Below are 115,343 nucleotides of genomic sequence, written 5' to 3'. Positions count from 1 at the left end.
GAGCCTACAGAATGAATATCCTAATATAGATTTTGAATTATCATTTCAATCTCGTTTTGGTCCTAAAAAATGGTTAGAACCTTATACAACTGTCAAACTAGAGGAATTTGCAAAGCAAAATAAAAAAGTTGTAGTTATAGCCCCAGGATTTAGTGCCGATTGCCTAGAAACATTAGAAGAGCTAGCAATTACCGAAAAAGAAAACTTTATCGAAAAAGGTGGTAAAGAGTTTAATCTGATTCCATGTTTAAATGACTCTGATGAGCATGTCGATATGTTATACAAAATCATAGATGGTGAAATATGTCTAAAAAAATAGCTATACATTGGTTTCGTCAAGACTTACGCCTTACGGATAACCCTGCTCTACATCAGGCTAGTCAAGCAGATGAAACAATTACAATATTTATACTAGACGAGAATCAAGAGATTGGTGGTGCTAGCAAACTTTGGCTTCATCACTCTTTGAACAGCCTAAATAAATCTCTAGATAATAAACTCAATTTTTTTAATGGTAATCCACTAGAAATCATAAAAAAACTTATCAAAGAAAATAACATCACAGATTTTTATTGGAATAGATGTTATGACAAGTACAGTATAGATAGAGATACTCAGATTAAACAATTTCTGCAAGAGCAAAATATAAATGTAAGTAGTTTTAATGGTAGTTTACTTATCGAACCATGGCGATGTAAAAAAGATGATGGCACACATTATAAGGTCTACACTCCGTTCTACAAGGAGCTTATCAAAATTAGAAAATATCGCTCAAATATTGCCAAACCATGTTTTAATTCGCTAAAAAAGCTAGAGACTGCAGCTGACTTAAACTCTTTAAAACTATTAGAGCCAAAACTTTCTTGGCAAAATATAATAGATCAATGGCAAATTGGCGAAGTTGCCTCACATCAAATCCTTGAGGAGTTTCTAGATAGTAAAGTAAAAGAATATAAAACAGCTAGAGACTTTATGAGTACAGACTCAACTTCTAAATTATCACCATACTTACACTTTGGTGAGATATCACCTAACCAAATTTTTAATGCCGTGCAGAGTCTAGACTATATTGGTAACAATGAAGAGCACTTTATCAAAGAGTTAGTTTGGCGTGATTTCTCTTATTATCAGATATATTACTATCCTGAATTACATAACAAGAACATCAACCAAAAGTTTGATAGTTTTGAATGGGATAATGATCCTATTCTTCTCAAAAAATGGCAAACAGGGCACACTGGTATCCCGATAGTAGATGCCGGCATGAGAGAGCTTTGGCAGACTGGCTATATGCATAATCGCGTACGTATGATAGTTGCTAGCTTTCTTATCAAAAACTGTCTTATCCACTGGAAATATGGAGAAAAATGGTTTTTTGATACTTTATTTGATGCTGATTTTGCTAGTAACAATGCTAACTGGCAATGGGTTGCTGGTTGTGGTCTAGATGCTGCTCCTTACTTTAGAATTTTTAATCCGGTACTACAAGCTGAAAAATTTGAAGCTTATGAATATATTCGTAAGTATGTACCAGAACTCAAACTTTTACCCAATAAACTACTTGCGAAGCCATGGGAGGCAAGCGAGCTAGTATTACAAGAAGCAGGAGTTAAATTGGGTGATAATTATCCAAAACCTGTAGTAGACCTCAAGAAATCTCGAGACAAGGCATTAGAATTGCATAAGAAACTAAGCTAAACTTCAAGCTTAATGAATTGCTTATATTGCTGTCCTTTCTTGAGCTTAATATCTGACTTATCATAGTTTTTGCCAATTACTGGTATAAACTGTGGCTCAAAACATATTGCATGAAATTTCTGTGAATTTAAACCATTTGATAACTTCAAACCATCAGGAAAATTAGTAGTATATATCTGCGTAGCTGGATAAGAACTTGTTACTACAAGCTTTCGTCCACTGATCTCATCTGTCAATTTAATAGCCCCATCAACAATATAACAATGATCTATCCCACCACCACTAAAATATTCAAAATTAGTTTCTAATTTATCTGCAATAACTGATTCTTGACTAAAATCCATTTCATGAGGAACTTTTATAATTTGCTTAGGTATACTGTTTTTATCGGTTATGACTACTCTCTCTGCAGATACTTGTAATTTGTGATTTTCAATAGTCGCTTTAAAATCTCCAGATAAATTATAGTAATTGTGATTTGTGAGATTTAGTAATGTATCTTCATTAGCTATGGCTTCAAAATGGATTACTAATGAATTATCTTGTAACTCATAAGTTATATCAATCTCTAGATCTGCTGGAAAACCATCATCTGATGACTTTTGAATACGACTAAATTTAACTTTATTTTGATTAACTCTATAGTCAAATCTTTGATGAGAGATATTATTAAAACCTCCATGAAGAGTATTAATAGATTTCTCATTTTTACTAACACTATACTTCTTATTATTCAGGATGAATTCACCATCTTTGATCCTCCCAGCTACCCTACCAATACTAGCACCATAATATGATGGATTATTAAAATAATTTTCTATATCTGCATACTGTAAGACTATATTTTCAAACTTACCATTGTTATCTCTAGTTCGAAGAGCATATACAATAGCTCCAATATCTAATAGTTCTAATTGGATATTATCATTTTCTAATGAAATTACATTTAGGAAACTTTGTGTAGTTTTAATTCTTTTAGTAGATACTTTTAGCATAGTCTAATATCAATTTTGCAACTTGTGACTTTGATATATTATTATACTCTTTTAAATTATTTTCAGATAAGATTGTTATACTTGAATTATCATTACCAAATACTTCGGTTGAATTAGCGACTATCATATTTAGATTTTTTTTGACAAGCTTAGATCGAGCATATTCAACTATATTTTCAGACTCAGCCGCAAAGCCTATAGCAAAAATATTTGGATATGATTTTTTACAATTTGCTAAAACATCAGGATTTTTAATAAATTCTAAAGTTAAAGTTTCATCAGTTTTTTTAATTTTATTAGTAAATTTATTTTTGATCTTATAATCAGCTACTGCAGCACAACCAATAAAAATATCACTATCTTTAACTTTCTCGAGCATTGCTTGATTCATTGCATCAGCACTTTTGGTATCAATGATTTCTAAGTTAGGATGCTTAATATCAAAACTTATTGTAGTTTTTGCTTTTAAAACTACAACATTTGCTCCTCTTACAAGTAACTCTGTCACTAGAGCAAGCCCCATCTTACCAGAGCTGTAATTTGATAGATATCTAACACCATCGATATCTTCTACAGTTGCTCCTACTGTTATCACTACTTTTTTAGCTTTGAAATCTTGAGCAACACTCAACAACTCAAATAAAACCTCAGGCTCATGTAATCTGCCACTACCTATATCTCCACAAGCTTGAACACCCTGATCTGGAGCAACCAAATTAAACCCTATACTTTTAAGCTTTGTGATATTAATCTGAGTTAGTTGATTTTGCCACATATTTACATTCATAGCAGGAGCTATATATACTTTAGAATTATCCTCATTAGCTAATATTGTTTGACTTAATAAATCATCAGCTAAACCATGAGCTAATTTTGCAATAGTATTTGCTGAAGCCGGGACTATAAATATCTTATCAGCCCAACGTGACAAATTGATATGTGCCATACTTTGACTATATTCACTCATATTCAAAGATTCATCAGTGTAGACATTACAGCCTAAGGCTACTAAAAGTTCAGGCTTTATAAACTGCTGTGCTCCTTTAGTGACTATAGCTCTACACTCAACACCACTTTTAATAAAAAGTCTTATCAAATTTATAGTCTTAAAAGCTGATACACTACCAGTAATCCCAAATAAAATCTTATTACTCATAAATATTAATCTCTATTTATTTAATATCTTCTCTCTTTTATAAAACATTATTATTAGTAAAACCATAATAGCTACTAATACAGCTAAGATATTTACATTCATTCTAAATGTGCTTTCATTAGTAATCCAATAAGCAAAAATAATCCCAAAGAAAATACTACTAGTCCTGCCTAAGGCAAATATCATATTAGTAGCTAATGAACGAACTTCTGTTGGAAACTCAGTTGCTGCATATTGTGCCCACATAATGTTATAACCACCACCAATAAGCCCAATAAGTATTCCATAGAAAAATATAAAATCACTAGATACATATTTATACGCAAAGATACTCACCAGAAATATAACTATATTTATTACAAAAAATAAACTCGGTGATTTAAAATATTGGTTATATATTCCGCTAAGAATACTACTAATAATATTTCCTGCAAAAAATCCAAATAGAAACAGCTTAACTAAACTTGCAAAATCGACATCATTCGCGATGAATTTCACCAATGCAAACATTACAGTTATCACAAAAAAATAAGGCAGCGTAATTAAAAAGTTAAGAATCAGTGGTTTATTATAATTTCTGATAAGAAAACTAATACTTCCCGCATTTTTAAATTTATCAGATTTATACAACTCTATAAAATGTGGTGACTCTTCTAATACTCTTCGAAATGCGTATATACTCAAACCAGCAAATCCACCGAAAATAAACATTACTTTATAAGAGAAAACTCCAAAAAGTGTAGCAACAACTCCACCCATTACACCTAAAATATACAAAAGACTCATTCCCCAAGCGGCTAATCGAGGCGGAAAGAATTCTACTATCAAGACACTAGATACAGCAAACTCACTCGCTAGAGCCAAGTATGCTAAAAATCTTAGTAATATAAAAATGTAAATATTATTCACAAATATACACATCAAAGTAGTCAAAGAATAAAGCAAAATACTATATTTTATAACAGTAATACGCCCAAACTTATCAGCCAAGATGCCAAAGAGGATTGCACCAACTAAGATACCAACCATTTGAATATTATTTATCAAGTAATAAGTTTGTTGAATTTTAGTAGAATCAAAAATTCCAAATTGTTGCTTTAATAAATCAACATAAGAAACACTAAACACCGTTAAATCATAAAAGTCTATAAAATAACCTAAACAAAGGATTATTAAAATCCATTTTGCATTTTTCATTACTCAAAATAAATTGATAATATTAGAGATGTATTATAGATAGATAAAAGTTTAATGACTATAGCTAAAAAGCATTAATCAACAATAATATTCTTCTCATTTGCTGTAGATCTACAAAATGCTACATAACGCTTATCAGTCACAAACCAATAGAAGACAATACCAACGACTGCATCAGCAAAATAGTTTGTGATAGGTGTAGTCAAACAAACAAAAATTATAAATGGTAATATAAGCATCAGAAGGTTCTTAATTCCAATTCTTCTAAACTCAAGACTTGCATATATAGTTATAAGAACTACGAGTATAGCACTCATATTAATTTGTGTTTGAATCTCTACAGTATTAAGTAGTAATGTCAAAACTACAAATACTACTAAACCAAATAATCTAGTACGTGGTGCTAAAGCTCCCATACTCACAGGTGCTGCCATATATCCAATAATATGAAAGCCTGTCACAACCAACATTAAACCTGTCCAGTTGTCTGAGAAAAACAGAAATATAACTGACAATATAAAGTTTGCAAGAAGAGATCTACGCGAAATATTTACAACTGGAGTAATCTTAGCAAAGTATCTAGGCATCTGCCCTTCTGAGGACATTGCATATAGCATTCTCGAAGATGCACCTAAATATGTATACCCCGTAGCGGATGGACTAACAACACTATCAACTATAAGCAAAAATGAAATATATCCAAGTCCTAATAATGTCGCTAGCTGTAATAATGGTGAATCAAAATCTAAACCAGCCCAACCACCTTTTTCTAAAAGATATTGATGAGGTACCGCTTGCATGAATGCATATTGTAAGCCTAGATATAAAGTCAAAACTATTAGTAGCGCTAGAATAATAGCTAATGGGATATTTCTACCAGGATTCTTAACTTCACTAGCATAAGCAACTACAGTTTGAAAGCCATTGAAAGTATATATTAAACCACCTGCAACAATAGCTGTTAATGCTGAGCTAAATCCAAACTGGGAATTATTAGGGATATCATCTGAGAACATACTTACATGATCAGAACTATGCATAAGTGCATAAGCTATAAATATAATGACAATTATAAATGGAACCGCCATTTTAAAAACTGTTATAGCATTATTAACTCTAGCTAGTAGTTTGACACCATAAAAATTAATTACTAGATATATAAATAGTACAACTAGTGCAAAAATCATCCCTGACATAGTTAAAACACCATCGTGCATCAACCACTCCATAGCTTTAACACCTGATAAATACTGTGTAGTTGCTAAAGCCTCTGATGAAATAACCACTACAATACCAAACCAGTTTGCAAAAGCAAATGGCATTGCAAAAATACTATTATGAGATATCGCGCTCGATCTAGTAGTAGCTCCTCTTACTGGATACAGAGATACAACTTTACCAAGACATAGCGCAATCATCACGACAATTAATGCTGCTAAGATCCATGCTAAGAACGCCCAGTTACCAGCATTTTTAGCTGTAAGCTGAGCACTAAATAGCCAACCTGAGCCGACCATACAAGTAGTACCGATTAAAACGGCACTAAACAACGACATCTTTTTTACAGATACATTATCACTCATATTCATTCCTTATAATTAATTTAAAACTAGACAAAAAAATATTTTTCATATTTTTAAGCTATGATTATTTGATAGTTTTCGATCATTAACTGACAAAAAAATTTAACAACGTAACTTTTAAATTATCATCAAGAATATGAGTTTACAATATTTTTTATTCCTCTAGACTCATTAAAGAGGCATTACCACCAGATGCTGTAGTGTCAACACTAACTGTTTTTTCTACAACAAACCTGCGCAAATATAGAGGTGATGCTGTTTCTATTGCCAAGCTAGTACACTTACCATCTTTAGCAACACTCTCAGCAACAAACGGGATAATTGCTCCTCTACGTAACGCTAAAGCCTGATGAATCTGTTTAACAGAAGAAATACTTCCAGAAAAAGCTACTAAAGCTACCTTACTATTAAAGAGTAATGCTGAAATAATCTCCTCATCATCAGATAAGATTAGATGGATAACTTTAGGGTTAACTCCTGCTTTAAGCATTAACTTAACAATATTATAAGCTGTAAGGTTGCCTGTATATGCCGGCTTTGTAACTACAGTATTACCAGCTAATAGTGCTGCTGTAGATTGACCAACAAATCTTATTAACATGTCACAGCTTGAACACATACTAATTACTACACCGCGACCTTTCAAGCTTAGTTCATCAATTTCACCTGTTGGTCCAGGCAGTAGTTCAGGATGAGCAAATTCTTTTTTAGCCTGTAAACAGTAGTATGCTACCTGCTGTATAGTTTTATCAATCTGAATATGAGCATCTTCTACAGATATATTTGACTCTGTGACCAAGCATGATGCTACTAGATGACGTTCTTTTTCTAATAAATCTAAGAATTTCTCAATAATTACAGCTCTGTCTTCAGCATTTATATGATTCCAAATATCTGCTTCTGCATTGGCGATTTCTATAGCTTTATCTACAGTACTTACTGAAGCAATATGTTTTTTACCAATATTCTTGCCATCAGCCGATTTTAAATCGATATATTTATCCTTTTTGGCTTTCTCACCAGCCACAATACTACTAATACTGTACTTATCTTTTATTAGTTTATTTGTGGCTTTTTCATCGTTAGAAATTTTTTCAGGGTTATAAATCTCTTCTACTGCTCCAACACCTGATAGCTTCTCATTTGCCAAACGATGCATATAATAAGGACCACCTGCTTTTGGACCAGTACCAGACTTACCTTGTCCGCCGAAAGGCTGAACACCTACAACAGCACCAACAATATTCCTATTGACATAGACATTACCAGCTTTAATATTATTTTTGACATAGTTCATAACTTCATTAATCCTACTATGAACACCAGCAGTCAGACCATATCCAGTAGAATTAATATCTTTTACAAGTTTATTAAGCTCATTAGCTTTAAACCTAAGGATATGAAGAATCGGACCAAACTGCTCCCTACCAAGGTCAGATAGTTTCTCTATTTCAAATGCTGTTGGCAATACAAAAGTACCCTCTTGAGTATCTTCATTTGGCTGTGATTGATATATTAGTTTAAATTGTTTTTTCTTCTCTTCTATATACGCATTTAGATTATCAGCTGCTTCTTTGTCTATTACAGGTCCAACATCTGTATCGATATATTTTGAATCACCTATTTTAAGTTCTTTCATAGCACCAACAATCATTTTGATATAATTATCTGCTATATCTTCCTGTAAGCATAATATACGTAATGCTGAACATCGTTGGCCGGCACTATCAAAAGCAGAACGTATAACATCAGCAGTAACCTGCTCAGGAAGTGAAGATGAATCAACAATTAAAGCATTTTGTCCACCTGTTTCTGCTATAAACGGTACTATCTCACTAGATTTTGATGCTAACGTTTGGTTTATAATTCCAGCGACCTCAGTTGAACCTGTAAATATTACACCTTTACACACAGGACTTTGAACCAAAGCACTACCAACAGTTGCTCCATCTCCAGGAGTAAACTGCAACACCCCTTTAGGAAGACCTGCCTTGAATAGTAATTTAACAGCTTTATAGGCAATGATTGGAGTCTGCTCAGCTGGCTTAGCAACTACTGTATTACCAGCAGCTAATACAGCGGTTATCTGACCTAAAAAAATTGCTAATGGGAAATTCCAAGGACTAATACATACCATAGCTCCTCTACCTGTAAACTCAATCTGTTTCAAATGATCAGATAACGCTGGTAAATCAATAGGTCCATTAAATTCTTTACGAGCTTGAGCTGCATAATAGCGACAAAAATCTACAGCTTCTCTAACTTCATCAATTGCATTTGATAAAGTTTTACCCGCTTCAATCATAGCTATAGCGATAAATTCATTAGTATTTTTCTCTAATAGATCTGCGAATTTCTCTAAGATTCCTGCTCTTTGGGATGCAGGAGTACTGTTCCAATCTTCAAAGGCACTCTGAGCATTTTTCAATGCTCTTTTAGCCATTTTGGCATCAGCATTAATAACAGACCCTATTGTATTTCCAGTATTAGGGTTTATAACCTCTTCAGCAGTTGTTTTGTCAATATCAACATTAGAGACTATTGGTTTTGCTTTGTATGTATTTTTATGAGTATATTTCTCAATATTTTTATACATACTAGCAAGTTCAGCAAAGTCATTTGTATTGTAACCTTGTGAATTTAACCTAGGAGCTACTATATCTTTAGGATAAGGTATATTAGGATGCTGACCACAGCCATAATCTATAGCTTTTTTAACTGGATCCTCTATTAGCTCTTCAATAGGTAAATTTTCATCAACGATTCTATTTACAAATGAACTATTAGCACCATTTTCTAATAATCTTCTAACTAAATATGCAAGTAAATGCTTATGGCCTCCAACAGGCGCGTATATTCTACAAGGAATCTCCTCATATCTCTCTTTACCTACGATATTATCATATAGAGGATCTCCCATACCGTGTAGACATTGAAATTCAAAATCTTTATTACCATTAGCTAACTCCATAACTACAGCTACAGTTTGCGCATTGTGCGTAGCAAATTGAGGGTAAATATATTGATGGTTTTCAAAAAGTTGTTCTACACATGCTTGATAAGAAACATCTGTATGATATTTACGTGTAAATACCGGATAGCCATCTAAACCTTGCTCTTGAGCATGTTTTATTTCAGCATCCCAATATGCACCTTTTACAAGACGAATCATAAATCTTCTATTTGTTTTCTTAGCAAGATTAGCTAAGTAGTCTAGTACGTAAGGAGCTCTTTTTTGATAAGCCTGAACAACTATACCAATTCCATCAAATCCATCTAGAGATGGCTCATGAGCTAATCTCTCTACTAGCTCCAAAGATATTTGTAACCTCTCAGTTTCTTCTGCATCAATATTCATGCCAACATTATATTGTTTAGCTAATTGAGTAAGCTTTAAAAGTTTTGGATATAACTCCTGATGAACTCTTCGGTGTTTAGCAACCTCATAGCGTGGATGCAAAGCAGATAGTTTTATGGATATACCTGGATTCTTTTTAATTTCTTTATTTGTAGCATATTTAGCTAATTCATTAATAGCATGTATATATTGTTCATAGTAGTAGTCAGCATCAGCCATTGTCATCGCTGCTTCACCTAACATATCATAGGAGTAGCTATAACCTCTAGCAACTTTCACCTCTGATACTTTTAATGCTTCTTCAATAGTTTCACCAAGTACGTATTGCTTACCAACTATTTTCATCGCTTGCTTCATAGCCTGACGAATTACGGGTTCACTCGATTTTTTTAATAAATTTTGAAATACTTTTCGATATGCTCCATGAGGATTTTTTAGTATTTTACCCGTTAACATCAAGCTCCAAGTAGCAGCATTGACAAACAGATGCTTTTCTCTACCAACATGATTCTTCCAAGCAGCACTTGTGAGCTTATCTTTTATTAACAAATCAATAGTATATTTATCAGGAACTCTTAATAATGCCTCAGCTAAACACATTAGAACTATGCCCTCTTCAGACGATAAATCGTACTCAATCATAAAAGCATCGATACCAGATTTTTTTAATCTATTTTTTCTAACTTTTTCTACTAGGCTATATGCTCTTTCTCTTACTTGAGCTTTCTGGACACTTGTCATGTGAGCTTTTTCAACAAGCTTAGTTACAGCTTCTTTTTCTTCTACTAACCAATATTTAGAGATATTCATTATTTCACTTGAAATAGGATACTCACTTGAATGATTTAATAAGTTATTCATATAGTTTCCTCTTATATTTACTTTAGTATATTTTTATTAAACTTCTTTTTCTCTTGAATAATTTTATCAACAAGCTCTTTATATTTATCAGGTGGAGTTACCCCTTTAAATAACCAATCAAACATATCATTATCTTCACTAGCCAAAAACTCAACAAAAAGTTTCTTACCAGTAAGATCTTCTTGCATATAACAATTATTTAAATATGGCGCTAAGATTATATCAAGTTCAAGCATCCCTCTACGTGCAGAGTATTTTATTTTTTCAACTGAATTGAATATAAGATCATTTTTTATTTTCATGATAGACGAGCTTATTAAATATAAGGATTACACTAGTTTATACTATACACTTAACACAACCAATATCGTTAAAGGAATTATTTCAAAAAATACTCTTTTATTTAGCTAAACATTCCGGTATTATTTGCTCTATAATTTTAGGTTTATTCATAGCATTTATTACCTATCTAAAATAAGTTTATTCAAACAAAAAAATACTAAAAGGATTTAAATTTAATGGCTATCAGTCAAAATGTTACAAAAATACTTCAAGATATTGACGAACTGGATTTATTTAGCAATATTTCAGATGAGTGGTCAACACTACTTAATGAACCTGATGAAGAAATCAAAATCAAAAAACTATATTCTGCATTAGTAAAGGAAAGTATCCGTCGTGAGACTGCAGAAAGATTAGCTAAGGATGCTAGGTCATATTGCGATCTTGTTCAAGAACAATCTAAACAACGCATATCTGACTTGAAAGAAAGTCTAGAAAGTCAAATTACTTTTTTGACTCAACAAATTAAAGATTTGAAAGATGAGTCTTCAAAAAATCTAGACTACTATAGAAAAGAACTAAAAAAAGCTACTAAAAATCTAATAGAAAATAAAAATTAAATCTATATTAGTATTCACCATACCTAAAGTTGCCAGTATATGAAAACACTTCTTTATTTCTACAGCCTGAAAAAACTGCTCTAGAGAATCTATCTTGATTATCTCTTTCAATTTCCAGATTATCACAAACTGTTATAGCATGACCTTTATCATCCATAAGTGTATAGCGTGCATAAGAAATTCCAGATAGTGTAAATAATAATATCCCTGCTATTAAAATTTTACCTTTCATATTACATAATATTTTAAGATTGACTTATAAGAATATACTACCAAAGCTATTACTTATTTTCTATTAGAGTTTATCAAGAATAATTCTAAGTCTCTTCTAGACTGTTTTTGCAAAGCTAAATTCCCAATGTCTTTTATAAGAATAAATTTTAACTCTTTATTGCTATTTTTCTTATCTAAAAGCATAGCATTTAAAAATTCTTTTTGACAAATATCTTTAGGAAAGTCAGTTGAGATTCTAAAGCTAGTTATGAACCCTTTAAAGTCTTTTGCTTGTTGTTCTGATATTATCCTCAGATAGCATGAAAAGTCTATAGCTTGTGCCATCCCAACACCCACAGCTTCGCCATGCTTTAGCCCCAAATACTTTTGACACTTCTCAATAGCATGACCAAAAGTATGTCCAAAATTAAGTATAGCTCTAGCTCCTGTAGTTTCTTTTTCATCTTCAGCTACGACTTCCGATTTAATATGGCAGCTTCTTTTTACCATCTCAATCAAAGTAGAACTATCTTTAGCTAAGATTTTTTCTCTATTTAAGTCAAGCCAAATATAAAAATCTCTAGATATAAAAGCATACTTAACAACTTCAGCCATACCAGATATATATTCTCTTTGGGGTAAAGTTTGATAAAACTGTACAGATGTATATACAAGCTTTGGTTGATAAAAAGCTCCTATCATATTTTTGCCTAGAGAATGATTTATCGCTGTCTTACCACCAACAGAAGAGTCCACTTGTGACAATAGTGTAGTCGGAATTTGAATGAAATCTACTCCTCGCTGATATATTGCAGCTGCAAATCCCGTGATATCACCAACAACACCTCCTCCTAATGCCACTAAAACGGTAGAGTTGCGTGTATACTGATTCTGCAACAAACATGACAAAATCTTATCCAAGCTCTGTTGTGACTTATATTGTTCCCCATCTTCAAGTATACATGTTTTGATGTTTAACTCATTAGGTACTGAGTCTAAAAACATACTGAGATACAAATCAGCTACAGTAGTGTTTGTAACGACCAAAATCTGTTTGTTTTCTATCCACGGGAAAATATGAGAAAAATCTAGTGAGGAGTCTACTAAAATATCATAAGCTGCACTAGATGTGGGACTAACTAATAATTTACTAATCACAGAATTGTTTCTTCAACTAGGAATGTAGATATTTTATTAACTATATTTTTAACCGTTGCACCATTTGTCTCAACTACAACATCAGCAATACTTCTATACAAAGGCTCTCTCTCAGCCATTAACTGTTCTAAAACAGGTCTTTTATCATCGACTCTCAGAAGAGGTCTCTTTGTATCTTTAGCAGTTCTCTCAAGTTGTTGCTCAATAGTCGCCTCAAGATAGACAACTTTGCCACGTGATGATAGTAATGATCTAGTATCAGAATCAAGGATGGCACCACCACCGGTAGCCAATACTATATTTTGTTTTTCCGCTAAAATTTCAGCGATAACATCTCTCTCGCGCTGCCTAAAACCTTCTTCACCCTCCAGGTCAAAGATCCAATTAATATCAACGCCACATTTTTTTTCTATTGTATCATCAGAATCTATAAACTCTAATTTTAACTGTTTTGCTAATTGCTTACCAATAGTAGATTTTCCAGCACCAACTGGACCAATTAAGAAAATATTTTTTGTTCTTATCATTTTTGACTCAAAATTATAAGTTGATTACACACTGTGATAGTTTGTTACTAATCACCCCTTGTACATAAAAAATTATAGGCTATAAGATACCTAAATATTAATACTATTGCAACTATTATCTACTATCATTTTTGGACTCGTGACTCAATAATCTTAGGTGTGATGAAAATTAAAAGTTCAGCATCTTTATCATCTATCTTAGTATAGCTAAATAAATAACCTAGATATGGGATATCACCTAAAAATGGTATCTTATTGCGAGTCTCTGTTTGAGTTTTGGTATAGATACCGCCAATTACAACTGTATCACTATCTTTAACCATAACCTTTGTAGTTACTTCTCGTTTTTTAATAAGCGGTGGCAAATCTTCACCAGTCGAAGTTTTACCTGAAGATGCTCCAACACTGTTTTTCGTTACAAGCACTTCCATTACAATATTGCCGTCTGGTGCAATCTGAGGTGTAACTTGTAGCTCTAACACAGCCTCTTGGAATGCTACTGATGCAGCACCTGATGCAGTAGCCTGCTGATACGGTACATCTGTACCATCTTTAATAAATGCAGTTTCATTATTTGCAACAACCAAATGTGGAGATGATACCTCATTAGCCAAAGATTCATTCTCCAAAGCCCTAATTTCCATTTCTAGTTGAAGACCTCCTGCTAAGGTATACATTAGTTTTGCAGTACTAGCTACAACATTTTGTTCATCAGAATTCGTATTAGAGCCAAAAGTATTAAGCCCCAGGTTAACATATGGCTCATGCTTAACACTATAGTTAAAACCAAGCTCTAATCCACTTGTTCTAGTAACCTCGACAATTCTTGCCTCGATTAGCACCTGATCATTAGGTATATCAATTTCATTCACAACTTCTTTAATACGCGGAATTTTTTCTTCTGTATCTGTTACTATAAGAGTATTTGTACGAGCATCTGAAGTTATGCTACCCCGTGGTGACATAATTCCACCATTCTGTTTTGCCATAGACGTTATAACAGTTTGAGCTGCTTGTGCTGTGGTATAGTTTAGCGGAATAAACTCTGTTACCAATGTGGCATTATTTTCTAGTGACCTTTTTGTTTGTAGCTCTAATTGCTCCTGAGCAGCGATTTCAGCTGCAGTCGCAACATACAAAATACTACTCATTTTCTTAGTAGCAAGACCTTTGCTAACAAGAACAATATTCATAACCTCGTTCCACGGAACATTCTTAAGGTCTATAGACATGTTTCCACGCACACTACTACTTACAACTAAGTTTAACCCAGCAAACTCTGATAAAACCTGTAAAACAGTCTGCACAGGAGTATCTTTGAAGGATATAGATATAGGCTCATTAACATTAAAGCCTTCAACCCGACTGTTACGTCTATCTATCTTAAATTTAAAAGTATTACCCTCTTTAAAATCGCTTAAAGCTATTCTATCTAATGAGTGTATTATAAAAATAACATTACCATTATCTTTAAGAATCTTAATAGAGTCTACTATCGTGTTAAATACTTTAGTATCAATATTACTGACCCATTTATCAGAAATGGTTGTATCGTCAAAAGTTATCGTAAGAGTATATCCATCTTGTGATAATTTAGTTTTATATCCAGCAAAATTACTAATATTTTCTTCAAAAGCCACATCAAAAACAGCACTACCATTCAAGCTTCGATGAAATTCTAAATCTTTTATATGTTTATTATAGTTAGTAGTTTTATTTTCATCTCTTCCAACTATTTTTGTTTCTGGTTGCTTAGTTTCTTGAAGCTGGTTTACAGCTGTTTGGTTAGCCTCTTTTGGGTCAGCAAATGATACTTCACAACCCAAGAACCCTCCAATCACGGTCAAAATAGCTAATAATTTATTTTTTCTAAAAAACATTAATTCATCCTAATGTATAACAACTGGAGTTTTTTGCCAAACTCTTTTTTCATTATTCTTTTTCCATTCGTCAACTACAATACCCTCTTTGGTAATATCTTTGACTTTTCCATAGTTTTGTCCAATTAATTCACCTTGCTTAACATATATTGGCTTAGTTTCCATTGAACTCTCTATTACACCCCATTTTTGCTTATTTTGAAGAACAACTCCTTTAAATTTAAAAGAGTTTAAGGGATATTGTTGTAAACCTGTAGGTTTAGTATTCATAACATCTTTAAGCTCTTCTGGAACAACTATAGGCTTCAACTTAACAACCTGTTGTTTTTGTTCAATACCTTTAATTGGAACTTTCTTCTCAAAAGGGAGTGCATGATCAACATTAAAAACATTACGTATCTTTGATAATCTTTCAAAGGTTAATGTATCCCCTTTATATTCAGGGATGTCAAGCTTTTCGGTACTCTTCATAGTTTTAGTCCTATTTTGAATAAGCTCATTAACTTGGTTTATTCTAGTTTCATAATTAGCATAGCAACTGCCATAGCTACTCAGTAATAATACAAAACTTAGAAATTTTAATCTTTGATGTCTAATCATTTAATTTACGCTCCTACTCCTTGACGTGAATAGGTCTGTAAATTTAGTTCGGTAACTATTTTAGTATCAGACTCTTTTTTAATGTTTATATTTGTAATAACCGCTATATCTTTCATATCAATTAGAGCAACAAAAAGCTTAATTAACTGGGGAAAATCACCAACTAATTTAGCTTTAAAATCAAGAGCGTATAAATCTAAATATTTATTTTTTTCGACTCCTGCAGGTGAAAGATCAATAATTGTAATACCAGAACTGCGAATAGCTTCATTTAATGCAGATAAAAAAATAGGTACAGAATGACGCTCGGGAATACTAAATCTTTCTTCAATATTATGTTTTTCTAACACCTTAACTTGCTCTTTAAGTGCGTTTAAGTCTTTCTCTTTCTTAATTAATCTAGGTATTTGAGACTCCATAGATTTTATATGGCTTTCTCTTTGACTTGCCTTTGATATAATTGGGCTTACCAATATACCATAAAATATAAAAACAAATAGAACAAAAGTTACTATCAGCACAGGTAGCTTAATTTTCAGAGGAGTATCAATAACAATTACCGAGTACTTGTTAGATAAAAGAAATTTTCTAATTTTATCTACCATTTCACACTCTCCCCTTTAAACGCATTACCTTCACCAAACTTAAACTCTAGAGAGAAGCTTCTTTGACCATTTTTTTCTGATCCTAGGTTTTTAAGTTCCACTTTTTTAACTCTAAACTCTATTTCTAAGTTTTTCATAAAAATTGAAAGTAATTTCAAATCTCTAACATCACCCGTAATAACAATGATATCAGTATTTGATACATAATTAATATTGGTAATATATAACTGGTCGGTAATCGCTCTAGAAATCTTCTCTATACCGAGTAATATATAATACTGGCTAGCTTTAATATTTGCCAAGTCAGATGATACATCTAAAAGTTTATCTCTTTGATTTTTTACGTCTGAGTATTCTGCTACATTTTTATTAAGCTTACTAATTTGAGTCTGGATATATCTCTCTACCTTTATGTCTTCATCACTAGACCACGAAAATATTATCGAAAGAATAAACATTGATATAAAAGCTACCAATACCATAAATGCTAGATCAATACCTATGTAAGTAAGCTGTTTTTGGCGCCAACGGCCACGCACAAAATTAAGATCTTTCATTACTACAAAGCCTCCTTCATAGCAATCGCCACTGACATAACATATCTATATGGCTGCTCTATGCTCCCAAAACTCTGGGAATCAATATTTACAAATGGATTAAGTATTTTACAATTTTTTTGAGATAAATCTTTTATTGACTCAAAGATACTTTCAAAATTTTGCTTAATTCCATATATGTATACATTATTATCTTGAACTTCATCAAAACTGTCAAAATTACTTTCACTAAGATCCAAAGACATAAAATCCATAAACCTTAATAGTAGCTGGATAACTTCATCAACATAAGCTATATCACTAATATTTTCATCAAAAATTTTAACAGATTCATAACTTTTTAATTCGCCTTGAGGAGAAAAGCTATAAATAGATAATTTATCTGAATATAAGCCTAAAAATATACTATCATTTGCATGCTTAGATATTTCACTAAGATAAAGATTTGAAACAAAATCACTAATCGCAAGCTTATCTAAAGCACATACAGATAAAGCTCTCTTTGCTTTATTAGCAGTATTATATAACTTTTTCATCTTTTCATTATCAGATATGTAATAGACTATTAACGTACCATTACTTTCCAATTGATCGTAATAGTCATATGCAATATCAGCATAACTCTCTGGGAAACGCTTCTTCAAAAAGTATTCAGATATATAAAAAAGTACACCTTCTTTTTTGATTATCTCTAGTGCTCTTTTATCACAAGAAATTTCTTCTTTTGTAACATCAATTTCATTATAACTAGCAAAACCTAGTTTAGTAAAACGGCCAAGTTTATTCCTTTTTATTATTTCCGCAATAACGCTACCAACGTATTCCGTTGTTAACTCACCTTCAAAATATGCTTCAGACGTAAAAATATCACTATCACAGCTAACTAGCGCATAGCTATCGCCTTTTCTGTCAAGCTTCACACTAGCAAGTGAACACCTATCATATTCAACACCCAAAACTGTTCTTTGAGCTTTTTTGCGTCTTTTCTCAAGTAATAACGATATCATAAAATTTCTTATAAAAAACTGTAGCCAAAAATTAGATACTCTATTTCTAGATATATAAGTTTGTTTATTTTATAATTAAATCCACATTAAGTAAACTATAGTTTTAAAACGTTAAGGCTAAATTAACTATGCGTATAATACTTTTAGGTGCCCCTGGAGCTGGCAAAGGGACTCAAGCAAAAATAATCGAAGACAAATATAGTATCGCTCATATATCTACAGGAGATATGATTAGAGAGACAATTAAGTCAGGAAGTAATATTGGTCAAGAACTAAAAAAAGTGCTCGATGCCGGACAGTTAGTTTCAGATGAATTTATCATCCAGATTGTTAAAGACAGAATTTCTAAAGACGACTGTAAAAATGGTTTTTTACTAGATGGAGTACCTAGAACAATAACTCAAGCAGAAGAACTAGACAGATTGGGTGTAAATATAGACTATATAGTTGAAGTTGATGTTGCTGATAGTCTATTAATAGAAAGAATAACAGGTAGAAGAGTTCATCCTGCATCTGGTAGAACATATCACACTAAATTTAATCCCCCTAAAGTTGAAGGCAAAGATGACGTTACAGGAGAAGATCTGATAACCCGTACTGATGATAATGAAGATACAGTTAAAGAAAGACTCTCTGTGTACCATGCTCAAACGTCTAAGCTAATTGATTTTTATAGAAACTTCTCATCTGCAAATACAAAAACGCCAAAATACATAAAAATAGATGGCGATCAAGCTGTTGATAAAGTATCACAGGATATTTTTAACCAACTTAAATAGCTATTTAATCTAAACACTCTAGCAACAATTCTGTAAATGATATGTATTCCAATTCTCCATGATATGAAAGTCCTATCTGACAGCTACGATTAAAACTAACTCCAACCTCACAGTCTTTAATTTGTGGCTTAAGAGATTCTAAACTTGTAGCATTTAACTCAGGAGTTGTAAAACCCTTATCTCCTGCAAACCCGCAACAGTATATTTGCTCAGGAACAACTACTGATGTACCACATTTTTTTAGTGCATTTACATAACTATTATCAATATTTTGTTTACGAGTAGAACAATCAATATGCAAAGCTATTTTATTATACTTTTTTGTTAATTTGATGTTATCTAATTTATCTATAATTAGACTGTTAATATTTATAATATCCAAATTTTGATCTTTAGCAAAATTAGCACAGGAACTATTATCAGTAACCACATAGTCATACTGAGTATAATCTATACTCTGCTCCAATAAATCTTGAGATGCATGTTGCTGAGTATGATTCGCCTGTGAGTGATACATTTGCCCACAACATTGATTATTCAAATTCTGTGGATAATTAACTTCAAAACCCAGCTTTTCTAATATTAGTTGACTTGGATACTTTGTATATTTTTTACTACTGGCGAAAATTCTATTTGGACAAGCTGGTAACAATAATACTTTTGGCTTTGTATTTTCTCTATTAGAGTCTATAAAGCTTGAGGATTGTACTTTTGGCATAGTTTCCAAATATACTGGTATAGATTTGAAGTTATTATGTAGTAGCTTAGTCATACCTTGAAGATTCTTCTTTCCTATAAAATTAGCAGCTAAGTTCCCCAATTTAACTTTTTGTTTCGCTTTAGTTATTTCTTTGTCATGATTAACTAGCTTGTTTTGCAGCTTTTTCTGACTAAGAATAAAATCACCAGTATCAATATCAACTGGACAACGAGTTTTGCATAAACTTGTTGTAGCACATGTTTGTATACCATAGTAATCATAATCTTTAAGCCATTGTTGTTTTTGATTACCATCTAGAGTCTGAATCTTACGAGCAACAGAGTTTCTTTGTCTTGGAGTCAAACTTAAGTTTCTTGATGGACAAACAGGCTCACAAAAGCCGCATTCCATACATTGATCTATTTTCTCATCAACACTATTTAATTCTTTGAGATTCTTAATATGCAGACTCTTATCTTTAGTAAGTTTAACATCAGGGTTAAGAGTGTTTTTAGGATCAAAAAGCTTTTTAATGCGCCACATAATATTCAAACATTTATCACCCCATTCCACTATCGCAAATGGTGAGATATTTCGTCCACTTCCATGCTCTGCCTTAAGCGAACCATTATACTTCTCTGCAACTAAAGAAGTAATTTCTTGCATAAATTCATCATATTCAATTAACTGTTTCTCATCATTAAAATCAGGAGTAAGAACGAAATGAATATTCCCAGCCAAAACGTGACCAAATATTGCAGCATTGGAATAATTGTATTTGATAAATAGCTGTTTAACATCTGTTATCAAGCCTGGTAAATCAGCAATATTTACTGCTACATCCTCAATAAGCACAGTACTGCCGTTTGGCCTTTGCCCAGCAATTGTAGGCAAGACACCTTTCCGAGCTTTCCAAATGGTTTGAATCTCTCGCTCATCTTGCCTAAAGCCGACTTGATGAAGAATATTTGCCTGCTCAATACTTTGATTTATTATATCAAGTTTATTATCCAAGCTATCTTGACTATCCTCAGATACTTCAACCATAATCGCAGCAATATCAGAACTTTCAAGGTTTATCAAAAAGGGCTGTAATTCCACTACATCTGCTACTGATTTCAATGATAGGTAGTCAAGTAATTCAACAGATGAAGGGGTATATGGCTCAAGCTCTGTAGTCAGTCGCACTAGCTCATCAAGGCTTCCATATATTAAATTCAAGGCCTTAAATTTATGGTCAGCAACAGTATTTAATGTCACATTACTAACAAAACCAAGAGTACCTTCAGAACCAATGATTAATCTTTCTATAATTTTTATTGGATCATCAAAATCTAAAAAAGCATTTAGACTATATCCACTAGTATTCTTGATTGAAAATTTCTTTTTAAGAAAAGCAACCAAATCTTCATCACTCTTTATCTGACTATGAATAGCTAATATTGAATTTATGAAATTCTCATTATTCTCTTTAAAACTCGTAATACTAGCAGAATCAGATGTATCTAGCACCTGACCATCGGCAAACACAACTCGCATTGAATCTAAAGTGGCATAAGAATTTTTTGCTGTACCACAACACATCCCACTAGCATTATTTGCAATGATACCACCGACCTTAGCACTATTAATTGAGCCAGGATCAGGCCCAATTTTACGATTGTATATCTTGAGATATTTGTTAGCATTCTCCCCTATTATGCTTGGTTCAAGCTTAATCTTATTACCATTATCAAAAACCTGATAATTAAGCCAAGCATCAGAAGATAAAACCACAAGTACTTCATCAGTAACCGCTTGACCAGAAAGACTAGTTCCAGCCGCCCTAAATGTTAGCTTAACATTATATTGATTTGCTAATTTAATTATCTCTACGACTTCTACTTCTGTTTTAACAAATATTACTAGTTTCGGCACCATCCTATATAGGCTAGCATCTGTAGAATATGCATAACGCAATAATTCATTTTCAATAATTTGTTTATCTTTTAAAAATTTGCTTAGCTGTGATCTAAATTCATTTAACATTGGAAAAAATCTCTAGATATATACTTGATAGAAGTATACCTAAGATTATACTGAAGATTAATTATTTTTCAGTGAATAGCATATATTTAGCCAAGTCACGAATATCATTTTTACTTTTAAAATTTGATTTATGCAACCATATTTTAATTTTTTTATTCGAACCTTGCTGGACGGCATAAAGATAAATCCAGCTATTAATGACAATATACTTTCTAACAGTCCAAAAATCAGATTCTTTAGCATTTATAACAAATGTTAAAGAATTATTATCTAAGCTATTGGGTAAAATAATAGTTTCAACTACTTGCTTATTTGATACAGCCTCGAACAATATTGATACTAAAATCAAAAATATACCAAAAAAAAGAATAACATTTTGGTTATAATAAACACCAATAACAAAACTTGTCAGAAAGACCATGCAACAGTAGATAAATTTCCTATATTTTCGAGACTTTTTGACTTCTAATCGCTGCATGATCGTAATGTTTTAGATCAAATCATAGCCAAGTGACTTCAATGCTCGATCATCATCAGACCAACCACTTTTTACTTTGACGTGTGTTTTAAGGTTAACTTTCATACCAACCAATCTTTCGATGTCTATACGGGAATCAGTACCAATTTTTTTAAGCTTAACTCCTTTTGCACCAATAACTATACCTTTTTGGCTATCTCTTTCGACAAGTATACTAGCATAGATATCAGCGATATCTTTTTCTTGATCAACCTTATAACTATCTATTTCTACAGCTATTTGATAAGGCACCTCACTACCAATAGTTCGCATAATTTTTTCACGAATTATTTCAGCAACCATAAATTTAATACTTCTATCAGTGATTTGATCATCCTCATAGAAAAAATACTCTGATTCAGGCAAAAGTTTCTCGACTCTTGATTCAAGTTCATTTACATTATGACCTTGCTTAGCAGAAACATATATCACATCATAGAAGCTTAATTTTTCTTTAACGGACTCAATAAACATTGACGCCTCTAATGATTTCTTTTTATCAACCTTATTAACAACTAAAAATATTGGGACTTGCGAATGCTTTAATTTCTCTACAATATTATCCTCTAACTCGGTCCACTTGCCCAACTCAACAACAAATAAAATTACATCAACATCTTTTACCATAGTTGTCGCTGCTTTATTCATAAACTTATTGATTGCTTTAGGTTCTTTTATATGAATGCCAGGAGTATCAACATAAATAAACTGTGTATCTCCAAGCGTTTTGATACCCGTTATTTGATGTCTTGTTGTCTGAGGTTTACGCGAAGTAATACTAACTTTATATTTTAGTATATTGTTGAGTAAAGTAGATTTACCCACATTAGGTCTACCAATAATTGAAATATAGCCACACTTTTTCATAAAAATTTCACAATAAAAATAATATATTGATTTTAACAGGTATAGAAATATATTTAAGCAATATTTACTCATAACTATGTTTAAAGTACGATGTCTCTTGTGATTATAGCAACCCCTTGTTAAAATTTTGGAGCTTGGTACATAAAGCAATAAATATAAAACTTAAGTAAATATGAAACAAATAGGTCGTAAGTTAATTTTAAAAAGAATGATGTTATTGGTATTTGCCATTAGTACTGTTTTTAGCATCTTTCCTGCTAGTAATGTAACACCTATATCTAATCACATAACTATCAGTAATCCTTGCAGTAGTGCTAGTAGCGCATCCACTTCAACAACTATAAGTTGTAACAGTATTAGTCTTGCAGCATTTTTAGCAAGATTCAAGCAAATTTCAAATATCTATCGGCCTATTGGTATTCTATTTATCAAGATGATTTCAGGACTAAGTTTTTTATTGATAGAGCGTATTTATCGTCCACCAAAATTTGTTTTTTGTTAATGATTTAATAATATCTCTAGCCATTTAACACTCAGTAAAAATGGTTATTAGTTTTATACCAAAAATAGCAAAAAAGGTATTTATATGTTACAGAAAACAAAGTTATTTTATGTTTTAATATTAGTTGGAATAGGTTTTTTATTGTCTAGCTTTGCTAATGCTTCAGCTACGCAACAAAACCTAGTAACTAATGCAATCGATAGCATTGCTCCAGGCTCAATGAGTCTAGCTGATAAAAGTATGTTAAAACAATACAGTGTTGATAGGAATTTTCAATTACAAGTCAAAATTCTTAATGAAAATACTTTAATAGCAACATGGAATATTAAGCCAGGCAATTATCTGTATTTAAAGAATTTTAGTTTTTATAGTCTAACCCCACAACAAGTCAATATTCAAAAGGTTATTTTTCCTAAAACATACCATATTAAAGATGATCCTTTTTATGGGCGAGTAAAGATTTATAAAGATAGTGTAGCTATTAAGCTAAAAATTAGTAGAAGCAATAAAACTATTAATAAATTACCACTAGTTATTGCTTATCAAGGCTGTTCTGAAAGTGGTATTTGTTTTGCTCCTATTCAGCAAAAATTTAACCTTGATTTATCATCAACTAACAAAATTTACGAGGGTGAAGAATATTTTGGCCAGTTACCTAAAGAGCTTCAGAAAAAATTAGATGTTACACATTCAAATATTGGAGATAGCGATTATACAAGTTTTTTAAATCATACAAATATTGTTTGGGCATTTTTGATATTTTTTGGCTTAGGTTTGTTATTGACGTTTACACCTTGTGTTTTACCGCTATTACCAATCATCTCAAGTATTGTTACTGGACAAAAGCAATTAACGACAGCAAAAGCATTTAGCATTTCATTATCTTATGTTTTAGGGATGGCGATTAGTTATGCAGTAGTTGGGGTATTAGCAGGAATTTTTGGAGGTGGTATCCAAAATATACTTCAAACACCATGGGCAATTGGGGCTATGGCATTATTGTTTGTGGTTATGGCTGTGGCAATGTTTGGAGTTTTTGAATTAAAAATACCATCATTCATACTTAGTTCTGTAAATAATCTAAGTAGTAAACAAAAAAGCGGCACCTATATTGGCGTATTTATAATGGGTATATTGTCAACGTTGATTGTTTCAACTTGTGTAACAGCTCCTTTGGTAGCAGTACTAGCTTATATTAGCTATTCAGGTAACGCCTTTTATGGAGGACTTATCTTATTTGCGATGGGGCTTGGTATGGGTGTGCCAATCTTAATTGTGGGAACAACTAGTGGCTCAATCTTACCAAAAGCTGGTAATTGGATGCATACGGTCAAGCATATATCCGGATTTATGCTACTTGGATTAGCAATTTATATGTTATCAAAAATTATCCCTGCACGATTTACTCTATTGCTAACCGGGATTTTGATTTTAAGCTTAGCAGTTTACTCAGGTGCATTTAGTTTTTATATCAAAACTGCATCAGCAAAAGTAAGGCAACTTTTTGCTTATATATTTTTGATTTACGGAAGCACATTATTAATTGGATTTCTAATGGGTAATACAAGTATTATTGAACCTTTAGGAGCTACAGCAGCTCAAATAAACCAATCACAACTAGAGTTTGAGCAAGTTACTAATTCAAAACAATTGCATAGAGCTTTAGAAAAAATTAAAAAACAAGGTAAGCCTGTTATTGTTGACTATTATGCAAACTGGTGTTTGGACTGTCAGTATATGAAGCATACAACTTTTGCAGATCCAAAAGTGATTAATAAACTTAAAAATTACAAATTAATTCAAGCTAACGTTACCGATGTTGGACAGGATAGTAGCAAGTTATTGAAAGAATTTAATCTTTTTGGACCACCTAGCGTGATTATTTTTGACCAAAAGGGACATAAAGAGAAAAGTATTGTTGGTAAAGTCGATGCTAAAGAGCTACTAAACTCAATCTAAATTATGCGCTGAGCTTGTAAGCAATAAGTTTAATCACAATTAAAAGTGGCTTAATTAAAGTTACTTCAGTGATACAAATATTTATTTCATAATCTTAGGAATAAATATTTTTTAAAGAGAATTATTAAGAAATAGATCAAATAAATAGTAATCAAGACGTATGACGTTTTACAAAGCTTGAAAGTCTATTCATTGCTTCTTCAAGTTCTGGCATTTCATTTGCACAGCTTATTCTAGCAAATCCAGACAAACCAAATGCTGTGCCTGGCATCATAGCAACATACTCTTCTTCAAGCAACGCATTGCATAACTCTATATCACTACTAAATTTTGTGTGTTTGATTAAATCACGAATATCTGGGAAAAGATAGAAAGTACCATCGGCATTCTTGACATCAATATATGGCATATCTTTCAGAGACTTTGTAACAAATTGCTCTTTTTGCTTATATGAGTCAACAAAATATTGCAAATCCTTAGCAGGCATTTCCATAGCAGTAATAGCTGCATACTGGGATATAGAACAAGCACAAGTAGCTGATTGTGATTGAAATTTTTTCATTGCATCATTAAGCAACTTCGGAGCAATAGTAAAACCAACTCTCCAACCTGTCATAGCAAAGTTTTTTGAAACTCCACTAGCAATTACATATCTATCAGCCAGATCAGGAGCTACTTCTGTTACTAGAGTTATTCTATTGTTAAAATAAAGCTGATCGTATATATCATCACCTATTATCCAAATATTAGGATATTTTCTAAGCAAATTAGCTAAATCCTCAATACACTTTCTTGAGTAAATTAACCCTGTTGGATTGTTAGGTGAATTAATAATAATAGCCTTTGTTTTTTCTGTAATACGCTTTTCTAAATCTGTAACATCTATTTCAAAGTCATTTTCAAACTTAGTTTCAATTGCTACTGGCTTAGCTCCAGTAAGGGCAATCATATCTGGATATGACACCCAATAAGGAGCAAAGAAAATAACTTCATCTCCTTCTTCTAAAATACAGTTAAATATATTGTGTAGACTATGCTTAGCGCCCGATGTTATACAAATTTGATCTGCAGCAAAATCAACATCATATTCTCTTTTGTATCTTGCTGAAACCGCTTCTCGCAGTTCCTTAATACCGTCAACATTAGTGTATTTTGTGATATTATTGTTAATAGCATCTATACCAGCTTGCTTTATAACTTCTGGTGTGCTGAAGCCAGGCTCTCCAATAGCAAGCGAAATAACATCATGCCCTTGGTCTTTAATTTGTTTTGCTAATGCTGCCATCGCATTAGTTGGTGAAGTTGAAACATTCTGAATCTTTGTGTTTAGTGATGCCATTTTAGTTCCTTATAACTTTTCTACTTTAAACTCATTATGTTTAATCTCAATACAAGAATAATTGTCTATATATGTGTACAAGTCAGAATCAACCAAGGGCTCTGATAGTACTAAATAACCATTTTTTAACTTATGCTTTTTTGATAGTTTTAGAGTTTCTATAATATCTTTATAACTTATATAGTATAGCGATGGTTCATTACCAATGGTAGACATTTTTAGCGAATATGATGTATGTCCATTCGAGTAGGCAATACTTGCTTTAACTTTTTCTTTCAAACCATTTCTAGATTGGATTTTTGTTATTTGCTCAATAGATTTGGCTATAGCTGTCGTTGGATTCTTATCTATATCATTTGATAAAGCTAATAAAAATATAGCTTCTGAATCTGTAGATCCTAACCTTGCTTTGAAATACTGAGGTTTGATATTTTGCTCAATCTCTTGACGAATCTCATCAAAATCACCGATAGAACCATTATGCATAAATAGATGCTTATCAAATACAAATGGATGAGAATTAACTCTAGATGTTGGCGCAATAGTACTAGCTCTTATGTGTGCCATAAAATTTCTACTTTTTATGTGCTTAGCTATAGATATCAAGTTTTGATTATTCCAAGCTGGTAATGAGTCCTTAAAAACTCCTGGTTCTTTGTGCAAACTTGTATACCAACCAATACCAAAACCATCTCCATTAACAGAAACAGCGCCTTGAGATGAATGTATACTTTGATGTATGAGTGAGTTCTCTGGATCTACCAATAAATCACTCATTTTAATTTTATCGCCATGATACATTAGCCATCTACACATAAGATTATTCTCCTTTTGTTTTCCAATGACTAGTCCCTCTCAAATAAACTGGGAAGGTCTCTTGAGTTAAACTTTGATTTAGTTTTTGCTGCTGATACATATCAAATACATAGTCTACAATCTTATCTACGTCAATTTTAAAATCATTATTAACTATTTGTATCTCAGCTATAGATTCTCCTATTAATTCATAACCTGAGTACAACTTTTCTGAATATTCCTCAAGTTTATAAACATTCTCAGAAATTATTTGATTTGTTTGCAAATCGTAAAGTCCTAAATAGAAATCTCCCATCTTGGCATCAAGAATCACGGCTACCTTGCCTGATGTTGTTGGTGTACTTTTAGCTAATGCAAACATACTCGAAAACCCTACAACAGGAATATCCAGGCCTACAGCAAAGCCCTGACTTACTGCTGCTGCAAGCCTCACTCCAACAAAGCTACCAGGACCAACACCATAAGCTATAAAATCTAATGATTTCATATCTATACAAGAGTTATCAAAAACACTTTTAACCATCTCTAGTAAGTATTTATTGTGTTGCCTAGGAATCTCCCTAGTATCACCATATACTCTCTCATTGGCAGATAATACCACGGAACAATATTTACTCGATGTGTCAATTATCAAAAAATTCATTATCCAAACAACTCCTGTTTAATAAAAATATTCCTGAAGAATTATAAACCTTACTATAATAAATTAAAAATCATCATTCATTAAAAAAAGATAACTTTGCATAAATCACATACAATATGTAAAATCATGTTCTATATTAACCGATCCTAGCCTATTTATATATAATGTTACATTGGTTCCCTGGGCATATGCATAAAGCTACTAAAGAGTTTCGCAAAAAAATGCCATCTACTGATATTGCTATTGAGATTGTGGACGCACGTATTCCCGACTCTAGTAGCAACCATGTTTTAGAAGATATTGTCGGAGATAAGCCGATAATAAGAATTTTATCAAAAAGTGATTTAGCCAACCCTCAAGTAACTAAACAATGGTTGGATTTCTATAGTGGTAGCGCCATCGCAGTTAATACATTACAAGACAAAAATATAGCAAAAAGAATAGTTGAGTTAGCTCAAAAAAAATGTCCTAAAAGAGGCACGGTTTTAAAGCCCACTAGAGCTATAGTATTTGGACTACCGAATGTTGGAAAATCAACAATGATAAATAAGCTTGCTGGCCGTAAAGTTGCTAAAACAGGAAATGAACCAGCCGTAACTAAGCTACAACAACGCATCGATATCAATAAAAATTTCATGATTTTTGATACTCCAGGAATCATGTTCCCTAGCCCCAAGAGTGAAGCTAGTGGTTATAGAATCGCAAGTATTGGCTCTATTCGTGATACGGCGATGGACTACGAAGGTACAGCTCACTATCTTATAAACTTTCTCAAAGAGAGAAATACAAAAAACTTCTTATCGCGATACAATTTCATATCTGAGCAAGATTTTTTAGAAAAACACCCTCAAGAAATAATTAAAGATATATCTGCTGTAAAAACCAACTACAATATAAAACAGGCTTCTAAAAATATAGTCCATGATTTCAGAGCAGGACATTTTGGTAAAATTTCCTTAGAAGACCCACTAACGATACAGCAAGAAAAAGAACAACTTCTTCTAAATCTAAAAAACCAAGACAACAATATCTAATTGTCTTAAAATAAATATAAAGTTATTATATAGAATAGTTAGATACATTTATTTGAAACTATAGTTAATGTCTGAATCAAAAAACACTTCAAAAAAGCCAAAAAGAATTGGTCACATAAAGGCAAATAAGAAGAATATACTTGGCGCTATACTAATTGTAACTATTCTCAGTGGAGGTGTCTATGGTGTAAGTAGTTATCTAGATTATAGACATAGCAAGTTTCTCAAAGAATATAATACTGCTATCACAGATATTAAAAGTCACAATAAAAGTGGTTATAAGAATGCGTTCAACATTATTAAAGAGCTTGTAGATGATGATGAAGCATCAGCTCAAGATTTTTTCTATTTAGCATACTCTTACCAGTATGGACTTGGTACAGAAAAAAATTATTTTGATGCATATAAATATTATAAAAAGTCAGCAGCCCTAAACTATCCACAAGCATTCTACCAGATAGGTACTCTCTACAGAGATGGACTAGGAGTCAATAAAGATAATAAAAAAGCCATAAAATATTTTAAAAAGTCCTACGATTTAGGTTACAAAAAGTCAATATCATCTATCGCAAACATGATTAATTCAGATAACAACCTAATTGCAACTATTGATTCAGAAATTTTATATGACATTTATCTAGCTTATCAAAATGGTAAATTAACCAATGAGAATGAAAAAAACATAGATAAATACATTACAACTGCTGCAGCTAATGGTTATGAACCAGCTATTATTGTTCAAGCCCGAGACTTTACAAAAAAAGGTGATAACTATAGAGCTCTAATGTTATGGCAGACACTACTGTACAGCTCTGACCCAAAAGTGGCAGAACTAGCAAAAAAAGAAATCGTAAAAGTCGAAGAACTAGTTAAGCAAGAAAGGTTAGAAACACTAGAAAAAGAAAGACTAAAGCGTATTGAACTACAACAAAACTTGCGAAAAAAACGAATTGAGAAAGCAAGAAGAGCAGAACAAGTAAAACAAAAAATCGAACTTGCTCTATCAACACCAAAACAAGAGATACCAAATCTAAATGGTTTAATCTATTTAAACCTATCAAGAGTTAATAAAGGCCAGTTACAGCAATTTTACTCAGATATACTAAAGTCCTCTATTGATATGAAGATGTTAGATATTAATGATAATTTAGATTATAGCTATATTGATGACTTCTTAATACTATCAAAATACATTGATATTAGATCGTCTTTAAGATTTGACTTTGGAGAAAAAGCTAACAGTAACAAGTATGAGGGAATTGTTTATTTTTTCTATAATAATGAAAATAAATTTATTAAGCAGTATGCTATTAAGGCTTTAAAAAATATACAAGTAAAAGACTCATCACTATCACCAAAATTAAAAGATTTTGAAAAAATAAAGGTTATAAATAATCAAGCTCAAAGTACAAAAGAAAATAGAAAGCAGAATAGCAAGCTTAAAAAAGCTCCTGAAGAAAAAATTCAATTAACTCATGAAGAGAAAGTCCAAAGAATGCAAATCTTTGCTCAAAAAGGTGACTTTAGACAGTTATATAAGCTAGAACAGGCAGCAAAAGGTGGTGATGCTTATGCTATGTACTATGCTGGAGAATATTACTACAACGCAAAAGAATACAAAACAGCCCTTGACTACTTTAATAAATCCGCAGATAAAGGATATGGTCCAGCCTACTATAAATTAGCATCCTTGTACTATAATGAAGAGCAAAACGGCGTGCCTTATGATAAACAAAAAGCCATGTACTACTACAAAAAGGCAGCTCAGCTAGGTGTAAGAAACGCTCAACATATTTTAATGCTTATTGAATAAAAACCTCTTCTGCTTACTGGTATTCACCCTTTTTCCAGTGTTTACGACAAACTGAAACATATTTTGTATCAATATCTTTTAGAGAATCATCATCAACAACTATTGGATTTCCTTCTTTTACAGCTTTACCATTTTGCACCATCATATTAAAACTAGCTTTTTTACCACAGAAACATATAGTTTTAACCTCCTCTAAAGTATCAGCAATTGCAAGTAATAAAGCCGAAGTTTCAAAGGGTTGGCCCAAATAGTTTGTACGAAGCCCATAACATATAACAGGTATATCCATTAAATCAACAACATCAGAAAGTTGCCAAACTTGCTCTTGAGTAAAAAAATGTATTTCATCTATCAATACACAGTCTATTTTGTGTTTTTTATTATATTCTTTAATAAACTCAAATATATTATCATGATCTGTCAAAGAATAAGCATCTTGATCTATACCTATGCGTGACTTGACCTTATTTAATCCTGCTCGCTTATCTATCGCAGAAGTTAAAACCAAAGGTTTTCTACCTCTATCCTCATAATTATAAGCTACTTTTAAAAGATCTAATGTTTTACCAGCATCCATTGCTGAATATCTAAAATATAATTTTGCCACTTTTTTTAATCCTTAATTACTGCCAACTTCCATACATAGGATTAGGAAAAATATAATACTTTTTGCCAAATACGGAATACTTATCATTATCAACTTTTCTCATATTCTCTTGTGTCATCTTAGGAAAATCTTGAATATTATCACCAAAATAAGCTATCACACTATGTGCTGGTAATTTTCTAGTAAAGATAATATTATCCGAATATTTACCTGTTGTTACAGCTTCAAACCTGGCATTTTTATCATGAGGTTTTTTAACACTATCATTAGAGAACAAAATTTGATCATAATATATACCTTCTTTTGTTAGATTCTCTTCTGTAGCTTTAATTATTTTATCATCTGAACCGTAACGATTTGTTACAAAACTAACATATCCACCTAACTCATGTACTTTATTTGTAAGCATCGCTGCACCTGGTAAACCTTTTGCCCTTTGCTCAACTATACCTTCTCTAAACTTTTGTTCACTATAACTATAATCTTTATAATTATCATACTCCTGCCAAGAGTTATCTAATACAGTCTCATCAACATCTAAGATAATACCCCAAGTACCTTTTTTAAGATGTTGTTTTTCAACTTGATACTCTATTCTATGCCCTGCTAGATTATAGATTTCAAGATATAGTGCTCTTCTTTCATCAGAATCATGATACCACTTAACTCCATCAATATTTGGACTGTCACATGTGGTCGCATACCCACTAGCACAACAAAATTGTAAGGCAACAAAAACAAATAATATAGCTTTCTTCATTCTATCCTCTTTACTTTTTTCTTATAATATTCACACCATGACGAATTGGTAAAACCAATGTCTCCAAATCATCTCTTTGACTTACATATTTATTAAAACTATCCAGTGCTTTTGCTCGTTTATCTTGGGGGTTTACTACCTCACCACGCCAAAGTATATCATCTACGATGATAACTCCTTTATCAGATAGCTTATCAATCAAGATATCAAAATACTGTTGCGTTTGTCTTTTATCAGCATCAATAAATGCTATATCTATCTGATCTGGTAGGGTTGGTAATATATCAATGGCATTACCCTGACAGTACTCTATGTTAGGATATTGAGCTATAAAATCTTTTGCAACTACTTCGCCTGACTGATTAGTTCTATCAATTGTATAGACTTTTGTATTAACAGATACTTCTGCCATTGCGATAGCCGACATTCCAGTAAATGTGCCAACATCCACACAAATTCTTGCTTGAGTCGTAAATACAAAAAATTGTAGTAATTTAGTCACCATCTTTTCTGATAGCATCTGAGCACCATGAATAGACTCTTTAGTAATATCATTTAAACGATTAAGATTAGTTGATAAATCACTCGTATGCTCAATACAGTATTGCCAAATACTATCTTCAGTAAACTGATTTTGTTTCATGACAAATAAGAATATAAAATAATTGACTCCGAGTATTTTGCATTAATGATAATCATTAGTCTAGACACTTGCCGTGCTTTTAATTAAATTTTATGATAGAATTTGCGAGCATTTTATTATAAACAACTCTCTTATACTTAGAGAAAAATTACTAAACAGAATAAATATATAAAGGTTTCAAATCAATGAAAGAACAAAAAAAAGTTTTTATAAAAACTTTGGGTTGCCAAATGAATGAATATGACTCGCAAAAAATGCATGAAGTATTAGATGAGCATTTTCATACTGTCAAAACTGATGACTATAAAAACGCAGATATAATTCTAATCAATACATGTTCAATTAGAGAAAAAGCCCAAGAAAAAGTATTTCATGAGTTAGGAAGATGGAAAAATCTTAAAAAGAAAAATGAAGACCTAGTCATTGGTGTTGGTGGATGTGTTGCATCTCAAGAAGGTGAAAATATAATTAAAAGAGCTCCTTTTGTAGATTTAGTATTTGGTCCTCAAACAATTCACAGACTGCCTGAAATGATCAAGCAAAAAAGAGAAACTCAAAAATCTCAGGTTGATATATCTTTCCCAGAAGTTGAGAAATTTGACTTTTTACCTGAGCCAAAAGCTGAAGGTGCTAAAGCATACGTATCAATTATGGAAGGATGTGATAAATATTGCTCATACTGTGTAGTACCATATACTCGTGGACCTGAAGTTAACAGACCATTTGAAGATGTACTTGGAGAATGCGCAGCTCTAGCAGAGCAAGGTGTAAGAGAAATTACTCTATTAGGACAGAATGTAAATCACTACTTAGGTCCAATGGAAAATGGCGAAACTGCAGATTTAGCATTACTAATTCACTTCATAGCTGAAATAGATGGTATTGAAAGAATTAGATTTACAACTTCTCACCCAGTAGAGTTTTCACAAAATCTGATTGATGCTTATGGCAGTGTACCTGAACTAGCTAACCATTTACATCTACCTGTGCAACATGGTTCAGACAGAGTTCTAATTAATATGAAAAGAAATCATACAATTTTAGAATTCAAACAAAAAATTAGAAAATTAAGAGCAATCAGACCAGATATTACTATTTCATCTGACTTCATCGTTGGCTTCCCAGGTGAAACTGAAGAAGATTTCCAAAAACTTATGGATTTAGTAAAAGATGTGAATTTTGATCAGTCATTTAGCTTCATATATAGTAAACGTCCTGGTACCCCTGCTGCTGACTTACCTGATGATACACCAATGGAAGTAAAAAAAGATAGATTAAAAAGACTACAAGATTTATTAAATAGTAATGCCCAAATTATTTCTAGACAAATGGTTGGAACAGAGCAAAGAATCTTAGTTGAAGGTACATCTAAAAAAGATGATAATGTTCTAGCTGGTAGGACAGAAAATAATAGAATTGTTAATTTCATGGGCGATAAGTCTTTGATTGGTCAGTTTGCTATGGTTAAAATAACGGAAAACTTACCAAATTCTCTTAGAGGAGAGCTTATTTAACTTATGAATAAAACTCAATTTGTTCTAGAGCCTTATAATTACGATGCTATGATGCTACTTTGTGGCAATCTTGATGAAAATATTCGTGCGATTGAAAATTACTTCACTGTTGAAATTAAGCATCGTTCTGATGAATTTGAGATAACAAGTGAATCAAGTGCTAACAATACTCAAGCAAAAAGATTTATCAAGTCATGTTATGCTGAAATTTTAGCTGGAAATACTGAGCTTGATTTAGAACAAATCACAACAATTCTAAACGCTACTGCAAAAGAAAAAATAGCTTCAAGCAATAAATCTCAAAAGAAAGTTGAAGAAGCTGAAGTTCAATTAAGAAGTAAAAAGCTCAAAGCACGTACACAAAACCAAGCAATTTATCTAGATAATATCAAAAATAATTTTGTTACATTCGGGGTTGGTCCTGCAGGTACTGGTAAAACTTATATGGCTATTGCCTGTGCTGTGTCTGCCTATGAAAGAGGTGAAGTTAGAAGAATAGTACTTGTTCGACCTGCTGTTGAAGCGGGTGAAAAGCTAGGCTTTCTACCTGGTGATTTAACGCAAAAAATTGACCCTTATTTACGTCCAATGTACGATGCCTTGTTTGATTTTATGGGTGTCGAGAAAGTAACTAAACTAATAGAAAAACAAGCCATTGAGATAGCACCTTTAGCATATATGCGTGGTAGAACTATTAATGATTCTTTTATAGTCCTAGATGAAAGTCAAAATACTACTAAAGAACAAATGAAAATGTTTTTGACAAGAATTGGTTTTAATACTACTGCTGTCATAACAGGAGATATAACTCAGGTTGACTTACCTAAGAATGTAACTTCTGGCCTAAAACACGCCCTATCAATTCTTGATAATATTGATGGAGTAGCTATTACATATCTTAAATCAGTAGATATTGTACGCCATCAAATAGTTCAAAAAATTGTAAATGCTTATGACAAGCATGAAGAGAATACTAAAAATGGATAGTCTAAATTTAAATGTCATGAATGATGACGAACACCCCATACCTAATCAAGATTTACTAGAAAAATGTTTTGCTCTCGTAGCTGATAAGCATAATATTTCGCAAGCTGAAGTGAACGTAAACATTGTATCAAATCATGAGATACAGCAAATTAACAAACAATTTCGTAATAAAGACAAGCCGACAAATATTATCTCTTTTGAATTTGAAAAACCTGAAGGATTACCTGAAGATATAGCTAATGACTTTTGGGGAGATATTGTTATAGCTCCGGAAGTACTTCAGAAAGAGGCTCTAGACCAAAATAAAAAGCTAGATCATCACTGGCAGCATATTTTTATCCATGGATTATTACACTTACTAGGTTATGATCATATTACTGATCATGAAGCCGAAGAAATGGAAGACTTAGAAATTGAGCTATTAGCTAAGCTAGATATAGCAAATCCGTATATTGAACAAGAGAACTCAAATGTCAGAAAATAATCATTTCATAAAAAAACTTACATCGAGTATTTTTAATATTAAAAATGAAGATGCCCTTATTGATGCTATTAATAGAGCAGCAGATAATGAGGTTATTGATAAAACATCACAAAATATGCTAATTGGTGCTATGAAAATATCATCTTTAGATGTGGGTGATATTATGATTTCACATACTAAAATAGTTGCTATAGATATGTCAATGTCTATAAATGAAATTTTAGAAAAGACTATAAACTCCAGTCACACACGTTTACCAGTATACTGTAAAGACAAATCTGAAGTTCTAGGAATTTTGCATTCTAAAGATCTATTAAAACTAATTTTTGAAAAAGAAATTGAATCATCTGATGATGAGGAGTTAAAAGCAGAAGATATCAAAACTATACTTCGCCCTGCTATTTTTATACCAGAAACAAAAAAACTTAATGCGATGCTAAAAGACTTTAAAAATAGTCAAAATCATATTGCTATTGTTGTTGATGAGTATGGTGCAATTTCTGGACTAATAACAATCGAAGATGTCTTAGAAGAAATTGTTGGAGATATAGAAGATGAGTTTGATATTTCTAGTCAAAATATTATCAAAATAGCTGATGATAAGTTTATAATTGATGCTACAACATCAATTGAAGATTTCAACGAATATTTTGCAACCTCGATAGATGATGATGGTGATTATGACACTATTGCTGGGATGATAATTCAGACTTTAGAAAGATTACCTGAAAAAGGCGATAGTATTGTTGTTGATGGCTTGAAATTTATAGTACAAGAAGCAGATAATAGAAAAATCATTAAAATTTTAGTCGAAAAGTTTAAAAAGTAATGAAAAAAATTATTCTAAAAATCACTCCACCAGTATTAAGTGGTGCCTTACTAACGTTAGCTTTTGCTCCATTTCGCATCGATGTATTAGCTGTTGTAGCTTTAGTAGCTTTTTTTTATTTACTGTATAGATCAGTTAGAATTCGTGATGCTTTTTTCACATCTGCATTATTTGGAATAGGATTCTTTGGTACTAGTATATCTTGGGTATATATAAGTATTCATCTATTTACCGAATCAGTAGCTGCTGGACTATCTGCTGCTATTGCATTAGTAATTTTACTTAGCTTCCTACATATAATACCTTTTGGTGTTTTTAGTCATATTCTCACACGTAAAGCTAGTAAATTTGCTAAGCTATTAATTTATCCTGCATTGTGGACACTATTTGAGATTGTCAAAGCAAACCTTCTATGGGGAGGGTTTCCTTGGGTTTCTCTCGGTTACTCACAGACAGAATCACCTCTAATTTGGTATGCAAATATTGGAGGTGTTTATTTAGTAAGCTATATAGTTGCTTTGATTGCTTGTCTAATAGCCTTTTTCATCTGTAACAGCACTTCTACTAAGAAGACAATTAGTGTTGTAGCTATTATAGTAGCGTTATATTTAGGTGGTTATCTTATTAAACACAATCAACCTGAAATCCAAACGAATCAACCTCAAAAAGTAGTTTTGATCCAGGGCGATTTTGTCCAAGGGTTTAAATGGGATCGTGATAACTTTGCAAAAATGCAAAAGTACTATCAACAAGCTGCATCTAAATACAAAGATTCTTTAATAATACTATCCGAAAATGCTATCCCTAATTATCGACAATTCATGAGTGAATATTTTAGAAATCTTACAAAGTTAGCAAATAAAAATAATAATGCTATGCTCATAGGATCTTTAAGTGCTGATCAATCAACTGCTGGAACTAAAATTTATAATAGCTCAATCATTATTGGCAAAGGTGAAGGCGTTTATAATAAACACCACTTAGTTCCATTTGGTGAATATTTTCCAATTAAGTTTTTTGGATATGTGGATAGTGTTGGTCTTAGTAGTTTTAATGCTGGTGATAAAATACAACCTATTATGACAGCCTTTGGCTCTCCTATTGCTAATTTTATTTGCTATGAAGTTGCATATCCTGAACAGGTTCGAGATCAACTACAAGGTGCTAAGCTTATTTCTATAATAAGCGATGATTCGTGGTTTGGTGACTCGATAGCACGTGAGCAACAGCTACAGATATCTCAAGTAAGAGCTATAGAGAATAACAAATATGTTCTTACAACTACAAGCAATGGTATTACAGCTGTTATTAATTCAGATGGAATAATTGTCAAAGAACTACCTAAAGATACTCGCACCTCTCTTGAGCAAACGGTTTACCTCAATGATTATCATTCTATTTGGATGAAAGTTGGTATGTCATTAATATGGTTACTAATAATATTCAGTGTAATAGTTGGCATAATTATCAAAGAGAAATCACAAAAAAAATAATTATACTTTTCTCCTGTAAAGGATATGTTATAAACATTTAGATATTCCTTGTCCGACTTTAAAAAAAGATAAATACTTGCTATATAAAAATTTTTGTTTAATACAACTCTTCTATAAACTCTAACTTACTGGTTATGACAATATGTTAAACTCAAATGAAACGCCTACTATTTACATCTTTATCCTTAGTTCCAACATTTTTACTAGCAAACACTACTCTAGATGACTCTTTTAAGAATTTGGAAGATAAACATCATGGTAAACTCGGTATATACACCGTCAATACAGATGATAAAACTAATATCAGCTACAATGAAAATTATCACTTCCCAATTTGTAGTGTTTTTAAATTTTTATTAGTTGGTGCAGTTCTGGAATATGATATGCAACACAAAGGTTTTTTGGATAAACAAATTCTAATAACACAAGACGATATTGGTACTCTAGGTTATGCTCCAGTAACAGGCAAAAATATTGGTAAAACCTTGACAATATCACAGCTCAATCATGCGGCTATTCTAAGTGATAATCCTGCTGCTAATATCCTTGTTAGAGAGATTGGGGGCTTGGAAAAGCTTAATAAATTGGTAACAAAGCTTGGAGATAAAGATACTATTATCAAGAATGATGAGCCTGAAATTAACCGCACAAAACCAGATAACAATATCAACAAAACAACACCTAAAGCTATAACTCAAGATATCTATAATCTAGCATTTGGTAATATTTTAGATAAAAAACATCGTGAAATTTTTATAGGATATTTACAAAAAAATAATACTGGTGCAAATAGAATAGCTTACAGTATGCCTAAAAATTGGATAATTGGTGATAAGACAGGAACTTGTGGAGAGTATGCAGCTACCAATGATGTAGCGATAATTTGGCCACAGGATAAACAACCTTTTGCTCTAAGTGTTTTATATACAAATCCTAGTGATGTAAAAGCTCCAAGTAATGAAAAAATTATTCAGCAAGCATCTAAGCTCGTTGCAGATAGTCTATTAAATAATAATAGCTATAAATAAGATGTACGCCACATAGAAGAGACATTATTTACAACGGAATCCCTATCTTGAATATTAGTCAAGAAGTATAATCCAGTTCGTTGTTCAATATCCTTAATTGATACTCTATAATTTGCAATCTTTGTCTTCTCAACTCTTGCATTAGGCATTACAAAAGCTATGGCTTGATTTTTAGAAGGTACATATATTATCTTAAAGAAGTAATCCGGCACCGCTATCTTATTATCACCTATTGTTTTATGTATTTTCTGCTTCTTATATATAGGACCTGTATATACATAGATTGAATCATACATATTTGCCCAAATTCGCTCATCTGTTTCCAATCTCTCCCAACCTTGCCTGTTTAATCCGGCTTTTTGAGGAGACATATTTGATAATAAAAACGATTCATCAGCAGATTTTTTACTAAAGTCCATTGAAGCATAAGATGCCAAATGTCCTCTATCATAACCAGAACGATAATAATCATCTAATGTAGCTCGATAAACAAAAGGTATATCTCCATCCTCTTTAAATTTATCATCTCTTTTTAGTTTATTAGCGACTTTTGACCTTGTAAGCTTAAATGCTACCCAGCTTGCCTCTTTAGTCTGATAATTATATCCAACCACATAACCATCACGGCATAAATAGAGATTTGATTGTCCTAACCCTTCTGTCACATCATAACTAGGATTACCATAAGCCAAAAAACCATGACAATAATCAGTCACTGCAGGCAGTGTTCTAACGGGCGGATACTGCTTTAGGTTCTCGAATTGATTTATTTGCTGTTGCTGACCTTTTGCACTATCACTTTCAGAAAAGAATTTTGCAATTATATTTTGATTATCTTTAGCAGTATATTGCTTTAGTGGCTCGCTAGTAAAATAGTTATATATTTTATAACGTAAATCTATAAATTTTTCTTTAATATCAAACTTATCAAATAGAAGTCCTGAAAAACCTCCACTAATAGTTAATACCAAAAATAATACTATCTTTACATAGCTAATTGACTTCTTATTGTCTTTGTTAGAGTTTTTCTTTTTTGCTGCCATGTTTACCTATTTTTTATCACAAAAATATCACTAGAAATTTTCATCTATATTAATTGAAAAATATTAGAAATAAAAAATTATTCAGCTATTTAATATGTCTTGTCTTGAATAATAAGAAATCTTTGACTTCTTGATCTTCGATTAATGGTAATACTTCTTTTCTAATTCTACTATAGTAATTGTTTATAGTTTTTTTCTCGGTATAAGTTAGCATCCATGTTTCAATCAACTTATATTCATAAGGTACTAATGTCAAATCCTCAAAACAATAAAAAGGTCCATGCCCTGTAGGAGAATCTTGATTACGTTGTTTTACATAACACAAATTTTCAATTCTAATGCCAAACTGACCTGGAAAATATGCTCCTGGTTCATTGCTTAGAATCATGCCAGGCATTAGCTCAACTTTAGAAGCTGAGTTTATACGTTGAGGACCTTCATGCACACCTAAGAAACTACCAACTCCATGACCTGTACCATGAGCATAATCTGAACAGAAATGCCATAAATGCTCACGTGCTAATATATCTAAGTGAGATCCTGTAGTTCCTTTTGGAAAGACTGCCCTGCCTAAACCAAGATGACCTTTTAAAACTAATGTATAGTATCTTCTATGTTCATTAGATGGTCTACCAAAGTGAAGTACACGAGTAATATCAGTTGTTCCTTCTTTGTACTGACCTCCAGAGTCACATAGTAGAGGTGCTTGATCATCAATTTTGTTTAGATTTGCATCTCTCTTAGCTGAATAATGAATAATCGCACCATTAGCAGCATGACCAACAATATATGAGAAACTATCTTCAACATAACCCTTTTGCTTAGCACGAAACTCTTTGAGCTTTGCCATCGCATCAAGTTCATCTATCCCTTGATAGTTGTTCTCCATCCAATGCCACCACGAAATAAATGCTGCAGCATCCTTTTTATGAGCATCTTTTGATCCATTTATTTCTACAGAATTTTTAAGAGCTTTACTTAAAATTATTGGGCTAGTATCTTCGATAAGTTTACTATGCTCATTTTCTTTGATTGCTAATTTAACAGCATAGCTTGCAATATTACTATCAATAACAAATTTTGCAGCAAACTTTTTCAGATCTGTAAAAAACTCTTTATAATCCAGAACAATAATATTGTTTTGCTCAAAATCACTTAGAACATCTTCCGTGACTTTATCTTTATCAATATACAAGAAAGTACTTTCAACTGTAACCACCATATAACAAATTGCTAATGGCGTATTTTTGATATCTCTACCTCTTATGTTTAAAGTCCACATAATTGAGTCTAAGCTTGTTTCTATCAAACACTCAGCTTTGATAGATTTCAAATATGTTCTAAGATTTCTCAACTTTGAATCAACAGATTGACCAGAATATTGAATCTCATGAGCAAATATTTTCTCTTTAGGCAATGCTACTTCTTGATTAAGCTCTTTTTGAGCCTGAGCTACCAGATTAGTATTATCAAAAACAATTTTACCATCAACTTTTTTTGCTATTGATAATAAATTTTCCGCTCTAGTAATACCTATTTTTTTTGGATCTATCGCAAGTGTTTTACCAGCTAAATTTTCTTCAAGCCACTCTTCTATTTTTGAAGAAAAAGTTGTTTGCTTCAATAGTTCAAATTCATTTTTATCAAGTTGAAAATCTGCTTGAGTGAAGTACCTACCATCTGTAGAAAGATAAGACCTATCTAAGCCTACAAGCACATCTCCTGCTGAGCCATCAAACCCACTAATCCAACTACGGTACTGCCAGCATTCTGGAACATATTCATTATTATGATCATCTATAGATGGAACTAGATAAAAATCATAGCCCTTCTCTTTCATCAACCTTTTTAAAACTTGTAATTTTTCAGACATTTTATCCCCATTAGATATATTTAAATTCATTCAAACCATACAAATGTAGCTTGTCTACCTGTAGTACCTTCTTTACGATAAGAATAAAATCTTTTGTTACTGTAAGTACATAAGCCAGAGTCGACTATATCAAAACAGTGATTATCATTTAATATTTGTCGAGCTACCATTTTCATATCAAAAAGATATTTATCTTCACTTTTTGAGCGAAATGCTTGTCCATAAGCTTCATGCTGCTCTACAAATTTATCATGAACATCACAGCCTACTTCATAGAAGTTTCCAGAGATACAAGGACCAAACCAAGCTACTAGATCTAAGCCAACAAACTCTTTGAGAGTCTGCTCTAATATTCCTTGCAACAAACCTCTCCAACCAGCGTGAATAGCAGCTACTTTTGTCATCTTTTTATCAAAAAGTATTATAGGCAGGCAATCTGCTGTCAAAACTACACAAGCCTGCTTAGGCTTATCTGTAACTATAGCATCACAAAAATCACCACTATATTCTTCAAAATATGTGACAATATTTGTGTGATTTTGCCTTAACCATTTAATATCAGCGTTGATGTACGATCTAAATGAATTACGATTTTTTTCTACAGCTAAATGCTTATCACCAACATTATTTGCTAGATTAAATTTAGCATATTTATCTTTACTAAAGCCTTGAGTATTATTTGTATAACCTAGTTTAAGTCTAGCAAAAGGCGTATTTACAAAAACTACTGACATCCTCTTAAACTTACCTATTTTTTAGCGTAACGATTTTTAACATAATTCTCGACAATCTCTATAAACTCTTTTGAGATATTATCACCTCTGAGAGTATGAGCTTTTTTGCCATCTATAAATACTGGTGCTACAGGAGACTCTCCACTGCCTGGTAAACTAATACCAATATCAGCATTTTTTGACTCACCTGGACCATTTACTACACACCCCATTACCGCTACTTTCATAGCTTCAACACCATGATATTGGTCTTTCCATGTATGCATTTTTTCATCTAAATGATCTTTAACTGTACTAGTTAGCTCTCTAAAAAATGAGCTAGTAGTTCTTCCACAGCCTGGACAAGATGTCACACTTGGAGTGAATGTTCGCATACCAAGATTTTGTAAAATCTCTCGACAAACTCTAACCTCTTCTGTACGTGGAGCATTTGGTGCTGGAGTCAATGATACACGTATAGTGTTCCCTATACCTTGTTGTAATAATATCCCCAAGCTAACAGCACTAGCAACAATACCTTTTGTACCCATACCTGCTTCAGTCAGCCCTAAGTGTAGAGCATAGTCACACTCTTTAGCAAGCTTTTGATACACCGCGACTAAGTCTTGAACTTCACTAACTTTACATGAAATAATGATTTTATCTTTTGCTAGACCAAGCTCTTGTGCATACTTTGCACTCTCTAATGCCGAAGTAATAAGCGCTTTATGCATTATTTGCTGTAATGTTAATGGACTTTCTTGAGCATTATTCTCATCAATTAATCTAGCTAATAATGCCTGATCTAAACTTCCCCAGTTAACTCCAATACGAACAGGCTTATCATTTGCAATGGCAATCTTGATAATCTCTGCAAACTGAGTATCTTTCTTTTTACCAAAACCCACATTACCTGGATTTATACGATATTTTGCTAATGCCTTTGCACACTCTGGATATTTGCTAAGTAGAGTATGACCATTATAGTGAAAATCACCAACCAAAGGTACATAGCAATCATGCTTTGCCAACTCTTTAACAATCTCTGGCACAGCGGCAGCAGCTGGCTCATCATTAACGGTAATTCTAACTATCTCACTACCTGCTTTATGAAGAGCTAAAATTTGCTTAACTGTCTTTTCAATATCTGCAGTATATGTATCTGTCATTGATTGGACAACAACCGGATTATTTCCGCCAATTAAGACATCTCCAACTCTTACAACATTTGTTTTACTCATATAAGAACCCAAAAAATTATATTTATATTTTTAAATAATTTCACGAAAAGTATACAATGTAAGATTATATCATCATAAAGATTAATTTTCATAAGCTATGAACTTTAAAGAATTAGAAAATTACTTAGATAACTACTTTGATATTGCTCAATTTAAGGACTATTGCCCAAATGGTCTACAGATTCAAGGAGATAGAGATATCAAAAAGATTGTCACTGGTGTCACAGCATGTCAGGCACTTATAGACCAAGCTGTAAAAGAGAATGCTGATGCCATTATTGTACATCATGGTTATTTTTGGAAAGGTGAAAGTTACCCTATCGTTGGTATGAAGTATGAGCGTATCTCAAAACTTATAAAAAATGGTATACACCTATTTAGTTATCACTTACCTCTAGATGGACATTCTAAAATAGGTAATAATATCTTATTAGCAAAAAAACTAAATCTTACAAATATGGAGTTTTTTGAAACAGGTTCCAAGCCTGATATTTCAGTGATAGGTAACTGTGATTTAGATTTAGATACTTTTAGCGATTTAATAGAAAATAAACTTGACAGAAAACCAACTGTAATTTCTACAAAACAGCAAAATAAAAAAGTAGCTATTTGTACTGGTGGAGCACAAGACTATATTGAATATGCATATCAAGCCGGAGCTGACACTTTTATATCCGGAGAGATCTCTGAAAGAACAACACATACTGCTCGAGAACTAGGTATAAACTATATCGCAGCAGGACATCATGCTACAGAAAAAGAAGGTGTTAAGGCTATTGCTGAATTACTTAAACAAGAGTTTACTTTAGATACAAAATTTATAGATATAGATAATCCAGCCTAGTTACACTCATTATTTCCGAGGTAATTCTTGAGAGACTCCTTCAGGATATCCCCTGTAAGAGATAATCTTTTTATTATTACTTGGGTTAATAATTCTATCTATGTATCCCAAAAATTTAGTGTTATCAGTTCCTAGCCTATACACTAAACTATTCCAATTTATTTTTTTATCTTTGACAGTAATATTTGGATCTGCCCATGATGCCTCAGCCAAACCAGTCATTTTCGGAAATGCCATATACCATAAATGATTAGCATTATTAATATTCTCTGACCATAGAGCTCCTTCTAGACCCTTTATATTTTTAGCGTCTTTTGTTGATAAACTTGTAATCGTTGTTTTTGAATCTAAAGCACTATTTAAAGCAGCATGAGTATCTGCATATTCATTAGCCCAGTAAAAACCAGGCTCCCAAAAATCTGGATTATATGATAAATCAAAATATGTATCATCAGCATATGCTAATACTGTAGAGTAACCAGCCTTTGCTAGTTGCTGTGCTTCATTGTATCCAGAGCTATTAAATGCACTCCAAACCCAAATATATCCGGTTTTCTCAGAAGGTATTGAGTTTTTATCAATACCTCCCGCTAAATTTCCATTAGGATCATTTTGGACAGTTTGTTGCCATCCAGATATTCTAAGATTTGTATTTTGTTGCAACTCTTTGAAAAAATTATGCGATTTTTCTAATGCATTTAAATCTTTTTGATTTTCACATGTCGAGTCATTAGTCCAAGCATCAGCAGAAACTTCATCACCACCTACACTAATTTGTGGCTCAAAATATACTGTATTTTGGTTATCAAAAAGTTTATATATCTCAGTTACAATCTGATCAATCTTAGCTGTAAACTTTTCTCCTTGAGTATTTGATTGGTTATATAAACACACTGGTAAAACATCATCATAATACCCTTGTACACTTATAAAGTCACTTTTATCAGATTTATTAATAAATATATCTGGTGCTGAGTCAATCAATGCTTTAGCATGACCTGGCAAATCTATTTCAGGAATAACTGTTATTTGTCTAGCATTTGCATAACTAATAATCTCTTGAATATCTTTTTTTGAATAATATCCCTCATAAATCGTTGCAGCTGTTGGGTAATTAGGCGATATAATATCGCTATCTTTTATTTTCTGATTAAAGTAATTTGATTTATCTAAATTTGCTTGTTGATACATTTGTGCCGAAATAGTTGAGCTATCATTATATCCTCTTGTACTGGCTCTTTTAACATCTACACTATCTAGAGCTAGCCTAAAACCTTCATCATCAGAAAAATGAATATGTAAAGTATTTAACTTTTGGCTTGCCATAGCATCAATTAGTGTTTTTATTGTCTGAACACTAAAGTAATGTCTAGCGACATCTAGTAATATACCTCTATACTGAAATCTTGGTTGATCTTTGATTGTTACTTGAGGAAGTATCAACATATTACTAGTATTTTTACTACCAACATTATCTTTTTGATAAAGGTTTCTAAGTGTTTGGATAGCATAAAATAAACCAGCATTTGTCTGATATCTAATATAGATCTTATTATCAATTATTTTTAAAATATAGCCTTCTTTATTTTTAATAGATAAGTCTTTTTTAAGAATAATACTCGCATGACTTTTATCAGTAACTACTTTTAAGTCATTAGTTGTAATCTTATCTGTTTTAAAATATTGATTTAACAATTTGATATTCTGCTTACTATTAGAATCATCCACATATACTCCATTGTCTAAATTTATATTTTGCTTTGAGCCAATATCACTAATACTTAGGGGAGTTGGTATCAGATGATATTGATTAGCAAACTCTGAAGAATCACTGGTAATTGAGTTATCAATATATGATTGTAAATTTTGTTGTATTCCCATATCAATCTTAGCTGAATCATAGCCTTGAATGCTTGAGATTTCCTTAGTATCTTTAAATATATAAGCATCTAGATTAGCATTGGAAGTTATTATATTGCCGTTAGAGTCAATCAAAAAGAAGCTTTGAGGAAGAGATGATATATTACTAGGAGTCCATTGGTTATTATTCTCAAAATTAAATCTATATGTATGCCCTGCTTTTAATTCAAAATCAGTGATAACTCTAAACAAATTACTATACCCATCAGCATAGATCGGCATAGTAGCCAGATTGTCTGCTTTTTTAACATAAATTAAATTTGCCGATTTTTTAGTGCTTAAATCAGTTACCTTAAGAGTAAGATCAGGATTTACCTCCTTAGATGAGTTATAAGTTCTTGGCATGTAAAAACCAAAAAGCCAATTTCCTGTTTGATTTTGATTAACTTTGATATCAATATTCATATCAAAATTACGATTATTTTGACCGATATTTTTTATTTGAATTTTTTGTACATCAAAATCAGTTGCAAATCCACTACCAATTAAACACTGAGAGCTAAGTAATACAGCTATTAAATTCTTTTTCATATATGCCTTATATCAAATTGAATTAATTTAAAATGATAATAATTATTAAAGATATTATCTAAACAGTTTGATTATTGAAAATAAAAGATAAGAGAAAATATAGAATTAATAAAATTTATTTAATGAAATCTTGTTCGATTTCTTCTAGAGTACGTCCATTTGTTTTTGGTACAAATTTAAATGCTATAAAGCTATACACCAAAGTACATACTCCGCATATACCCAAAATCACACCATAATTTCCATTAAAATGTTGTGTTACAGGCATCACTGAAGAAGCTAATATTGCAGAAGCCATACTATTTAAGAATAGAGCCACTGCTAAACCTTTACTTCTGATATTGGTTGGTAAAAGTTCAGACATAATAACCCATATATACGCTCCTGGACCAATTGCAAAAAAGAATATATATAAAATAAATCCTATAAGCAAAACTATACCTTTTGCTGAAGTATCAGGCATCGTATACATAAGCACAGCCAGAGTCAGTAAAACAATAGAAACCATTAAAGTCCCAAAAGTAATTACAAATTTTCTTTCAATTTTATCTGCTATAGCTACTGCTATAATTGTTGTAACAAAATTAAGACCTGTGATTGCAACACCACCAACCACAGCAGCATATACAGAACCTAAACCGGTTTCTTTTAGCATTGTTGGAGCATATTGCAAAATACTATTAATTCCTGTCATTTGAGCTAAAATAGCAACAGAGAATACTATAAGCATTGGCATCAAATAATGTCTTTTAGTAAGACTTGATAATAAACTACCTTCATTCTTAGTTTTTTCAATCAAAGCCTTAACTTCTTGCATTTGCTGTTTTGCTGCATCTACACCTATTGTTTCTGTCAAAATCTTCTCTGCTTCTTGTTCTCTATTTTTCATAATCAACCACCTAGGAGACTTGATTAAAAGAAAACCGCCTATGAATACGATTAAGCCAGGAATTAAAGCTGTAAGAAACATATTTCTCCAATCACCAGTTTCTAAACCAGTTGTAGGATCAGTTGATATAAATAGTAGACTTACAGCAACAGATATTAATATACCTGCTGTGAGAAATAGCTGAAAACATGTAACTGCTAATCCTCGAATCATGCTAGGCACAGATTCTGTTAAATACAATGGAACTGTTATAGATATAAAACCAACAGCCACACCCTGTACTAACCTCGAAAAAAGTAAGAAATTATAACTTTCAGCAAAGTAAATCATAAATACTGATACTACGAATATTAATCCAGATGCCGTGATAATATTTTTTCTACCAAAAATATCTGCTAATACTCCACCTATAAGAATTGCAAAAGCTCCTCCAAATAACACAGAACCACCTAAAAATGATTCTTGAGCAGCAGTCATACCTAACTCAGATTTAATAAAAGGCAAAGCTCCTCCGATTATACCGATGTCATAACCATATAACATTCCACCCATCGCTGAGAAAAATATAATCATAAACACCTTTAGCTTATTAGCTTCTTTCATTGTTTTCTCCTTCAAAGATAAAACTATAGTAAATACCTAAATTAAACTGTTTCGGTAACTTTTTTTAGATTACTAGGACTATCCGGATTATAACCTAACGACAATGCTAGATCATTAACCATCAAATAGAATTTTTGCAATATAACTACAGTTTCAAGAATTGGATGTGTTGCTACATTAACATGTAGATGAACTTTTGCATCAGATTGATTATCTGTTGTAGCGAAAACAGTTCTAACTCCTAAATCAGTCATTCTCTTGACTATATCACGTGTACCTTGAGCACTCTCATCATGTTGCAGTATGGTAAATGTTGTAAAAGTCTGATTCATCAAAGCAAATGGACCATGTAATACTTCGGCTGAACTAAATGCTTCTGCATGTATCCCACATGTTTCTTTGAATTTCAAAGCCATCTCTTGGACTATCGGGAATCCAAAACCTCTTCCGATGACAAACATGTTTTTACTTTTCTTAAGCTCTTCTATAGCTGGAGTCCAATCAGAATTTAGACTCGTTTCCAGTGTTTCAGGGAGACTATTCAAACTTTCCAAAAGAGCTTGATCTTGATTATATTCAGCTACAATACTTACTAGTGCAACTAATGAAGTTATTACACTCTTGGTTGCTGCAACAGCATTTTCTGCATCAGCTCTCACAGGTAAGACCAAATCTGCGCTGTCTGCTAAAGGTGACTTTTCCACGTTGACTATAGCTAGTGTAGTACACCCTGCTTTCTTGCAACCTTCAAGAGCTAGACGCAAGTCAGGGCTACCACCGGATTGTGATATACCTATAGCTAATGTATGCTCATCGCCTATATTTTTATTATAAATAGTCGTTACAGAAGGTGGTAGCGAAGAAACACTAAATCCTAACTGAGTCTCAAATAAATATTTTGCATAATTTGCCACACAATCAGAACTTCCTCTTGCTACAGTAATAACTCTTTTAATGTTCTTTTCTTTAAGAGTTTTGACTATAGATTTAATGATATCTTTGTTAAGTTTAAGTTGATTGGCAACTTTTTCGAAACTACTACTAGCTTCTTGATGCATAAGCGTTTTTGTCATATTAATTGATAAAGTAAAAATTATAGGTAATCAATTATAGGCTTCTTTTTTTTATTTTTACAATAAAAACATCTATCAAATATAGACAATTGTTATTAATTTTTGATAAGAAAAATTCATGCCAGGTATGTAGTATACCAATCTAGTAAACTATGTTAAAATCCATCTCTACAATTTTATATAATAAGGTTAAAAATATGGTGGTTTTACTTATAATATCAATCTCTCTTCTAATATATCTACATGTTAAGCAAGTTAGCTTCAACCTTAGAACGATATTAGCACTAGTTACAGGAATTATTATTGGCATTGTTTACAATTGGACAAATAGTTATAGTAATAGTTTCATACAAATTAGTAATATTTTAGGTGATGGTTATATCTCTTTACTTAAAATGTTAATTATCCCTATTGTATTGACATCAATTATTCACTCAATAATAAACCTAAGAAACCATAAAAGCTCATATATAATAAAGCTTGCTACAAAAACAATCATAATTTTACTTGTTCTTACTGGCATAAGTGCTGCGATTGGCTCAACAGTTGCTATTTTAATGAAGCTTGGTCAAGGTATAGATCTTAGCTCAATGACTGCAGTAACCAAAGAAGCAAAATCAGCCACTCTATCTGAGAATATACTAAGCTTCTTACCAGATAATATTTTTCAACAAATGGATAAAAATAATGTTATTGCTGTTGTTATATTTGCTATATTAATTGGTTTCTCAATGCTTATAGCTCATCGTGAAGATAGTAAGCTAGCTGATCCATTTATAAATTTTATTGATTCTGCTTTTTTTGTAATCAAAAAACTAGCAAAGTTAGTTATTGCAACTACACCTTATGGAGTGCTAGGACTAATGATACAAATGAGTATTGAATTAGATAAAGGAAGTATATCTGCAGTTATTTCTTTTGTTTTAGCTTGTTATATAGCTATGTTTATAGTTTTACTTATGCATATAGCATTGCTTCTGATATTCGGTACAAATTTAGTAAAATTCTATAAAAGTATATGGAGAGCTTTACTTGTAGCTGCTACGTCTAGATCAAGTATGGGTACCCTACCACTATCTATAAATGGTCTTAACAGATATGGATTATCAGAGACTATTTCTACATTTGCACCTACTATGGGCACCACTATGGGTATGAATGGTTGTGCAGGAGTATTTCCTGCAATATTAGCAATTATGGCTATGTCTGCAACAGATATGGATATAAATTTTGCAACAATACTTACTATATCTCTAATCTGCATGTTTGCTTCACTAGGTGTTTCTGGTATTCCTGGCACTGCGTATGTAGCCGCTGGCGTCGTATTTACATATTTTAATTTACCATGGGAAATTATTGGTTTAATACTAGGTGTAGACGCTCTTATTGATAGTTTTAGAACACCTCTAAATATACATGGAAGCATGACTACAGCAGTAATAGTAGATAAAACTACCAAAGCTTCTTAACACGCTAATATTTAATAAACTATTTAAGTACCACAAAAAGTAAATCTAACTTTCTCTTGCTCTAAAGGCTCTGACATATATTTCTTAGTGAACGCGTTGAGTTTATATGGTGCTTCAAGTGCTGTCACAAGACTTTGAAGAATACTAAAATTACCATTTTCTGCAAACTCAAGTGCTTTTTCAACTTGATGATTACGCGGAATTATTACTGGATTAGATTTCATCATACTTTCAAAATTGATATCGTAATTGACATATTTATCTAACCAATCTTTTAAGCCTTTATTCCGCAAGTAATCAAAATTATTATAGCTTAGATTATAGAACGTATTTGTATAATCTAACTTATGTTTAAACATATCAGTGAGCAAACCGGAAATAAGTTCATCATCATATTCACTATTGATACTAAAACCTATTTTACTAAGAAACATTTGTCTCCATTTTTGCTTATAAATTTCCGAATAACTTTGCAGTTTATCTTGAGCTAATTCAATAGCTTCATCCTCATCTGTTGAAATAAGTTTCAATAAACTTTCTGCTAGTCTTGCAATATTCCAGCCAGCAATTGATGCTTGATTAGCAAACGCATATCTTCCATCTCGATCTATTGAACTAAAAACAGTATCAGGATCATAAGTATCCATAAATGCACAAGGTCCATAGTCAATAGTTTCGCCTGAAATAGTCATATTATCAGTATTCATAACCCCATGAATAAAACCTACTCTTTCCCATTGTGTTATTAAAGTTGTCTGTTTATCAATGACATAGTCAAGTAAGCTCAAAGCTTTATTATCAGCGTATGGAATATTATGTCTAACAATCGTATAGTCTAATAACTCTTGGCTATAACTCTCCCCAAGCATAGCTGCATACTGAAAAGTACCTACTCTAATGTGACTACTTGCAACTCTAAGAACTATTGCTCCTTGTTGTAATTTATTTCTTTGAATATTCTCACCTGTTGATATCACAGCTAAAATTCGGCTAGTAGGTATGCCTAGATTATGCATAGCTTCACTAACTATATATTCTCTAAGCATTGGCGCTAAAGCTGCTTTACCATCACCACCCCGAGAGAACTTAGTTAAGCCAGCTCCTTTTAGATGAAAATCAACCAGCTCCCCATTTGGTTTTTCATATTCACCAATTAAGATAGCTCGACCATCTCCTAACATTGTAAAATTACCAAACTGATGACCAGCATAAGCTTGTGAAATTGGCTTTATACTACTATACCCTAACAAATTTTTTAATAACTCTTGTGCTGATTTACCTTCTAAATCTAAGCCCAAATCCTTGGCTAAACAGTCATTTACAATCAGTAACTTTGCATTAGGATATCTGTATACTTTTTGTTGTGAATAAAACTCATTAGATAAGTCTGTATAACTATATTGTAAATCAATCATAAAACCTATACTTTACTATTTTAGTATAATTTTAGCAGAGTATAGATAATATCATAGCTTTTGAGGTAAAATAGATACCATAAGCGCTAGGATAAGGAGTCAAATAGTTATGGAATATCTCAAACTAGCAATAGTTGATTCTGAAAACTATAACAACTTCTCTCATATTTCTGAGGGTAATTTTGACAGAGTAATTGTCTTTACAAATCCACAAGAATTAGAAGCAAACTTCAATAAAACCCAAATCTATCATAACTTTGAACTTGTACCAATAATTTATGGTGAAGGCAACAAAGATAATATGGATGGTTATATCTGTGCTAAAGTTGGTGAGTATGTCGAAAGATATCGTGATTTCCGTACTTACCTTAGCATCACAATTTTTAGTAATGATCGAATTTTTAGAGGTATTGCATCATACTATACACGTAAGGGATTCAATATAGCTACTGCTGCTCCTAACCAATGCGACACTGGTAATAGTAATACTGATCCTAAAATACGTATCAAAAAATTCCTGTCTTGCCATGAAAGCGTTGTTAATAAAACATTCAAAAAACACTTTAATGAAAGCAATCAAGATGCCTTCCATAGACTCATTAGAAGACATTTAGACAAAGATATACCTAGACAAATTACAGATCTTTTCGTTGAAAATAATATTATATTTTTTTCAAATAAATCACGTAAGATTGGTATTGATGAATCTAAGTATAACCTTTTGTAATGTTTTAATAAGGTACTGGATATACGATTTTTATAATGCTAAAATATTGCAACTTTTTATTCACTAATCATTTTTTTAGAGTTAATTATGGAATATAGAAAATACATTTGTATCGTTTGTGGTTTAATTTATGATGAAGCTGAAGGTTGGCCAGAAGACGGTATAGAACCTGGTACTAAATGGGAAGATGTTCCTGAAGATTGGGAATGTCCTGACTGTGGTGTTGGTAAGGATGAGTTTGAACTATTAGAAGAATAATTTCTTAAATGGTCTCCTTGTTTCAAGAAATATCTTTTGAAGATAAAGATTTCATTGTAATGAGAGATGATCTAAATCACCCGATTTTCTCTGGCAATAAAGCTAGAAAATTAGCTTATCTTCTAAAAAACCCAGATAAATACTCTCACATTAAAACCATTGTATCTTTTGGTGGTAATCAATCTAATTTCATGCTGGCATTATCACAGCTAGCTAAGATCAAAGGCTGGAATTTCCATTATTGGATAAAACCACTACCAAAATTTCTTAAAAACGCTAAAAATGGCAACCTAAAACTAGCTCTAGAAAATGGAATGCAGTTATTTGAGACTACAAGCTCTCTAAAGCTAAAAAATATAAAGACGAATTACAATATAGACAATAGCCTTTATTTCTTTGATCAAGGTGGTAGAAATACTCTCGCTGAAGAAGGCATAGCTGACTGTGCTAATGAAATCAAAAAGTACTGTCTAGAAAATAATATTGATAATTATAGTATCGTTGTGGCATCTGGTACTGGCACAACTGCATTATATCTTGAAAAGTATCTACCAAACAAAGTCTACACTATTGCATGTGTTGGTGATAATCAATACTTAAAAAATCAATTTAATGATATTGATAGTAGTTTAAATCATCCTAGAATTCTCAATTTAAGCTTTAAAACTCATTTTGGGCAGCTAGATACCCAAAATTACGCAATATACCAAAAGCTTCTAGAGCAGACAGAAATTGAGTTTGAGCTACTATACGACCCTATAGCTTGGCGCGCATTATTAAATGAACATCATAAACTTACAAAGCCTATTATCTATATTCACTGTGGTGGAACTAGTGGCAACGAAACAATGATTGCTAGATATACAAGACTAACAAAATAACTTGTTAAATATACTGTGCTACTAATATTTTATTTAATTGCTTTCTTAATTCAACAATATTTGTCTTCACAGATCTACATAGATTATATGTAGTATTAAGCTTCTCTGTTGTTGAATTACTAAACCTTATACTACTAAGATTCGCCCTTGGAGAACTTTCAATAGCTGTTAAGACTGTAGATTCTTGTAAATCTAGAGGCTCCTGTAATATTTTTACTATCTGTCGAGCATAGGCTTTGATTTGCTCAGTTTTCGAAGAAAAGTCATGCTCATGGTTGATATATTCAAACATTTTATAAGCTATAGACATTCTCATTTGCTCTTCGAGAAAGATATAAGCTAATTGATGTTCTATATTTTTACTCAACTTCTCATCACTACCAAACTCTAAAGACTTCCATTGGTTCAATAGAATATTCATCCTTTTAAGCTGAGTTTTTATGATGCGCATTCTTTGATGAAACCTATTTTTATTTTGCTGTATTAGCTTCTTGATTTCTTTAGGCTGATTTTTTGTAGATAGCTGTTTTATTGATTGCTCTAATTGATTTAGATTGTTTATTATATCTGGAGCTGTATCAACAACTTCTATCAAATCTAAATTAGGCGCAACTTCAGATACAGCTAAATAACATTGTTTATAAATACCTAGAATATGATTATATTTTTCAAGAACTCCTGTTCTTAACTTCTCTATAGAATTAAATAAATAATCTTTTTTAGTATCTTCAAACTTAGAAACTGCTTTCAAATAATAAATTTTTCTACCAGATAATAATTCTATAAAAAGAGTTATAACATTACTTGCATCTTCTAAATCATACAAGTTATACATCCCTGCACTGCTATAAATCTTAGACAAAAAGCCTATTTTCCTATCAAGGCCTTTATTCAAATCTGAATATTTACCAACTAAAGCATTTTGAAACTTGATCCTTAAATCATCAGGAATACTCTGGTTACTATTTATTTGCTTATAGAAGCTTCTTAATTTACGCTTATTACTCGGAGTGTCTATAGGAAAACCATTATCTCTATACAAGTATATAATCTCAGCAAACTCTGCCATTTCCTTATTAAAATGTAATTTAAATGCATAAAATATTTCTTTACTTGTTGGATGAGACTTAGCAAGAATCTCATAAGCAATCTTATTATCCCTTACCTGATCGGTTAGATTACTAAGAGCAAGCTTTTTAGACATATATAAACTTTGATATGATTCCTCAATTACAGATAGAAACTTATCTTGCATCAACTCTTTTTCACGGTGCTTGATAGAATCAAAAATTATTTTACTAATAAAACCTACTAAACCTACAAAAAACACATAAAAAGAAAAATATGCAACTGTAACTAGCGGAACTCCTTGACCATGACTTAAATAATACCCCAAAGTTATAGCTATAATCGTGACTGGTCCAGCTGCCCAAAGTATAGATAGTATCGCCGCTTTGACATCAGCACGATGAATCGATGATATTAGTTCACTAACATAGGTATTATTATACGAGTTTCTACTTTTAAATATTGCTTTTATTCTATTGAGCTGTAACAAAATACCCCAACTATAATTTGCTAATAAGTTTAGTTTATATTTTAACAAAACCATTCAGCAACCCCAAATTCATAAAAGATTATTTTGATATTGAAATTAGAAAACCAATTATCAAATCAAAGTATTTAATTTTTAGGTACTTTTAAACCTTATTAGTCTATAATTGTTGGTGATTTTATAAAAATAGGTAAAATTTAATGATTGAGAATTTAAGAAATATTGCGATTATCGCACACGTTGACCATGGTAAAACTACACTGGTTGATAAACTATTACAACAATCTGGTACACTAAACACTCGTGGCCCAGAAGTTGAAAGAGTCATGGACTCAAATGACATTGAGAAAGAAAGAGGGATTACAATCCTTGCAAAAAACACTGCTCTAAAATGGAATAACTACCGAATTAATATCGTAGATACTCCAGGCCATGCTGACTTCGGTGGTGAGGTTGAACGTGTATTATCTATGGTTGACTCAGTATTACTACTAGTTGATGCTGTTGATGGTCCTATGCCTCAAACAAGATTTGTAACAGAAAAAGCTTTTGCTCAAGGTTTAAAACCAATTGTAGTTATCAACAAAATCGATAGAGATGGCGCTCGCCCTGACTGGGTAGTCGATCAAGTATTTGATCTATTTGATAGACTGGGTGCTACTGATGAACAATTAGATTTTCCTATTATTTATGCTTCAGCTATCAATGGTTGGGCAACTAATGAGCTTGGCGAACAAAAAGAAGATATGACTGATCTTTTCAAGGCTATTGTTGAAAATGTTGAGCATCCAGCTGTTGATGAAAATGGTCCATTCCAAATGCAAATATCTTCCTTAGACTATTCTAACTTCACAGGTACTATTGGTATTGGTCGTATCCAAAGAGGTAAAGTCAAAACAAATACTCCTGTAACTATTGTTGGTAAAGATGGTAAAACTCGTAATGGTAGAGTATTACAAATATTAGGCTATATGGGTCTAGACAGAGTTGAAGTGCCTGAAGCTCAAGCTGGTGATATTGTATGTGTAACAGGTATGGAAGGTTTGAATATATCAGATACATTATGTAGCCCTGATAAAGTAGAAGCATTACCTGAGCTTTCTGTAGATGAGCCAACTATTAGTATGACTTTCCAAGTTAACAACTCTCCATTTGCTGGTAAAGAAGGTAAATATGTAACTTCTCGTCAAATTAAAGACCGTCTTGACAAGGAACTACTTACAAACGTAGCTCTAAGAGTTGAGCAACTTGATGATCCTGATAAATTTAAAGTATCTGGTCGTGGCGAGCTTCACCTTTCGATCTTACTTGAAAATATGCGCCGTGAAGGTTATGAGATTGCAGTATCTCGCCCACATGTAATCTTTAAAGATGTTGATGGCGAAAAACACGAACCTTATGAGCAAGCAATTATAGATATCGAAGAAGAGCATCAAGGTACTGTAATGGAAAGAATGGGCTTACGTCAAGGTGAGCTTAAAAATATGGAACCAGATGGTAAAGGTCGTGTAAAACTTGAGTTTATTATTCCATCGCGTGGTTTAATTGGTTTTTATACAGAATTTTTAACTATCACATCTGGCTCAGGTATTTTAAACAAAGTATTTGATCATTACGGACCTATGAAAAAGCAAACTCTTGAAACTCGTCAAAACGGTACTCTAGTTTCTATGCTATCAGGTAAAGCAGTAGCGTTTGCTCTTTGGAACCTTCAGGAGAGAGGTAAAATGTTTATCTCTCACGGTACAGATGTTTATGAGGGTATGATTATTGGTATTCATAGTAGAGATAACGACTTAGCGGTTAACCCTTGTAAAGGTAAACAGTTAACTAACGTTCGTGCCTCTGGTAAAGATGATGCTCTTACACTAGTTACTCCAATTAAACTAACTCTTGAGTATGCTCTTGAGTTTATCGAAGATGATGAGCTTGTTGAAATTACACCTGAATCAATCAGACTAAGAAAGAAACATCTAACAGAATCTGATCGTAAAAAAGCAGCTCGTGGAACTCTTTAATTTTATAAAATAATTATATATTTCTATATAAATCATATAATACATTCTAAAGTTAACTCCTAAATCACTTTTATAAAATTTAAATAATTTATAGGACTTTCTTATGAAACGATTAGATAATAAAATAGTATTAATAACAGGTGCTGCTAGAGGAATAGGTAAGGCAACTGCTGAACTCTTTTCAAATGAGGGAGCAACTGTGATTATTTCAGATATAAACGGCAGTTTAGGTAATCAAACGGTTAAAGATATTAACTCATCAAATTGTGAATATAAACACTTAGACGTTAGTCTTGAAGATGATTGGATAATTATTAGTAAATATATTAGATCTAAATTTGGTAAACTTGATATTTTAGTTAATAATGCTGGCATTACAGGTTTTATAGAGAGTTCTGGCCCTCATAACCCTGAGGATTTAGATATGGATTCTTGGCAAAAGGTTCATTCTATAAATTCTAATGGTGTAGCCTTAGGGTGCAAATATGCTATTAAACTTATGAAAGAAAATGGCGGCAGTATAGTCAATATTTCTTCCCGCTCTGGACTTGTAGGTATACCTCAGGCTGTTGCATATGCTTCGAGTAAAGCATCTGTAAGAAATCATACTAAATCTGTTGCTTTATACTGTGCTGATATGAATTATGGGATTAGGTGTAACTCAATTCATCCAGGAGCTATATTAACGCCAATGTGGGATGAGATGCTGCCAAAAGATGAAGATCAAAAACAAGCAGCTATTAAAACTATTACTCAAGACATACCTTTAAAGAGAATGGGTAATGCAAAAGATGTAGCTTATGCTGCTTTATATCTAGCATCTGATGAATCAAAATATGTCACAGGTATAGAACTAAATGTAGATGGTGGAATACTTGCAGGAAGCTCTGCTGCACCAAGAGATAGAAAGGAATAAGAAAATTTAAATAACTTGATATAAATCAATAGCCTATAGCTAAAGCATTACCTCTACGTGGATCTGCCGCACCATAGACATACTGTCCATCAGACATTACAGACTCTGCAGCACCCATAGCAGCATAAGGAGTTACAGTGTTACCCATTTTTTTAAGTAGATTGATAGTATCCACAGATATACCCTGCTCTACACCAATCTCTTCTGGCCATAGTTGACTATGTATACGAGGATTGTTAACTGCTGATTGTAGATTCATATTATAGTCTATGATGTTTAAAATCACTTGTAATGTGGTTGTAATAATACGACTTCCACCTGGTGAACCTGTAGCTAAAAACGGCTTGCCATCTTTATCAAGAACAATTGTCGGAGTCATTGAGCTTAATGGTCGCTTATTTGGAGCAACTGTATTAGCTTCACCTTGAACTAAACCAAACACATTTGCAACACCTACTTTTGCTGCAAAATCATCCATTTCATTATTTAACAATATACCAGTTCCCGGTACTACGATACCATTCCCATAAGAATAATTAAGCGTATAAGTATTAGATACCATATTGCCATCTTTATCAACTACACTAAATTGAGTAGTCTGAAGCTTTTCGCGATCTTCTGGATCAACTGTACTTATATCTTTACTCGGAATATGCTTATCTGTAGTGATTTTTTGAGCAATCTGTTTCGCATATTTTTTAGACAAGAATTTAGCCAGATCCATCTTAACAAAATCAGGATCTCCTAAATCAGAGTTTCTATCATTATAAGCATAGCTCATTGCATTACTCATAAGATTAATGGTTTTAGCGCTATTGTTACCATAGTCAGCTAATGGGAAATTCTCTAGAATATTTAATAACTCTATCAGAATTACACCACCGGAGCTTGGTGGCGGCATAGAATATACTGTATAACCTCTATATGTCCCTTTAAGTGGCTTCATTTCTTCGATATTGTAGTTTTTCAAATCTTGTAATGTGATTAAACCACCATTTTTAGCCATACTATCTGCTATCTTATGAGCAATATCTCCTTCATAGAAAGCTTTTTTACCTTGTTTTGCTATTAGTTTCAGACTATTTGCAAGTTCAGGCTGCTTTAAAATTTCTCCAACCTTATAAGCAGAACCATCTTTATGATAAAAAATCTTCATAGCTTCTGGTGATTTTTCAAGCCATGGTTTTGCAGTTATAAGCGACTGATTTAGGTCATAGCTTACTGGGATACCATCTTCAGCAAGCTTGATAGCTGGAGCAATAACCTGCGATAATTTCAATTTACCATATTTTTGTTGAGCATCTACTAAACCAGCTACAGTACCTGGAACACCAGAAGCACTGTATGAGCCAGAAACCTTAGCATAATCAACATCTCCCTTGTCATTTAAAAACATATCTTTAGATGCTTTTGCAGGAGCTTTTTCACGGTAGTTTACAGCTATATTCTTATTGCCATCTTGTAAGTGGATAATCATAAAGCCACCACCACCAAGATTACCAGCTCTAGGTAATGTAACAGCCAAAGCAAAGCCAACCGCAACAGCTGCATCTACAGCATTGCCACCTTGTTTTAATATATCTAAACCAACCTGACTTGCTAAAGACTCTTGAGAAGAAACCATACCATGTGTTGCAACTACTGGTTGAGCAATTTGCATCTCTTCTTGAATAGGAATAAAATCATAACCTGTTGGTACTGGTGCAGCAATCAAAGCTAAATTTGGTAAAAAAATTACCATACACATCAAACTTACAAATAGTTTTTTCACTAATAAACCTCAGTAACTATTTTTCAAACATAATATATAAGATATCAAAAAACGATACCTTAAAAAAACTTTTTAAGCTAAACAAAAGATATTTTTTAAGACTTGTTTATAACTTAGACTAAACTTCAGTAACCTTATTTACACTAGCAAGACTACTTTTTAGAACTGGTGGAGTATTTTGATATGCCTGGACAAAGCTTTCATCACTATAGGCAACTTCTGATTTAGTATTTTTGTTTTTAATACCTAAAACACTTAATATTGCTTGGTCACTTTGAGGACTATCAAGTGATGGATCTTTTTGTTTAAGGACTTTTGCCATACCATAGTCATAGTTCTGGAGGTAGGCATTTCTCATAGCTGCATATGGATCTACCGATACTTCTTCTAAGTTTGAATATGCCGGTAAATAAGAGACTCCTTCATTGGTATAATATAATCCATATACACTATAGTTTACAGCATAGGCTGTAAATGTACCTACTCCTGGAGCCAAAAACAAATACGACAGAGGATTAAACATAGCATCTACGCCATTACTAACTCCCTCTATAGTACCAGGTCCAAAAACTGGCCAAACAATATATGGTGAAGCATATCCTTTCTTATAAACTCCCCATTTATGAAGAGTAACTGCAAAATCCTGATGATAACGCATTGGCAATCCAAACCTACTACCAGCTACATCAAAAATACCTACTACCCCAAGAGTTGTATTTTCTAAAAATCTCATACTATCATCACCAGCATATCCCCATTCACCTTGAAAAAGATCATTCGCTACTCGACTAGGTTCAAAAAGATTCTGGAAAATATTGAATATACCCGTCTGTACAGCATCAGGCATAACATAATTATAAGCTTTTGCTACAGGTGTCAGATCCTCATATAACTCATTATTCCAATGAAACATCTCACGATTATAGTTTTCATAAGGATCTCTATCATTAAGAGGTGTCTCCCATTTAACTGAACAACCTGATAGTACTATGATAGTAGCGAGTAACAAAATACTCTTTTTTATTTTTAATTTCATGAACTTATTAAATTGATTCCTAAAAATCTCACAATTATAGCTAATAATTGCTATATATACATACTGAAGTAGTATTTTATGAAAATTTTTGACCTTTCTTGAAGCTTCTAACCCAAAAACGCTCTACAGCAAGTGCTTCAAGTAACTTATCTGAACATTGCTGACTTTGATTTGTTATATATGATGTAATAATATTAGCTGCTAATAATGATGAACATAAACCTTTTGAGCCAAATCCTGAAGATACATATAGACCTTGTTGATACTCAATATTTGGCATTTTTGATTTTGGATAGCCTTTAGACAGAGGCTTATAAAAAACTTGTTCAAAACTATTATAATCTGCCAACCTACCAATAAGTGGTAAATGATCAGAAGTTACACATCTAGTAGCTACTCTTGAATTAACAATTTCAACATTGCAATTTTCATCATCAAATATTTGCTTAATTTGATTAATATTAAAATTATTATCTTCTTGCCTTATATCTCCACTAGTATCATTATTATCTCGAAATGTTGCTCCAATAACTTGTAGATTATCTTTATAATTAGGGATTATATATCCTTTATCCATAATATTATTTGAGATATGAAAACATCTTTTGATAACTGTTAGCTGTCCTTGTGATGGGTATACCTGAATATTTTGTAGCAGAGAAATATTTTTAAATAATGGATACCCTCCAGCAAATATCACAATATCAAAATCTTCAGTAAAATTATTAAATCCTAATTGCCAAGTATTATTCTCTAATTTCTTAATATCCAAGAGCTCATTATTTAATTTTAATTTAGCAGTTGATAATTTAAGCCATAGCTGACAAATACTTTTTGGTACCACAGATAAAGCATTAGGGTAATATACAGCCATGTTATGAGTATCTTTGCCAAGTAATTGCGAAAGCTCTTGATGAGATATTATTCTAGCTAAATCATCAGCTATCTCTCTTTTTGTAAAAATCTTTTGATATCTATTTAGTTCTTTTTCATCACTTAATATTTGCAAGACACCCTGATTACAAATTTCGATATCATTACGATACTGATTTATAAACTCTAATAATATACTATATCCTAGTGTATGAAACTGATCTGAGAAATTATTATCTGAAGTTAAATAAGGTTCTAAAATTCCAGCAAAGTTCCCAGAAGCTTCTGTTGCAATATCAGAGTTTTTATCAAATAAAGTTATATCAAAGTTAAGGGTTCTACTTAATTCATAAGCTAATGAACACCCTGCTAGTCCAGCTCCTATAATAGCTATTTTTTGATTACGCACCAAAACCTCTGATGCCTTCTCTTTTACGTTTTTGTTCTGCTCTGAGCATACGGGCTTGTTTTGGATCAATAGTTAAATTTCTGTATATTTCAACTCTATCTCTATCCTCAAGAACATGATCTAAATTGACTATTTGTCCATAGATACCAACTTTAAGATTTTCGATAATGTCTAATTCAGAATAAGCATCTAAGATTTTTGATTCAATAATAGCTTCTCTAACAGTCATAGAATCATCAGACTCAACATAAAAAGACTTCTGCTCATTAGGTAAAGCATAAATGACTTCTACTTTCACTATTTATAAACCTCTTCTGCACGTTTACAAAATGCTCCCAACATCTTATCTGCAAGCCCACGAAATACTGGACCAAGAGCCATTTCCACAAATTTATTTTCAAAGGTAAACTCCATGTCCAATGATACTTTACATGAATTTTCATCTTGAGGTTCAAATTTCCAATCACCTGTTAAACTTTTGAATGGTCCATTCATAAGATTTAAATGAATATGCTCATCTTTTACCATTGTATTATGTGTAGCAAAATCCAATTTCACAAATCCTGATTTGATTTTTAGAGATGCTTTTGCTTCTGTTTCCGTGTGTTCAAAAATCTCAATATCGTAGCACATCGGCAAAAATTCAGGATAGCTTTTAATATCATTTACAAGATCATACATTTGTGAAGCAGTATAATTAACAATTGCAGATTTATTAACTTTATTCATTTATTTAATCTTTTGTGTTTTGCTGATAATATATAGCGTTACATTGTATATCTTTTACAAAAAATAATAAAGTTATGAGTAAACATAAGGTTTCTCCAGCAACTATTGCTAGGAATAAAAAAGCCTTCCATGATTATACTATTCTCGAGAAATTTGAAGCTGGAGTAGTACTACAAGGATGGGAAGTAAAAAGTATCAGAGCTGGTAAAGTACAGATGATAGATAGCCATGTGCATATCAAGCGTGGTGAAGCTTGGCTTTTTAATTGTCTAATAACTCCTCTACTCTCTGCATCTACTCATGTTGTAGCTGATGCTTCAGCAAATCGTAAACTACTACTTAATCGCCGTGAGATAGACAAAATCATGGGACGAATTGAGCAAAAAGGATTTACGTGTGTGCCTTTAGCTATGTATTGGAAAGGTCCTCGTGTAAAAGTTGAAATAGCTCTTGCTCAGGGTAAAAAAGTTCACGACAAGCGTCAGGCTCAAAAAGATAAAGATTGGGCTCGCGAAAAGGATAGAATCTTTAAGAAGGCGCATAGATAAAATGACTGAAATAAAAATAAGCAAAACTGAAAAAAAATTACGCCACTATATCACTAAGGCTATAGCTGATTATAAGCTTATCGAAAAAGGTGATAAGGTTATGCTATGTCTATCAGGAGGTAAGGATTCTTTTGGATTATTAAAAGTTTTGCATGGATTAATCGAAGATAAAACTTATGATATAGATCTTCATGTGTATACATTAGATCAGTCTCAACCTGGTTGGGATGATAGTCAACTTAGAAAATATCTTGATGATCTAGGTGTATCTTATGAGATTGAAACAAAAAATACTTATGGTGTGGTGATAGATAAAGTTCCAGAAGGCAAAACTTATTGTTCGTTATGCTCGAGACTTCGCCGTGGTAATATCTACAGATATGCAAAAGAACATAAAATGGATAAAATCATTCTAGGACACCATCGCGATGATTTGATCGAATCATTGTTAATGTCGATTCTATATCAGGGGCAAATTAAATCTATGCCTCCCAAGTTTATCACTCAAGATGGTGAAAATACTGTAATCCGCCCAATGGTACTAGTACAAGAACGTGATCTCATAGAGTTTGCTAAAGAAGAAAATTTCCCAATAATTCCATGCAATCTATGTGGATCTCAAGAGAATCTTAAAAGAAAAAAAGTTAAAAAGCTAATTCAAGATTTAGCACATGAAAATCCAAAGGTACCAAGTAATATTCTAAACTCTCTATCAAATGTATTACCAAGTCATTTGATGGATAGAGATTTACTTAATGCCATAAAAAACTAAATTTGTAGCTTCCTCTATCTATTCTGTCATTCTGAACTAGTTCCAATCTCAATAAAATAAATACTTATCATGAGATCGAGTTTTAAATTAATTAATATATAATCACAGTACATTAGCAGTTAGTAGTCCATAAAACGAATTATTAGAAAATAAAATTAATACTATTCGCCATACTACTGCTCCGACCATAGTATCCATTAACAGAGTAGAGATGTTATCAATATCATTTAGATCCTATAGTCAAGCCATAGGATGACATCATTTTTTCATTATGTCATTCCAAAATATTACAAAATAGAGTGATATTTTATATCTATAGAACTAACCCACATTATGAGAAAAATTAGAAATTTTAAATGTATTTGGACATGTACTCTGGTTAGCATTTGGTGCATTAGCTAGCAAAGCAGACAAATCATTTTGGCTTGGCTCATCAGCATTTTTAGGTAATGATATATACACATCAACTAGCATACCATCTTTACAATTTAGATATACTTTATTACTAGTACCAGCCCCAAAACTTTGATTAAAAGCATTATCAAACTGTTCAATAGTTATATCTTTACCAATATTTTGGCTAAATAACTGCTCTAATTTTGAATCATTTATTTGATTTACAAAAGTAGCTGCTTGAGTATAGTATTGGTTTTGATCTTGTAATTGACAAGTTCCATGCTTGTACCATTCATGGCGTTGTAAACATGAAGAGTCATTATATCCTGGCATCACACTATGCAGCAACTCCATAGTTTTATCATCTAAATTTAATGGCGCATAATTACAAAAATCAGATTGTTTCTGAGCACCACAAAAACCATAATTAGTACCACAAGTATCTTGATTTGGCCAAAATCCATGTAGCGAAAAACTCTTAGCCGCTGCACTATCTACAGGTAGATTTTTACACTCTTGTTTTCCAGCACTGAAGCCATAAGTCTCACAAAATGCAGGCTGCCAACTTAGAGCTAATACATAGCTATCAGCAAGTCCAGGCTCTTGGACACATTGTTTAGCAGGAGTATCACCCCCTTCTTCAATATCTGCGATACCGCAACTACTACTTACCCAGCGCAACTGGCTTTCACTAGCATTTGAAATAAATACTCTAAACCAATCAGGATTAGTATCTTTATTTTTTTCCTGAATAGAGTAAGTTTGCCCTGCAATTACATAAGTATTATCAGGATTAGTCATTTTGTTTTTTGATATATATGCTTGACACGCCGACTCTGCTGTAAATGTACCGTTAGCAGGCACTGCGTACACTGATATAGTAACTAATGCCAAAAGGACAATCGCTAAGATACGAATTATTATTTTCATATAAGTAAATTTTTGGTTAACTTCAAATAATAATTGTAACTTAATTAGAAGTATTTCGAGAAACTAACTTTTGACAAATTTGTTCTAATGAAATACCTTTCTCTCTCAGTAAAACTAATAAATGAAATAATAAGTCCGCTGTCTCAGAAATTAGTTCATCTTCTGAATCTTGCTTCATTGCAGCAATTACAACTTCGACTCCTTCTTCGCCAACTTTTTGAGCGATTCTAGGTAATCCTTTTTTAAATAAACCAGTCAAATAGCTATTCTCAGGTAAATAGTCTTTTCTTTCAGCTATTAATTTTTCTAACTTGTCTATTATATACAAGGAGCTATTTTCTTCATTTTTTGTAAAACATGATTTGCTACCAGTATGACAAGTTGGGCCGTATGGTATAGCTTTGATTAGTATAGAATCATTATCACAATCGACAGCTATATCTTTTAACTCAAGAAAATTACCACTTTCTTCGCCCTTAGTCCATAAGCGTTTTTTACTACGACTATAGAAAGTTACTTTGCCAATTTCTAAAGTTTTTTCTAAAGATTCCTTACTCATATAGCCTAGCATTAAGACACTATTATCAATTGCTGATTGAATAATAGCTGGAACTAAATTATCCATTTTTTGCCAAGCTATAGACTCTATAATTTTGTTATCCATTTTGTATCCTATTTTACTATTCTTGTCGGTATATTGTTTTTAAAAAGCTCTTGTTTTAACTCAGGTATAGCAATAATATCATCATGAAACACACTAGCTGCCAAAGCACCATCAATCTCTGTGTACTTAAATACATCGATAAAATGCTGAATCTCTCCAGCTCCACCAGAGGCAATAACTGGGATTGAGACATTTGATTGAACTTCTCTAAGATGCTCTAGATCATAACCACCTTTGACACCATCTTGATTCATACAATTAAGTACTATCTCACCAGCACCACGAGACTCTACCTCTTTTGCCCAACTAACGGGATCTAATAATGTCTGTACAGTTTTATCAGCACTGCCTGTATATTGGCAAACTTTAAATTCACCATCGATAAATTTACTATCTAAACCAACCACCACACATTGTGTACCAAACTCATAAACCAACTCATCTATCAAATCAGGTCTAGCTAGTGCTGCTGAGTTTACAGATATTTTATCTGCTCCTTCATTTAGTATTGCGCGAGCATTCTCTACAGACTTGATACCTCCAGCTACACAAAATGGGATATTTATCTTTTTGGCTATCTCTTGTATCCACTTGATAGAAAGTAACTTATTATCTGGACTAGCTCCAATATCATAAAATACTAACTCATCAGCTCCTGCATCTGAATATTTCTGGGCCAGCTCAATAATATCGCCAATGATTCTATGATTTCTAAATTTTATACCTTTGACAACTACGCCATCTTTCACATCAAGACATGGAATTATTCTTTTTGTTAACATTCTAAAGCCTCTTGTAGCGTAAATTTATTCTCATATAAAGCTTTGCCTATGATGACACCATAAGTATTCTGCTCTTTTAGAATTTCTAAATCTTCTAAGCTACCAACCCCGCCAGAAGCCATAAACTGAACATCTGGATATATAGATGAGTAAATTCTATATAGCTCAAAATTTGGACCTTGTAGCATACCATCTAGTGAAATATCAGTACATAAAACATACTCAAGACCATCACCAAGATAAGTTTGCAATATCTCATCTAAAGTTGTTGTACTAGATTCTTGCCAGCCATGCGTTGCGATATAAGGTATTCCTTCTTTTATAAATACATCTAAAGCTAAAACTATCTTCTCAGCACCATATTTCTCAAAAAACTTCTTTGTTAATGCTATGTCCTTAACAGCCAAGCTACCAATAACCACTCTATCAACTCCAATTTCTAGAAGTTTTTCGATAGTCTCAAAATCTTTGACACCACCACCAACTTGTAGAGTCATATTACAGTTTTCTCTAATCTTCTGAATAGTCTCAAATTGACAAGTTTGGCCTTTTTTAGCGCCATCTAAATCTACAACATGGATAAACTCTGCACCAGCTTGTTGATATGCTTTTGCAACATCTTTTGGCTCAAGCTCATAAGTAGTAGTTTTATTAAAATCACCCTTTTCTAAACGAACACATTTGCCATTTATGAGATCTATCGCTGGAAATATATTCATTTACAAAGCTCCTTGTATAAAATTCTCTAAAATCTTCATTCCAACCCTACCCGACTTCTCAGGATGAAATTGAATGCCATAGAAATTATCTTTATTTACCATCGCAGTGAAATCATTTATATAGTCATTAGTAGCTATGCTAAATTGATTAAGCTCCGCATAAAAACTATGTACAAAATATACATAATCATCTTCTGCGATATCTTTAAATAAAAAATGATCCTTATTTATATTTTGTAAACTATTCCAACCCATGTGTGGAATACTAAAACCTTGCGTTTTTTTAAAAGCTTTTACTTTTTCAGGAAAAATACCTAAACAATATGTATCACCTTCTTCAGAAAAACTATACATAATCTGCATTCCTAAGCAGATCCCTAACACTGGTTGTGTCAGCTCTGGAATAAGCTTATCCAAATCATATTTTTTTAGATTTGTCATTGCTGATTTAGCATGCCCTACACCTGGTAAAATCACACAGTCTGCTTTTTTAATAACTTCAGCATTATGTGTTAGGACTATTTCTTGCCCTAATTTCTCAAAGGCATATTTTATCGAAGCAAAATTACTCCCACAACAATCTATTATCGCTATCATAACACTCCTTTTGAACTAGGAATCTCATCTATACCATTTTTGGCAATTGCTTGTTTAAGTACTTTTCCTAAGCCTTTAAAACACGCTTCTATCATATGATGAGTATTCTCACCTGTTACTTTAATATGTAGTGTTGCTTTTAGACCTTCAGCAAAAGATACAAAGAAATGCTTCACCAACTCTACTGATAAATCCCCAACCATCTCTCGATCAAAATTTGCCTCAAATGAGCAATAATTTCTGCCACTTAAATCTAGAGCAATCTCAACTAAAGCCTCATCCATAGGTAACAAGAATCCATAACGATTAATACCGTATTTATCGCCAAGAGCTTGAGCAATTGCTTGTGAAAGAGTAATTGCAACATCTTCAACACAATGATGATCATCAATATGAAGATCACCTTTTGCCTTAATTGTCGCACTTATCCCAGCATGTTTTACAATCTGATCAAGCATATGATCAAAGAAACCAAGACCTGTCTCTATTTCTCTACTCCCAGGAACATCTAGATTAACTTTTACAATAATATCAGTCTCATTAGTTACACGCTTGATTTCAGCTACTCTAGGCTTATTTAATATAGCTGTAGTAATATCATCCCAAGATTGATAATTTCCAACACCAAATTGAATAGGATTGACTTTAATATTATGAGCCAACTGTACATCCGTTTCTCTATCTCCAATCACATAGCTATCTTTTAGAGAGATTTTCTGCTCAACTAAATAATCCATCAACAAGCCAACTTTGGGTTTACGACAGTTACAATTTTCATGAGCAAAATGTGGACAAATCAATACATCCTCAAACTCTATACCTTGTGATTTAAATATCCTCATCATCAAATCATGTGGTGCATCAAAGTCTGCTTGAGGGAAAGAGTCAGTGCCTAACCCATCTTGATTTGATACCATTACAAGTTTAAAATCTGCTTTTTGTAATTTTTTAAGAGCTTCAAAAACACCATCAAAAAACTCTAATTTTTCGATACTATCAACCTGCTTATCTATAGGTGGCTCAACTATTAAAGTACCATCTCTATCAATAAATAAATATTTATTTTGTTTCATATTCGCTACTTAATTTTTGTAATACTTCGATTAATCTTTTATTTTCAGATACTGTCCCTATGCTAATTCTTAGAACTTTTTCATCATTGAAAAAATGAGCCATAGAGCGGACTACGATTTTATTATCGATTAGTTTATTAAAGATACTCTCTCTAAATCTAACTAATATAAAATTAGCATCTGATGACCACAATTTATCAACAATCTTCATTTGTGATAATGCTTGATATAGATGTTCTCTTTGCTCTTTTACTTCAGCAATTTGACTAGCTATATTTGCTAAACTCTCATCATCAAGCATTGCTAATATAGTATTTTCTGTAGTTTTTGGGATTGGATATGGTGCTAAGATTTTTCTCAACCAAACTATTCTATCTGAATTAGTAATTACCACACCTAGCCTAAGACCTGCCATACCAAAAGATTTTGACAAGGTTCTTAGTACAACTAAATTTTCATATTTATTAATGATGCTAGAAACAGACTTTTCATTACTAAATTCAATATACGCCTCATCAACTACAACTACACAATTGCCAGCTAATTCAGATAGAATTTGCTCAATATCAGCTAAGGGTATAGATTTACCAGTAGGATTATTAGGAGTACATAAAAATAATAACTTACAGTTATCAGGAATATTTGCTAAAAGCTCTGTAACATTAATCTCAAAGTTATTTTCTTCTTTTAGCTTAAGAGTCTTATAATCAACACCCTGTAATTGAGCAGCTATTTTATACATCCCAAAAGTAGGCTCAACTGCAAAAGCAGAATCTTTTTGATATTCACAATACAACCTAAATAACAGATCAATCCCCTCATCACTACCTCGAGTAACTAATAGATTGCTTGCATCAACATCATATATCTTGGCTAATTTCTCCACTAATTTTCTTGGTTGTGGCTCAGGATAGCGATTATACAAATACTCATCATTATATGGTGATTCATTAGCATTTAACCAAATATCTCCATCTACTTTTAAAGAGCGTGCAGATGAGTAGGCACTAAATTTTTGTAAATCTTTACGAATGAGACTTTCAGTTGTTTGATTTTGCACAATCTTTTGCATAATGTTATAAACTCTCCAAACGAATAGCTATTGCATTTTCATGAGCTTTGAGACCTTCTATGTCAGCTAATCTCATTGCTATTTGACCTATATTTTTTATACCTTGTTTTGATACATTTTGGATACTTATAGCTTTCATAAAATCTATAGTTGCTAAACCGCTATAGGCTTTTGCATATCCATAAGTAGGTAGCACATGATTAGATCCTGTAATGTAATCACCTAATGCTTCAGCCGCCCAAGGACCTACGAATACAGCACCTGCATTTTCGATACTATCAATATAATTATCTGCAGTTTCAATATTTAAAATAAGATGCTCAGAAGCATATTCATTAGCTATATTAATTGCTTGGCTAAGTGTATCTACAACAATAATAGAGCTATTTCCTAAAGCTTTTTCAATAATAGCTTTTCTTTGGGCTGTACTAGTTTGCTTAGAAACCTCATCTCTAACCTTATTAGCTAAAACTTGACTAGTTGTAATCAATAAAGCTTGTGAGTCTGTGCCATGCTCAGCTTGAGCTAATAGATCTGCAGCAACAAATATAGGATCAGCAACTTCATCAGCAACTACTAAAACCTCTGAAGGTCCAGCTGGTAGATCAATAGCAGCACCTTGACTATCATTAGATACTTGTTGTTTTGCTTCTGTAACCCAAGAATTTCCAGGACCATAAATTTTATTAACTTTGGATACAGTTTCTGTACCATAAGCTAGAGCAGCTATAGCTTGAGCTCCTCCTAATTTATAAATCTTTGAAACCTTACAAATATCAGCTGCTATTAAAATTAATGGATGGATATTGCCTTCTTTATCACAAGGTGTCGCCACATAAATTTCTTTACAACCTGCGATTTGCGCTGGAGCAGCTAACATTATTAGCGTAGAAACTAAAGGTGCTGAACCACCAGGCACATATAAACCAACCTTTTCGATAGGCTTATAGATTTTTTTACAAACCACACCATCATTAGTATCACAAACAGTTGTTTTTGGTTTCATTACCTCATGATAGTTAGATATACGCGCAATAGCGTTTTTAACTAACTCAATATCATCTTGTGAAACTAATGAATAAGCTTTTTTAATCTCACCTGCTGAGACTTCAATATTATCTAAATCAACACCATCAAACCTAGAAGTAAACTCCAAAAGAGCTTTATCACCATTTTGCTTAACTTCATTTAAAATATCTCTAACACCTGCAACTAAGCTAGTTTTATTAGCTGAAACTGGGCGAGATAGAAGCTCAGTTTGCTTAGCTAGACTAAGTTCTTGCCAATTATATATTTCAATCATTGTCGTTACTTACTCCAACATTTTCTCAATTGGTAAAACTAATATAGAACTAGCACCAGCTGCTTTTAGCTTTTCTAAAGTTCCCCAAAAAACACCTTCTTTGGTAACTAAATGTATCGCAACTTTAGTATCTCCATATATTGGCATTATAGTTTGACCCTCATGCCCTGGTAAAATATGGGTAATTGTATCAACAGCATTTTTATCTATATGGAACATAATATACTTACGCTCTTGAGCATGTTTGACACCCTCAATCCTTCTAAGCAATAATTGGTAATACTCTTCAAGTTCTGCTCCAAAACTCTCATTTGAGCGAATTAAAATAGCTTGGCTTTTCATGATAGTATGAATTTCTTTAAGATTATTCTCTTCTAATGTTCTACCAGTAGAAACCAAGTCACATATTGAGCTAGACATTTGTAAGTTTGGAGCTATCTCAACTGATCCTGAAATAGATAATGGATCTAGGTTCAAATTATTTTCATCTGAAAACTTCTGCACTAAATGAGGATATGATGTCGCTATACGAGTATTTTTAAGTGTACTAATATCATCACTTGCATCATTAGGTACTGCTATAGATAATCTACAATAGCCAAATCCTAACTTCTTAGTTTTGATAATGTCATTTTTCTTAGTGGTATTTTTTATACTTAATAAATACTCTTCTAAAACATTCTCACCGACTATTCCAAAATCACAAACATTACCATTAACTAGAGTTGGAATATCATCATCTCTCACAAAAAGAAAATCAATTGGAGCATTTATTGAATGGCATAACAAGTTACTTTTACTTGAGAACTCTACTTTAATACCTATTTTGTTGAATAATTCCATAGAATTGTCATATAGTCTGCCTTTTTTTTGTACAGCTACTCTTAATCTTTCTCTCATTTTAGCTCTCTCTATTAGTTTTATTATAGATAGTATTGTAACCATTAGTCCCGTAACTAAGACATCTTGCAACTCTGCTAATAGTTGTAAGGCTAACTCCTGTTTCAGCATGTATCTGCCTATAAGGCTTATCTTTTTTTAGCTCTTTAACTACTCTCCAACGTGCAGCCATTGCCATCAAATCTACAGGCGTACATAAATCTTCTAAAAAAAGCTTAGCTTCTTCGACAGAATCAAAGTTTGTAAAGACCTCGTAAAGATCATGCAGATTTTCTTCATTATTTTTTATTTCAGACATCTATTATTCAATTAAATAATGTATTAATGTACTATCATAGTAGTACATAAGAACAGCAAATACAAACAAAAATATTGGCTAATATAATATATTTACTAATTAGAGAAAAATATTATAGAAATAAGGGCTTTACTCTTCTAACTCGATGCCTTTAGTCTCAGGCATAGTTGCTATGATAATAACTATAATTATAGAAGCTATTAGAGCATAAAAACTAGGAGCAACATTACCAAAATACATAACTAATGCTGCTGATACCATTGGTACAGTTCCTCCTAACAATGCATTACTTATATTATATCCAGTTGCTACACCACTAAATCTTAGATGTGTTGGAAATAGCTCATTGATTGTGACTACAAATGTCGCTGTAGCTGCTGATATTAATAACATTATCACAGTCATAACTAATGTTATAACAATTTGTGAATCTGTATTAGTCATAATATAAAATGCGGGTATTATTAAAACTCCAATTCCAATACAAGATATTAACAATACTTTTTTTCTACCAATTTTATCTGATAGTCCACCCCATATTGGAGCTGTTGTAAAATAGAAAAAAGCTGCAATCATAGACATCAACATAGCTGTATGTACAGAATAACCTAAATCACTTTTTAGAAATGTTGGTATAAAGCCAGAAACCATATAGTATACAATTCCTAAATAGCCTGCTAAAGCAAACACAATAAAGATTTGATAAGGATATTCTTTAACTGCAGAGACTACAGGAGTATCATCTAACATCCCATCTTCTTTTGATTTAAGATACTCAGGGGACTCATCTGATGCAAACTGAAGTATCAAAACAACAATAGCTAGTATCGCTCCAACAATAAAGCAAATTCTCCAACCATAAGCATGCATCTGATCAGAGTTTAAAAAACTTGTTAAGATATAGACTATAAATGTACCTAAAAAGACACCTAAGCCTGAGAAAAACGTACCAAAAGCAGTAATCAACCCACGCTTACTATCGGGTGCACCTTCACTTAATACTGCAAGTACACCATTATATTCACCACCTATTGAGAAACCTTGAATCATTCTAGCCAGGAGAATAATTATCACAGATGCAATTCCCAAACTTCCATAACCTGGAGTAAAAGCTATCATAGCAGTAGATATAAACATCAGCGCCACAGTAAATATTAATACATGCTTACGCCCTTTTTTGTCCCCGAGATTACCAAAGAAAATCCCGCCTATGGGTCTCATCAAATATCCAGCAGCAAACAATCCAAATGTTTTTAATATAGCAACAGAAGAATTATTATCCGGAAAAAATGTTGCAGAGATATAAATAGTTACATACGTAAATAGAGCAAAATCAAAATACTCTACAGTTGTTGCAAAACCTGCAAATATTATATTTTTGGGAGATACCTTTTTTTGCATTTCAATAATTTCAAACTTATTTTTAACTATTATGATGAATAATAATTTAATTTGCAAAAATACTCTTATATCATTGTTTTATAAAAACTTTTTTATTTACTATAAAAATGAGATATAGAAATATAAAGCTTGCAACTATTATACTTGCTATAATCGGTATATTGAGTCCAGGCTTTGCTAACAAAAGTACTAGTTCAAGCATTGCAAGCATTAGTCTAAAGCAAAAAGCTATTGAAAATGTTCAATACAGTATCTTTAACCAAAAAGCCGCAGATACATATTTGCATAATGCTATAAATGCTCTTGAGTTAGCTATGAAGCAAACTGATCCTGATAGCAAAGAGCTCCTACAATTAGGTTTATCATTGTTTTCTCTTCAGATTGAAACAAAAGAATATAACCAAGCTGGTGAAACTCTGGATATGCTGGTAGAAAATTTCCCTGACAACCCTATTGTACAAATATATGACTCAGCATATTCATATATTTTTGATTTTAGTAATTTTAGAAAAACATTTGCTAAACTAGAAACATCTAAATGGCCTGAAATGCCAGTATATATAAATGCCTTTGATATTATCAAAAGAAGCTTTAATTTACATATAAATACTAACGCCAACCAAATACAACTTACACGAAATTCTATACCTGTAATTGTAATTTTAGGATCTCCGTTAAACTCTAATGCAAGTATGAATGAATATTTAGTAAGAAGGCTATTCAAAGGGTTAGATGCATACTATAGGTTTTCAAATGCAAGAATTATAGTCAGCGGTGGTCGAGTTACAGGAGGTAAAACAGAATCTTATCAAATGAGACAATGGCTAGTTAATAGTGGTGTACCCTTAGATAAAATCATACTAGAAGACCAATCTTTTAATATGGTTTGGCAAGGAGTCAATACTTTTTCAACAATAAAAAATATGAACCCTAAACCTACTGATATTATTTTAGTTGATTCAACAGCGAATATTAGAAGAGCTAGTGCTATATTTAAACAGGAAGCATTTGACAACAATATGCTGGATATAAAGATTCATAATTTAGCCTCAGAGACTAAAGGATACAATATAATGTACCCTCTTACAGATTATGAAAAAGTAATGATTATCAAAGATACTCTTAGAGCCGCTGGAATATGGGAAATGCCAGGAATGATTTTTTAAATCTTATAAAGAGATTTAATTTATGGTAATTTTTTTATATTATCTTGTAATATTTTTTAACAAAACCTAAATATGAAAGTCTCAAAAAAAATTATCCTAAGCTTAATAATTATAATTTCACCTATCTTATCATTTGCAGATCGATCAAATAACTTCAATCTTAATATCCTGAATAACCAACAAACTGCAATAGCAAATATTCAGTATGATTTGAGTGTTTCGACTGATGATAAAAATGATGGCTCTATTACTCAAAGAGGCGACCTACAAGGCTCAATTAACTCTTTAAAAAGTGCTCTTAAAGAATCTAAGCCCAATAGTTATATCAATACACAGCTTACCCTTGCATTAGCATCTTTAGAAATATCTAATAATTCAGTAAATGATGCCAGAAAAACATTAAGCTCTCTTGGCACTATAAAATCTTATAATAACCCGATATTACAGATATTCTTAACCGCATATTCTTTAATTTGGAACCCTAATAATTTTGATCAAAATATTACTATTCTTAAAGAATCTAAATGGTCAAAAATGCCTCACTTTATACAAGCAATACAAACTGCTAAAACTAACTTCAAATTAGGCATAAACTCAAAATCAGATCAGTTAAAAGACATTGATCAAAATTCTTTAGCAATAGTTACATTAGGATATTCATTAAATGATGACGGCACCATGAGCAATATATTAGTTGATAGACTAAAAATAACTCTATCAGCATATAAAAAATACCCTAATGCGATAATCATAGTATCAGGTGGAGTTGCTCACGAAGGTGTAACAGAATCATATCAAATGAAACAATGGTTAATTAAGCATGGTGTTTCTGCACAAAGCATAATACAAGAGGATCAATCAACTAGCACTGTCACCAATGCCATTAATACGATAAATATAATCAAAAAAATAAATAGACCTGTTAAAAATATTCTACTAATAAGCTCTGACTCTCACATTCGTAGAGCAAACTCTATTTTTGAGCAAGAAATTTACAATGCTAAATTACCTATCAAAATGTCTAATATAACTGCTAGAACAAATTATGATATTGATAAACCAGCACAGCAACAAGAAAAAATACTAATAATCAAAGATACTCTTAGAACAGCTGGAATATGGCAAATGCCAGGTATGGTTTTCTAGTCATTACCTTCAAATTCATCTATAAACTTCTGAGCTGCAGCAATTCTTTCTTTACATAACTGATAACTTTTTGAGGCTTGTTCTAACATTGGTGCTAATTCATCTAACAGAGCAGGATTATCTTGTTGCTCTTGAAGTTTCTCATTAATCTCTTCTAATATTTGATAATTTTTTGCAAATTTTTTACTTTGAGTTGCCATTTTCTTTCACCTCTACTTGTATATTTCCATCGGCATAAACTATCTCTAAATCTGAGTATGCTTGTGCTTGTTTTTGAGTTGTTATATATTTGCCATCTGTTGTCTTTGTCAAGCTAAAGCCTCTTTTAAGAGTTGGCTCTATTGATACAGATAATATCTGCTTATAAAGAGATTCGCTTGTTTGATTATAGTATTTTAAAATATTTCGAGCTGTATTAGTTGACTGATTATATGAATTATAAATGTTATTTTCATAACTTCTTATCAAGCTTTTTGAGCTTGATAATATATTTTCATGCATAGTATTCACGGTTTTATCATATAGCTTAGTAACTCCCCTTGCTATAGAAGTAGATTCTTTATAGTTATGATCAACACTTTGATTCATTTGATAGAGATAATGTTCTATACGTGTTTTAAAATTATGATACAGATTATCTAATTGATGCTTATTTTGTTTAGCTAAATTTTTAGTAATTCTTACTATCGATTCATAATTATATTTAGCGTTTATTGCATTATCAATAATTGTATTCGCTATATAATTTATAACCTTAGATGGCGTATCAAATCTTTTTGTACATATCTCATCTAAAACTGTGCTATCTCTTTCATGTCCTATACCAACTAGCACGGGAATTTCACTATTACAAATACTTTCAGCTGGTAGTATATTATTAAACCAGTCAAGATCAGCCTGAGAACCCCCTCCTCGGATTAATACTATCGCATCATATTTATCAGCCATTGTTGCTATCTTAGCAAATGCTGTTGAGACACTTTTCGCACATTCTGCACCTTGCATCTTTGCTTCATATATATCAAAGCTACATAAACTTAAATCTTGTAATTTATCAGCCTCTTCAAAGAAATCTCCTTTACCTGCAGCCGTTATACTTGTGATTACTGCAACATTGGTAAAATCATCTGGCATATTAAGAACTTTATTTCTCTCTAAAATACCTTTTCCGGACAAGCTTTGTAGAATCTCAATTTTACGAGCTTGCCTATCACCAAGTGTAAAGGCAGGATCTATATCTATTATATTTAGACTAAGTCCAAAACTAGTATGATAATTTACACTTACCCTAAATAAGACTTTCATATCTGTTTTTAGAGTTTCTCCAGTAGCTTGACTAAATTTACTATGGATATAATCAACTTTATTTGCCCAACAGTTACATCTAATTTTAGCTATAGGAAATTTACTAACACCATCATGCTCTATAAGCTCACCATAGTAATGTTTACCAGATCTACGCCATTCAGATAGCTCTGCAACTACCCAAAAACCTTCATAGCCGAAACTCATTTCAATAGTACTTTTTATAAGCTCAAGAAACTCGCTTAACTTCAATGATTCTTGCATAATAGTATTAATTGGAAAGTTTAATTGAGATAAATTCTACACTTACGAAATTATTATACAACTGTTATCAAACTAGCTAACCTCGAGATCTAAAATATTTTTATTGCCTATCAAAAGTTGCCGTAATTTCATAAACATCAACACTCTCTTCATTAGCTACTCCCATAAAATGAGTATCAGGACTGAATATAAGCTGAAGAGGCTTATCTTTTAGATAAAATGCTTGAGATAAGACAAACCCATTAAATACTTGTATAGCCGATTCACTCATTATGGCTGTAACTTTATCGACATGCTCCACATCAATAAGGGAAGCATCAAAACCTCTTTGCAAAATAAGTTTATCTTCTATCGCATTTGTTTTAGCGTTAATCTCTCTAATATCAAAGCTATACTCATATGCTACTAGAAACATCTGTTTTTCATCATATGCATATATTTGATAAGGCTCTAGCTCCAGATTAACACTTGATGTAAGTCTCACTCCCACACCATTAAGTAAATACATTTTTAAGGCTCCTTGACTAAGCCCAGAATCACCATTTTTTAAAGCTACTACCATCCGTAGTGTTTTCTTGTCTTTATCTTTTAGTATTCCAAAATTCTTAATCGTATTACCTGGGTAATCCACTAGTTTACTAGAGCGATTAATTGTGCCATCATTCAAAATATCATATTTATATATCTGCTCTTTAGATCTAACATAAACATAATCAAAGCCTGTATCAGCATAAAACTTAAATCCAAGTGGAATATAGCTCAAAGACTTAGAGTCTGTCTTATCTAAACTCCCATCATTCCCTATGTTAAATATAATTAAGGAGCCTTTATTACTATCTTCTTCGTATGTCAATACATAAATTTTACTGTTAAACTTTTCAACAGCTATAATATTCTGGGTTATATGTTCACTTGATATCTGTGAGTTAACTCTACTTGATATAGGAGACACGCCATATTCAGAGATTATATGCTCTGAAAATAAATACAATCGGGATCCATTTTCAGAGATAATCGCTTTTAAGACTTTGCTACCAATATTAGTTTCACTATCAAAACAACTAGAAGATACAGCACTATTACTTATTGAATAGTTTAGCTTTATAGCACTACTGCAGTACTGTGTTCCTTCACGATATATCGAGTATAGTCTAGAGTTTTTTCCTTCTGACATAGCTAGTGTTTGAACATTAGGCTCATATACTGTACTTATATAACCTGGCTGAGCCTTATGATTATCTTTACTGGCACGAACAAAGCTAGCTTGAATATTAGTACTAAAAAATGTTAACAATATACTTATACAAAATATTTTTTTCGCCATACTCATAAATTGTAATATCTACATAGTTTTATTAAGTAGTATTTGCAAGTATACATGACTATGAAAGATATTTAAGTTTATCTAAGTTATATATCAAGCTAGAAGTTAGATAGCTATTGTAGACAAACTCCTCTTTGACCAAAGTAACAAAAAAATGCTATATTAAGCAAAATATTTTATAAAAAATAATGAAGTTAGTAATAACTATGAATAAAACAAAAATAGGCTTTGCAAGTATAAATAATATAACTACAGAGGAAATAAATACTCTTGTCAAAATTATTAATGATGCCTATAGGAGTGCTGAAGGAGATCTATGGATAGATTCTGCAAAAAGAACAACTTTTAATGAATTAAAGACTCTAATTAATAATAATCAGATAATTATCGCAACAAATAATAATCAGATGATCGGCTCTGTAAAAGTCACAAGACTCTCAGATAATATAGCTGAACTTGGAATGCTTGCTACTGCCTTTAACCATAGGAGGCTTGGCGTTGGCACTAAGCTTGTGAATGCTGCAGAAAATTGGGCAAAGAATAATGGCTTTAAAATAATGCAACTTGAACTACTTACCCCTAAACACTATATTAATCAAAACAAAGAGGTTTTGAAAAGATGGTACACCAAATGTGGGTACATACACCACTCTATAGAGCCATTTAAAAGCTTATTCCCTAATACATACCATCTATTAGCTGTAGAGTGCGACTTTAATATCTATCACAAGTCACTCCTTTAGACAAAATTTTATAACGTGCTAGTTACATCAAAAACTTTAACGTTTATCGACAAAGACTCTCCACCTCCTCCTCGGTAAATTGTTCCTGCTGTCGGCGTAGCATCAATATATGTTCTACCACATGCAATACGTACATGATCACTATTAACTTCACAACCATTTGTAGGGTCATATCCTATCCAGCCAATCCACGGTATATATACCTCCACCCATGCGTGCGTAGCGTCACTCATCTCAGTATTATTATAGTGACCACCATTAAATATATATCCTGATCGATATCGAGCAGGTATACCTAAAAGCCTTGCCAAACAGATAAACAGATTTGAGAAGTCTTGACAAACACCTTGCCTAGTAATATATACATCATAAGCAGTTGTGGCAAAGTTAGTAGAACCTGAGACGTATTTATATTCGTAATAGATTGTTTTATTAATGTCATCTAGTACTGCCATAATATCACTATCATTCCTTTTGACAAAAGATACAGCATAATCCATTAACTCTTCAAGTTGAGTTTGTGGCAGCTCTACAGACAATAGATATGGAGTCATCATCTGCCTCTGCCACGGCATCCATGAAATTGGCATAGTTGTACGAGAATTTATAGATCTTTTACGCACACTATGATCATTACTCACAGCAATTTTTGTCTTCATTTCTATTGTAAATTCTTTATAAGACTCTTTAGTTTTGAGAAACACAACGTCATTACCAAAAACATCAGTATATTCTTCTTTCTCGCAAGCAACTGATATTTTAAGATCATAATTGAGTATACGCTGTTTTGCATCTACAATTGGTTTCATACGAATATCATGTTTACTCAAATTCACTGGAAACTCATAACTGTATTTTGTAGTATGAATAATGTCTAAAACTCTTTCTGAGCTTTCAAAAACTTTATTCTCAACAGGAACATTTAATCGCTCAGGCTGGTATGTATGCCCTCCATAATTACTACTACTTTTATCACTATTCCATACAACACGACCATGAGAAACAGCTACCATTTGACCTGGCAATAATTTTCTCCATGTACCGTCAACGTTTGTATTATTTGAAAATATTGTATAAGTTCTAAGCTCATCTCCATACAAGCCTGTTGCTACATTCACATAACCAATATCTAAATTATTACTATTTGTCGGTGGGTAGAACTTTTTATAATAAATTGGATTAAAATCCTCCTTATCTTGATAAACTACTGTTATATCACCATTAGAAAGAACCAAGTTTACTTGACCAACCTCATTTATCTGCTTCAATAAGTCATAAACATAAAATAGATTATCGTCATTTAGCTCTCTAATATTTTTTTTTCTAAGTTGAGAAAGAATCCAGCATAATATATATTCTGAATCAGTTTTACCGACAGGTTCATAGTCAGAAAAGTTAAGGCATAACGTATTTTGATACATCCTATTTAAATCACCATTATGAACAATAGTCCACTCTTTACCTGCATGAGGTTTCATAAATGGCTGAAGATTTAAATCAGTTTTGTCAAACAAACTATGACTATAAATATGTCCAATAAAAGTGCTAGAACAAAAGTTTGGATTGTTGTCAAACAAAGCACGTAAAGCTTCTACATTTTCAACATGATTATCTTTCATAATCGATACAGCATTATGATTATTATGATACCATCCTATACCCCACATAAATTCTTGTAAGGTTGCGGTATCATCTGCTAAAAAGTTAATTCGTGGAGATATTGGGCAATCTGAAGATATAGCCAAGATATTACTAAACATTAAATATTTTTCCTTTTTATTTCTACCCTTCTAACATTGCTACGTAGAAATCTACATCAGATATAAAGAATTCTTTTGAAATAATAGTTGTAAGTTGTGCCATTGAGTTTATCAGATATGTAATAAATTCATGATTTTTTTCTAGCAATGACTCAGTAGCATTACTTTCAAAGTATTTTATAATTTCCTCTACTTTTGTTCTAGATTGCATACCTATACCTGTCGAATGATATGACATCCTTTTTAACACAGCAAGACAATCATTTAAACAAAAAGTAACTGTTCTAGGATAATCATCTGATTTCAACAAGAACTCCGCTACATCTTTTCTGTTAACGTCAAAATCTGCTTTACGCATAAATGCGTCTTTTGACATTGTATTTAACAACATCTCCTGCCAATACTGTGATTCATCTGTAGTTTCATTCTTTGACGCGAGACTTATATGTCTATGATGATGTATGTCGCCTAGCCTCAATGTAAAGTCAACTCTCTCAATAAGCATACCTAACTTCATAAAGTTATAAGTATCATTCCTTAGAATAAAGTTATGATAAAAACCTATCCACAAGAAACAAAACTTAATGATTTTTTTACAGAATTCATCTAGATTTACTACAGAAAATCTATGAGTTTCAGCTGAATTAATCCACAACCACAGCTCATTAATCTCTTCCCACATATCTGCAGCTATCAGATCTCTAATTATCCGAGCATTTTCACGTGCAGAAGATAATGATGAATATATCGAAGATGGATTTTCTTTATCCCAAATCAAAAACTCTTGTATCTTTCTTGCGTTAGACTTTGCACTGTAACCATATTTTTTAATAAATGCCTCTTTACCGCCTAATACCACTACTAAGGGATACCAAATATCTTCAGCATCACCATATATCTCAAGTTCGACGTTATATGCCACTTCAATAGCATTAGTTAACATCTGAACTCTTTCAATATTTCTACTTAACCAAAAACAATTTTCTGCTGTACGAGATATCATCATTTCTTATCTCTCCCTAAAACCCATGTATCTTTCGAACCACCACCTTGACTAGAATTCACAACATATGATCCTTCTTTAAGAGCTACTCTTGCAAGCCCTCCTGGTAGTATCCATGTATCTTTACCAGTAACTAAAAACGCTCTCAAATCCACCCTTCTTGGCAATACCTTACCATCGATAAATGTAGGACTTGTAGATAACTCTACTAATGGTTGAGCTATATATGCTCTCGGCTTTTCTTTTATTTTAGTAGCAAACTCTTGTAACTCCTCTGCACTAGCCTGTGGTCCAATAAGCATCCCGTAGCCTCCAGAACCATTAGCTTCTTTTACAACTAATTTATCAAGATTACTCAAAACGTAATTTCTATCATCTTCTTCACTACAAAAATATGTTTTAACTTGGGCTAATATTGGCTTTTCGTTAAGATAATATTCAATCATTTTGTGAACATACGGGTATATTGCTTTGTCATCAGCAATACCATTACCTACAGCATTTGCTAAAACTACATTACCAGCCTTATATGCCTCTATTATGCCAGGTACTCCAAGCATACTTTCAGGATTAAAGAATTCCGGATCTAAAAACTTATCATCTATTCTTCTATAAATTACAGTTACAAGCTTAGGTCCTTTAGTAGTTTTGAGATATACATGATTATTATGTACAAAAAGATCTGAACCTTGTACTAGCTTACATCCCATTTTACGTGCAAGATAGCTATGTTCAAAGTATGCTGAATTATATTGTCCTGGCGTTAAAACTACACTTAAACCTTTTTTACCGTCTACAACCGGAGAAATACTAGATAGTGCTTTTCTCAATTCAGTTGGATAATCCACTACTTTTTTGATATTAGCATTTGCAAATGCCTCAGGAAGTACTTTCATTAGAGAATTACGATTTTCTAATACATAAGAAACACCAGATGGAGTTCTTACATTATCTTCTAATACCATAAAACCACTTTCATCTTTTATAAGATCAAGTCCTGCAATATGGCAATATACACCATGTGGAGGCTTCACGCCTCTCATCTCGGGTAGATACTCTTCTGATGATTCTACAAGCTCTCTTGGTATCACACCATCTTCTAATATTTTTTGCTCGTCATATATGTCATTCAAAAAAGCATTTAGTGCTTTAAGACGTTGTTTTAATCCTTTCTCAAGCTCAGACCACTCTTTTTCAGAGATTATTCTGGGAATTAAATCAAATGGAAAGATCTTTTCTGTACCTTGAGTATCACTATAAACCGTAAAAGTAATTCCATTTTTTAGAAAAGAAGCATCTACAAATTTCTGCTTTTCGTATAAAGATTCTACACTTAACTCATCTATAGTTTTAATTGCCTGAGAAACATCACTACGCACATGACCTTCATTAGAAAAAATTTCATCATATACTCCAGAATAAGGAGCGTAACCTGAAAAAATACTATCATTAGACATATATGAGAAACCTCCAAATAAAATAATCTAACAAATTCATAGTATAATAAATACTTATTTTTGTATACAAAAAAATTACTTTTGTATAAACAATACATTAAAGTTTAACTAATTTTCGCGCACTTGTAGTATAAAGACTACCTAGTTTCTATAAAACAATATCTCCTTATAATTGAAAAATATTAATATTGCTTTGACTACCAACACCTATGAAATTATTTGATAGAAATAAACTACTATCAGAAGTCTCATTTAGAAATAAGTTTGATAATAAATAACCCTCTTTTAAATCATAAACGACTACCGAGCTTGAATATACCACAGCAACAAGACTATTGTTTTGCAACAAACCTACAAAATTCCCATTAACCTTATATTCATCACCCAACAACTTTACGCTTTCATCAGTGCCATTAATAAGCTTAGATTTAAAAGCTACTAAAACTTTACTCTGTACACTGAACTTATCTTTGTATGTGACTATTTTCAGAGGTAAATCTTTATAAACTCTATTATTTGTTTGTCTCACCATACCACTTGAAAAATCATATGTATTAACAAAACCTATTTCTAAACCTTCACTACCAGAATGACCAACTAGCAAAACTTTGCTTTCAGTAGAGCTTTCAGTTATTACAGAAAAATCAGATATTTCTCCAGAAGGTATAGTTATTATTTTTTCATTTTTAATCACTTTTCCATTTCTTAAAAAACTATAAAAATAAATGCTTTTATTACTTTGTATATATACACTTTCAATACTGTTAAACACTATTTTTTTAGGCTTATACCTCAATACGGTGATATTAAGCTCATCTAATGATCCATCTGTATTAACTCTATAAATTATTAATTTACCTTTTTGACTTTTGTCACTTGCAGTTAACAAATATAAATATTTTCCTTCATCTACTAATTTAGCATTTACAATTTTTTGTATAAATCGCTTTCTAAAAATTTGTCCTTTTATTCGATCTGTAATAGGAGAAATGTTGTAAGCAACTATATTATAATTTGATAATATATAAAAAGTTTTTCCGAAATTATCCAAAATTATTTTATTAACTTTATTGCCAACAACATATTGATTACCAAAACAGCTTGTTGTTGAGCCAGTATTATTAATTGAATATGAAACCTTTGTAACACTGAGACAATAATTATCACTTGGTCTAAATATTGAGAATAGTTTTGTGCTATCACTAGTAATAGCTGTTGCTTGTATATTTGGCTCAGCTAGAGTTGTGATATATCCAGGTTGAACTATATGATTATCTTTAGCAATTTTTACATAATACGCTTCAGAGAATTGTGAAAAAAACAAAATCACAAAAGTAACGAATATATTTTTCATTCTTGGATACCATAATAGAATATTTGATAGTAAAGTAAGTAGAGCATATATAGATACATAGATATGATCATTTAGCTCTATTTAGACAACTATATTTGAGAAATATTAATATTATTCTCATCTCCAAAGCCTATGAAATCTTTGGATATAAACGAACTATTCTCATTAATATCCTTTAAGAACAACTCACTGAGTAAACTATTTTGTCTTAAATCATAAGTTATCACAGATCCAGAAAAGATAGCTTCAACAAGATTATCATGTTGCAACAATCTCAAAAAGCTACCGTCTATTTTATACTCATCAACATCTTCAAAATATGTATTATTAAGGTTAGCCACTATATATTTATGGTCAAAAGCTATTAATACCTTCCCATGGCTACTTCCCTTATCTATATATGATGCTATTGCTTGAGGTATATCATCATATTTCTCCTGGTATAGCAATCTTGAAGAACCGTTGAAAACTTTATATACCTCAACTATACCTTGCTCTCCTGACTCATTATCTTGTGTCGCTAATATCACTTTACTTTCAGTACTATTTTCATTTAATACTGAAAAATCGATTATTTCACCAGAGGGTATAGTAATTATCTCTTCTTGCTTTTTGCTCTTACCATCCGACATAAGATTATAGCTATAGATACTTTTATCACTCTGAATATATACATCATTGCTATCATCAAATATAATTTTCTTAGGTTTAAAACTCAGTGGTATTATTTTGATTTTCTTTAAAGTCCCTACAGGATTAACTTCATAAACAAAAAGCTTACCACTTTCATTTGTGTAGCTAGCTGTCACAAGATAAAAATACTTTTCTTTATCTACTAATTTGGCATCTATAATCTGTTGCGGATATTTCTGAGTATAAAACTTTGGACCAACAATGTTCTTATTCTTATTTATAGTATATCCAAGGATTGCACTATCAGATAATGTATAAAAAGCTTTTCCATTATCTGTTAGGATTATTTTTTTGACTTTGTTACCTACAATATATTGATTATCGAAGCAACTAGTAAATGAATTTGCATTATTTATCGAAGCAGCTAATTTTGTAATATTAAGACAGTAACTACCGTATGGCCTAAAGACTGAAAATAACTCTGTTCCATCCTTATTTACACTTGCTGTCTGAGTATTTTTTTCTTTAATAGTTGCAATATAACCAGGCTGAGAAACATGATTGTCTTTAACAATTTTTACAATATATGCTTGAGAACTTTGTAGTAAAAAGAATCCCAAAAAAGCAAGAACTGCATTTTTCATAATTAAATTTACAAGATACTTAAATTTAATAAATTATAACATAGGTGAATATTATTGCTTTTATCAGTTTTTGACAGCTATTATCAAAAATTAAATATCACTAACTTTTCAGATCATATTATTTTTGATGATTTTTTATAAAAACTTATTCCTAATTTCTTATATAAAAAAATTGCAAACAAAGCAAATATCAAACAAATCATACAAATAATAGTAGGACCAAGCCAAATAGTGCCTGTTTTTGTTATTATCGTTGCAGCAACTATAGGACAAACACCGCCAACAAAGGCTGAATTTAAACTATAGCTCAAGGCAACACCTGATAATCTAAACTCTGTTGGAAAAATATCACACAAGAAAAATAATGTTGTCGATGCACCAACTGAATAGCAAATAATTAAAAAAATCATGCCCATAAAAACACTAAAAGTATCTGACATCAAATAGAATATTACAGGAATGGTTATCAATAAAATTAAACAACCAACAATATACATTTTACTAAGTCCAACTTTATCAGATATATAGCCAAATACTATCACAGATATCAAAACTATTATCTGTACTGGAATCATTATTAAACTTGTGTTACTAGTATTTAATAATTTTGCAATATAAAAATTAGAATACTGAAGCAAAATTATTGCACCTAAAGCAAATAACATTGCGAAACAAAAACCAATAAATATGTTTATATAGTTTTGTTTAAAAAGAGTAATAATACTCTTTTTATCTCTACTTGCAATTTTCCTAAACAGTGGTGTTTCTGTTAATCTTAATCTTGCGTAATAGCCGAATATAGCCAAGAAACCACCTAATACAAAACCAATTCTCCAAGCATAATCATCAAATAAATATTCAAGAATCAGACATACTGTTGTTGCAAATAAAAACCCTGATAAAACAAATGCAAATAAAATACTTAGTTTAAATCCTATATTCTTTGTACTTGTTTCATAAACAATCACATACGCTGCAGGCAACTCTCCGCTTAAAGCAAATCCCTGTAATATCCTAAACATTACAAAAGCTATACTTGCAAACACCCCAAAAGTAGCATAAGAAGGCATAATCCCCATTAGTAATGAAGATATTCCCATAAGAATTATTGTAAATGTAAATATTTTCTTCCTACCATATCGATCACCCAAGATTCCTAAAGTAACAGCTCCTAAAGGCCTAACAATATATGTTAGAGAAAATATAGCAATTGTGATGAAACTTTTAATTAATGAATCATCAATCCCAGCAAAAAATGTATTTACAATTTGTGCCGAAAATAATACATATAATAAAAAGTCATAAACCTCTAAAACTGCGCCTGTGCCAGCAATTAATACTACTTTGAAATCTTCTTTCATCACTAGAACCACTTACAATTTAACTATCATATCTTTGTTGTTTTTATGATAGCCACCTCTTTTTGAGTAAACATACACTCCTAATAATCCAACTATACCACAAACAATGCCAACAATAGATGGACCTAGAAAATTATATGCTGTCATTGTAATTATTGTTGTACTCACTAAAGGAGCGATTCCTCCAACTATAGCAAAAGCAAGATTATAGCTAAGACCTACTCCAGATAATCTAACATCTGTCGGAAACAAATCACAAAGTAAAAATATAAAGGTAGCCGCAACTAATGCATAACACAACATAATAACTATAGATGCTAAAACAATTGCCGATACATTACCAATACAACTCATCAAATAAAATACTGGTAAAGCACAAATCACAATAAGTCCAGCACCAGCTATAAACATTTTTGCAATGCCAACTTTATCTGATAAAAAACCAAAAATAAAAGTAAAACAAGTAAGTGTTAAAACACTTGGTGTTAGAATCAACGAGATTTGACCAGAATTATATCCAGTTAAAATATCTTCAACAAATTTATGTATATACAGAGTCAACATTACGCCGCCAAAAGCTACTATGATTACTATACATATCCCAGCGAACAAATTTGGTCCATAAGTTGAAACTAAAGAGCCAAAAGAGTGTCTTTTTTGTTTATCAATATTCTCGAATTCAGGTGTTTCATGAAGATTGCGACGCACATAATAACCGACAAATCCTAATAGCCCCCCAATAATGAATCCTGCTCTCCATGCAAAATCACCAAATATATACTCAAGAGCAAAACCTACAAAGTCAGAAAATAAAAACCCACCTGTTACAAACGTAAATAATATAGCGGTGGCAAAACCTATTTTACCTTTAACTGATTCATATACAATAACATAAGCCCCAGGCAACTCTCCACCCAAAGCAATACCTTGCAAAATACGTAATAACACAAACACAAAGCTCGCATATAGTCCCCACTGAGCATATCCAGGCATCAATCCCATACACAATGAACAACTTCCCATTAATAATATTGTAAATAATAGTAGACGTCTTCGCCCTATCAAATCACCAACAATCCCTAATATCGTTCCTGCAAACGGTCTAACAAGGTATGCTATGGAGAATATTAATACTGTCAAGAATGCCTTGATAGTAGGATTTGTAATTTGAGCAAAAAAAGTTGCTGAGATTTCTTTAGAAAAAATCATATATAAAACAAAATCATAAAACTCAAGAATTGCACCAATTCCAGCTAATAAAATAACATTTCTACTGTCTTTATCGTACATTTACAATACTCACTTTAATAATCGAGTTTAGCAAATCATACATTTTTTTAGCTTTATTTAGAAGAATTTAAATCTATAAAAAATACAAATTACTAACATAGGTTACAATCAATGTCTTTGGACAAATCAAATTTATTTAGTTGCATTGATGTTGCGTTATATCTATATAAAGTAGAACTCTGATAGTCTTGTTTTTTTAATAAAAAATTGATTGCTAAGTTCGCCAGAGTTAAGCCTGCCTGACCAGCTACTATGCCAATAACTCCTAAAGTACTCTTGTGCTCTACTTTATCCAGATCAGGATATAAACAATTTAAACATGCCGAACTATGGCTAATATTAAATATTCCTGCTTGAAAGTCCAACCCTAAAACTCCTCCTGATAATAAGGGTATAGAATATTCTAATGAAATTTTATTACTTAGTATTTTAGTTAAATAGTTATCACTTGTATCTATTATTAAATCATACTTCTCCATATCTAGTTTAGTATAGTTATGATTAGTTAACCTTTGTGTAATTGCAGTTATACTTATATACGGATTAAGCTTTTGCAACCTATTTTTAGCTATGACTGCTTTACTTTCCCCTAAGTAATCAATATCAAATAAAACCTGCCTATGTAAATTTGATATTGAAACCGAGTCATCATCAACTATACTCAATTCTCCAAGACCCAAACCAGTTAGGTAAGTGGCTACAGGTGAGCCCACTCCACCCACACCTATAAGCAACACTTTAAACTTTTTTAATTTTTTTTGAGCATCAATACCAAAACCATCAAGAATAATTTGTCGCTTATAATATTCAAGTTCAGATTCTGATATTTTATGATGATAAATCATCTACTTCTCCAATAACTTTATTATATTTTGTATTTCATAATTAGATATCTCATCTATTAGAGTGACTACAGCTATACCATCGACTCCTATATTCGCTATAGACTGAATATGCCTCTTCTTTATACCTCCAATTGTAACCAATCGCGTATTAGTGATATTTAACCACTCATGAATCTTATTGATACCTTGTGGTGCAAATTTCATTTTTTTAGTATTTGTCGTATATATAGGACCTAAAGCTATATAACTAGGATTAACTCCCAAAGCTATTGCTAACTCATAATAATCATGTGTACTTAGGCCTAATGCTATATCTGTATTTTTAATTTTTAATAAAGTTTGCCTATCTATACTTAATAAATCCTCATGCCCAAGATGTACACCAAAAGCTTTATGTTTAATTGCTAATTCATAGTAGTCATTTATAAATAGTTGCAGACCATATTTGTTTTGATACTCTACAGCTTCTACAATATGCTTTTGTATATACTCACTATCATTTGATTTAATTCTAAGCTGTATAGTTTTAACCCCTAATTTAGCTAAACTAGGTATCTTATCAGCACTGTCGACTATCGGGTAAAAGCCAGTTTTATTAATTGATCTAAATTTTATACTTAGATCTTTACCATGCACACTTACTTTAGGAAATAATCCTTGTTTATTTATATATTTAGAATCTACAATGAAGAATCCATGCGATGCTATTTTTTGGCTGCTTTTAATAGCGTTAGAAATATATGACTTAGCTAGAATAATAGAATTATTGACATCAAACCCTAAAGTTAAAAAACTAGCAATAGCACTTGCAAAAGTGCAACCTGTTCCTCTTACTTTTTCATCTAGCTTATATCTTTTTGATGTTAATGTATAGTTAACTTCAGGAGTATAATAGCAGTCCAAAGATATATTTTTATCAGAATCATGCCCCCCTTTCAAAAGTACACTTTTACAGTTGTATTTTTCTTGTATTGCTTTAGCAATTTCGACATTAGGAGAATCATACTCATCAAGAAGCATCTTAGCTTCATCAAGATTTGGTACTAAAATATTAGCTAATGGATAAAGCTTTTGCTTAGAATATTCTACAACCCTATAATCAACCAAGCTATAGCCTGTGGTACTCACCATCACTGGGTCACAAATGTAGAACACATCTTTTAAATCATTCAACAAGTCTACAACAATATCAATCTGCTCAGTAGATGATAGTACTGAAGTTTTGATGACTTTAATCTTAAACTCTTTACTTATTGCTTGTATTTGTTCTTTGAAAATACTTTTAGAAACCTTTTCAATATTCAAGATATTGGTTGAGTTTTGTGCAGTAACACAGCTTATAATTGTACAAGTATGAACACCTATGTTATTAGCAGTTTTGATATCCGCTTGAATACCCGCTCCTGATGAACTGTCTGAGCCACCTATGGTCAAAAATATATCACGCATAACACTATCTCTTAGTACTGGTGCCAAAATGGCGTATCTACTAAATTAGTTGATGGAACAGCAATTTCTCTTTCAATCATCCTTTTCGCTTTAAAAGCTTCTCTTCCTGCATATATTGCTAATTTAAAAGCATTAGCCATACTAGCGGGATTTCCAGCTAATGCTACAGCACTGTTTAGTAATACACCATCATAGCCCATCTGCATAATTTCACATGCTTGTGAAGGCACGCCAATACCTGCATCAACAATTAGTTTAATCTTATCAAATCGTTCTCTTAGAACTTTCAAAGCGTATGGATTTACCAATCCTTTACCACTACCAATTGGCGCTGCCCAAGGCATTAAGACCTCACAACCAACGTCAATTAATTTTTTAGCAATTACTAAGTCATCTATAGTATAAGGTAAAACATTAAACCCTCTTTTTACTAACTTCTCACATGCGTCTATTAGCTCGACAGAATCAGGCTGTAAATTATAGTCATCTCCTATAACTTCAACTTTAATAAAATTAGTGGCAAATATTTCGCGTGAAATTTCTGCTATTTCTATTGCCTCTTGAGAGTTTCTACAACCAGCAGTATTCGGTAAAAACTTACACCCTGTACTTTTTAACTCCTCCCAAAATTGATTTTTAACATTCACATTTTTTGCAGACCTTTTTAAGGATACGGTCAGAAGATCTGCTTCTGACTTATCTATAGCTTCAAGCATAATTTCAATACTAGGATACAAGGCTGTTCCTAATATAAATCTTGAGTTAAATTGCTCTCCATACAACTCAAGCATAACCTATCCTCCTTGCATTGGTTGAACAGTAACAACCACATCATTATTATTAAGAAAAACTTCAGAATAACGTCTTTTTGCTATAAAGCTATTATTAAGCATTACAGCAAAACAAGGGTATTCAAATTTTTGGCTCTTTAATAAATCTGTAACTGTTATACTATTATCAAAATTTAGCTCTTTTTCATTAAACAAAATACGCATATTCAGCCTCCAAAATCATAATTATTCTTTATAACAGTTTGTGCAACCATTGGTGAAAACAAGTATCCATGTCGTGATAAACCATTTAGATATGTTATATTCCCTTTAGTACTTATAATTGGCTTATCATCGATACTCATCGGACGCACATTAGTTAAAGTTTTCAATATCCTTGCTTCTAAAAAACGCTTATCTAGCGTAACTAACATACTTAGCAACTCTAATGCACTCTGTACAGAGATCTTAGAATAATCACCACTATCAATACTTGTTGCACCAAGATAAAAAACACCATTTTCTCTAGGAATCAAATAAATAGCGTGTCTCGGGTGTAAAAGCCTAATAACAGAATCCAACTTAATACTTTTATTTTCTAAAATAATCGACTCCCCTCTTACACCATACAATTTGATATCATCAACACTTGAGATACCTGTACAATCAAATATATGCTCATACTCTTTATCAAAACACTCTCGATAGAATTGTTCTTTAGTAGTTTCAATAATTTTTATATTTTCGAGGTTAAGAAATAACTCTTGTGTTAATACAAAGAATTTTGGAACATCAATTAATGCTTCATCCGCTATTAGAGCTTTTTCACAAAGAGAGTTTGATAAAGACAGCCCTTTATTAAGGATATGTACCTTTTCTATAGAACATATATCTATAAAAGGCTTTGTATCTAAGTTTTTTAGTCTTAAATCTATATTTCTAATAGCTAAATCCAACTCATATTTATCTTGATTATGTGCAACAACACAGGTATTAATCTTTTTTACAAAGCTATCATCCATACCTAGACCTTCATTAACAAACACATTTAATTCATACCAAAGATCGTAGCTATTAAATCCCAGCTTATACACATGCTTTTGGCAACTTATTAGCTCAGTTACTGGAGCAAGCATACCTCCAGCACAATAGCCACAGCTTGTCTTATAATTCAGACTATCGGTATAGATATCGATCTTTAAATTAGGATATCGTTTAACTAGATAAAGTGCTAAAACTCTACCCATAAGCCCTGATCCTAGGATTGAGACTTTACTCATGTTTAGATTCTATTTTCTTAAGATCTTGAGAAAGCTTCATAGAACAAAAGCTAGGCCCACACATAGAACAAAAATGAGCAAATTTATGTCCCTCTTTGGGTAATGTTTGATCATGAAAATATCTTGCTTTATTAGGATCCAAACCTAAATTAAACTGATCTTCCCATCTAAATTCAAATCTTGCTTTTGATAGAGCGTTATCTCTTATTTGAGCGCCAGGAAAGCCTTTTGCTAAATCTGCAGCATGCGCTGCTAGCTTATAAGTAACAATTCCCTCTCTTACATCTTCTTTATTAGGAAGGCCAAGATGCTCTTTTGGAGTTACATAACATAACATAGCAGTACCATACCAAGCAATTTGAGCAGCCCCAATTGCTGATGTAATATGATCATATCCAGGAGCAATATCTGTAACTAATGGACCTAGTGTATAGAAAGGTGCTTCAAAACAGTCTTTTAACTCATAATCCATGTTTTCTTTAATTAATTGCATTGGAACATGGCCAGGTCCCTCTATCATAACCTGTACATCATGCTTCCACGCTATTTTAGTTAACTCCCCCAGAGTTCTTAATTCTGACAATTGTGCACTATCATTAGCATCATTTATAGATCCTGGTCTTAACCCATCACCAAGTGAAAAACTAATATCATAAGCTTTCATAATTTCACAAATTTCCTCAAAATGAGTATAAAGAAAATTTTCCTGATTATGATGTAAGCACCACTTAGCCATTATTGATCCACCGCGCGAAACAATCCCTGTAATTCTATTTGCTGCCAATGTAACAAAGGCTTTTCTAACTCCAGCATGAATTGTAAAATAACTAACGCCTTGTTCAGCTTGTTCAATTAAGGTATCTTTATAGATCTCCCAAGTTAAATCCTCAGCTTTACCATTTACTTTTTCTAAAGCCTGATAAAGAGGAACTGTGCCTATAGGTACGGGACTATTTCTAATAATCCATTCTCTTGTCTGATGAATATGCTTACCTGTAGAAAGATCCATAACAGTATCTGCTCCCCACTTTACTGCTATAACCATTTTTTCAACTTCTTCTAGTGTAGAAGATGTAACTGCCGATGTCCCAATATTAGCATTAACTTTAACCAAGAAATTTCTACCGATTATCATCGGTTCTAATTCTGGATGATTAATATTAGCCGGAATAATAGCTCTACCCGCAGCAACTTCGTCTCTTACAAACTCAGGAGTGATTTCTCTTTGAATATTTGCTCCAAATGATACACCCTGATGTTGATTTGTATACTCAGCATTTAAATGAAAATTAGCTCTTAGAATATTTTCTCTAATTGCAACATAATACATTTCTGGAGTTATAATACCTTTTCTTGCATAATGCATTTGCGAAACATTTTTACCATATTTTGCTTTGATAGGTACATGCCTATTTCTAAAATTTAATTTATCTTCTTTAAATTGAGCATTGGTATAGTTTGATGAGAAACATCCCAAACCTTGTATATCTTCATTTTTTTTGAGCCAACTTAATCTATGTCTAGACAAGCCCTTTTCTATATCAACCGCGTTACCTGAAGAATACTCTCCAGATGAATCATAGACAAAAACATCTGGATTTGTACTGATATTACCTTCGATATTTGTATTTGTTTGAGCAATTTTTCTAAAAGGAACTTTTAGTGCTGTACTAAGACATTCAACATAACATTTTTCCGAATTTGGATATTTAATCGTTATTGTTGAGTTTTCTGTATTAGTTTGAATATCTTGATTTCTAGAGTTAGTCATTTCATCTCCTATTTTCAATTCAAACTAGTATAGGCAGATGAAATTAAAGGTATAATTGATACAGTAATAGAATCACAACTATAGCAAATACAACCAAACTACACTTCCTACACTAGTGCTAACTAGATCAGGTTCAAAGGGTTGGAAAATCCTCTCAGCATGATTCGAAAAAAATCATGCACCCCTGTGTTTTCGGTATAAAGTTAATAGTATATCTAAATCAAAGTCAAGTTAGTAACCAGCATTTTCTATTAGTAACTATCTAAACTAACTATTTCAAGATGTTGCATCTGTGTTTGTAAAAACATCTCGCCAACAGATCTAAACTTCAGAGGAATATCTGTAACATAAAATTTATACTCTGGATTAGAATTGTTTTTATTCAAAAGATTATTTTTAACAAGCAGTTGCTGAAGCATCTTACTAGCTTGTAATGATGGGTCTATAAGCTTTACATCAAGAGCTTTAGCGATACTATCTTTGATAATAGGATAATGTGTACAACCCAAAATTAGAGCTTGAATGCTTTTATCGTTAAAATACTCAAGATATTGTTTAGCTACTAATTCAACAACTTCTCCCTCTATAAATCCCTCTTCAATCATAGATACAAAAAGACCACATGAACTACTATAAACTTCGGTACTAGGATTATTTTTGTGTATTTGTAGTGCGTATGCGTTACTATTGATAGTAGCTGGGGTTGCTATGACACCAACTGTTTTAAGACTATCGACTAAGCTAACTCCAGCACTTATCACATCAATAACAGGAACTGTTTTAGCAATTTCTTGAACGATATCTTTTGCAATAGCTGATATAGTATTACAAGCAATAATTATTGCTTTAACTTCTTGATCAATCAAAAATTTAGCCGTTTGGGCCGCAAACTTTTGAATAGTCGCTCGTGATTTAGTCCCATAAGGTATTCTAGCAATATCACCAAAATATATAATATCCTCATTTGGCAATATATTCATCAAGTTCTTGACGACAGTTAAACCACCAATTCCTGAATCAAAAACACCTATAGGCCTATCGTCAAGCATTACTTTTTCTCTATTTTACGAATTATTTTTCTACGTGAACGCGTAGGCATCTTCTCTAAATATTCTTCTTTTGCTTTAATAAAAGGTATTAGATTTCCTAATGACAAAACTGCTTGATTAGCATCATCTGCAATGAAATTTTCACTTAACTGTGCATCATCGTTTGCAAAAATAACAACAGTCACAACAGGAATACCTTTTATATATATTTTTTGTTTATAAAGGTATGTTTGTAGTACTTTTTTCTGGGCAAATGTTTGCCTAATTGGATTTTTTATTGTTTTTGCATAGACTTTGTTGTTCTGAGAAGTCTTTGATACATTCCATCTCTCGGCCATGTTCTCTACTTCGATATAGCCACGATTATTCTTAACCTCAATTATGTATATACCTTTACGAGATACTGCAATAAAATCAATTTCTCTATTGCCAACTGTGGATTTCTCATCTGGTAAAACCACTCGATTAAATAGTACAAAATTATTGTCTAATTTTTTTAACTCATCTAAAACCGTAGTTTCGCCTTCTGCACCAGAAATGATTATATCTACAGGATTATCATCTTTTGTTATTAAAAAGAAAAATACAAATAGTATAAACGCTAATGTAAATCCAACCTCTAGCGATTGAGTAACAAATTCAACATCTCCTAGATATAGATCAACACCAACTATCAAACCACATAGAATAATAGATGCATATAGACTTTTTTTTGCTCTAATCAGGTAGTTCCTTAACCTAGCCCATGTAAAGCGCAAAAAGAGCCTGTCTTTTTTTAATTTACTTTCAATAGCCATAATACCAATATACTTTGTTTAAAAACGTAAAATTATAAATTAATAAACTTCTGCTTTATTTCCGTTATTTTATCTCTAACTGCCGTTGCCTGCTCGAATTCAAGCTCTTTTGCATAAGCTCTCATTCGTTTTTCTAGAGCTTTGATAACCTTCGAAGCTTCAGTCATACCTAGTATAGCCGAAACATCAACATCATCAACCTTTAAGCGCGAATTATTTTTATAAGCACGCTTTTGCATTTCTGGAGAGCTATCTAACATATCATCTATGCTCTTGATGATTGTTTTAGGAGTTATATTATTTTTCTGATTATATTCGTTTTGAAGGTTGCGACGTCGTAAAGTTTCATCCATAGCTTTTTTCATGGATTTTGTAACAACATCTGCATACAAAATAGCTCTACCATTTTGATTCCTAGCTACACGTCCAATAGTTTGGATAAGAGATTTCTCAGAACGCAAAAACCCTTCCTTATCAGCATCAAAAATTAATAAAACTCCAACCTCTGGCATATCAAGCCCCTCTCTAAGAAGATTAATACCCACAAGCACATCAAATACACCATGACGTAAGTCATGAATAATTTGGACTCTCTCAACAGTATCAATATCAGAGTGTAAATATCTGACATTAACACCATGCTCAGATAGATACTCTGTTAAATTTTCTGCCATTTTTTTTGTTAGAGTCGTTATTAAAATCCTTTCTTCTTTAGCTATAGCCTTATTTATCTCTGATAACGCATCTTCTACTTGTATAGCTACAGGTCTTACAGAAACTTCAGGATCTAATAAACCAGTTGGTCTGATCACTTGTTCTACAGTGTTTTGAGATTTTTCAAGTTCATAATTAGCTGGTGTCGCAGATACATAGATTGTCTGAGGCAACAAATTCTCAAACTCATTAAATTTCAAAGGTCTATTATCCAAAGCAGAAGGCAGTCTAAACCCATAATTAACAAGATTAGACTTACGAGACAAATCCCCTTTGTACATTCCACCAAACTGTGGTAGTGTGACGTGCGACTCATCAACTATGACTAAGGCATTTTCTGGTAGGTAGTCAATCAATGTTGGTGGTGGATCACCAGGAGCTCTACCTGATAACAATCTTGAATAATTTTCGATACCCGTGCAATAGCCTAGCTCTTGAATCATTTCAATATCATACTTGGTACGTTGTTCTATTCTTTGAGCTTCAAGTAATTTACCTTCTTCCTCAAAATATTTAACTCTTTCTTTAAGTTCTGCTTTGATCTCTTCTATAACTATATCTTTGCGCTCTTTTGATGCAACATAATGTGTACTTGGGAATATTGTTGCTCTATGTAATGTTTTAATTTTTTTGGAAGTTAATGAGTCGATCATACTTATCGCTTCAATCTCATCATCAAAAAATTCTACTCGAATAGCATCTTTTTCAGAGTCTGCCGGGAATATATCCAATATTTCTCCCCTAACTCGAAAACTACCTCGACTGAAGTCCATATCATTACGCGAATATTGCATCTCTACTAACTTAGTTTGAGCTTTTTTTAGCCCTAGCTCTTCTCCTACTTTTAGATGCAAAAGCATCTGCATATACTGCTCAGGGTCACCTAGACCATAAATAGCCGATACGGTTGCAACTATAATTACATCATTACGCTCAAGTATTGCTTTGGTAGCTGAAAGACGCATTTGTTCAATATGCTCATTTACAGATGAATCTTTTTCTATATAGGTATCAGAAGCTGCAACATAAGCTTCAGGTTGATAATAATCGTAATATGATACAAAATACTCAACTGCATTATCTGGGAAATATTGCTTAAACTCTGAATATAATTGAGCTGCCAAAGTTTTGTTATGTGCGACAATCAAACACGGTTTTTGTGTTTGTTGAATCACATTTGCCATAGTATATGTTTTACCTGAGCCTGTAACTCCTAGCAAAACCTGATGCTGTAACCCACCATTAACACCTTCAACTAACGATTTGATTGCCTTGGGCTGATCACCACCTGGGCTATATTTTGTTACTAATTTAAACTTATATTCTGACATTCTTCAAACTTAATTTTTTTATAAAAAAGCTGTGCTAAAGCCTTGAGAATTTATTATAACATAGCTTTATATCTGTATTAAAAACTATAGCTTAATCCTGTTGTTATAAAGTTTGCTTCACCTTTATCAAAAGACTTTACATATAGATATGTAATTAAGAAATCCATATTATCAATAAAACCTGTTGGAACTGATAAACTTACTGGAACTGCGAACAAACCCGAGGTTTTACTGGAACTTAGCTCTAAAAGCTTATTTTTTTGAAAGCTACTTCCAATACCAAGGCCCACACCTGCACCTGCTCTTACCCCACTAAACAACTCATAATTATACTTTACAAGCCCTAAGTATGAATTACCATTAAGCTCAGTGTCTTGTTTGCTCGCAAAATAACCAAGATATCTAAATTCGCCCGTAATATTTTTAGTGAGAAAATATCCTGCCGTGGTGGTAAAAACTCCTGTATTATGTGGAGACGAACTAAGATGTCCCCAACCTCCAGATGCTGTCACAAAAAATCTATTAAAGTCAGCACTGCCGGTTACAGTTTTTGGATCACTATAACTCTTAAAAAAAGTAGTGACTAAAACTAAAGTATAAAAAGTCTTTTTAAAAAAGATATTCTTCGAGCTCATATAGCAAAGCTTGTTGTTCTTCTGTTAGATCACGATTCATGCGTAAATCTTGCATTTCTTGATAGATATCTTCCAAAGTTTTACGAGTTTTGCCTTTATGATCAATCAAAAGCTCATCATTATCTAGGCTAACAATCTTATTTAGATATTCTTGAAACTCCATCTGTGCTTTATCAGGTAGTTTTGAAAAGTCTAATCTACCAACTATCCTAACAGCTCTGTCATAATAAGGTTTTGGTAACTGATTAAGCATTTGCGCTTTTTGATAAATTTGTGAAGTATGAAACTTATCACACCCCCTTTCATCAGCAGCACTCATAAAGTCACTTTGATAAATCGCTGCATCTATATCAACATTTTCAATCTCTGGATACTTATATTCCAATACATAATCAACAAAATTAGTAAATATTTCTAGATTGTTTCTTATAAATTCCTTATTTGCCTTTATCAAATCCAGTCTATCTTGAGGTAATCTCCCCACAAAACGAGTTTTAGCAGGTAATATTAGCGGAATATCACCCCACTTTTTGTTTAAAGTCAAACGCCAATGCTCAGCTTCTAAACTGCCAAATTCTTCTATAAATTCACTAAATAGATAACTATCTAAGCGAAGAAATATCTCTTGATTTTTGTAATGCCTATGCTGACCAGTATCTAATATGGCCGACATAAAATTATTTTTAAAGCCAAAAACTCCACTTACTGCAATTGCTTGTCTATACCCAATACCACCGACTTCTATACCGATATCTAGTTGAGCTAGAGTATTTTCATCATTTTGCTTATTAAACTTTGCCAATAAAAACTGCCACATTTTAGGATTAGCTATTCTTAACTTTTTAGCTAGCTCTACTGTGACAATTACATCTGTAATAGCATCATGAGCTCTACCACCACTATATAGATTATTTTCAGTATTTAAATTTTCTAACTTCAAAGATATTTTCTGCTGTCCTTCTTCATCAACAACTTTAGGCCACTTAAGAGCATCATTACAAAATAAATAATAGCAAGTAACTATTGGAAACAAATCAGCCCTTGAACAACCATTTTTAAATTGATGACTATATGGAGGTAGCATATTTTTATAAAAAGCAAATCTCAAAAACTCATCATCAAATCCAAGTGTATTGTAACCTATACTAATAGTCCCTGGTGTATTTATGATTTTATGAATTTTTCTAATTGCCTGATATTCTGACACACCAGTATTTGCTTGAGCAATAGAAATATGATGCGTTATCGTTGCAATTGGAGATGGAGTTGTATCAGGATTTAGCTTCACAAAAAAATTAAACCTTTCAATTTCATTAAAGTCTAAATCTGTGCGAATCGCAGCAAATTGTAATACTTGGTCAAAAGAATTGTTAATACCAGTAGTTTCTAAGTCATAAAATAAAAAAGTTTGATTTTGAAACATTAAAGAATAAGCTCATATTTAATTAAATTATTAGCTTAGAATTTTAACATACCTTTATAATGATTAATAATTTTGAATATTAGAAATAAGCTTGATTTAAAGACTCAATAGAAACTCTAAAGAATAATTTTTGTGTTTATAAAGTAAGATTATGCAGGCTGTCTAGTTGCAGCAATTACAACTTCTCGTATATTTATATTTTGTGGTTGGCTAAACATAAACATAGCTGTACGAGCAATATCATCTGCTACTAAAACCCCACCCATAGACTCTTTCCAGTTTTCATAATCTGATTTAATTTGATCAGATGTAGTATGACTTAAAAGCTCAGTTTCTACAGCACCTGGACAAATTGTCATTATTCTAACATTATCATCAGCAACTTCTTCACGTATATTCTCACTCATTGAAGATACTGCAAATTTTGTACCAACATATGCAGCGTGATTAGGGAAAGACTTCTTGCCTGCAATTGAACTGATATTTATAATCGTTCCACTTTTTCTTGCCTTCATATCACCCAATACAGATTGAATACCATTTAATAATGCCAATACATTCACTTCGTACATCTTTTGCCATTCAATAGGATCTTGTGTATCAATTTGACCAAGCAACATTAGACCTGCATTATTAACCAATAATTCAACTGGACCGTATTCAGCTTCAGCTTCTTTTATAGCATTTTTTAGAGCTTGAGCATCTGTTACATCTACCTTACGAATCATTGTGTTAGGTAAATTTAATTCCTCTATTTTTTCTATTCTTCTACCTATTAGCAAAAGTGAATGGCCTGCTTCAGAAAATCTTTTTGCAATTGCTGCTCCGATTCCAGAACTTGCCCCAGTGATTACAACTAATGATTTAGACATACTATTTCTCCTTTATTTTTTGTTTTAGTATTTACACCGTTTCATTGGTTGTAAATTTTATACAAACTTATTAAACTGATAAATACCAATAATCATAAAACATTGTTATTAAATAATGAACAATATTTATTGGCGAGGTATCCAATGTTTCATCCACGTCGCAGAACAGCAAAGCTTTACAAAGGCAGCAGATATATTAGGTATGGCCAAATCAAACCTAAGCCAAAATATTAAAGACCTAGAAAGCCACCTTAAAGTTCAACTACTATATAGAAGCACTAGACATGTTCGTCTTACCGAAATAGGACAAGATTATTATAAGAAATGTAAGCAAGCTCTCCAAGACCTTGATATAGCAACGCAACTAACTAGCCAAGAACACAACGAAATAAGTGGTAATATAAAAATCAACTGTGTTGGAGGAATAATTGGTGAAGATGTTATCGCCCCTGTAATTTTGAAGTTCCAGCGACTACATCCAAAAGTCAATCTTCATCTTGATTTCTCTAGCAATAGAATCAATCTCATAGATAGCGATTATGATCTAGTTATCCGTATGGGTAACTTACCTGACTCAAACTTGATAGTTTCACCGCTTAGAACTGTTACTACCAAGTATGTAACGAGTAAAGACTTTTTTGAGAGATATAGTGAGATATCCGACCCAAGACAGCTTGAAGATATACCTCTAATCTACGGTAGTATTAAGCAATGGAATTTTAACTCTACAAATGATAAATACACCCTCCATATTCATAACAATGGTTTTCATGCAACTAATGGCAGAGTTATGAAACAAGCAGCTCTTCTAGGATTAGGAGTCACCAGATTGGTAGATATTTATGTTGATGCGGATATCAAAAATGGTAGATTAGTCGAAATACTACCTCAATATAGAGAAGAAACAAAGCTTTCTATCATTTCACTACCCGTAAAATATCAACTTAAAAGAATCAGCTCTTTAATAAATTATCTCAAAACTAACTTCAATAAAGAATACGAAAACAAAAGTGAGATAAACTAAACTACTTTTGAGCTAATAATCTATCATACCTAATTGTTATTTTCTTAAAATTACTTTGTATTTGCTCTTTAGTAAAATACACAAATTCTTTGTATAGACCATCATCATGTTTTTTTTGTTGCATAAATAAAGTTCTATATGTCCTTAGATTAATCAACAATTCATCTATAAGTATCAATACTTTCTTATATTCATAATATTTTTTTGTATCAGAAAACTCATATTTAGCATTTACTAAAGTTTCATTAAGCTTAATACTTTTTTCTATCAATGAAATAATCTTCCTATTCTCAACACTACAGTCAACTTTATTAACAAGATCCTTAAGCTCAGAATAGATCCTATACATATCTCTGTTAAAAAGCACTCTATTCTTTCGCCCTCTAGTAAGGAAAGTTATCAAAACTATACTTAATGTTCCTATTGCTACACATGTAACCCTAACAAAAAATAATTCTTTGTCCCAACCAATAAATAATCCAAAGTACATTACTAAATATACATGTATAAAAAAAACACTAGTTGCATAGTTTAAAAACATCGTATATACATACAATGCTAAAGCAAAACAACACAGTGCAGCAACCAATGTAAAATTATGAGGTATATTTTTTTGGATTAGTAATAATACTATAGATCCTATTGAAGTACCCAGTAATGAGAAAATAACAATCGCTTTAGCTCTAGTGTAAACAACACTTGTACTGGTACTAGCTGCAACACTAACTACTGCTATAACCACCCAATATATCCTATCTCTAAAGTCATCATCACCACTTAAACTAAATATCAAATAGCAAATTATTAATCCAACTATCGATGCTATAAAAACCCTTATGGCTAATAATGTAGTATCAGAAAGCTTATCTACATATCTATCCTTAAATAAGATCATAATACGCCTCTCTGATATTTTCTAAACCAATAAACATATCATCCAAAAATAATAAACTACTAAATAAAAGTTTTCTTTTTTGCTTATCTCTTTGATATTTATGAATATAGTTCATTTCAAACTTATATTTCAAATGAGATATATCCTCAGATTTTTTTTCAAAAACTTCAGCAGATTTTTGTATATATAACATCAAAAACATTGTGTTTTTATAAATTTTTTCTAAATCTTGTGATAATTTTTTTGCTTCACTTTCTTCAAAACCTAAACGAACATAATCAATAGTAAGTTTTTTATAAACCAGTAAAAATTTTGATGTTAAGCGATTAAAAACCACTAAGTTATGACTTAAATATCGCCATTGCTCTTGATGGCTTTTACGTAAGAACATTAAGCCATGATTTTTAAACGAGTTTATATTTTGGTACTTTAAATTACTTACTTCAACAACATCTGATTGTGTAAACCTTCTATATTTTGCCTTTTCAAATGTATCAATATAGTTACGCACAAAATTTTTTAAAAACTCATTAAATACTTTACTAACATCATTAGCCTTCATTAGTTTGTAGTTTCTAATAATCACCAGATAAACAATCAAACCAATCAAAATAGCTGTAAGAGTAAAATGTAAATGATTGTCCTTCTCCAATGGATAGCGCACAAAACAAATACAAGTAATGACTACAATCATCATCGGAAATATAGTAAAAGCCTCTCCAAACCTTCTAAACCAAAATGCTATAAAAGCGACAAACACTATTAGCATAAAATTAGTTTCAAACAAAGGGTGAACATATGGAGATATATTAACGATAATTATGACTATAATCATATATAATGCAAAAGCCAAACGTTTAGCCTGTATACTCCCCAGCAGAATACTTCCAGCCAAATTAGCCATAAATAATATAATTATAATAGTAAGATTTTTATCAATATTTAAAAATGCTGCGAGACCTAAAAATGAAAAAAGTATAATTGCAGATTTGATAGCTCCATCTTGAAATACTTTCATAGGGTCTTGATCAACATATTTATGATATATCTCACTAATACTAAGCATTTACAAATCTACTTTTAGTAGTAAAAACATTTTAGGAATTATATTGCAAAAGTTGCTTAATTAATATCACTAGAATAGTTATTTTTGTTTTAAAATATAGTAAAATTTAATAGCATTTAAATAAAATACACATTTATATCTTTATGATTTATAACAATACTTATGATGTTATTGTTGTTGGGGGTGGTCATGCAGGCGTTGAAGCTGCTGCTGCTTCAGCACGTATAGGCGCAAAAACTCTACTACTTACTCACAATATTGACACAATTGGACAAATGTCCTGTAACCCAGCCATTGGTGGAATTGGCAAGGGTCACTTGGTCAAAGAAATAGATGCCATGGGCGGTATTATGGCAAAAGCCATTGATATGGCAGGTATTCAATTTAGAATCCTTAATTCTCGAAAAGGCCCAGCTGTTAGAGCAACAAGAGCTCAAGCAGATAGAGTTTTATATAAAAAGGCTATTAATTCTTTACTTAATGGTCAAGAAAATTTAGATATTTTCCAAGATTCTGTAGATGATTTAGTAGTCGAAAATGGAATTGTATCTGGAGCTATCACAAAAACAGGAATAACTTTCAAGTCAAAAAAAGTTGTTCTTACAGTTGGGACATTTTTAGGAGGTAAAATACATATAGGCAAAGTTTCTAAAGCTGGAGGTCGAGCGGGAGATCAGCCATCAAACGCATTAGCTGCTCGCTTAAGAGCATTACCATTTAGAGTAGATAGACTCAAAACAGGCACTCCTCCACGTATAGATTGTCGAAGTGTCGATTTTAGTGTTATGGATGTACAACACGGTGACACTCCAACACCACACTTTTCATTTTTCTCAAAAGGAAAAATTGAACATCCAAGACAAATACCTTGCTATATAACTTATACTAACACAAAAACTCATGAGATTATCACAAACAATCTTGACAAATCAGCAATGTACAGTGGACTTATAGAAGGTATAGGACCACGTTACTGCCCTTCTATTGAAGATAAGATTGTAAGATTTGCAGAGAAAGACAGACATCAAATTTTTGTTGAACCTGAGGGTTTAAACAGTATTGAGCTGTACCCTAACGGTTTATCAACTAGCCTACCATTTGAAGTACAATGTGAGTATATACGCTCAATTAAGGGTTTTGAAAATGCTTTTATAATGCGTCCAGGTTATGCAATTGAATACGACTTCTTTGATCCTAGAGACCTTAAACCAACCCTTGAAACTAAGCATATTAAAAATTTATTCTTTGCTGGACAAATTAATGGAACCACAGGGTATGAGGAAGCTGGAGCTCAAGGTTTAGTTGCTGGTATAAATGCTGCCATTAGTCTAGACAGTGATAAATCATGGTACCCAACTCGTTCTAATAGCTATATGGGCGTATTGATAGATGACTTGATAACCAAAGGTACTAAAGAACCATATCGCATGTTTACATCCCGTGCAGAGTATAGACTAATTTTACGTGAAGATAATGCAGATTTAAGACTATCCGATAAAGCCTGTGAATTAGGATTGCTAAACAAACAAGATCAAGAGTTTTTTATCAATAAAAAAACTGCTATAGATGAAAATATAGCTATGATGAAAAATACTTGGATTGGTCCTCAAACCCAAAAAGCTCGTGACTTAGAAAAGTATTTAGATAAAAAAATGACTCGTGAAAGCACTCTTTTTGACTTACTAAAACGTCCAGAGTTAGACTATAAAAAATTACAACAAATTCCTGATGTTAACTTAAAACTGAATGATGAGGCTGTGATTGAACAGATAGAGATCTCTGCTAAATATTCTGGTTACATAGAGCGTCAAAATAAAGATATCGAAAAAATATCGACTCTTGAACTAAAAGCAATACCTGAGAACTTTGACTACTCTCAAGTCAAAGGCCTTTCAAATGAAGTTCTTCAGAAACTAACTGAACAAAAGCCCACAACATTAGGAGAAGCATCTCGTATACCTGGCATAACCCCTGCTGCAGTATCATTACTTACTATATACATGAAAAAAACTGGCTTTATAAAATAGGAAGAAAATATATGAAAAAAAACTCTTTTAGAATAATAGCTTTAATAGTACTAGCATTAGCACTTTTTTCATGTGCTACTAAACAAAAGTATATAGAACAACAAAAAGCATGGATTGGCAAAAACATCTATTCCTATACTAAAGAGTTCGGTATGCCCAACGATGTTATACAAGTATCTCCAGATCCTAATATTGAAACTTATGTATATGTCAGAAAAGCAGTAAATCCAAATACTCCTGCTTTTGCTGGCAATCCAATGAATAGCTTAATTATGGCAAATAGAAATCCTCACTTTGTACAGTTTGGTGCTTTAATGTGTACAACTTGGGTTTCATACAACAAAAGTACTAAGCTAATTGTAAACATAACATTCCGCGGTAATTACTGCGCTATTAATTAGTACATGACAGGGAAATTTAATGAATATTAAACAAACTTCGACACCTTTGATTACAGGGCTAGTGTCTGCATCTATATGCTTTAGCTTCGGATTCTTTTCAAATGTTTTCAAATATAACGGACTAGAATTTTTCTACGCTTATATCGCTTTTCTGGTTTTATTATGCTATCCAATGAACCTCATAGCAATATATTTCCAAAAAGCTTTCCCTGACTTAAATTCTCATAATAAATTAGTCTATAGAATCACAGGCAGCAATAAATTTAAACCTGTTAGTATATTATTAACTGGAATAATGATTATCTTTGTTGCTCTTATTATGTTTAACATGTCAACTTATGTTTTAGATTTTTTTGATAATATTCCAGCTATTGATAGACTGAGTAATCAAAGCTTAAAATTTAGTAACAACTTCCCAATATACACATCTCTATTGGCAATATTCATTACGATCCTTTTAATGTTTATACTTGCGGATAAGAAAAAAATAAACCTAAATGAGACGCTTAAGACTACAGCTCACATATCTCTATATTTAGTGACTGTATTAATGTTAATAGTCATATATACTCCGCAAGGGATAATTGGAATAAAAGATTTCCTTTTTGGCATAAACTATCAAAAGGCTGAACAACTTCGTTGTATGTTTGGATTGGCTTTAGTTTACGCAATATTAAGTAATTTTATATCAATAGCATTTTATAAAAACATTATAAATATTGGTGATAATAACTTTAATAAGCTTAAGACGAGTGCATTTAAAAGTATATTTTATAATATAATTTTTTCGTTTATGATTTGTATAACTATATATGCCATATTAGGTGACTACAGAAGCTACCTACAACCAACAGAAAGTATACAAATTACAACTATTTTTAAAATAGTAAAAACAAATTATCCGATGTATTACTTATTACTTGAAGTGATATTCACAACACTTAACCTAGTAGTTTTTGTTACATCATTGAAGTATATTTTTCAAATTGGAACGAAATTATATACTAAACTGCTAGCTCTATTAATTCCCTTTATTATAACTATATTTTTTATCAAATCTGGTATCGCTTACGTTGATTTCTCTAATATGAGTGCTCTTCATATAGTCATCATATTTATCTTCTTATTTGACGTATTCATTATAGGTTGGATTTATGATGCTCAAAAGCTTAGTTATGAAATACTTAAAAGCACAAATACTAAACTATCACCAATATTCAATATAGCCCTAAGAATAATTATACCGTTTATATGCATTATTATTAGTATTGGCTATATATTCATACATATGTCTATTATGTGGCAATTTATAGCAACAATAGTATTGATTACCATATATATAATCAAAGGAAGTATTTTCAATAAAATATTTAACAAGAGAAAGTTTTAAAATGTTTTTTAATAAAAAAAGTAAACAAGATGAGCTAAAAAAATTAGCCGCTAGCGAGGCTGCTAAACATATTACATCAGAAATAATCTTAGGTGTTGGCACTGGTAGCACAGTAGCCTTTTTAATCGAAGAGCTAGCTAACTATAGAGATAAAATAAAAGCTGTAGTGTCAAGCTCAGAAGACTCCACAAAAAAACTTAAAGCACTAGGGTTTGAAGTAGTAGATTTAAATTATGCTGGAAATATAGACTTGTATATTGATGGTGCTGATGAGTGTAATAGCCATAAAGAACTTATCAAAGGTGGTGGTGCAGCACTTACACGTGAGAAAATATGTGTCGCAGCAGCAAAAAAATTTATTTGTATTATTGATGAATCTAAAAAAGTGAATACTCTAGGAGAGTTTCCTCTTCCTGTAGAAGTTATCCCAATGGCAAGAAGTTACGTAGCTAGAGAAATAATTAAGTTAGGCGGTCAACCTGTATATAGAGAGCAGACTACAACTGATAATGGCAATGTCATTCTAGATATCTACAACCTAAAAATAGATAATCCACTAAAGCTTGAAACAGAGCTAAACCAAATCACTGGAGTTGTAACAAATGGAATTTTTGCATTAAAACCTGCTGATCAAGTAATTATGGCAAAGAATGATGGGACCATTGTAACTTTATAATAATTTTTGACAATTTCATCTTTTACAAAATAAGGACTCGCTCCTAATGATTTTTCTAGAAAAACAAAATGATAATTCTGAAACTCTATCATATATAGGCCATGTTGATAATGTCATCCAAGGCATAGTTCCTGAAGAGTTAAAATATAAACGTTTCCTTGCAAGTAATTTTGATTATGGTTTTGAATTAGGCTCACCTCAAAGTATTTATAACCTTGGTGAATGCATTTTGCTTAATGATATGATTTATTCTTCAAGAACAGATGTTAGCAGAACAGAAAGAGATCCCCTGATGTGGGGACCAGAATTCGTAACAACTGGGATATTTCTTATTCCTAAAAACACTCCTGTAAACTATATAGCTAAATATTTTTCTTTTGATAAAGAAAGTACATTAGCTGATATATATCGACAGATTTACAATCAAATCAAATCTCCTTTTGCCATTGTTGGATGTGTACAGTTTTCAGCAGTAAATGCTGAAGCTATAACTAAAGCCCCCATAAATAGAGAAAATATTTTCACAAATAGTCAAAACTACTATGATGAAAAAAAATATGAAGATACCGATGTAAACTTTGCTATTATGGGTGTTGTAAGTAATCCAAACGATAAAAAGTTAGAGAAAATCAATCAAGAACTATCATCCGTGTTGTATCACAATCCTTTTGCAAATAAAAACAAACTTTTAACCCATACACACGGACTAATGCTCAATAAATCGATTATTGATATCGAAAAGGTTCATCCACGTAATGCTAAAGAGGTTCTGCATATACAGGACCGATCACTTGTTCGCTACATTAAGCTTAAAGTCTATAAAATAAAAGGCCTAAAGAAACATGCTTAAATCTATAGAAATATAATCTTATCTAAGCACTCTTCTTCCATCGCAAAATAAATTTGAAAATAAAAGGAAGTAGTGTCAACAATAGCAGAATTACAACAGCTAATACAAACTTATAATCGAACAATTTAGTATAATCTAATTGAGAGTTTTTAAAATGAACACCAAACCATACATATATAAATGTTATAGGAATAATGCCAATCAAAGTAGTCAAAAAGAAGATACTGTTTTTAACTTTTAAAATTCCTGCCAAAATATTTGGAACAAAAAAAGGAATTGGTAAAATTCTAGAAATCAACAATATAGACACAGGATAATTTTCTACCAACAATTTAAATCTTGAAACGATCTTAAATCTTGGATTTGCTTGAACCTCTCCCCAATTATATTTAATAATCAAAAAAGCTAACATCGCTCCCAACGTGGCTGAGAATAAACAAATAAAAAAACCCAACACGAGCCCAAATAAAAGTCCGGCAAGTATTTTTAAGAATGGTTTGATTGGAACAGAAAAGAATACTGTCAAAATATATATGCAAGCATAACTAAAAGAGGCTAGTATTGTATGATTATCTATGTAAGAATTAGCTCTCTCGTAAGCAAAGTTGATCTTATCTAAATCTAAATATTTATAGCCATTGAGAATTAAAAACACAAAAATACCTATACTTAAAAAAAAGACTAAAATAAGCCTTTTAACAAGTAAGGGATTTATGAATTTCACAAGATTTTATAAAGAAAAAATTTGATTAGAATACTCAATTAAGCTAAAGCAGCTTTTGCTTTTTCAACAACAGCAGCGAAAGCATCTTTGTTGTATACAGCTAATTCAGCTAATGCTTTTCTATCTAGCTCAACACCAGCTTTGTTTAAGCCATTGATCAATTGGCTATAGCTAATATCATGTTGTCTAGCAGCAGCATTAATACGAACAATCCAAAGAGATCTGAATGTTCTTTTTTTAACTTTGCGATCTCTATAAGCGTATTGACCAGCTTTAATTACAGCTTGCTTAGCTACTCTATATACTCTTGAACGAGCACCATAGTAACCTTTAGCTTGATTTAAAATCTTCTTATGACGTGCGCGTGCTGTTACGCCTCTTTTTACTCTTGACATTATTTAGTCTCCACTTTAAAAATTGATAAACAAACTTATGCGTATGGCATCTGTTGAACTAGGCTAGCTTGATCAACTTTAGCTACTTGATTCATACCTCTTAAATGACGCTTTCTTTTAGTAGTCATCTTAGTATTGATATGAGCACGATTTGCACAACGGTGTTTGAAACCACCCTTACCAGTCTTTTTAAAGCGCTTAGCAGCACCACTCTTAGTTTTTAACTTAGGCATTTTAAATACTCCGCATTGTATTAATTGTTATTATTATTTATTTACTACTTTTTCTTAGGTCCTAAAACCATAATCATTTGGCGACCTTCCATTTTAGGTTGGTGTTCCACCGCACCATATTCAGCAGCATCGTTTGCCATACGCTTAAGCATTTCCATGCCTAGCTCTTTATGTGACATTTCTCTACCTCTGAATCTAAGTGTGACTTTTACTTTATCGCCCTTTTCTAGAAACTTTATCAGGTTGCGTAGTTTTACCTGATAGTCCCCTACATCAGTCACAGGTCTAAGCTTTACTTCTTTTACCTGTGTCTGCTTTTGGTTCTTTTTAGCTTGTGCTTTTTTCTTACCCTGTTCGAATAAGTACTTACCATAGTCCATCAAACGACAAACTGGTGGATTAGCATTAGCTACCATTTCAACCAAATCAACATTAGCTTCTTCAGCTAATGCTAAAGCCTCATTGATAGATACAATTCCTATTTGCTCTCCATCAACACCAACTAAACGCACCTCTTTTGCTCTGATTTGCTCATTTATAGGTGCTTTTTTATCCGTTTTAATAACTTTTTTCCTCCACAGAAATTATTATTTTTTTGCTTTAATTTGCTCACTTAAGAAAGTGCAAAAATCTCCTGTAGACATCTGCCCAAGATCTTCACCGTTATGCCTTCTTATAGTAACAATCTTTTGCTCTTGCTCGTTTTTACCCAATATAACAAGGTATGGAACACGCAAAAGAGTATGCTCACGTATTTTAAACCCTATTTTTTCATTTCTCAAGTCTAATTTCGCTCGAACACCATTTTTTTCTAAGGTTTCAAAGACTTCTTGGCAATATTCATCTTGATGATTACTGATACCCATGACAGCTACTTGCACAGGTGTTAACCATAACGGCATATTCCCTGCATAATGCTCTATCAACATTCCAATAAATCTTTCTAAAGATCCCACAATAGCTCTATGTAACATTACAGGAACTTGCTTATTACCATTTTTGTCAATATATGTAGCTCCAAGTCTATCAGGCATAGAGAAATCCAACTGTATTGTTCCGCACTGCCAACTTCTACCAATAGCATCTTTTAAATGAAACTCAATCTTAGGGCCATAAAATGCACCTTCACCTGGCAATAGCTCATAATTCACATTATGAGCATCAAGAGCATTTTTTAGCATTTGCTCAGACTTATCCCAAGTCTCATCATCACCTATTCTCTTATCTGGTCTAAGTGCGATCTTGACTGTAAAATCATTGAACCCAAAATCTTGATAAACCTCAAAACATTGTTTAACCATTAAGATCACTTCTTCTTCAACTTGTTCTGGAGCACAAAAGACATGGCCATCATCTTGAGTAAAACTGCGTACCCTTAATAATCCATGCAAAGAC

At 32.1% G+C, this 115,343-nt stretch carries 108 protein-coding genes, 1 pseudogene and 1 riboswitch (2 of these 110 cut by a window edge); of the genes and pseudogenes, 32 read left to right on the top strand and 77 right to left on the bottom strand.

Annotation, left to right across the window (positions count from 1 at the left end; all coding sequences use genetic code 11):
* Both hemH and FQ699_RS09295 read left to right on the top strand, forming a co-directional pair.
* Positions 1–319, top strand: the end of a protein-coding gene (hemH, locus tag FQ699_RS09300; RefSeq protein WP_146422078.1) for a ferrochelatase. Its footprint begins 683 nt before the window's first position; only the last 319 of its 1,002 coding nucleotides appear in the window; its start codon lies off the left edge, out of view; its stop codon occupies positions 317–319.
* Positions 304–1,698, top strand: a complete 1,395-nt coding sequence (locus FQ699_RS09295) for a cryptochrome/photolyase family protein (RefSeq protein ID WP_146422077.1) — start codon at positions 304–306, stop codon at positions 1,696–1,698. The genes hemH and FQ699_RS09295 overlap by 16 nt, the downstream gene beginning before the upstream one ends.
* Here the strand turns inward: FQ699_RS09295 and FQ699_RS09290 are convergent.
* The 6 genes from FQ699_RS09290 to FQ699_RS09265 form a co-directional block, all read right to left on the bottom strand.
* A complete protein-coding gene (locus FQ699_RS09290) occupies positions 1,695–2,693 on the bottom strand; it encodes an aldose epimerase family protein (protein WP_146422076.1) in 999 nt (332 codons plus the stop codon). The genes FQ699_RS09295 and FQ699_RS09290 overlap by 4 nt on opposite strands.
* Entirely contained in the window at positions 2,674–3,849 is a 1,176-nt protein-coding gene (gene coaBC / locus FQ699_RS09285; protein WP_146422075.1) for a bifunctional phosphopantothenoylcysteine decarboxylase/phosphopantothenate--cysteine ligase CoaBC, read from the bottom strand. The genes FQ699_RS09290 and coaBC overlap by 20 nt, the downstream gene beginning before the upstream one ends.
* A gap of 12 nt (positions 3,850–3,861) precedes the next feature.
* Positions 3,862–5,046, bottom strand: a complete 1,185-nt coding sequence (locus FQ699_RS09280) for an MFS transporter (protein ID WP_146422074.1) — start codon at positions 5,044–5,046, stop codon at positions 3,862–3,864.
* A 74-nt stretch (positions 5,047–5,120) separates the two neighbouring features.
* Entirely contained in the window at positions 5,121–6,629 is a 1,509-nt protein-coding gene (locus FQ699_RS09275) for an APC family permease (protein WP_146422073.1), read from the bottom strand.
* 154 nt (positions 6,630–6,783) lie between these two features.
* Complete coding sequence (gene putA / locus FQ699_RS09270; RefSeq protein ID WP_146422072.1) at positions 6,784–10,848, bottom strand: bifunctional proline dehydrogenase/L-glutamate gamma-semialdehyde dehydrogenase PutA; 4,065 nt, start codon at positions 10,846–10,848, stop codon at positions 6,784–6,786.
* 17 nt (positions 10,849–10,865) lie between these two features.
* Positions 10,866–11,150, bottom strand: coding sequence for an FAD assembly factor SdhE (locus FQ699_RS09265; RefSeq protein WP_146422071.1), 285 nt, complete (start codon positions 11,148–11,150; stop codon positions 10,866–10,868).
* A 216-nt stretch (positions 11,151–11,366) separates the two neighbouring features.
* Here FQ699_RS09265 and FQ699_RS09260 point away from each other — a divergent pair, with 216 nt between their 5' ends.
* On the top strand, positions 11,367–11,750 hold the full coding sequence (locus tag FQ699_RS09260; RefSeq protein WP_013923000.1) for a hypothetical protein: 384 nt from the start codon (positions 11,367–11,369) through the stop codon (positions 11,748–11,750).
* 7 nt (positions 11,751–11,757) lie between these two features.
* On the opposite strand, the gene FQ699_RS09255 is transcribed toward FQ699_RS09260, so the two are convergent.
* The 8 genes from FQ699_RS09255 to FQ699_RS09220 all read right to left on the bottom strand — a co-directional run bounded on the left by FQ699_RS09255 (position 11,758) and on the right by FQ699_RS09220 (position 18,297).
* Positions 11,758–11,982: a hypothetical protein gene (locus FQ699_RS09255; RefSeq protein WP_146422070.1), complete on the bottom strand. Its 225-nt coding sequence runs from the start codon at positions 11,980–11,982 to the stop codon at positions 11,758–11,760.
* Positions 11,983–12,035: 53 nt separating this feature from the next.
* Positions 12,036–13,121 carry a 3-dehydroquinate synthase gene (aroB, locus tag FQ699_RS09250; RefSeq protein ID WP_146422069.1) on the bottom strand — a complete coding sequence of 362 codons (1,086 nt, stop codon included), beginning with the start codon at positions 13,119–13,121 and terminating at the stop codon, positions 12,036–12,038.
* The gene (gene aroK / locus FQ699_RS09245; protein WP_013922997.1) at positions 13,118–13,648 is read right to left on the bottom strand and encodes a shikimate kinase AroK; all 531 of its coding nucleotides are present in this window, start codon (positions 13,646–13,648) and stop codon (positions 13,118–13,120) included. The genes aroB and aroK overlap by 4 nt, the downstream gene beginning before the upstream one ends.
* A 125-nt stretch (positions 13,649–13,773) precedes the next feature.
* Positions 13,774–15,528 carry a type IV pilus secretin PilQ gene (locus tag FQ699_RS09240; protein WP_146422068.1) on the bottom strand — a complete coding sequence of 585 codons (1,755 nt, stop codon included), beginning with the start codon at positions 15,526–15,528 and terminating at the stop codon, positions 13,774–13,776.
* A 9-nt stretch (positions 15,529–15,537) separates the two neighbouring features.
* A complete protein-coding gene (locus FQ699_RS09235; protein ID WP_146422067.1) occupies positions 15,538–16,128 on the bottom strand; it encodes a pilus assembly protein PilP in 591 nt (196 codons plus the stop codon).
* Between the two features lie 5 nt (positions 16,129–16,133).
* Positions 16,134–16,733: a type IV pilus inner membrane component PilO gene (locus FQ699_RS09230; protein ID WP_146422066.1), complete on the bottom strand. Its 600-nt coding sequence runs from the start codon at positions 16,731–16,733 to the stop codon at positions 16,134–16,136.
* On the bottom strand, positions 16,727–17,290 hold the full coding sequence (locus FQ699_RS09225) for a PilN domain-containing protein (RefSeq protein ID WP_146422065.1): 564 nt from the start codon (positions 17,288–17,290) through the stop codon (positions 16,727–16,729). The genes FQ699_RS09230 and FQ699_RS09225 overlap by 7 nt, the downstream gene beginning before the upstream one ends.
* A 2-nt stretch (positions 17,291–17,292) precedes the next feature.
* Positions 17,293–18,297: a type IV pili gene (locus FQ699_RS09220; protein WP_146422064.1), complete on the bottom strand. Its 1,005-nt coding sequence runs from the start codon at positions 18,295–18,297 to the stop codon at positions 17,293–17,295.
* A gap of 128 nt (positions 18,298–18,425) precedes the next feature.
* On the opposite strand from FQ699_RS09220, the gene adk reads away from it, so the two are divergent.
* On the top strand, positions 18,426–19,076 hold the full coding sequence (adk, locus tag FQ699_RS09215; protein ID WP_146422063.1) for an adenylate kinase: 651 nt from the start codon (positions 18,426–18,428) through the stop codon (positions 19,074–19,076).
* A gap of 4 nt (positions 19,077–19,080) precedes the next feature.
* Here adk and FQ699_RS09210 read toward each other — a convergent pair whose 3' ends face one another.
* From FQ699_RS09210 to era, 3 genes are all read right to left on the bottom strand, one after another.
* On the bottom strand, positions 19,081–21,804 hold the full coding sequence (locus tag FQ699_RS09210) for an FAD-binding and (Fe-S)-binding domain-containing protein (RefSeq protein WP_146422062.1): 2,724 nt from the start codon (positions 21,802–21,804) through the stop codon (positions 19,081–19,083).
* A gap of 61 nt (positions 21,805–21,865) precedes the next feature.
* Positions 21,866–22,282, bottom strand: a complete 417-nt coding sequence (locus tag FQ699_RS09205) for a hypothetical protein (RefSeq protein WP_179951701.1) — start codon at positions 22,280–22,282, stop codon at positions 21,866–21,868.
* 12 nt (positions 22,283–22,294) lie between these two features.
* Complete coding sequence (gene era / locus FQ699_RS09200) at positions 22,295–23,188, bottom strand: GTPase Era (RefSeq protein WP_013922988.1); 894 nt, start codon at positions 23,186–23,188, stop codon at positions 22,295–22,297.
* 172 nt (positions 23,189–23,360) lie between these two features.
* Between era and FQ699_RS09195 the strand changes: the two genes are divergently transcribed.
* Positions 23,361–23,690, top strand: a complete 330-nt coding sequence (locus FQ699_RS09195) for a hypothetical protein (RefSeq protein ID WP_146422061.1) — start codon at positions 23,361–23,363, stop codon at positions 23,688–23,690.
* An 84-nt stretch (positions 23,691–23,774) separates the two neighbouring features.
* On the top strand, positions 23,775–25,649 hold the full coding sequence (gene dsbD / locus FQ699_RS09190; RefSeq protein WP_146422060.1) for a protein-disulfide reductase DsbD: 1,875 nt from the start codon (positions 23,775–23,777) through the stop codon (positions 25,647–25,649).
* A 151-nt stretch (positions 25,650–25,800) separates the two neighbouring features.
* Here the strand turns inward: dsbD and FQ699_RS09185 are convergent, their stop codons facing one another.
* From FQ699_RS09185 to tsaB, 3 genes are read right to left on the bottom strand one after another with little or no spacing between them, the layout of a single operon-like run.
* Positions 25,801–26,988, bottom strand: coding sequence for a pyridoxal phosphate-dependent aminotransferase (locus FQ699_RS09185; RefSeq protein ID WP_146422059.1), 1,188 nt, complete (start codon positions 26,986–26,988; stop codon positions 25,801–25,803).
* Positions 26,989–26,997: 9 nt separating this feature from the next.
* Positions 26,998–27,804: a class II glutamine amidotransferase gene (locus FQ699_RS09180; RefSeq protein ID WP_146422058.1), complete on the bottom strand. Its 807-nt coding sequence runs from the start codon at positions 27,802–27,804 to the stop codon at positions 26,998–27,000.
* A 4-nt stretch (positions 27,805–27,808) separates the two neighbouring features.
* Positions 27,809–28,447: a tRNA (adenosine(37)-N6)-threonylcarbamoyltransferase complex dimerization subunit type 1 TsaB gene (gene tsaB, locus FQ699_RS09175; protein WP_146422057.1), complete on the bottom strand. Its 639-nt coding sequence runs from the start codon at positions 28,445–28,447 to the stop codon at positions 27,809–27,811.
* Positions 28,448–28,611: 164 nt separating this feature from the next.
* Between tsaB and ylqF the strand changes: the two genes are divergently transcribed.
* Together ylqF and FQ699_RS09165 are read left to right on the top strand one after the other, a co-directional pair.
* Entirely contained in the window at positions 28,612–29,481 is an 870-nt protein-coding gene (ylqF, locus tag FQ699_RS09170) for a ribosome biogenesis GTPase YlqF (protein ID WP_146422056.1), read from the top strand.
* 67 nt (positions 29,482–29,548) lie between these two features.
* Positions 29,549–31,294 carry a sel1 repeat family protein gene (locus FQ699_RS09165; RefSeq protein ID WP_146422055.1) on the top strand — a complete coding sequence of 582 codons (1,746 nt, stop codon included), beginning with the start codon at positions 29,549–29,551 and terminating at the stop codon, positions 31,292–31,294.
* Between the two features lie 13 nt (positions 31,295–31,307).
* Here FQ699_RS09165 and FQ699_RS09160 read toward each other — a convergent pair whose 3' ends face one another.
* Genes FQ699_RS09160 through FQ699_RS09150 form a run of 3 tightly spaced genes read right to left on the bottom strand, consistent with a single transcriptional unit; the run spans position 31,308 to position 33,304 of the window.
* Positions 31,308–31,901 (bottom strand): thymidine kinase, encoded by a 594-nt coding sequence (locus FQ699_RS09160; protein WP_146422054.1) that lies wholly within the window; start codon positions 31,899–31,901, stop codon positions 31,308–31,310.
* Positions 31,902–31,917: 16 nt separating this feature from the next.
* Positions 31,918–32,661: an HAD family acid phosphatase gene (locus FQ699_RS09155; protein WP_146422053.1), complete on the bottom strand. Its 744-nt coding sequence runs from the start codon at positions 32,659–32,661 to the stop codon at positions 31,918–31,920.
* A 10-nt stretch (positions 32,662–32,671) separates the two neighbouring features.
* Positions 32,672–33,304, bottom strand: a complete 633-nt coding sequence (locus FQ699_RS09150) for an O-methyltransferase (protein ID WP_146422052.1) — start codon at positions 33,302–33,304, stop codon at positions 32,672–32,674.
* Between the two features lie 185 nt (positions 33,305–33,489).
* On the opposite strand from FQ699_RS09150, the gene miaB reads away from it, so the two are divergent.
* From miaB to bla, 6 genes are all read left to right on the top strand, one after another.
* Positions 33,490–34,818 carry a tRNA (N6-isopentenyl adenosine(37)-C2)-methylthiotransferase MiaB gene (gene miaB, locus FQ699_RS09145; protein WP_146422051.1) on the top strand — a complete coding sequence of 443 codons (1,329 nt, stop codon included), beginning with the start codon at positions 33,490–33,492 and terminating at the stop codon, positions 34,816–34,818.
* 3 nt (positions 34,819–34,821) lie between these two features.
* Positions 34,822–35,805 (top strand): PhoH family protein, encoded by a 984-nt coding sequence (locus tag FQ699_RS09140; RefSeq protein ID WP_146422050.1) that lies wholly within the window; start codon positions 34,822–34,824, stop codon positions 35,803–35,805.
* Positions 35,798–36,289: an rRNA maturation RNase YbeY gene (ybeY, locus tag FQ699_RS09135; protein ID WP_179951700.1), complete on the top strand. Its 492-nt coding sequence runs from the start codon at positions 35,798–35,800 to the stop codon at positions 36,287–36,289. Before FQ699_RS09140 ends, ybeY begins: the two co-directional genes overlap by 8 nt.
* Entirely contained in the window at positions 36,276–37,118 is an 843-nt protein-coding gene (locus tag FQ699_RS09130; protein ID WP_013922975.1) for a CorC family transporter, read from the top strand. Before ybeY ends, FQ699_RS09130 begins: the two co-directional genes overlap by 14 nt.
* Positions 37,118–38,611 carry an apolipoprotein N-acyltransferase gene (lnt, locus tag FQ699_RS09125; protein WP_146422048.1) on the top strand — a complete coding sequence of 498 codons (1,494 nt, stop codon included), beginning with the start codon at positions 37,118–37,120 and terminating at the stop codon, positions 38,609–38,611. Before FQ699_RS09130 ends, lnt begins: the two co-directional genes overlap by 1 nt.
* Positions 38,612–38,766: 155 nt before the next feature.
* Positions 38,767–39,639, top strand: a complete 873-nt coding sequence (gene bla / locus FQ699_RS09120) for a class A beta-lactamase (RefSeq protein ID WP_146422047.1) — start codon at positions 38,767–38,769, stop codon at positions 39,637–39,639.
* Here bla and FQ699_RS09115 read toward each other — a convergent pair.
* From FQ699_RS09115 to ispG, 4 genes are all read right to left on the bottom strand, one after another.
* Positions 39,630–40,682: a DNA/RNA non-specific endonuclease gene (locus FQ699_RS09115; RefSeq protein WP_146422046.1), complete on the bottom strand. Its 1,053-nt coding sequence runs from the start codon at positions 40,680–40,682 to the stop codon at positions 39,630–39,632. The two genes, bla and FQ699_RS09115, sit on opposite strands and share 10 nt — an antisense overlap.
* A gap of 85 nt (positions 40,683–40,767) precedes the next feature.
* Positions 40,768–42,555, bottom strand: a complete 1,788-nt coding sequence (locus FQ699_RS09110) for an aminopeptidase P family protein (RefSeq protein WP_179951699.1) — start codon at positions 42,553–42,555, stop codon at positions 40,768–40,770.
* Positions 42,556–42,581: 26 nt separating this feature from the next.
* A complete protein-coding gene (pgeF, locus tag FQ699_RS09105; protein WP_013922967.1) occupies positions 42,582–43,289 on the bottom strand; it encodes a peptidoglycan editing factor PgeF in 708 nt (235 codons plus the stop codon).
* A 14-nt stretch (positions 43,290–43,303) separates the two neighbouring features.
* Positions 43,304–44,509 carry a flavodoxin-dependent (E)-4-hydroxy-3-methylbut-2-enyl-diphosphate synthase gene (gene ispG, locus FQ699_RS09100; RefSeq protein WP_146422044.1) on the bottom strand — a complete coding sequence of 402 codons (1,206 nt, stop codon included), beginning with the start codon at positions 44,507–44,509 and terminating at the stop codon, positions 43,304–43,306.
* Between the two features lie 97 nt (positions 44,510–44,606).
* On the opposite strand from ispG, the gene FQ699_RS09095 reads away from it, so the two are divergent.
* Positions 44,607–45,353, top strand: coding sequence for a Nif3-like dinuclear metal center hexameric protein (locus tag FQ699_RS09095; RefSeq protein WP_146422043.1), 747 nt, complete (start codon positions 44,607–44,609; stop codon positions 45,351–45,353).
* Between the two features lie 252 nt (positions 45,354–45,605).
* Here FQ699_RS09095 and FQ699_RS09835 read toward each other — a convergent pair.
* The 3 genes and pseudogenes from FQ699_RS09835 to FQ699_RS09080 all read right to left on the bottom strand — a co-directional run.
* Positions 45,606–47,234: pseudogene (locus FQ699_RS09835) on the bottom strand (family 20 glycosylhydrolase); the annotation flags it as partial.
* Between the two features lie 685 nt (positions 47,235–47,919).
* A complete protein-coding gene (locus tag FQ699_RS09085) occupies positions 47,920–49,296 on the bottom strand; it encodes a sugar porter family MFS transporter (protein WP_146422041.1) in 1,377 nt (458 codons plus the stop codon).
* Between the two features lie 41 nt (positions 49,297–49,337).
* A complete protein-coding gene (locus FQ699_RS09080) occupies positions 49,338–50,369 on the bottom strand; it encodes an SIS domain-containing protein (protein WP_146422040.1) in 1,032 nt (343 codons plus the stop codon).
* Between the two features lie 197 nt (positions 50,370–50,566).
* Here FQ699_RS09080 and FQ699_RS09075 point away from each other — a divergent pair, with 197 nt between their 5' ends.
* Positions 50,567–51,838: a dicarboxylate/amino acid:cation symporter gene (locus tag FQ699_RS09075; RefSeq protein WP_146422039.1), complete on the top strand. Its 1,272-nt coding sequence runs from the start codon at positions 50,567–50,569 to the stop codon at positions 51,836–51,838.
* 23 nt (positions 51,839–51,861) lie between these two features.
* On the opposite strand, the gene FQ699_RS09070 is transcribed toward FQ699_RS09075, so the two are convergent.
* Positions 51,862–53,253, bottom strand: coding sequence for a protein adenylyltransferase SelO (locus FQ699_RS09070; protein ID WP_146422038.1), 1,392 nt, complete (start codon positions 53,251–53,253; stop codon positions 51,862–51,864).
* A gap of 109 nt (positions 53,254–53,362) precedes the next feature.
* Here FQ699_RS09070 and FQ699_RS09065 point away from each other — a divergent pair, with 109 nt between their 5' ends.
* From FQ699_RS09065 to FQ699_RS09055, 3 genes are all read left to right on the top strand, one after another.
* Complete coding sequence (locus FQ699_RS09065; protein WP_146422037.1) at positions 53,363–53,980, top strand: PIN domain-containing protein; 618 nt, start codon at positions 53,363–53,365, stop codon at positions 53,978–53,980.
* 87 nt (positions 53,981–54,067) lie between these two features.
* Positions 54,068–54,238 (top strand): rubredoxin, encoded by a 171-nt coding sequence (locus FQ699_RS09060; RefSeq protein WP_013922958.1) that lies wholly within the window; start codon positions 54,068–54,070, stop codon positions 54,236–54,238.
* An 8-nt stretch (positions 54,239–54,246) separates the two neighbouring features.
* On the top strand, positions 54,247–55,119 hold the full coding sequence (locus FQ699_RS09055) for a 1-aminocyclopropane-1-carboxylate deaminase (RefSeq protein ID WP_146422036.1): 873 nt from the start codon (positions 54,247–54,249) through the stop codon (positions 55,117–55,119).
* A gap of 4 nt (positions 55,120–55,123) precedes the next feature.
* On the opposite strand, the gene FQ699_RS09050 is transcribed toward FQ699_RS09055, so the two are convergent.
* The gene (locus tag FQ699_RS09050; protein WP_146422124.1) at positions 55,124–56,680 is read right to left on the bottom strand and encodes a hypothetical protein; all 1,557 of its coding nucleotides are present in this window, start codon (positions 56,678–56,680) and stop codon (positions 55,124–55,126) included.
* Positions 56,681–56,874: 194 nt separating this feature from the next.
* Between FQ699_RS09050 and typA the strand changes: the two genes are divergently transcribed.
* Positions 56,875–58,692, top strand: a complete 1,818-nt coding sequence (gene typA, locus FQ699_RS09045) for a translational GTPase TypA (protein ID WP_146422035.1) — start codon at positions 56,875–56,877, stop codon at positions 58,690–58,692.
* Between the two features lie 103 nt (positions 58,693–58,795).
* Positions 58,796–59,608, top strand: coding sequence for an SDR family oxidoreductase (locus FQ699_RS09040; protein ID WP_146422034.1), 813 nt, complete (start codon positions 58,796–58,798; stop codon positions 59,606–59,608).
* Between the two features lie 25 nt (positions 59,609–59,633).
* On the opposite strand, the gene ggt is transcribed toward FQ699_RS09040, so the two are convergent.
* The 5 genes from ggt to FQ699_RS09015 form a co-directional block, all read right to left on the bottom strand.
* Positions 59,634–61,355 carry a gamma-glutamyltransferase gene (gene ggt / locus FQ699_RS09035; protein WP_224728107.1) on the bottom strand — a complete coding sequence of 574 codons (1,722 nt, stop codon included), beginning with the start codon at positions 61,353–61,355 and terminating at the stop codon, positions 59,634–59,636.
* Between the two features lie 142 nt (positions 61,356–61,497).
* Complete coding sequence (locus tag FQ699_RS09030) at positions 61,498–62,415, bottom strand: MlaA family lipoprotein (RefSeq protein WP_146422032.1); 918 nt, start codon at positions 62,413–62,415, stop codon at positions 61,498–61,500.
* A gap of 76 nt (positions 62,416–62,491) precedes the next feature.
* Positions 62,492–63,700 carry an FAD-dependent 5-carboxymethylaminomethyl-2-thiouridine(34) oxidoreductase MnmC1 gene (gene mnmC1, locus FQ699_RS09025; RefSeq protein WP_146422031.1) on the bottom strand — a complete coding sequence of 403 codons (1,209 nt, stop codon included), beginning with the start codon at positions 63,698–63,700 and terminating at the stop codon, positions 62,492–62,494.
* A complete protein-coding gene (locus FQ699_RS09020; RefSeq protein ID WP_146422030.1) occupies positions 63,690–63,995 on the bottom strand; it encodes an RnfH family protein in 306 nt (101 codons plus the stop codon). The genes mnmC1 and FQ699_RS09020 overlap by 11 nt, the downstream gene beginning before the upstream one ends.
* Positions 63,995–64,426: a type II toxin-antitoxin system RatA family toxin gene (locus FQ699_RS09015; RefSeq protein ID WP_013922948.1), complete on the bottom strand. Its 432-nt coding sequence runs from the start codon at positions 64,424–64,426 to the stop codon at positions 63,995–63,997. The genes FQ699_RS09020 and FQ699_RS09015 overlap by 1 nt, the downstream gene beginning before the upstream one ends.
* Positions 64,427–64,500: 74 nt before the next feature.
* On the opposite strand from FQ699_RS09015, the gene smpB reads away from it, so the two are divergent.
* Both smpB and ttcA read left to right on the top strand, forming a co-directional pair.
* On the top strand, positions 64,501–64,974 hold the full coding sequence (smpB, locus tag FQ699_RS09010) for an SsrA-binding protein SmpB (RefSeq protein ID WP_013922947.1): 474 nt from the start codon (positions 64,501–64,503) through the stop codon (positions 64,972–64,974).
* Position 64,975: 1 nt separating this feature from the next.
* Entirely contained in the window at positions 64,976–65,746 is a 771-nt protein-coding gene (ttcA, locus tag FQ699_RS09005; RefSeq protein ID WP_146422029.1) for a tRNA 2-thiocytidine(32) synthetase TtcA, read from the top strand.
* A gap of 321 nt (positions 65,747–66,067) precedes the next feature.
* Here ttcA and FQ699_RS09000 read toward each other — a convergent pair whose 3' ends face one another.
* The 11 genes from FQ699_RS09000 to FQ699_RS08950 all read right to left on the bottom strand — a co-directional run bounded on the left by FQ699_RS09000 (position 66,068) and on the right by FQ699_RS08950 (position 75,881).
* Complete coding sequence (locus FQ699_RS09000) at positions 66,068–67,072, bottom strand: ribonuclease T2 family protein (RefSeq protein WP_146422028.1); 1,005 nt, start codon at positions 67,070–67,072, stop codon at positions 66,068–66,070.
* Between the two features lie 40 nt (positions 67,073–67,112).
* On the bottom strand, positions 67,113–67,736 hold the full coding sequence (gene hisIE, locus FQ699_RS08995) for a bifunctional phosphoribosyl-AMP cyclohydrolase/phosphoribosyl-ATP diphosphatase HisIE (protein ID WP_146422027.1): 624 nt from the start codon (positions 67,734–67,736) through the stop codon (positions 67,113–67,115).
* A gap of 8 nt (positions 67,737–67,744) precedes the next feature.
* A complete protein-coding gene (gene hisF, locus FQ699_RS08990) occupies positions 67,745–68,518 on the bottom strand; it encodes an imidazole glycerol phosphate synthase subunit HisF (RefSeq protein WP_146422026.1) in 774 nt (257 codons plus the stop codon).
* Positions 68,512–69,237, bottom strand: a complete 726-nt coding sequence (gene hisA / locus FQ699_RS08985) for a 1-(5-phosphoribosyl)-5-[(5-phosphoribosylamino)methylideneamino]imidazole-4-carboxamide isomerase (protein WP_146422025.1) — start codon at positions 69,235–69,237, stop codon at positions 68,512–68,514. Before hisA ends, hisF begins: the two co-directional genes overlap by 7 nt.
* Positions 69,238–69,834 (bottom strand): imidazole glycerol phosphate synthase subunit HisH, encoded by a 597-nt coding sequence (gene hisH, locus FQ699_RS08980; RefSeq protein WP_146422024.1) that lies wholly within the window; start codon positions 69,832–69,834, stop codon positions 69,238–69,240.
* Positions 69,831–70,907, bottom strand: a complete 1,077-nt coding sequence (gene hisB, locus FQ699_RS08975) for a bifunctional histidinol-phosphatase/imidazoleglycerol-phosphate dehydratase HisB (protein ID WP_146422023.1) — start codon at positions 70,905–70,907, stop codon at positions 69,831–69,833. Before hisB ends, hisH begins: the two co-directional genes overlap by 4 nt.
* The gene (gene hisC, locus FQ699_RS08970) at positions 70,894–71,979 is read right to left on the bottom strand and encodes a histidinol-phosphate transaminase (RefSeq protein WP_146422022.1); all 1,086 of its coding nucleotides are present in this window, start codon (positions 71,977–71,979) and stop codon (positions 70,894–70,896) included. Before hisC ends, hisB begins: the two co-directional genes overlap by 14 nt.
* A gap of 4 nt (positions 71,980–71,983) precedes the next feature.
* Positions 71,984–73,282 carry a histidinol dehydrogenase gene (gene hisD, locus FQ699_RS08965; protein WP_146422021.1) on the bottom strand — a complete coding sequence of 433 codons (1,299 nt, stop codon included), beginning with the start codon at positions 73,280–73,282 and terminating at the stop codon, positions 71,984–71,986.
* A 9-nt stretch (positions 73,283–73,291) separates the two neighbouring features.
* Complete coding sequence (hisG, locus tag FQ699_RS08960) at positions 73,292–74,182, bottom strand: ATP phosphoribosyltransferase (RefSeq protein ID WP_041268127.1); 891 nt, start codon at positions 74,180–74,182, stop codon at positions 73,292–73,294.
* Position 74,183: 1 nt separating this feature from the next.
* Positions 74,184–74,480 carry a YerC/YecD family TrpR-related protein gene (locus FQ699_RS08955; RefSeq protein WP_013922936.1) on the bottom strand — a complete coding sequence of 99 codons (297 nt, stop codon included), beginning with the start codon at positions 74,478–74,480 and terminating at the stop codon, positions 74,184–74,186.
* 129 nt (positions 74,481–74,609) lie between these two features.
* Complete coding sequence (locus FQ699_RS08950) at positions 74,610–75,881, bottom strand: MFS transporter (protein WP_146422020.1); 1,272 nt, start codon at positions 75,879–75,881, stop codon at positions 74,610–74,612.
* A 107-nt stretch (positions 75,882–75,988) separates the two neighbouring features.
* Between FQ699_RS08950 and FQ699_RS08945 the strand changes: the two genes are divergently transcribed.
* A complete protein-coding gene (locus FQ699_RS08945; RefSeq protein ID WP_224728101.1) occupies positions 75,989–77,047 on the top strand; it encodes an ElyC/SanA/YdcF family protein in 1,059 nt (352 codons plus the stop codon).
* A gap of 72 nt (positions 77,048–77,119) precedes the next feature.
* Positions 77,120–78,193 carry a YdcF family protein gene (locus FQ699_RS08940; protein WP_146422019.1) on the top strand — a complete coding sequence of 358 codons (1,074 nt, stop codon included), beginning with the start codon at positions 77,120–77,122 and terminating at the stop codon, positions 78,191–78,193.
* Here the strand turns inward: FQ699_RS08940 and xseB are convergent.
* The 3 genes from xseB to FQ699_RS08925 form a co-directional block, all read right to left on the bottom strand.
* Entirely contained in the window at positions 78,190–78,393 is a 204-nt protein-coding gene (gene xseB, locus FQ699_RS08935) for an exodeoxyribonuclease VII small subunit (RefSeq protein ID WP_004287964.1), read from the bottom strand. The genes FQ699_RS08940 and xseB overlap by 4 nt on opposite strands.
* Positions 78,377–79,762, bottom strand: coding sequence for an exodeoxyribonuclease VII large subunit (gene xseA, locus FQ699_RS08930; RefSeq protein ID WP_146422018.1), 1,386 nt, complete (start codon positions 79,760–79,762; stop codon positions 78,377–78,379). The genes xseB and xseA overlap by 17 nt, the downstream gene beginning before the upstream one ends.
* Positions 79,763–79,862: 100 nt before the next feature.
* Positions 79,863–81,086 (bottom strand): hypothetical protein, encoded by a 1,224-nt coding sequence (locus FQ699_RS08925; protein WP_224728102.1) that lies wholly within the window; start codon positions 81,084–81,086, stop codon positions 79,863–79,865.
* 206 nt (positions 81,087–81,292) lie between these two features.
* Here FQ699_RS08925 and FQ699_RS08920 point away from each other — a divergent pair, with 206 nt between their 5' ends.
* On the top strand, positions 81,293–81,829 hold the full coding sequence (locus FQ699_RS08920; protein ID WP_146422016.1) for a GNAT family N-acetyltransferase: 537 nt from the start codon (positions 81,293–81,295) through the stop codon (positions 81,827–81,829).
* A gap of 8 nt (positions 81,830–81,837) precedes the next feature.
* Here the strand turns inward: FQ699_RS08920 and FQ699_RS08915 are convergent, their stop codons facing one another.
* The 19 genes from FQ699_RS08915 to FQ699_RS08825 form a co-directional block, all read right to left on the bottom strand.
* A complete protein-coding gene (locus tag FQ699_RS08915) occupies positions 81,838–83,589 on the bottom strand; it encodes a class II glutamine amidotransferase (RefSeq protein WP_146422015.1) in 1,752 nt (583 codons plus the stop codon).
* Positions 83,590–83,611: 22 nt separating this feature from the next.
* On the bottom strand, positions 83,612–84,592 hold the full coding sequence (locus FQ699_RS08910) for an alpha-E domain-containing protein (protein WP_146422123.1): 981 nt from the start codon (positions 84,590–84,592) through the stop codon (positions 83,612–83,614).
* Positions 84,592–86,049: a circularly permuted type 2 ATP-grasp protein gene (locus FQ699_RS08905; RefSeq protein ID WP_146422014.1), complete on the bottom strand. Its 1,458-nt coding sequence runs from the start codon at positions 86,047–86,049 to the stop codon at positions 84,592–84,594. Before FQ699_RS08905 ends, FQ699_RS08910 begins: the two co-directional genes overlap by 1 nt.
* Positions 86,050–86,215: 166 nt before the next feature.
* The gene (locus FQ699_RS08900; RefSeq protein WP_146422013.1) at positions 86,216–87,403 is read right to left on the bottom strand and encodes a hypothetical protein; all 1,188 of its coding nucleotides are present in this window, start codon (positions 87,401–87,403) and stop codon (positions 86,216–86,218) included.
* 89 nt (positions 87,404–87,492) lie between these two features.
* Positions 87,493–88,680 carry a hypothetical protein gene (locus FQ699_RS08895; RefSeq protein WP_146422012.1) on the bottom strand — a complete coding sequence of 396 codons (1,188 nt, stop codon included), beginning with the start codon at positions 88,678–88,680 and terminating at the stop codon, positions 87,493–87,495.
* A 113-nt stretch (positions 88,681–88,793) separates the two neighbouring features.
* Positions 88,794–90,041, bottom strand: coding sequence for an MFS transporter (locus FQ699_RS08890; protein WP_146422011.1), 1,248 nt, complete (start codon positions 90,039–90,041; stop codon positions 88,794–88,796).
* A gap of 12 nt (positions 90,042–90,053) precedes the next feature.
* Entirely contained in the window at positions 90,054–91,331 is a 1,278-nt protein-coding gene (locus FQ699_RS08885) for an MFS transporter (protein ID WP_146422010.1), read from the bottom strand.
* A gap of 92 nt (positions 91,332–91,423) precedes the next feature.
* Entirely contained in the window at positions 91,424–92,176 is a 753-nt protein-coding gene (locus FQ699_RS08880) for a HesA/MoeB/ThiF family protein (RefSeq protein WP_146422009.1), read from the bottom strand.
* Positions 92,177–93,625: a bifunctional hydroxymethylpyrimidine kinase/phosphomethylpyrimidine kinase gene (gene thiD / locus FQ699_RS08875; protein ID WP_146422008.1), complete on the bottom strand. Its 1,449-nt coding sequence runs from the start codon at positions 93,623–93,625 to the stop codon at positions 92,177–92,179.
* Positions 93,626–93,636: 11 nt separating this feature from the next.
* Positions 93,637–94,416 carry a thiazole synthase gene (locus tag FQ699_RS08870; protein ID WP_146422007.1) on the bottom strand — a complete coding sequence of 260 codons (780 nt, stop codon included), beginning with the start codon at positions 94,414–94,416 and terminating at the stop codon, positions 93,637–93,639.
* 3 nt (positions 94,417–94,419) lie between these two features.
* Entirely contained in the window at positions 94,420–94,620 is a 201-nt protein-coding gene (thiS, locus tag FQ699_RS08865) for a sulfur carrier protein ThiS (RefSeq protein WP_146422006.1), read from the bottom strand.
* A 2-nt stretch (positions 94,621–94,622) separates the two neighbouring features.
* Complete coding sequence (locus FQ699_RS08860; protein WP_146422005.1) at positions 94,623–95,675, bottom strand: FAD-dependent oxidoreductase; 1,053 nt, start codon at positions 95,673–95,675, stop codon at positions 94,623–94,625.
* Positions 95,668–97,446, bottom strand: a complete 1,779-nt coding sequence (thiC, locus tag FQ699_RS08855; RefSeq protein ID WP_146422004.1) for a phosphomethylpyrimidine synthase ThiC — start codon at positions 97,444–97,446, stop codon at positions 95,668–95,670. The genes FQ699_RS08860 and thiC overlap by 8 nt, the downstream gene beginning before the upstream one ends.
* 87 nt (positions 97,447–97,533) lie before the next feature.
* Positions 97,534–97,642: riboswitch (TPP riboswitch) on the bottom strand.
* A gap of 55 nt (positions 97,643–97,697) precedes the next feature.
* Positions 97,698–98,495 carry a glutamate racemase gene (gene murI / locus FQ699_RS08850; RefSeq protein WP_146422003.1) on the bottom strand — a complete coding sequence of 266 codons (798 nt, stop codon included), beginning with the start codon at positions 98,493–98,495 and terminating at the stop codon, positions 97,698–97,700.
* Positions 98,495–99,292 (bottom strand): nuclease-related domain-containing protein, encoded by a 798-nt coding sequence (locus FQ699_RS08845; protein WP_013922914.1) that lies wholly within the window; start codon positions 99,290–99,292, stop codon positions 98,495–98,497. The genes murI and FQ699_RS08845 overlap by 1 nt, the downstream gene beginning before the upstream one ends.
* Positions 99,293–99,324: 32 nt before the next feature.
* Positions 99,325–101,337, bottom strand: coding sequence for an excinuclease ABC subunit UvrB (gene uvrB / locus FQ699_RS08840; protein ID WP_146422002.1), 2,013 nt, complete (start codon positions 101,335–101,337; stop codon positions 99,325–99,327).
* Positions 101,338–101,414: 77 nt separating this feature from the next.
* Positions 101,415–101,972 carry a porin family protein gene (locus FQ699_RS08835; protein ID WP_146422001.1) on the bottom strand — a complete coding sequence of 186 codons (558 nt, stop codon included), beginning with the start codon at positions 101,970–101,972 and terminating at the stop codon, positions 101,415–101,417.
* Entirely contained in the window at positions 101,947–103,395 is a 1,449-nt protein-coding gene (locus FQ699_RS08830; RefSeq protein ID WP_146422000.1) for an exodeoxyribonuclease I, read from the bottom strand. The genes FQ699_RS08835 and FQ699_RS08830 overlap by 26 nt, the downstream gene beginning before the upstream one ends.
* A gap of 149 nt (positions 103,396–103,544) precedes the next feature.
* Positions 103,545–104,267 carry an SDR family oxidoreductase gene (locus FQ699_RS08825; protein WP_146421999.1) on the bottom strand — a complete coding sequence of 241 codons (723 nt, stop codon included), beginning with the start codon at positions 104,265–104,267 and terminating at the stop codon, positions 103,545–103,547.
* A 115-nt stretch (positions 104,268–104,382) separates the two neighbouring features.
* Here FQ699_RS08825 and FQ699_RS08820 point away from each other — a divergent pair, with 115 nt between their 5' ends.
* The gene (locus FQ699_RS08820) at positions 104,383–105,291 is read left to right on the top strand and encodes a LysR family transcriptional regulator (protein WP_146421998.1); all 909 of its coding nucleotides are present in this window, start codon (positions 104,383–104,385) and stop codon (positions 105,289–105,291) included.
* 1 nt (position 105,292) lies between these two features.
* On the opposite strand, the gene FQ699_RS08815 is transcribed toward FQ699_RS08820, so the two are convergent.
* Both FQ699_RS08815 and FQ699_RS08810 read right to left on the bottom strand, forming a co-directional pair.
* Positions 105,293–106,186 (bottom strand): FUSC family protein, encoded by an 894-nt coding sequence (locus FQ699_RS08815; RefSeq protein ID WP_146421997.1) that lies wholly within the window; start codon positions 106,184–106,186, stop codon positions 105,293–105,295.
* On the bottom strand, positions 106,173–107,252 hold the full coding sequence (locus tag FQ699_RS08810; RefSeq protein ID WP_146421996.1) for a hypothetical protein: 1,080 nt from the start codon (positions 107,250–107,252) through the stop codon (positions 106,173–106,175). The genes FQ699_RS08815 and FQ699_RS08810 overlap by 14 nt, the downstream gene beginning before the upstream one ends.
* 143 nt (positions 107,253–107,395) lie before the next feature.
* On the opposite strand from FQ699_RS08810, the gene mnmG reads away from it, so the two are divergent.
* From mnmG to FQ699_RS08785, 5 genes are read left to right on the top strand one after another with little or no spacing between them, the layout of a single operon-like run.
* A complete protein-coding gene (mnmG, locus tag FQ699_RS08805; RefSeq protein WP_146421995.1) occupies positions 107,396–109,279 on the top strand; it encodes a tRNA uridine-5-carboxymethylaminomethyl(34) synthesis enzyme MnmG in 1,884 nt (627 codons plus the stop codon).
* 11 nt (positions 109,280–109,290) lie between these two features.
* Complete coding sequence (locus FQ699_RS08800; RefSeq protein WP_146421994.1) at positions 109,291–109,680, top strand: hypothetical protein; 390 nt, start codon at positions 109,291–109,293, stop codon at positions 109,678–109,680.
* Between the two features lie 19 nt (positions 109,681–109,699).
* Positions 109,700–111,070, top strand: a complete 1,371-nt coding sequence (locus tag FQ699_RS08795; protein ID WP_146421993.1) for a hypothetical protein — start codon at positions 109,700–109,702, stop codon at positions 111,068–111,070.
* A gap of 1 nt (position 111,071) precedes the next feature.
* A complete protein-coding gene (rpiA, locus tag FQ699_RS08790) occupies positions 111,072–111,746 on the top strand; it encodes a ribose-5-phosphate isomerase RpiA (protein ID WP_146421992.1) in 675 nt (224 codons plus the stop codon).
* 46 nt (positions 111,747–111,792) lie between these two features.
* Positions 111,793–112,596 carry a hypothetical protein gene (locus FQ699_RS08785; protein WP_013922901.1) on the top strand — a complete coding sequence of 268 codons (804 nt, stop codon included), beginning with the start codon at positions 111,793–111,795 and terminating at the stop codon, positions 112,594–112,596.
* A gap of 22 nt (positions 112,597–112,618) precedes the next feature.
* Here the strand turns inward: FQ699_RS08785 and FQ699_RS08780 are convergent, their stop codons facing one another.
* The 5 genes in view from FQ699_RS08780 to thrS are tightly spaced (at most 44 nt apart) and all read right to left on the bottom strand, a layout consistent with a single transcriptional unit that may run on beyond the window.
* Positions 112,619–113,320: a TVP38/TMEM64 family protein gene (locus FQ699_RS08780; protein WP_179951698.1), complete on the bottom strand. Its 702-nt coding sequence runs from the start codon at positions 113,318–113,320 to the stop codon at positions 112,619–112,621.
* Between the two features lie 38 nt (positions 113,321–113,358).
* Positions 113,359–113,715, bottom strand: coding sequence for a 50S ribosomal protein L20 (gene rplT / locus FQ699_RS08775; protein ID WP_013922899.1), 357 nt, complete (start codon positions 113,713–113,715; stop codon positions 113,359–113,361).
* Positions 113,716–113,750: 35 nt separating this feature from the next.
* Complete coding sequence (gene rpmI / locus FQ699_RS08770; RefSeq protein ID WP_013922898.1) at positions 113,751–113,948, bottom strand: 50S ribosomal protein L35; 198 nt, start codon at positions 113,946–113,948, stop codon at positions 113,751–113,753.
* Between the two features lie 44 nt (positions 113,949–113,992).
* The gene (infC, locus tag FQ699_RS08765) at positions 113,993–114,529 is read right to left on the bottom strand and encodes a translation initiation factor IF-3 (protein ID WP_146421990.1); all 537 of its coding nucleotides are present in this window, start codon (positions 114,527–114,529) and stop codon (positions 113,993–113,995) included.
* A 6-nt stretch (positions 114,530–114,535) separates the two neighbouring features.
* On the bottom strand, positions 114,536–115,343 hold the end of the coding sequence (gene thrS / locus FQ699_RS08760; protein WP_146421989.1) for a threonine--tRNA ligase. The gene runs 1,100 nt beyond the window's last position; 808 of the gene's 1,908 nt are visible here — the last part of the coding sequence; its start codon lies off the right edge, out of view; its stop codon occupies positions 114,536–114,538.

It is taken from the genome of Francisella salimarina (assembly GCF_007923265.1).
GTDB classification, from domain to species: domain Bacteria; phylum Pseudomonadota; class Gammaproteobacteria; order Francisellales; family Francisellaceae; genus Francisella; species Francisella salimarina.
Note: the sequence above shows the minus strand (reverse complement) of the source record. Positions and strands in the feature narration are given on the sequence as shown.

Bases quoted from the DNA above. Each gene is read 5' to 3' on its own strand.
- FQ699_RS09295 (WP_146422077.1), top strand. From the start codon at position 304: ATGTCTAAAAAAATAGCTATACATTGGTTTCGTCAAGACTTACGCCTT.
- FQ699_RS09290 (WP_146422076.1), bottom strand. From the start codon at position 2,693: ATGCTAAAAGTATCTACTAAAAGAATTAAAACTACACAAAGTTTCCTA.
- coaBC (WP_146422075.1), bottom strand. From the start codon at position 3,849: ATGAGTAATAAGATTTTATTTGGGATTACTGGTAGTGTATCAGCTTTT.
- FQ699_RS09280 (WP_146422074.1), bottom strand. From the start codon at position 5,046: ATGAAAAATGCAAAATGGATTTTAATAATCCTTTGTTTAGGTTATTTT.
- FQ699_RS09275 (WP_146422073.1), bottom strand. From the start codon at position 6,629: ATGAGTGATAATGTATCTGTAAAAAAGATGTCGTTGTTTAGTGCCGTT.
- putA (WP_146422072.1), bottom strand. From the start codon at position 10,848: ATGAATAACTTATTAAATCATTCAAGTGAGTATCCTATTTCAAGTGAA.
- FQ699_RS09265 (WP_146422071.1), bottom strand. From the start codon at position 11,150: ATGAAAATAAAAAATGATCTTATATTCAATTCAGTTGAAAAAATAAAA.
- FQ699_RS09260 (WP_013923000.1), top strand. From the start codon at position 11,367: ATGGCTATCAGTCAAAATGTTACAAAAATACTTCAAGATATTGACGAA.
- FQ699_RS09255 (WP_146422070.1), bottom strand. From the start codon at position 11,982: ATGAAAGGTAAAATTTTAATAGCAGGGATATTATTATTTACACTATCT.
- aroK (WP_013922997.1), bottom strand. From the start codon at position 13,648: ATGATAAGAACAAAAAATATTTTCTTAATTGGTCCAGTTGGTGCTGGA.
- FQ699_RS09240 (WP_146422068.1), bottom strand. From the start codon at position 15,528: ATGTTTTTTAGAAAAAATAAATTATTAGCTATTTTGACCGTGATTGGA.
- FQ699_RS09235 (WP_146422067.1), bottom strand. From the start codon at position 16,128: ATGATTAGACATCAAAGATTAAAATTTCTAAGTTTTGTATTATTACTG.
- FQ699_RS09230 (WP_146422066.1), bottom strand. From the start codon at position 16,733: ATGGTAGATAAAATTAGAAAATTTCTTTTATCTAACAAGTACTCGGTA.
- FQ699_RS09225 (WP_146422065.1), bottom strand. From the start codon at position 17,290: ATGAAAGATCTTAATTTTGTGCGTGGCCGTTGGCGCCAAAAACAGCTT.
- FQ699_RS09220 (WP_146422064.1), bottom strand. From the start codon at position 18,297: ATGATATCGTTATTACTTGAGAAAAGACGCAAAAAAGCTCAAAGAACA.
- adk (WP_146422063.1), top strand. From the start codon at position 18,426: ATGCGTATAATACTTTTAGGTGCCCCTGGAGCTGGCAAAGGGACTCAA.
- FQ699_RS09210 (WP_146422062.1), bottom strand. From the start codon at position 21,804: ATGTTAAATGAATTTAGATCACAGCTAAGCAAATTTTTAAAAGATAAA.
- FQ699_RS09205 (WP_179951701.1), bottom strand. From the start codon at position 22,282: ATGCAGCGATTAGAAGTCAAAAAGTCTCGAAAATATAGGAAATTTATC.
- era (WP_013922988.1), bottom strand. From the start codon at position 23,188: ATGAAAAAGTGTGGCTATATTTCAATTATTGGTAGACCTAATGTGGGT.
- FQ699_RS09195 (WP_146422061.1), top strand. From the start codon at position 23,361: ATGAAACAAATAGGTCGTAAGTTAATTTTAAAAAGAATGATGTTATTG.
- dsbD (WP_146422060.1), top strand. From the start codon at position 23,775: ATGTTACAGAAAACAAAGTTATTTTATGTTTTAATATTAGTTGGAATA.
- FQ699_RS09185 (WP_146422059.1), bottom strand. From the start codon at position 26,988: ATGGCATCACTAAACACAAAGATTCAGAATGTTTCAACTTCACCAACT.
- FQ699_RS09180 (WP_146422058.1), bottom strand. From the start codon at position 27,804: ATGTGTAGATGGCTAATGTATCATGGCGATAAAATTAAAATGAGTGAT.
- tsaB (WP_146422057.1), bottom strand. From the start codon at position 28,447: ATGAATTTTTTGATAATTGACACATCGAGTAAATATTGTTCCGTGGTA.
- ylqF (WP_146422056.1), top strand. From the start codon at position 28,612: ATGTTACATTGGTTCCCTGGGCATATGCATAAAGCTACTAAAGAGTTT.
- FQ699_RS09165 (WP_146422055.1), top strand. From the start codon at position 29,549: ATGTCTGAATCAAAAAACACTTCAAAAAAGCCAAAAAGAATTGGTCAC.
- FQ699_RS09155 (WP_146422053.1), bottom strand. From the start codon at position 32,661: ATGAAGAAAGCTATATTATTTGTTTTTGTTGCCTTACAATTTTGTTGT.
- FQ699_RS09150 (WP_146422052.1), bottom strand. From the start codon at position 33,304: ATGAAACAAAATCAGTTTACTGAAGATAGTATTTGGCAATACTGTATT.
- miaB (WP_146422051.1), top strand. From the start codon at position 33,490: ATGAAAGAACAAAAAAAAGTTTTTATAAAAACTTTGGGTTGCCAAATG.
- FQ699_RS09140 (WP_146422050.1), top strand. From the start codon at position 34,822: ATGAATAAAACTCAATTTGTTCTAGAGCCTTATAATTACGATGCTATG.
- ybeY (WP_179951700.1), top strand. From the start codon at position 35,798: ATGGATAGTCTAAATTTAAATGTCATGAATGATGACGAACACCCCATA.
- FQ699_RS09130 (WP_013922975.1), top strand. From the start codon at position 36,276: ATGTCAGAAAATAATCATTTCATAAAAAAACTTACATCGAGTATTTTT.
- lnt (WP_146422048.1), top strand. From the start codon at position 37,118: ATGAAAAAAATTATTCTAAAAATCACTCCACCAGTATTAAGTGGTGCC.
- bla (WP_146422047.1), top strand. From the start codon at position 38,767: ATGAAACGCCTACTATTTACATCTTTATCCTTAGTTCCAACATTTTTA.
- FQ699_RS09115 (WP_146422046.1), bottom strand. From the start codon at position 40,682: ATGGCAGCAAAAAAGAAAAACTCTAACAAAGACAATAAGAAGTCAATT.
- FQ699_RS09110 (WP_179951699.1), bottom strand. From the start codon at position 42,555: ATGTCTGAAAAATTACAAGTTTTAAAAAGGTTGATGAAAGAGAAGGGC.
- pgeF (WP_013922967.1), bottom strand. From the start codon at position 43,289: ATGTCAGTAGTTTTTGTAAATACGCCTTTTGCTAGACTTAAACTAGGT.
- ispG (WP_146422044.1), bottom strand. From the start codon at position 44,509: ATGAGTAAAACAAATGTTGTAAGAGTTGGAGATGTCTTAATTGGCGGA.
- FQ699_RS09095 (WP_146422043.1), top strand. From the start codon at position 44,607: ATGAACTTTAAAGAATTAGAAAATTACTTAGATAACTACTTTGATATT.
- FQ699_RS09085 (WP_146422041.1), bottom strand. From the start codon at position 49,296: ATGAAAGAAGCTAATAAGCTAAAGGTGTTTATGATTATATTTTTCTCA.
- FQ699_RS09080 (WP_146422040.1), bottom strand. From the start codon at position 50,369: ATGACAAAAACGCTTATGCATCAAGAAGCTAGTAGTAGTTTCGAAAAA.
- FQ699_RS09075 (WP_146422039.1), top strand. From the start codon at position 50,567: ATGGTGGTTTTACTTATAATATCAATCTCTCTTCTAATATATCTACAT.
- FQ699_RS09070 (WP_146422038.1), bottom strand. From the start codon at position 53,253: ATGATTGATTTACAATATAGTTATACAGACTTATCTAATGAGTTTTAT.
- FQ699_RS09065 (WP_146422037.1), top strand. From the start codon at position 53,363: ATGGAATATCTCAAACTAGCAATAGTTGATTCTGAAAACTATAACAAC.
- FQ699_RS09060 (WP_013922958.1), top strand. From the start codon at position 54,068: ATGGAATATAGAAAATACATTTGTATCGTTTGTGGTTTAATTTATGAT.
- FQ699_RS09055 (WP_146422036.1), top strand. From the start codon at position 54,247: ATGGTCTCCTTGTTTCAAGAAATATCTTTTGAAGATAAAGATTTCATT.
- typA (WP_146422035.1), top strand. From the start codon at position 56,875: ATGATTGAGAATTTAAGAAATATTGCGATTATCGCACACGTTGACCAT.
- FQ699_RS09040 (WP_146422034.1), top strand. From the start codon at position 58,796: ATGAAACGATTAGATAATAAAATAGTATTAATAACAGGTGCTGCTAGA.
- ggt (WP_224728107.1), bottom strand. From the start codon at position 61,355: ATGTGTATGGTAATTTTTTTACCAAATTTAGCTTTGATTGCTGCACCA.
- FQ699_RS09030 (WP_146422032.1), bottom strand. From the start codon at position 62,415: ATGAAATTAAAAATAAAAAAGAGTATTTTGTTACTCGCTACTATCATA.
- FQ699_RS09015 (WP_013922948.1), bottom strand. From the start codon at position 64,426: ATGAATAAAGTTAATAAATCTGCAATTGTTAATTATACTGCTTCACAA.
- smpB (WP_013922947.1), top strand. From the start codon at position 64,501: ATGAGTAAACATAAGGTTTCTCCAGCAACTATTGCTAGGAATAAAAAA.
- ttcA (WP_146422029.1), top strand. From the start codon at position 64,976: ATGACTGAAATAAAAATAAGCAAAACTGAAAAAAAATTACGCCACTAT.
- FQ699_RS09000 (WP_146422028.1), bottom strand. From the start codon at position 67,072: ATGAAAATAATAATTCGTATCTTAGCGATTGTCCTTTTGGCATTAGTT.
- hisIE (WP_146422027.1), bottom strand. From the start codon at position 67,736: ATGGATAACAAAATTATAGAGTCTATAGCTTGGCAAAAAATGGATAAT.
- hisF (WP_146422026.1), bottom strand. From the start codon at position 68,518: ATGTTAACAAAAAGAATAATTCCATGTCTTGATGTGAAAGATGGCGTA.
- hisA (WP_146422025.1), bottom strand. From the start codon at position 69,237: ATGAATATATTTCCAGCGATAGATCTCATAAATGGCAAATGTGTTCGT.
- hisH (WP_146422024.1), bottom strand. From the start codon at position 69,834: ATGATAGCGATAATAGATTGTTGTGGGAGTAATTTTGCTTCGATAAAA.
- hisB (WP_146422023.1), bottom strand. From the start codon at position 70,907: ATGAAACAAAATAAATATTTATTTATTGATAGAGATGGTACTTTAATA.
- hisC (WP_146422022.1), bottom strand. From the start codon at position 71,979: ATGCAAAAGATTGTGCAAAATCAAACAACTGAAAGTCTCATTCGTAAA.
- hisD (WP_146422021.1), bottom strand. From the start codon at position 73,282: ATGATTGAAATATATAATTGGCAAGAACTTAGTCTAGCTAAGCAAACT.
- hisG (WP_041268127.1), bottom strand. From the start codon at position 74,182: ATGAGAGAAAGATTAAGAGTAGCTGTACAAAAAAAAGGCAGACTATAT.
- FQ699_RS08955 (WP_013922936.1), bottom strand. From the start codon at position 74,480: ATGTCTGAAATAAAAAATAATGAAGAAAATCTGCATGATCTTTACGAG.
- FQ699_RS08950 (WP_146422020.1), bottom strand. From the start codon at position 75,881: ATGCAAAAAAAGGTATCTCCCAAAAATATAATATTTGCAGGTTTTGCA.
- FQ699_RS08945 (WP_224728101.1), top strand. From the start codon at position 75,989: ATGAGATATAGAAATATAAAGCTTGCAACTATTATACTTGCTATAATC.
- FQ699_RS08940 (WP_146422019.1), top strand. From the start codon at position 77,120: ATGAAAGTCTCAAAAAAAATTATCCTAAGCTTAATAATTATAATTTCA.
- xseB (WP_004287964.1), bottom strand. From the start codon at position 78,393: ATGGCAACTCAAAGTAAAAAATTTGCAAAAAATTATCAAATATTAGAA.
- xseA (WP_146422018.1), bottom strand. From the start codon at position 79,762: ATGCAAGAATCATTGAAGTTAAGCGAGTTTCTTGAGCTTATAAAAAGT.
- FQ699_RS08925 (WP_224728102.1), bottom strand. From the start codon at position 81,086: ATGGCGAAAAAAATATTTTGTATAAGTATATTGTTAACATTTTTTAGT.
- FQ699_RS08920 (WP_146422016.1), top strand. From the start codon at position 81,293: ATGAATAAAACAAAAATAGGCTTTGCAAGTATAAATAATATAACTACA.
- FQ699_RS08915 (WP_146422015.1), bottom strand. From the start codon at position 83,589: ATGTTTAGTAATATCTTGGCTATATCTTCAGATTGCCCAATATCTCCA.
- FQ699_RS08910 (WP_146422123.1), bottom strand. From the start codon at position 84,592: ATGATATCTCGTACAGCAGAAAATTGTTTTTGGTTAAGTAGAAATATT.
- FQ699_RS08905 (WP_146422014.1), bottom strand. From the start codon at position 86,049: ATGTCTAATGATAGTATTTTTTCAGGTTACGCTCCTTATTCTGGAGTA.
- FQ699_RS08900 (WP_146422013.1), bottom strand. From the start codon at position 87,403: ATGAAAAATATATTCGTTACTTTTGTGATTTTGTTTTTTTCACAATTC.
- FQ699_RS08895 (WP_146422012.1), bottom strand. From the start codon at position 88,680: ATGAAAAATGCAGTTCTTGCTTTTTTGGGATTCTTTTTACTACAAAGT.
- FQ699_RS08890 (WP_146422011.1), bottom strand. From the start codon at position 90,041: ATGAAAGAAGATTTCAAAGTAGTATTAATTGCTGGCACAGGCGCAGTT.
- FQ699_RS08885 (WP_146422010.1), bottom strand. From the start codon at position 91,331: ATGTACGATAAAGACAGTAGAAATGTTATTTTATTAGCTGGAATTGGT.
- FQ699_RS08880 (WP_146422009.1), bottom strand. From the start codon at position 92,176: ATGATTTATCATCATAAAATATCAGAATCTGAACTTGAATATTATAAG.
- thiD (WP_146422008.1), bottom strand. From the start codon at position 93,625: ATGCGTGATATATTTTTGACCATAGGTGGCTCAGACAGTTCATCAGGA.
- FQ699_RS08870 (WP_146422007.1), bottom strand. From the start codon at position 94,416: ATGCTTGAGTTGTATGGAGAGCAATTTAACTCAAGATTTATATTAGGA.
- thiS (WP_146422006.1), bottom strand. From the start codon at position 94,620: ATGCGTATTTTGTTTAATGAAAAAGAGCTAAATTTTGATAATAGTATA.
- FQ699_RS08860 (WP_146422005.1), bottom strand. From the start codon at position 95,675: ATGAGTAAAGTCTCAATCCTAGGATCAGGGCTTATGGGTAGAGTTTTA.
- thiC (WP_146422004.1), bottom strand. From the start codon at position 97,446: ATGACTAACTCTAGAAATCAAGATATTCAAACTAATACAGAAAACTCA.
- murI (WP_146422003.1), bottom strand. From the start codon at position 98,495: ATGCTTGACGATAGGCCTATAGGTGTTTTTGATTCAGGAATTGGTGGT.
- FQ699_RS08845 (WP_013922914.1), bottom strand. From the start codon at position 99,292: ATGGCTATTGAAAGTAAATTAAAAAAAGACAGGCTCTTTTTGCGCTTT.
- uvrB (WP_146422002.1), bottom strand. From the start codon at position 101,337: ATGTCAGAATATAAGTTTAAATTAGTAACAAAATATAGCCCAGGTGGT.
- FQ699_RS08835 (WP_146422001.1), bottom strand. From the start codon at position 101,972: ATGAGCTCGAAGAATATCTTTTTTAAAAAGACTTTTTATACTTTAGTT.
- FQ699_RS08830 (WP_146422000.1), bottom strand. From the start codon at position 103,395: ATGTTTCAAAATCAAACTTTTTTATTTTATGACTTAGAAACTACTGGT.
- FQ699_RS08825 (WP_146421999.1), bottom strand. From the start codon at position 104,267: ATGTCTAAATCATTAGTTGTAATCACTGGGGCAAGTTCTGGAATCGGA.
- FQ699_RS08820 (WP_146421998.1), top strand. From the start codon at position 104,383: ATGAACAATATTTATTGGCGAGGTATCCAATGTTTCATCCACGTCGCA.
- FQ699_RS08815 (WP_146421997.1), bottom strand. From the start codon at position 106,186: ATGATCTTATTTAAGGATAGATATGTAGATAAGCTTTCTGATACTACA.
- FQ699_RS08810 (WP_146421996.1), bottom strand. From the start codon at position 107,252: ATGCTTAGTATTAGTGAGATATATCATAAATATGTTGATCAAGACCCT.
- mnmG (WP_146421995.1), top strand. From the start codon at position 107,396: ATGATTTATAACAATACTTATGATGTTATTGTTGTTGGGGGTGGTCAT.
- FQ699_RS08800 (WP_146421994.1), top strand. From the start codon at position 109,291: ATGAAAAAAAACTCTTTTAGAATAATAGCTTTAATAGTACTAGCATTA.
- FQ699_RS08795 (WP_146421993.1), top strand. From the start codon at position 109,700: ATGAATATTAAACAAACTTCGACACCTTTGATTACAGGGCTAGTGTCT.
- rpiA (WP_146421992.1), top strand. From the start codon at position 111,072: ATGTTTTTTAATAAAAAAAGTAAACAAGATGAGCTAAAAAAATTAGCC.
- FQ699_RS08785 (WP_013922901.1), top strand. From the start codon at position 111,793: ATGATTTTTCTAGAAAAACAAAATGATAATTCTGAAACTCTATCATAT.
- rplT (WP_013922899.1), bottom strand. From the start codon at position 113,715: ATGTCAAGAGTAAAAAGAGGCGTAACAGCACGCGCACGTCATAAGAAG.
- rpmI (WP_013922898.1), bottom strand. From the start codon at position 113,948: ATGCCTAAGTTAAAAACTAAGAGTGGTGCTGCTAAGCGCTTTAAAAAG.